Below are 113,983 nucleotides of genomic sequence, written 5' to 3' on the forward strand. Positions count from 1 at the left end.
CAACGCCGGCGGCGACGTCGAGAACGCGGTGGTCGGCGACGGCAACAAGACCACGCAGAACAGCGGTGACAACTCGGCGGTCGGCGGGTTCGGCTCGGGAGACGCCACCAACATCCCGGGCAGCTTGGACGACGGCCCGACGATCATGGCCGGTGGCTGCTACACCGGCGGCACCGACGTCGCGGACAACGACACCGCGGTCGACACCCGCCTGGACGTCAGCGGGCTGGACGACGACTACACGCCGTGCGACAAGCGCGCCGGCTTCGAGGACAACGACGCGATTGTCGGCAGCGGCGACGCCACCTTCGCCGTTCAGTAGTCGCGAGTAGCGAGGCGGGTCGATCGGTGTGGACCGATCGGCCCGCCGCCGTATTCCTCTCCCCGCCGCCCCCGCCCGCGCTGTGCACACAGGAGCGATCATGACCAAGGCAGGCACCGCCCCGGCCGCGACCCGCGCGGTGGACGTCGTCGACCTGGCGGAGCTCGGTGCGGCGCGCGAGGTACACGAGGACGGCGCGGTCGTGCTGACCCTGGCCGCCGCGGACGCGCTGTACTCCGGATCGCCGCCGAACCCGGCCCGTCCACTCGCCGTTCTTCTCCGCTCCCGACGAGTTGTCCGCGTTGATCGCCGCGGAGGCCGCGTCCGCGATGCGCTGACCGCGCGCACCCTCCGGAACGCCGTCCAAGCGCGCCGCCCTCGGGTGGCGCTTTCGGCGTTCGACAGGCACGTCACCGGCCCTCCCGGTCGGCCGGAATAAGCACGGATCGCATTCCTCGCGGCCTGGAATCGAATCACCGGAATGCCACATATGTGAACCGGGACGATAAATGGAATGGCCACATATGTGAACATCGGACCCGCGCCGGCACCGGCCGTTGACACGCCGGAAACATGCGCTACGGTGCGATAAGAAGGCGCTTTCCCGATAACCCCTGCACTCACCCCTCATACGGGAGAGGAAATACCCATGTCCACACCTGTCGGGAACAGGCGCGCCCTGTTGAAGGTCGTCGCGGCCGCCGCCGCGCTCGCCACGACCGTGGTCGTATTACCGGGTGCCGCACCGGCACTGGCGGCGACCACCGCGGACGGGTTCGCCTCGGTCAACGCACTCGGTCAGAACGGCACCACCGGCGGCGCGGGCGGCGCCGTGGTCACCGCCACCACGACCGCCCAGTTCCTGGACTACATCGCCCGCCCGGAACCACTGGTCGTGCAGGTCCGGGGCACGATCACGCTCCCGACCGGCACCAGCGACGGCATGCACAACGTGGCGTCGGACAAGACCGTCATCGGCCTGGGCACCGACGCCCGACTGGTCGGCGGCGGCCTGAACATCGGCGTGCCGGTGAACGACAACGTCACCACTCCCCCGGCGAACGCCGTGCACAACATCATCATCCGGAATCTGGCGCTCACCGGCGCCACCGACGATCTGATCAACGTGCAGATGTTCAGCCACCACATCTGGATCGACCACAACGACTTCTCCAACGGCGACGACGGCGCGGTCGACATCAAACGCGGTTCCGATTTCGTCACCGTCTCTTGGAACAGGTTCCACGACCACGACAAGACACTGCTGCTCGGTCACGACGACGACAACGGCGCGCAGGACATCGGCCGGTTGCGGGTCACCTACCACCACAACTACTTCGACGGCTCCGACCAGCGCAATCCCCGCGTCCGGTTCGGCGAGTCGGTGCACGTCTACAACAACTACTACCGCGACAACAGCTACGGCGTCGCCTCCGCGATGAACGCGGGCGTGGTGCTGGAGGGCAACTACTTCTTCAGCGTGAACAACCCGGGCCGGGTCGACTTCAGCGGCGACCTGGGCCGGATGGTCTCGCGCGACAACATCCTCGTGGACTGCAACCACGAGATCGAGGTCCGCGGCTCGGTCGTCGAGCCGCGCACGTACTACCCCTACTCCCTCGACCGGGCCACCGACGTCCCCGCGATCGTGCCCGCCGGTGCGGGCACCGGTCGCATCTAGAGGAGATTCCACGATGAGCGACATCAGCAGGCGCAGCCTCCTCTCGGGCGCCGCCGCCACAGCCCTCACCGCCGCCGTCACGGCACGTCCGGCCGGCGCGAGCCCGGCCCGGACCAACCCCGTGTGGGCCGAGCCGTTCGCGACCGCCGACGGATTCGCCGGCACCAACACCCTGGGCCAGAACGGCACCACCGGCGGCGTAGGCGGACCCGTGGTCACCGTGCGCGACACGGAGACGTTCCTGGACTACTGCGACCGCAACGAGCCCTACGTCATCCAGGTCGACGGGGTGATGCAGTTCAGCAGCAAGCAGGGCCTGCGTTCGAACAAGACCGTCATCGGCCTGCCCGGCGCGGAGATCCGCGGCGGAGGCCTGGACATGTACCGCAGGCAGAACGTGATCATCCGCAACCTGAAGTTCAGCGGCGCGGACGACGACGCGATCAGCGTCCAGCAGTCGTCGCACCACATCTGGATCGACCACTGCGACTTCAGCGGCGGTCAGGACGGGCTGATCGACATCGTCCGGGCCGCGGACTTCATCACCGTCTCGTGGAACAACTTCCACAGCCACAGCAAGACCGCGCTGCTCGGCCACTCCGACTCCAACGCGAGCCAGGACACCGGCAAGCTGCGCGTCACGTTCCACCACAACTACTTCAACGGCACCGAACAGCGGCACCCGCGCGTCCGCTTCGGCGAGCCGATCCACGTCTACAACAACTACTTCCGCAACAACCGCCTCTACGGCGTCGCCTCGACGATGAACGCGGGCGTCCTGGTCGAGGCGAACTACTTCGAAAACGTCCCGTTCCCCATCTACTCCGGCTACGACCAGAGCGGGCCCGGTCGGGTGGTGCAGCGCAACAACATCTACGTCAACTCCGGTACCCCGCAGACCCTCGGGACGGTCGTCGAACCGCGCACCTACTACGCCTACACCCCCGACAACCCCTCGACCCTGCCGAGCACCGTGCCGGCCGGTGTCGGCGTCGGCCGGATCTGAGGAGGACAGGCATGAGCGAGCTTGTGAGCCAATCATTCAACACAGCGCGCTGCGCTCTTGCCACGCCGAGCGCTAGCGAGGTGTGTGCATGAGCGCCATCAATCGCCGTCGCCTGCTCGCCGGCACGGCACTCGCCGCGGTCGCCGCCGCTGTTCCGCGCACGGCGTCGGCGGACGTCGCGCCGACCAACGTCGCCGACGGCTTCGCCGGGGTCGACGCGCTGGGCCAGAACGGCACCACCGGCGGCGCGGGCGGCCAGGCCGTCACCGTGACCACGGCCGCCGCACTCGCCGACTACGTGGGCCGCAAGGAGCCGTACGTCATCTCGGTGTCCGGCCGGATCTCGGTCGGCAGCATGGTCACCGTGGTCGCGAACAAGACCATCATCGGGGTCGGCTCCACCGCCGAGATCACCGGCGGCGGGCTGCAACTCGGCTCGACCACCCGCCCCGGCAACAACGTGATCATCCGCAACCTGCGGTTCACCGGCGCCTCGGACGACTCGATCAGCGTCACCAACTCGGCCCACCACGTGTGGATCGACCACTGCGACCTGTCGCACGGCTACGACGGCCTGCTCGACATCAAGCGCAACTCCGACTACGTCACGGTGTCCTGGAACCACTTCCACGACCACAGCAAGTCGGCCCTGCTCGGCCACTCCGACACCTACACCACCGACCGCGGCAAGCTGCGCGTCACCTACCACCACAACTTCTTCGACGGCACCGACCAGCGCCACCCGCGCGTCCGGTTCGGCGAGCCAGTGCACGTCTACAACAACTACTACCGGGGCAATTCGCTCTACGGCGTGGCGTCCACCATGGACGCCGGTGTCGTGGTCGAGGGCAACTACTTCGAGAACGTCGCGTACCCGATCCTGTCCGGCTACGACAAGAGCGGACCGGGCCGCGTGGTGGAGCGCAACAACATCTACGTCGGCTCCGGCACCCCGGAGACGCTCGGGACCGTCGTGGAACCGCGCACCTATTACCAGTACACCCTCGACCCGCCGGCCAACGTGAAGACGCAGGTCGTGCAGGGCGCCGGCACCGGCAAGATCTGACCGCACGCCGTGAACAGCGTTGTCCCGGCTCCCGGACGCCCGAGAGCCGGGACAACGCGTCGCCGGCTTACTGGAAGATCACGTCGCTGCAGAAGTAGAACGACTGGTCCAGGTGGCTGGCCTGCCAGATCACGTAGACCACGTGGCGGCCGGTGCGGCTACCCGCGTTCACCGAGACCTGGTAGTTGTCCGCCGGCGCGTAACGGCCGGTGGACGTGACCAGGTCCAGGTGGTTCCAGCCCAACGCCGTCGCCGTCGCGTCGTAGCCCTGCTTGGTCACGTACACCCGGAGGTAGTCCGCGCCGTGCCGGGCCTGGTCCCACACGTTGAGGGTGAACTGCCGCGGCTTGGTCGCGGCCTTCCACGCGCCGGGGTTGTCCAGCGCCGCGTACCGCATGCCGCCGGTCCGCCCGCCGCTGCACAGCTGGCCGTTGGGGATGGCACCCTGGTGGTTGCCCGCGACGCCTTCGCGGTACAGGCCGTTCCAGTTCCACATCGCGGTGGTGTCGGCCTGCCAGGCCTGCCAGCACATGGGGTCCTGCTGGGCCATCGTGGGGTTCTGGAAATCGTTGCCCCACCGCTGCCAGCAGCCGTAGTTGCGCGACGGCGGGTCGTTGGTCGACCCGTGCGCGTCGGCGACACCGGTCAGCACGCTCGCCATGAGTCCGCCGACGACGACAAGCGTCGCCAGGACCCTGGTGAGCAGACTCTTGTTCGCAGGGTTGGATATGAGCGCCACTCTCTCCTCCTCGTTGAGGATGACCATGTTGAAGATGACCATGGGTGGGCTGGGAGCGCTCCCAAATCGCACTGTAACCACCCGTGCACGCAATTGGGAAGTACCGGCGGACAACCGCCGCCATTCGACGCGCATTCGACCGCGATTCGACGAAACGCCCTCCCGGCCGAGGTCGGGAGGGCGTTTCACGAACGGAACCACAAGCCCCCCGCTACAGCACGGACAGGTCCACGGCCTCGGCCATCGCCCGGTACCCCGCGTCGCTCGGGTGCAGCCGGTCACCGCTGTCGTACGCCGGCAGCAACACGTCCGGATCGGCCGGGTCGGCCAGCGCGCGGTCGAAGTCGACCACCGCGTCGAACTCGCCCGACGTGCGGATCCAGGCGTTCACCTCGTCCCGCACCGCCTCACCCGCGTCGCTGTAGTACCCGGCGCCCTTGAACGGCAGCAGCGTGCCGCCCACGATCCGCACGCCCTTGGCGTGCGCCTTGCCGATCAGCTCCCGGTACCCGGCGATCAGCTCGGCCGAGGTGACCTCCGGGTTCGGGGTGGTGCAGTCGATCGAGAACCGGTGGAACCCGATGTCGTTGATGCCCTCCAGCAGGATGACCGTGCGCACGTCCGGCTGCGCCAGCGCGTCGCGCTCGAACCGCGACGTCGCCTTCTCGCCGAAGCACGACGAGTCGTTGAGCACCCGGTTTCCACCGATGCCCGCGTTCACCACACCGCGCCGTCCGCCCAGCCGTTCGGCCAGCTCGTCCGGGTAGCGGTTGTCGCCGTCCACAGTGGACGCCGCGCCGTCGGTGATGGAATCGCCGAACGCCACCACGACCTCGCGCCGGGGCGTGAAGTCGACCACCTCCACCGCGCTGAGGTAGTGCCACGACGTGGACGTCTCGGTGAACGCCTCCGCCGCCGCGTCGGCCCGGTGGTCACCGGACGCCCGCCAGCTCGTCGCGGTGGCGAACGCGTGCCCGGTGGCGGGCCCGGTCTTCCCGGCCAGGTACAGCGTCACGGTCACCTGGCTCAACGGCGCGACCGGCAACGGCGCGACGTCTCCGACCGCCTCGCCGCCGACCGGGACGGTCACCGAACGGTGACCCCGGAACGTCAAGTGCCGCACCGTGTTCGGCCGCACCGCCGCCCCCTGCGCCGTGTGCGCGACCGTCGCCCCGGTCACCACCAGCGGTGACGTGCCGTAGGCGTTGGACAGTCGGATGCGCACCGCCGCACCGCCCTCACTGATCCGCACGACCTGCCGCACGGTGTGGTTGTCGAACCCGGCCGGCCCCCAACTCGGCCCGAAGACATCGGTCGGCGCGTGCGGCGAGGCGGCCCACGTGGCACCCCACCCGAGACCCGATTGCGCCGACGCCGTGCCCGGGACCAGTGCGATCCCCAGCACGGCGACGAGCAGTGTCGCCAGTTTCCTCATACGTGACCCCCAGTCACAGTTGATCCACTCGCCCACCACCGTAGTCGAACAGGTGTTCGGCGTCAGCAGCGATCAGCACACCTCCCTCCACCAGCACAGACGCGGTGTCGGCGGGTATTCGGCGGGTCTTGACGATCACACGGCGGGCGTCTTAGGGTCCGGCGACTCGAAAATTGCCGGACCGTTAACGAAAGTTTCTAAAGCCGCCGTCGTAGTCGTCGTCCCAGAAAGCGAAGACCTCCATGAAGTCGATTCGCCTCGTCACCGCCACGCTGGCCGCGATGGCGTTGTCATCGCCGTTGGCACTGGTGGCCGCCGCCGCACCCGACACGACGGGTGACGTGTCCGCCAGCCACGCCAAGAGGGACACCCTCCGCGGGGTCGCACCCAAGGGCTTCTACATCGGCACCGCCGCAGCCGGCGGCGGCCACCACGAGGAGCAGCCCTACCCCGACCCGTTCACCAAGGACCTTGAGTACCGCAAGGTCCTGGCCGCGGAGTTCGGCTCGGTGTCCGCCGAGAACCAGATGAAGTGGGAGTACATCCACCCGGAGCAGGGCCGCTACAACTTCGGCATGGCCGACGCGATCGCGAAGTTCGCCCAGCGCAACGGCCAGGCGGTGCGCGGGCACACCCTGTTGTGGCACAGCCAGAACCCGGAGTGGCTCGAACAGGGCGACTTCACCCCCGACCAGCTCCGCGCGATCCTGCGCGAGCACATCACCACCGTCGTGGGCCGCTACAAGGGCCGAATCCAGCAGTGGGACGTCGCCAACGAGATCATCGACGACTCCGGCAACCTGCGCACCACCGACAACATCTGGATTCGCGAACTCGGCCCGGGCATCATCGCCGACGCGTTCCGCTGGGCGCACAAGGCCGACCCCAAGGCGAAGCTGTTCTTCAACGACTACAACGTGGAGAGCGTCAACGCCAAGAGCAACGCCTACTACGCGTTGATCAAGGACCTGCTCGCCCAGCGCGTCCCGGTGCACGGGTTCTCCGCCCAGTCGCACCTCAGCACCCGGTACGGCTTCCCCGGTGACCTGGAGACGAACCTGAAGCGGTTCGCCGACCTCGGCCTCGGCACCGCCATCACCGAACTGGACGTGCGGATGGACCTGCCGGCCGACGGCGTGCCGACCGCGGAGATGCTGGCCAAGCAGGCCGACTACTACCGCCAGACGCTCACCGCGTGCCTCAACGTCAAGGGCTGCAACTCCTTCACCATCTGGGGCTTCACCGACAAGTACTCCTGGGTGCCGGTGTTCTTCACCGGCCAGGGCGCGGCGACCGTGATGTGGGAGGACTTCACCCGCAAGCCCGCCTACCACGCCCTCCAGTGCACTCTCGCCAAGGCGTCCGCCGACCGCGGCCAGCGCGTCCCGCACCTGCCGGCCTGCGCGAAGTAGGCCCACCGCAAGCCATCGGCCCCCGCCCGGACCACCGAGTCCGGGCGGGGGCCGAACCTGTTCTGGGTCGTCTTCGGCTTGGTTGGTGGCCGAGGCGCAGGTGAACGGTGGCATGCCGCAAGCGTTGTTTTTAAGCAACACTGAAGCGATAGTGCCGTGTACACCGTCATCCGCGCTGCCGTACGGGGCGCCCGATCGAGTGAGACGCAGACCACGGCTCGGCGGGAACACCGGGCACCGCCGAGTCGTTGGAACCACTGGTCGGTGCGGTCCGTGTCCCCGGGCCTCACCTAGCGCCTTCGCGGAATACCGTCAGGCTGGAGCCGCGTCGAGCCACTCGCCGAGAGGCGACCGCCGCGCCGACCCCTTATCCGTCACGAGAGACATCGGCGTCCACCAGGCCGGTGACGTCGTCGAGCAACGCCCGGACGTGGTCCTCGCCGGCCAGCGTGCCGTAGAGCAGGTCAGCGACGCGTCGGTGATCCCGCAGAAGTTCGAGAGCCCGACCCGCAGCTGCCGGTCCATCAGCTCCTCCATGCCCGCCACGAACGTCTCCCGCGACTCCCCCGCCAGCCCGATCCACCGCATCCGCTTGCCCGCCAGTCGCGGCCGGCTGCGGCCGTAGGCGAAGCCGTGGTTCCAGACCCGGTCGATCCAGCCCTTGAGGATCGCGGGCGGCGCGAACCACCACACCGGGAACACCACCACGTGCAGGTCGGCCGCCGAGATCCGGTCCATGTGCGACCTCACCTCGGCCGAGTACACCTTGTCCCGGTCGCCCCAGCCCGGTTCGTCCTCGGGTATCCAACACGCAGACGTGGGATTCACCCCACCACATCCGACAGCACGGCAGACCCCCCGACACGCGTCGCGACCGGGGCCGCAAGCAACTCCCCCGTGGGACACCACCCCCGAGGAGGGTCACCATGGGTAACCGGATCGTCCCCAGCCTCGTACTCGGCGGCCACCCCGAACCGGCGGCTCCCCCACCGGACCCGCATCCCCCGGGACCGGATCCCGACACCGGCGGCCTCGACGGCGACGATCGATTCCTGCCGCGGCGGGAACTGGATCTGCGACGGACCGAGGTGCCGGGTCCCGGTGCCCTGCCGGTCCTGCGCGCGCCGCAGTCGCGCCGCCACGCCATCCGCACGTTCGACGAGAAGGGCCGGATCGGCGATCGACTCCTGTTCGGTGTCCTGGAGTGGCACAGCCGGATGCCGGTGTCGATCCGGGTGCACGCCGGCGGCGCCCTGGTGGTCTGCCGTGATCCGCGCGGCGGGTCCGCGTTGACCGAACGGACCATGGTCGCGGTGCCGGCGCCGATCCTGCGCTGGTGCGGGTTCGCCAGGCGGGAGCAGGTGCTGCTGGTGGCGGTGCCGTCGCTGTCGGCGCTGGTGATCCACGGCCAGGAGACGCTGGACCGTCTGCTGCCGGACCCGGAACGGATGGTGACCGAGGCCCGTCCGGCCGGGGAAGGGTCGCCGGTGTCCCGGACGCTGCCGTCGGGGACACCGGGCGTTGTCGGAGCCGACCGCGGCGCGGAGGTGGCCGGTGGTTGACGTGGATGCGACCGGGGGTGCCGTCGCCGGTGACCGTCCCGATCCCGGTGACGTGATGGTGGCTCTGCACCTGCTGGAGCGGATGAGACTGACCCCGGACGATCTGGTCGGCGCAGTGGCGGCGCGGAGGATTCCGACGTTCGCGGAGTTGGTGCCGAAGGCGCTCGAGGCGATGTCCGTGGGGACTCGGCGGACCTACAGCACCTATGTGAACAAGGTGATGGAGGCGTGGGGACCACGTCGACTGGACGAGGTCGACGCCGGCGAGGCGAGAGCAGTGACCCATCGACGCGGAATACCGCGCCGTTCGGCCACCCACGGGACTTGCGGAGCGTCCGGTGCCTGAAGACGAGCACGTCGTGTGCGGGAAGCGACTCGGGGAACGGACCGGTCGACAAGACCACAACCGCGCCCCGAGCCGGCTTCACCGTCGACTGCGCCGTCACGCTCAAGCGGGTCAGCAGGTGGCGTGACCACCTACACATCGGCGGCGCCGGCCCTGCACTGTCGGCGACCGCGCTGCGGCGCCATGTCCCTGACAGGGCCATGACGCCGATGGATGGGGTGAGCCCACCGTCGACGCCTCCAACCTGGCGAGGGACGGCATTAGCGTCTTCAGGGTCGGCTGTCGATTCGCGAGGAGGTCGCCGGATGCGGGTTCACCACCGCCGTGTCGTCCATCCTGTTCGTGACGGCCCGGGTCGCAGCCCGCCCGTGCACGCGGCGTCGACCGACCTCACCGAGATGTTCCTCCGTTCCCCGCGCCGGCGGCCTGGCCCTGCACCGTTCACTCCATCCCGCCGAGCCTCCAGGCACCCAGCCGAGTCCTGCGACTACCACCTCCTAACCGCGTCACCAAGGACTTCGACGTGGCCCCTGGCCCTATCGCGTCGGTGGTTCCACAACCCGGCGGCGGCACCCGGCACCAACTGCGAAGCGCCTCGTTCCGGACGCGCCGGACAGAGCGGCGACTCGACCCGCCCGACGTCTCCCGCTGGGTACCGCGCACCTGTCACTGACGCGCGATTCGGAGCAGTGCCGAGCGCCCCGACCCGGCCTGCCCACATCCACCTCGATGTCGGCATCAGTCCCGGCCCGATCGCATTGCGTGCCGCCCCCGACGACTCGGTGTCTTGCCCCGGAGCGCCAAGCGACCTCGCCACCGAACCGACCGCGCCACCGGGATCTTTCGGCTGCCAGACGTAGCCGTTTCCACGACAAAGACATTATTTCGTCCCGCATGGAAGGAATGTGCGACATGCTGCTTTCCAGGTTTGCCGGCGCCGCTGTTCTCACGGCAAGTGCCACGCTGTCCATCGTCGGAGTCGCGAACGCACAAGACCGCGACTGCGCCGACTTCAGCAACCAAGCCGAAGCGCAGCGGTTCTTCGATTCCGCCGCGGTCAACTTCCACCGGCTCGACGCGGACAACGACGGCATCGCCTGCGAACACCTTCCGGCACCCAGTCATGTTCCGACATCCCGTCGGACCCAGGTCCCCGAGCCGCCGGTCGGCGCGATCGACACGGGTGACGGCTCCACCGTTGACGACTCGACCGCTGACGACTCGGGCACCCTGCCACTCCTCCTCGGGCTGGCCGGGCTAGGTGCCGCCTCCGTCACCGCTGTCGCGGCACGGCGTGCACGCAGGAGCAGCTAGCGCATGCGCGACCGCTCGCGCCGCCATCCCAGCCGGAGCTCGAAACCTCGACTGGCGGGGATGGCAGCGGCATTGGGCCTGGCGGTTCTGACGGGCATCGACAACGTCCACCCAGCCGACGACGTCCACCCGGTCGACACCGCACTCGCCGCGTCGGCACACAAACCGACCGGAACGGTCTTCCCACCCGCACCGAGCACACCGCCGACAGTGGTGCTCGACGCAGCTCGCCCGACGCGGCTGACCATCCCGGCGATCGGCGTCGACGCCGCCGGCATCATCGATCTCGGGCTGCGCGCCGACCGCGCCATGGAAGTCCCGGCCGACGCCGAAACCGTTGGCTGGTACACCAACTCGCCGACTCCAGGAGAGAGCGGGCCCGCCCTGCTCGCCGCACACGTCGATTGGCAGGGCCGGCTGGGAGTTTTCCACGACCTGCGCAAGGTGAAACCCGGCGACCAGGTGACAGTGGAACGGGCCGACGGCTCGGCCGCGTCGTTCACGGTCCAGCGGGTCGAGCAGCACCCGAAAGACCGTTTCCCCACCCAAGCGGTATACGGCCACGTCGAGGGACCCGAACTGCGGCTCGTCACCTGCGGCGGGCAATTCGACCGGAAAGCGGGCAGCTACCGGGACAACATCGTGGTCTACGCGCAAATGACGGGAAGCCGGCATCGCGACGGATCTTCCGGGTGAGGTTCCCCCACTAGCCAGAAGTACCCGACGAGTCGAGGGCCCGTGCGGTCCGCTTGTACCGGGAGTCAGATCCCGGTGATCCGGCGCCGCGGTGCCGCTTGAGCGCAACTCGAGTGACCGGGATCTGCGAACGTGCGTCGACTTCTGCTCACCCGAAGACGGTAGACCTTGCGGGCGAGGCCATCGGTTGGCTCGCGCCTGCCCCCGTCACTGGGCGCCTTGGAGGAGAGGTTCCCCTGGACATGCAGCCCACCGAGTTGGCCTCCCGCGCCGGCCACACCATCCCCGTGAGCCAGGCTCGTGAAGTACTCAACGACATGGGAATTCCCGTCCCTTCCCAGGTGGTCGGGAAGCAGCAGCTGGACGCCTGGCTGCACCAGCGAACTCCCATGACGGAAGCCCGGATCGCCGAATTCGTCCGTCGCGCCACAGGAAGCTATTGAGCCGAAAGTGTTCGGTTACCTACATGATGGCGTAGCGGACGTGCGGGGCCCCGAAGTAGCCGCGGACGATGTGCGACTGGCGCTGGCGACGGCGCAGGAAGCGGCGGGTCTCGTGGGCGAGCCGGTCGACGTTGCGGGCGCGTGAGGCGTTGACGTTGCGCTTGAGATCGGCGTTGAGCAACTCATCGGGGTTCAACTCGGGGCTGTAGCCGGGCATCAGGTGCAGCTCGACCCGCTCGGTGTTGTCCTGCAGCCAGGCGCGGACGGCCTTGCTGCGGTGCACCGGGTGCCGGTCGGCGATCACGTGCACTTTCCGGCCCGCCTGACGGGCGACACGGTCGAGAAACGCCGTGAACACCGGCGCGGTGAACCGCTCGGTGAACACGGTGAACCACAACGCGCCCCGCGAGGCGACCGCGGACATGACGTTGACCCGCAGCCGTTTCCCGGTCACCCGCACGATCGGCGTACGGCCCTTCGGCGCCCAGGACCGACCGGGCGGGGCGGTGTCGGAGCGCAGTCCGCACTGGTCGACCCACGCGATCACCGCACCCTCGGACCTCGCCCGGGCCTCGATCGCCGGATAGTCCTCGTCCAGCCAGGCCCGCACCGCGGCGGGCTGCTGCTCGTAGGCCCGCCGCGCGGGGCGCTGCGGGGTGAAACCGTGCCGACGCAGCCACAACCCGACGCCCTGCTCGGTCATGACGACCCCGACGACCAGCCGGATCAGCTGGACCACCGCCTGACGGGTCCACAACGGGCCGCCGATCAGCAACTCCTCCGGGGTGTAGTCGGCCATCGCCGCGAACAGCGTGCCCCGGTCCTCCGGAGTGATCAGTTCGGCAGGGCCGGGGCGTCCCGTGCGGGTCGCCAGGCCGTCGCGACCGTCCCGTCGGTAGGCACGCCACCAGGTGCCCACCGAGCGTTCGGAGACCCCGAACACCTCCGCGGCCTGCCGGTAGCCCTCGACCCGCCCGGCCTCCAACGCCGCCACCACCCGCAACCGCAGCACCTCGCGCTCCGCGGGAGACAACCGGTGAGCACCCTCGACCTCGATCACGAGTGATCAACCTACAGGAAGACGATCACTTTCGACTCAATAGCTGCGCCACATAGCCTTCGCCGAACTCCGCGGCGACACGGTCCCGACGCCCACCGGCGTCCGCATGGCCGGCCGCTGCCACAGCGGCCCCATCGCCGTCTGCGACACCTTCACCGCAGTCGTGGCGGGCGAGTCTCCGTGCCCCGCCACCCTGCGCGTGGAATCCCTGCTGTTCTACGGCCGGCCCGTACCTCGACTGGACGAGGGCGACACCGCCGAACTGCACCTGACCGGTAACGCCGCCCACGTCGCCCCCGGCGTCCTGCTCATCGGCGACGTCCCCTGACGCTCGCACCGCGGCAGCGGAACGTCGGCAGCGGCTGTGGGGTTGCGCCTGACGACGCGTCCTCGCGCGGACTGACCGTGTTCAAGCGCTGGGGACCCGGCTCAAGGCGGTTTCCGTGAGCGTCTGCGTGGCGGGGCACGGGTCGATGGACTTGTCGGTGAGGCGCAGGCCCACAGTGAGTACCACCTTGTCGGTCGGGGCGTCCGGACGGCGCGGTCCGACCTTGAGGGTGCAGGGTCCGTCCCCGACTCGCCTGCGGGTCGGGGACCCGCCGACGACGCCTTGTTCCTCGCCGAGCCACCCGCCCGGCAGCGCGGAGGTCAGCGTCAGTGTCTCGGTGGGAGTTCCGCGGTCGTCCACCGCGTCGCCGAGCTGCCACAGGCACAACGTGCCCGGCACGGGCCTGCCGGTTCTCGCGAAGGGCGCGCCCGCGGCGGCCGTGATCTCCTGCTCGGTGAGCAACGCGCACACGTCGGCGTCCGCGGCGATCCGCTTCGGCCGGTCGGTGGCCAGCTCGTCGGTCGGACCGTCTCCGCCTGCTGGGTGACCGACACCCACGGGGCCGGGTCCGAGGACGACAGCGTGGCAGGCGACGCGGGCGGCGACGTCGTGCACGCCGACACCCACAGCAGCGGCAGGCAAAGCAGAGCAGCCGACCGGCAGAAAGGAGCACGACGCGGACTCCTGAGCCGGCCGCCATGACGACGTCGCCGACCGCCTCGTCCTCGCCGGCGAACGCGTCCTCGTCGCGAACCGTGCCTGCCGATAACCTCATCCGCGCAGGTAGTGGGTGTCGCCCCGCGGGCGGGCGTTGACCGACCGCGAGCCCTACCTCCCGAAGTCCTGGACCGAGGACCGGGAACGCCGCACCGAGGCCGGAAGCGGCGACGAGGTGGAGTTCGTGCCGCTGGCCTCTACTCCGACGACGAGGCCGACCGGATCCAGGAGGCGGCTGAGCACCTACTCCCACCTGACCAGTCCACGATCGGCCTCCACGGGGAATGTCCTCCTGATGCGCTGTCGGGCCGCCCGATCACGGCACCAACTGCCGCAGGTATGACGTCAACACCTCGTCGACGCGGCTCACCAGCCGGGTCACGGCGGTCGGTTCGTGCCGAACTCCGTCAAGGAACCAGGACATCGACAGCACGCCGTCGTCACGCACCAGCCGGATGTAGACCTGTGGCCGCGGTTGCAGGACGTCCGGCTCGTGCTTCATGGGATCGCCCGCCATCGTGAGCACCCGACCCCCCTGGTTCGGTTGTCCCAAGCCGCCCATGTTGTTGAAGATCAGGCCGAGCCTGTCGGACACCGCCGCCAGTGCCTCGGCGTGCGGACCGTTGGGCGCGCACCAGCGCAGCAGGTGGGCGCCTACGCCGTTGTTCGGCATCGCCGTGAGGCTGTCCGCCGTCCGACGCAGGTGCTCGACCACGTCCCCGCCTTCCCTCGGCGGCAGCGCGACGAAGCCACCGAAGGAGAACCAGCCCATGGTGTGCCTCACCCCGTTGGGGAACACAGGTGTGCCGTCGGCTTTCGTCAGGTCGCGACCGTGGTGCACCACCGCGACCCCGACCTCACCGCCCAACCACTCGCCCGCGGCCTCGCCGATCGCCGCGAGCACGGTCGTGTGCAGGTCGACGCCCGTCGCGGCGGGCAGTTTCCGCAGGAGCGCCTCGGACCTGCCCCGGTCGAACCCGAGGTTCACCGACTCCGTCCCGCCGACGGTCTCCGACGTGTAGCGGGTGCGGTCGGTGGGCAGTTCGCTGACCCGTGCCCACCGCGGACCGAGCCAGTGCGGGATCTCCGCGGTCACCTCGGCCGACGCGGCGTAGTCCCGCAGCGCCCTGACGCACTCGTCGTACGGCGCGCCCTGCGAGAGACGCGGCGCGCGCCCTTCGGCGAGCGCCCACAGGACGTTCTCCAGATCTCCGACCACCGTCGACAACGACAGGGCGTCGGCCACGAGGTGGTGCACGACCACGAAGAGGCGCGGCGGTTGCCCCACCCCGAGGTCGAAGTACACGAACCCGGCCAGCGGCCCCTGGTGGACGTGCAGCGTCCTTTGGATCTCGGCGCAGATCCGTCCCACCGTGGCGGGCTGGTCGTCTTCGGGGCACCGCGACAGGTCGATGCGCCGGAACGGCGGAGGCTCGCTCCGACCGCGGATCTCCTGCCACCACTCCCCCTCGGTGAGCCGGAATCGCACACGGAGGGCTTGGTGGTGCTCCCAGACCTGGGCCACCGCCGCACGCACCAACCACGTGTCGAAACGCTGGGACAGGCGGAAGATGCCGCACAGGTTCCAGTAGTGGGGGTTGATCATGGCGGGGAAGAACTCATGCAGGAAGGCCGCCTGGCTGGGCAGCACCGGCAGCACCGTGCTCGGGTGATCCGCTAGCGGCAACGCAATCCACCTCTTCGATCGGTTGGGCGGTGCGACGACGCACCTGGTCCTGCGCCGCGCGGCGAAGTCGCTCGTCCACCGACCACAGCAGGTAGCTCGTGGTGACGACCCCGGCGCGCATGAGGTGCAGGGCTTCGCGCACGTCCTCCAGGCAGGCCGCGTCCGCTCGCCGGTCGACGGGCCGTTCGGCGACCGCGACCAGCCGGAGCAGGCTCTCCACCGCCACGACGATGGACTCACCCAGCGGGTCGGCGCGGTCGCACGTGTCCCGCAGGTCGCTCAACACCGCTTCGAGGACTTCGGACCGGCGGCGCTCGTCCGCTCGCACCATCACTCCACCTCCAGGGCGTTGCGCAGCGACGCCGCGACGACGGGCACGTGCGGCAGCACGCCCGGGCGGCACGGCAGGGCCAACGACGTCCGCGCCAGGTTCGTGGCGACGGGTAGGTCGAGCGCCGCGAACTCGCGGTACGCGGCGGTCCGGTGGGGCGGCACCGGGTAGTAGACCTGGGTTCCGATCCCGTCCTGACCCAGCCGTGCCCGGAGGTGGTCACGCCGGTCCGACCGGAGGTTGAAGATGTGCCACGACGGCCGGGCCTCGTCCGGCGGCGGCGCCGGGGGCAGCCGCACCCCGCCGGCGCGCAACAGGTCCAGGTAGGCCGACGCGACTCGGTGCCGTTCGGCGTTGGCGGCGTCCAGGTGGCGGAGCTTGACGCGCAGGACCGCTGCCTGGATCTCGTCGAGCCTGGAGTTCGTGGCGGTCTCGTCGTGGCGGTACCGGGTGGTCGACCCGTAGTTGCGCAGGCTGCGCACGCGGTCGGCGACGGTCGCGGAGTCGGTGTTGACCACACCGCCGTCACCCAGCGCACCCAGGTTCTTGGTGGGGTAGAAGCTGAACGCCGCCGCGTCGGCGAGCGACCCGCACTTCCGGCCGCGGTACACGGCGCCGTGCGCCTGCGCGGCGTCCTCGACGAGCAGCAGCGAACGGCGGTCGGCGATGCGCCGCAGCCGCGTCATCGGCGCGGGAGTGCCGAACAGGTGCACCGCGATGATCGCGACCGTCCTGGGGCCGATCACCCGTTCGACCGCGGCGGGGTCGATGTTGCCCGCTTCGGGGTCCACGTCGACGGGCACCGGCACCGCGCCGACCGCCGACACCGCCAACCACGTGGCGATGAAGGTATAGGCGGGCACGACGACCTCGTCACCGGGTCCGACGTCGTGTGCGCGCAGGATCAGCTCGATCGCCGACAACCCCGACCCGACGCCCACGGCGTGCGAGGTGCCGCAGTAGTCCGCCCACTCGCGCTCGAACGCCTCCAACTCGGGCCCCAGGACGAACGCCCCCGCGTCCACCACCCGCGTGACCGCCGCCACGACCTCGTCGCGGATCGTGGCGTGCTCGGCGACGAGGTCGCGGAACGCGACCGCCTCGCTCATCGGGCCGCCACCTCGGTGCGGAAGGTGCCGTAGTCCGTGATGTAGTCGGACGGGTCGTACTCCGCCGACGACAGCACGACCAGCACCGCGTCGGGTGAGTGCCCGAACTGCGCGGTCCAGACGTAGGGCGGGATCAGCACACCGACGCCGGGGCGGTTCAGCACCACCACTTCGCGCCGGCCGCGGCCGTCGTCGACCAGCACCATGCAGCTCCCGGCGGCGCACACGACGATCTCCTCCAGCGTCCGGTGGGCGTGGTCGCCCCGGTGGCCACCGGGCGGCACGCCGTGGACCAGCAGGCAACGGCGAGCCGTGAAGGGGAGTCCGACGCCGTGTTCGAGGATGACCACGCAGCCGCGTTCCTCGTTGACCTCCGGGAGCAGGCGCACGAGCTCCGAGCCGGTGTCGGTCGCGTCCGCCGACTCGGGCACGTCGACCACGGCGGTGTTGACGTAGGACACCACCCGCGCCGGGTCACCACCGACCACCGCCAGCGCCGGGACGTCCTCGACCACGACCGCGCCCGCGCGCACGACCGCGTCGACACCGATCCGCACCCCCGCGCCGAGGGTCGCGCCGTCGCCGATCACGGCTCCGGCCTCCACGCGCACCCCTTCGCCGAGACGGACGTCGCGCCCGATGCGATGCGGCGTCACGGCCGCCTGCGCGTCCTCGGTGGTCATCGGGCGGCGACCGGCTGCTCGGCGAGCCCCGCGGCGCGCAGGTACCTGAGCAGGACCGTCAGCGCGGCCGGGTCCCGCGCGCCGGTGAGGCAGGCCAGGACGTCGGGGCCCATGCCCACCTCGATGCCCGTCCGGCGGTACAGCGAGCGGGCCTCCTCGCGGTAGTTGTCGGTCAGGGCGCCGCTGCTGATCTGGCTCGGGACACGGCCGCCCAGTTCGAACCACAGCGACGTCATGTGCAGGGCGTACTCCTCCACCGACTCCTCGACGCCCCACGAGCGGATCGGTGTTCGCCCCGGGGCGAACACCGGACCGAACAGGCCGGGCGACCCCGCCAGCTCCGCCGCGGCGTGGGCGGCCAGGGCCGGCGCGGCGTGGAAGCCGTCGCGGTAGGTCCCGCTGAGCACGTACAGCCCCGGCACGGAGGTCCACCCGACGAGCGGGAACCCGTCTAGGCTCACCGGCCGGTTGCCGACGCGCCACTGCACGATGGTGTGCGCGGAGGCCGTCTCGTCCAACTGGCGGGCCACCTGGTCGAGGATGGCGCTCGCCGTGCCGATCGTCCCCAGCGTCTGCGGTCGTGGTGACAGCAGGTTGGTGGCGCCGATGTACTCCCGGCCCTCCCCCAGCGGCACCAGGTGCAGACCGCACGCACCGCCCCGGTTCGGCGTGCGGACCACGGTCTCGAACGACGGCCCGTGCGTGCGCTGGGTGACCAGTGCGACGCCGACGCCGGACAGCATCGGCTGGACCTCGCCCGGGTCGAGCGCGGTGCGCAGCAGTTCCACCGTCCTCGAGCCCGCCGCCACCACGACCTGCTCCGCTTCCAGGACTTCACCACCGCGCAGCCGGACGCCCGCGACGGCGCCCGCGCGCACCACGACTTCCTCCACCGACTCGTCGTGGATCCGGACCCCGGAGCGGCGCAGTCGCTCCTCCAGGAGCCCGATCACCTGGTTGCCGTCGACGGCTCCCTCACCGCTCATGTGCAGCGCGCGCAGCGCACGGCCGTCCGGCCTGGGGTGGTAACCGGGGATCCGGTCGACCCCCACCTCGCGCCAAGGCCGCCGGTACTTCCCCAACGCGTCCACGACGGCGTCGTAGTTGAGCGAGTCCAGCGGACCGCCGCAGCCGTTGAGCACGACGTGGGTCGACGGGACGTGGTGCAACCGCTGTCCCTCGTCCGCCGCGGTCTCGGCCAGTTCGTCGAGGACAGCGGGCCAGCGCTCGTCGGCCAGCAGGCCGATCTCGAACTTGGCCCGCCCGGCCTCGGTGGCGAACGTGTCCTTGGTGACCTCACCGAAGCAGCCGAGCATCGCGCCGGCCGCCGCGCTGGCGCCGCCGGGGCGTTGCGCTGGTCCGACCAGGCTCACCCGGGCGCCGGCGGTGGCGGCGAGGGCTCGGGCGGTGAACAGGCCCAGCGCGCCGTTGCCGACGACGATCACATCAGGCCGATCCGGCATTGTCGCCCCCTTCTGGGTTCGGACGCACACCGGCTCGGACCAGGTGCGGGGAGAAGGTCGCTCGGACGAGTTGGAACGCCTCGCCGTAGGCCACGCCGGCCTGGCTGCCGCGGAACACCGCCAGCGCGTGCACCGCCTCCGCGGAACGGGGTCCGGGGAACGGGCTCACCTGGCTCTCGTACCGGCGGTAGGCGGTGACCTTGCGGTCGACGGTCGAGGTGATGTCGACCGTCCAGTTGGGACAGAACTGCGGCTCCGCGCCCGGCGCGTTCCAGAACGTCTCCGACAGCGTCTCGTACATGGCCACCGCGGCGATGCCCCGGCCACCGCGCACCGGGCGGGTGGCGACCATGCACGCCTCGAACACCCTGCGGTGGTCGACGTGCCGGTCGGGGAAGGGCATGAACACCAGCTCGGGTGCGACCGCGTCGACCACCCGCTGGACCGCGCTGTTCACCTCGAACGCGGGCGCGTCGGCCAGCAGCACGGCGGGGTGGTCCAGGAACACGGATTCGCCGACACCGAGCAGTTCATGGGCGCGCGCGGCTTCCCGCAGCGTGCGCTCGTGCACCTGCTCCGGGTAGAGCGGTGGGAGGTGCGCGGCGACGGTGAGGACGGTCACCGACGCCCCCTGGTCGGCCAGCAACGCGATCGTGCCCCCGACGCCGAGGCACTCGTCGTCCGGGTGTGGTGCTACGACCAGCACGTTCACCGGCCTTCGCCCCCTGCCCCGGTCGGCTCCTTGCGCACGACGAGGTCACCGAGCACCAGCACGTCCAGCCCGGTGGCCCAGAAGGTCCGCAGCGCGTCCTCGACCCCGGACACGATCGGCTCACCGCGCACGTTGAACGAGGTGTTGAGCAGCACCGGCACACCGGTCAGCGCCTCGAACCCGGTCAGCAGCCGGTGGAACCGCGGGTTCGCGTCGCGGTGCACCAGCTGCACCCGCGTGGTGCCGTCGGTGTGCACGGTCGCCGGAGCGTCCCGGCGGAGTTCGTCGGTGGCCCGGAACGCCATGGTCATGAACCGCGAGTCCACCACCTCCGGTTCCAGGTAGCGCGGCGCGGCCGACGCGAGCATGGCGGGGCCGAAGGGGCGCCAGGCTTCGCGCTGCTTGATCACCGCGTTGACCCGGTCGCGCTGCTCGACGGCCCGGGGGTCGGCGAGGATGCTGCGCTGCCCGAGCGCGCGGGGCCCCGCCTCCAGCCTGCCGTCGACCCAGCCGACGACCTGTCCCGCGGCGAGGTCGCGGGCGATGTCGGCGAACAGGTCCGCCGGCCGTTCGAACGGCACGCGAGCCGCGGCGAGCACCGGGGCCGCGGCCTCCCCGGACACCTCCGGGCCCAGCGCCAGGGAGGTGAGAGGTGGTGGGACCAGGCCCGTCTCCCGGTGGCACGTGACGAGCGCGGCGCCGGCCGCCGCGCCGCTGTCGGCGCACAGGGGGTGCGCGAACACGCGGTCGACCTCCGGCAACGCCAGCAGCCGGGCGTTCATCTTGACGTTGAGCCCGACCCCGCCGCCCACGCACACGTCGCGCACGCCGGTCTCGCGCACCGCCCACGAGACCAAGCGGCAGACCGCCTCCTCCAGGGCGGTCTGCACGGCGAGCGCCAAGTCCTTGTGCCATTGCCCGACCGCGCCCGCCACCGGCCTCGGCGGCGCGCCGAGCAGCGCCACCAGGTCGTCGGTGAACCGCGCCGAGTACGTGTGGGCGCCGTAGTGGATGAACCTCGGGTCGACGCGGAACTCGACACCGTCGGGCGCGGGCGCGAGCACTTCGCCGACGAGCTTCGCCAGCGCCGCGTCCGGGTGGCCGTAGGCGGCCAGGCCCATGACCTTGTACTCGCCGTCGTAGGCGTCGAACCCCAGGTACTCGGTGAACGCGGCGTAGAACCACCCGAGGGAGTGCGGCATGCGGATCTCCCGCAGCGGTGTCAGCTCGTGGCCCTGCCGCAACCACAGCACCGTGGTGTGCTCGTCACCGGAGCCGTCGACGGTCAGCGTCACCGCCGGGTCGAAGGGCGACTCCAGAGCGGCCTGGAAGGCGTGGGTGTAGTGGTGCGGGACGTGCTGGATGGGCGGGAAGTCCAGGTCGCCGAACTCCCGCCGCCAGTGGCGGTGGTGGTGCGCCCGCATCCCCTCCACGCTGAGCCTGCGCAGGCAGTCGCGCTGCCACGCCAGGGTGCCCGGGTCGGGTTCCCACTGCTGCCCCAGCTCCTCGAAGAACCGCGCCATGCGACCGTCGGAGTACGCCTCGCTGTGCCACCCCACCGACACGGAGTCGACCTCGTCCAGCCGCAGGCCGACCGCGTCGAGGCAGTACCGCAGCGCCCTGGTCGGGTACTGCCCCACCGCGTGCTTGTTGCGGACGAAGCGCTCCTCCTCGGCGTAGGCGACGACCCGGCCGTCGCGCACCACGGCCACCGAGGGGTCGCTGTGCCCGCTGGAGATGCCCAGGAACGTTCGTCGCCGGTGCCGGTCCACCGGTCCTCCGGGTGTCGGCGTCATGACCCGTCGGCGAGGCGCTGCCGGAGGTACTCCGCCGTCTCCCCGACGGTCCGGTCGGCGAGACCGAGGATCTCCTCGTCGGAGAACTGGGTCTGGAACCGCTGCTCGACGCGGATGCCGAACTCGATGATCATGACGGAATCGAGGTTGAGGCCGTCCTGCCCGAGCTTCGTGGCCGACGTCAGCTCACCCTGCGACACCGGCCACCGCAGGTCGACCTCGATGATCTTTCGGATTTCGTGCTCGATGTCCGGATCCGTGGACACTGTCGCCACCCTTCGGTTCTGGGTCATGCGATCCCCTGGGACAGGGACCGCCTCAGCGGCTTGCCCGTGGCGTTCCTGGGCACCTGGTCGAGCGCGGTGAGCACGCGCGGCACCTTGAACGAGGCGAGCCGCGCCGCGCAGAAGGCCCGCAGCTGCTCGTGGGGCGGCGAGGCGCCCGGGCGGACGACGACGCCGGCGCAGACCACGTCCCCGACCACCTCGTGCCGCCGGCCGTACACCACGGCGTCGACGATGTCGGGGTGCTCCAGCAGCACCCGTTCCACCTCGCCGGGGTAGACGTTGTGACCGTCCACGATGAGCAGGTCGTTGAGCCGGTCGACCAGGAAGACGTACCCTTCGTCGTCGACGAAGCCCAGGTCACCGGTGTGGAACCAGCCGTCGGTCAGCACCGCGGCGGTGGCCCGCGGGTCGTTCCAGTAGCCGGCCATCACGTTGGGACCGCGCACGACCAGCTCGCCGGTCGCGTTCGCGGGTCGCGGCTCGCCGCTGACCGGGTCGACCGCCCTGATCTCGACGTCCTCGATGGGCGATCCGACCGAGCCGACCTTGTGCCGGCGCTCGTGGTTGTAGCAGGCGAACGGCGAGGTCTCGGTCAGCCCGTACGCCTCGTTGATCACCAGTCCGAAGCGGTCCCGCCACGCCTGCTGGGTGGTGATCGGCAAGGGCGCGCCCGCCGACATGAAGTACCGGACGCCCGCCAGGTCCTCTGGCGCGACCAGCGCGTCCAGCAGCACGCGGTACACCGAGGGCACCGCGAACACGGCGGTCACCCGCTCGTCCTTGATCGCCCCGAGGCAGCGCCCACGGTCGAACCCCGGCAGCAGCACCACCGTCGCGTGGGCGGCGAACGACGCGTTGAGCACCGCGTTCAGGCCGTAGCAGTGGTAGAGCGGGAGGAACAGCAGGACGCGGTCGGCACCGGTCAGCCCCGTGCAGCGGACCTTGGCCCGGGTGTTGGACACGACGTTGTGGTGGGTGAGCACGGCTCCCTTGGGCCGCCCGGTCGTGCCCGAGGTGTAGACGAGCATCGCGGGGTCGTCCGGGGCGCGGTCGGCCGCGGTGATCGCGGTGCGGTTCTCCACCAGGGCCGCGAAGTCCGCCCGGTCGCCCCGCTCCGGCAGCAGGACCCTGCGGCACCCGGGCCGCTCTCCGGCACCCGGCACCGGTCCGGCGGTGAGCGAAGCGGTGGTGAGCAACAAGACGGGGGTGCTGTCGCCCAGGATGTGCTCGACCTCGTCGACCGCGATCCGCGTGCTCAGGGGCACCGCGACGGCGCCTGCTTTGAGGACGGCGAGGAACGCCAGGACGAAGGAGGGTGTGTTCGGGAGCCGCAGGGCGACCCGGTCGCCTTCGGTGACCCCTTCGGAGCGCAACCAGGCCCCGAGCCGACCCGCGGTGTCGTCCAAGTCGGCGTAGGTCCAGGTCGTGTCGCCCGCGCGCAGGGCGACCCGCTCCGGGCACAGCCGCGCGCCGCGCTCGACGTGTTCGACGATGTTCACCCCGACCTCCTCGGGCGGTGGTTGGTCACGCGATGTCCGTGCACACGATTGGCCGGTCCGCCGCCAGCAGTTGCCGCAGCTGCGACCGGGACCGGGAGGGTCGGTACCGCTCCGCTTCGCGACGACCGCCCTCGGCCAGCTCGCGGGCGAGGGCCGGGTCGCGGTACAGGCGTTCGACGGCGTGCTCGATGGCCGCCACGCTGCCCTTCTCCACGACGACGCAGTTGACCTCCGGCGCCGCGAACTCCGCGGAACCGCCGCTCTCGGTCACCACGACGGGCACCCCCGCCGCCATCGCCTCCACCGGCGGCAGGCCGAGGCCGTCGACCAGGGGCGGGTACACCAGGGCGTGACAGCTCCGGAGAACCTCGAACAAGCGCGCACGCGGCGGGTCGACGTGCAGCTCGCACGCCAAGTCGACGAACACCTCCGGGGCGTGCGGGGTGATCCACACGATCTCGATGTCGAGCCCCCGGCGGCGCAGGTTCTCCAAGGCGGGCACCGCGAAGGACAGCCCCTTGTCACCGACGCCGTCCCAAGCCATCAGCAGCACGCGGAACGGCCGGTCGGCGGGGCGCGGCCCGGTGTGGAAGGCCCGGTCGTCGACCGCCGCGGGGACGTAGTGCGACACCCGGCCGAAAACGTCGCGATAGATGTCCTGGATGAACCGCGAGCACGTCATCAGGCCGACCGGCAGCCGATGCGCGTCGAACCGGTAGGCGAGGAAGTCCTCGTCGAACCCGTCGCTCTCGTTGAGGGTCGGCTCGCCACCGGAGAAGCCCACCACGGCGCTGTTCCCGGCGCGGAGGGCCGGCAGGTAGTCGACCCAGCAGCCGACCACGGTCAACGCCGCCGGCGAGGCGCGCAACCGGTCGGTCAGCTCCGGGTGGCCCGACACCGCGACCACGTCGCGGAAGGCGTCCGCGCCGGGCACCTCCCGGGCGTCGTCGCCCCGCACCTGCACCACGGTCACCTCGTAGCCGAACTCCACCAGCGCACGGGCCAGGTCGACCTGCACCCGCATGCCCCCGGTGGTGACCGGGAAGGGCAGCACGAGGTTCGCTTCACGGGTCGTCCGGCGTGCCGCCAGGGCCGCGAGCCGATCTCCGTCGGCGGCGCGGGCCGCGTCGAACGCCTTGCCAGCGGCGCTGCCGTCACCGAGGTGCTCGTAGGCGGTCGCGAGGTTGAACAGGTCGCGGAACGCCTGCGGCGCACGTCCGGCGAGCAGGTCGACGGCTCCCCGCGCATCACCGTCGAGCAGCAGGCGCGCGGCGTCCAGGCCGATCCGGTCCGCCGGGCTCAGCGCCGAGGTGACCTGCCCGAACGCGTGGCGGGCCCGGCGGAAGTCGATCGCCCACCGGACGGGGAAGCCGAACCGGTCCAGCGCCCTGGTCCCGGTCACCGGGCGCTCCCCGCCTCGACGACCACCGCGGGGTCGGCCAGCCGCTCGGCCAATCCGTCCTCGACCAGGAGCTCGCTCAGCCCACCGGGGTTCAACGCCTCGACCCGAACGCGCAGGACCGTGGGGTCCTCGGGGTGCGGCTCGGCCCGCTCGTAGGGGGCCACCAGCACCTCGTGCAGCTTCTCGCCGGGGCGCAGTCCGGTCTGCACCACCTCCACCGGTGTGCCGACCCGAGCCCGGATGCGGTCGACGAACTGGCCCATGCTGACCGGACGGTCCAGCAGCGGCACGAGGGTGTCACCACCGGCGCCGATGACGCACGCGTTGCACAGCAGCGCCACGGCCTCGTCAGTGGTCATGAAGTACCGGGTCGCCTGGGTGTCGGTGACCGGCAGCGGCGCACCGGCGGCGAGCTTGGCCCGGAAGACGTCGAGCACCGAACCGCGGCTGCCCAGCACGTTCCCCAGGCGCACGTTGACGTAGCACGTCGTCGACACGCGCTCCGCGTACCAGGTGGTGATGCGCTCGGCGATGTGCTTCGTGCGCCCGAGCACGCTGGTGGGGGCCGCCGCCTTGTCGGTGGACAGGTTGACCACGGTGCCCACGCCGTTGGCCGCCGCCGAGGTGAGCACGTTGAGCGTGCCCAGGACGTTGGTCATGAACGCCTCGCCGACGTGCCGCTCCAGCAGGGGCACGTGCTTGAGCGCCGCCGCGTGGAAGATCACGTCCGGCCGGCTGTCCCGCACCACCCGGCCGATCCTGGCCGCGTCACGGATGTCGGCGAGGACCATCTCCACCGGTGAGCCCGCGTCCTGAGGGGACAGTGGCAGGAGCACCGCCTCCAGAGCCGACTCGTCGCGGTCCACCATGACGACCGAGGCGGGCGCGAACTCCAGCAGCGTTCGGCAGATCTGGGAGCCGATCGATCCACCGGCGCCGGTGATCAGGGTGCGCTTGCCGGCGATGAACCGGGCGAACGCGGTCAGGTCGGACCTGCGCTCCCGCCGGTCCAACAGGTCCTCGACCGGTGGGAGCGTCGGCGGGCGTACGACTTCGACGTGGTCCGGCACTGGCCCCCCTGCTGTCGCGAGAATGCGTGCTCGCCGAGAACGATCAACCAGCGGCGGTGCGCGCACACGTCACCTAAAGAGGCGACTGGAGAATCCCGACCAGCGGGCCTAGTCGTGCCCAGGCGCGACCGCCGTGCGTGTCCCCGTAACGGGGGACAGGCACGGCGGCCGAAGACCGGCAAGAGTCGTCACCGTGATCAAGGCTGATCGGGAACGGGGCGACTTGACATGACGGGAAGTTCTGCGTGGGCTATCGTCGAATCGGTCGGGAGCAGCCGGCTCGCGCTGTCGGACACCGACGCGGCGCGGATGAACGCCAGTGCCGACCGGCTCGCCGAGGCGCTGGCCGCGGACGCCCCCGTCTACGGGCTCACCAGCGGCTTCGGGCCGCTGGTGCGGTTTCCCGCGGGTGTGGACGACAACGCGCAAGGGCTGAACCTGGTCCACCACCTCGCCGCGGGGCAGGGACCGCCGCTCGACCTCGCGACCACCCGCCTGACGCTGGGGTTGCGGCTGGCCGGCATGAAGCGCGGGTACTCCGGCATCACCCCTTCCTCGTGGTCGGCGTTGGCGGAGGTGTTCAACGCGGGCTTCACCCCGGTCGTGCCGGCGAAGGGCAGCGTCAGCGCCAGCGGCGACCTGCTGCCGCTGGCGCACGCCGCCCTGGGGTTCGCGGGCCACGGCCACGCCTGGCGCGTCACCGACGGCGAACCGGTGGTGGTGCCGGCCGCCGAGGAGTTGACCCGGCTCGGCCTGCGTCCGGTCCGCTGGGGCGCCCGCGACGCGCTCGCCTTCGTCAACGGCAGCAGTGCCAGCCTCGCCGCCGCCCTGCGCAACCACGTCGCCCTGCTCCGGTCGTCGTGGGCGGCGGCCGTGCTCACCGGGCGGCTGGTCGACGTGTTCGGCGCCTCGACCGAGCCGTACGCCGACGACGTCGTGGACGCGCGGGGCGGTTTCCCCGGCCACGCGCGGGCGGTCGAGTGGATCCGCACCCAGTTGTCCGACGAGACACCGGCGGCGAAAGCCCGCTCCCTCCAGGAGCCGTACTCGCTCAGGTGCGCGCCCCAGGTCATCGGGTCGGTGCTGGACCAGCTGTGGTCGAGTGAAGAGCTGCTGGTCCGGGAAGCCGAGGCCTGCTCCGACAACCCCGTGATCTCGGCGACGGCGGTGCTGCACGCGGGCAACTTCCACGCCGTCAACACCGGGCTGGTCTCCGACCTGCACGCCGTGCTGGCCCATCAGCTGGCTTTCCTGGCCGAGCGGCAGCTGGCCCTGGTGGTCGACCCGGCGTCCAACGGGGGTCTGCCCGCGTTGCTCGCCTCGACCCCCGGCGCGACGAGCGGGTTGGCCGGGGTGCAGATCGCGGCCAGCGCGATGGTCTCGGAGGTGCGCCAGAAGGCACTGCCGGCGACCACGACCGCTCTGCCGACGAACTTGTCCAACCAGGACATCGTGCCCATGTCACTCGTCGGCGCGCTGCGGACGGCGGAACAGGTGGAGCTGGTCGAGCTGGTCGTCGCCTCGCTCGGCCTGGCCGCCGCCCAAGCGCAGCACGCCCTGGGGCTCCGGCCGGTGACCGGGTTGTGGGCGGAGGTCTTGGCGGCCAGCCCGCGGTTGGCCGCCGACCGGCCGCTGTCGACGGAGGTCCACCGGGTCCGGGACCTGCTGGCCCGCCACGCCACCGACGCCCTCACGGGCACCGGGGGCCACGCCCGATGAACGTCCTGGGGATCGGCGGTTCCGTCCACGACTTCTCCTGCTGCCTGGTGGTGGATGGAACCGTGGTCGTCGCGATCGAGGAGGAACGGCTTTCCAGGGTCAAGTACCACCCCCTGGGGCGCATCTCCACCGACCAGTTCCGGTTGCGGGGCATCCAGTACTGCCTGGACGCGGCGGGCCTGACCCTCGACGACGTCGACCAGGTGGTCGGCAACGACCTGATATTCCCGGCGGTGCTGCGCGGTCTTCCCGACGTGCGGTTGATCAACCACCACCTCGCCCACGCGGCGTCGTCGTTCTACCTGTCCCCGCACTCCGAGGCGGCCGTCCTGGTGATGGACGGGTTCGGTTCGATGACCGACGGCCGGGCCGAGACCACGAGCCACTTCCTCGCCGGGGACGACGGCATCCGGCTGCTGCACTGGGACACCGGCGCCGTCGTGCGCAAAGATGAGCGGCTGCCGTTCAGCTGGGCCAACTTCGACTTCGTGGAAGACTCCGCCGGTGTCCTCTACAGCCACGTCACCGACCTCATCGGCTTCGGGGAGTACGAAGAGGGCAAGACGATGGGGTTGGCCGCGTACGGCAAGGCCGACGATGCGGCCGAACTCGGCCGCATCGTCGCGGTGGACGACGAGGGGCGCATCCGGTTCGGCCGTGCCGAACGCGACGCGCTCGACGCGGTGCACCACTCGATGATGGCGGTGGCGCGCACGGACGCCGACGTGTTCGCGGTCCGGGCCGCCTTCGCCGCGGCGGTCCAGTCGTTGCTGGAGGAGGTCGTGCTGCGTCAGGCACGGTCCATCCACGAGCGCACGGGCGCCGACGTGCTGTGCGTGTCAGGTGGCGTGTTCATGAACTGCCCGGCCAACTACCGGCTGGTGACCGAAGGGCCGTTCCGGGAGGTGTTCCTGCACGGCGCGTGCGGTGACAACGGCACCAGCATCGGCGCCGCGCTGCACGGCTACCACGCCGGTTCGGGCCTTCATCGGACGCCGATGACCCGACCTGTCACCTACACCGGTCGCACTTACGGCGAGGACGACCACGTCCGCGCGCTGGAAGAACATCGGGACCGGCTCGTGTTCCGGCGCTCGCCCGACATCGCCGCGGAGACCGCCGAGGTCTTGGCCGCGGGCGGTGTCGTGGGGTGGTTCCAGGGCGGTTCGGAGTTCGGCGCACGGGCTCTCGGGAACCGCAGCATCCTGGCCGATCCGCGCGACCCCGGCATCAAGGACAGGCTGAACCTGGTGGTCAAAGGACGTGAGGCGTTCCGGCCGTTCGCCCCGTCGGTGCTCTTCGAGCGGCAGGGCGAGTACTACGACATCACGGTGGAATCCACGCACATGTGCCTCAACGCGATGAGCCGCGACGACGGCCCGGCGTTGCCCGGTGTCACCCATGTCGACGGCAGCGCCCGCATCCAGTCGGTGCGCGCCGACGTCAACCCCCTCTACCACCGGTTGATCTCCCGCTTCGCCGAGCTCACCGGTGTCGGCGTCGTCCTCAACACCTCGTTCAACGAGCGGGAACCGATCGTGGAGACACCGGAACAGGCCGTGGACTGCTTCCTGCGAACCGATATCGACCGGCTCGCGCTCGGCCCGTTCATGGTCTCGAAGGCATGACCGCGGTGGGGCCCGGTCGGGTGGCACGTGTGGTCGGTCGTCTGCGCCGCCGCGGCGAGGTGCGCTTCTTCGAGGTGTTGGGACGCGCGGCACCGGGGCTCGCCGGGGTCTGGTTCGGGCTGCTCGTGGTCCGGGCGGTGCTCCCGGTGGCGTTCGTGCTGTCGATGAGCGGCGTCGTGGCCGCCGTGATCGGGGGCGAGGGCGTCGCCGGGCGGCTGGTCGTGCTGGGTGTGGTGTTCATCGCGATGCACGTGACGCCACCGCTGTACGCCGAGGTGGGGCTGAACCTCGGCGACCGGACGGCCGACTGGCTGAACCAGCGGCTGATGGCCATCACGATCCGGCCGGAGGGCATCGCCCACCTGGAACGGTCGGATCACGCGTCGCAGTTGGTCCGGGCCAGGGACTTCGACCTCGCCCTGTCCGGGCCGCCGATGTCGGTGGCGATGGGGTTCATCGCGTCCGGCCTGGTGCAGTTGGCGAGCGGCATCGGCATGTGCGCGTTGCTGTTCGGCTACCACTGGTGGGTGCCGCCGCTGCTGGGCGGGGCGTGGGGCGCGACCCACTGGCTGTTGCGGGACAGCGCGGTGTGGCGCGGCAGGCTGTCCGACGAGGCGACCTCCGCGCAGCGCGAGGCCGAGTACCGCTACCGGGTCGCGGTCGACGCGCCCGCCGCGAAGGAGATCAGGATCTTCGGGCTGGCGGACTGGCTGGTCGAGTCGTTCGCCACGCAGCGCCGCCTGCTCATGCGCCTCAGGCTGGAGGCGACCCGCCTGGACCGGCGTGGGCTGGGGTGGTCGCTGCTCGTGCTGACCGTCGCCCACGTGCCGGTCTTCGTCGCGCTCGCCGGTGACATCACCGGCAACCGGGTCGGCTTGGCGCAGGCCATGGTGTTCGTGCTGGCCACCATCGGCGCGAGCGGCATCGCCTTCGGCGGGCTGAACTCCGCGCTGTCGATGTGCGGCCAGGTCGTGGACAGCGTGTTCACCCTCGAACGGGACATGGCGCCCGACGGCGACCTGTCCTCCGGCACCCGGTCGGCCGACGGCCTGCCGGCGCACGAGATCCGGTTCCGCGACGTCCACTTCGGCTACGGTCCCGACGGGCAGGACGTGCTGCGCGGTCTGGACCTGGTCATCCCCGCGGGCAAGGCCGTGGCCGTGGTGGGGCTCAACGGTGCGGGGAAGACGACGATCGCCAAGCTGCTGGCCCGGCTCTACGACCCCGACCGGGGTGCGGTGGAGGTCGACGGTGTCGACCTCCGCGAGTTCGACATCGCCGACTGGCGGCGCCGCCTCAGCGTCATCTACCAGGACTTCGTCCGGTTCGAAGCGTCCCTGCGCGACAACGTCAGCCCGGCCGGCGCCCCTGAGGAGTTCATCACCGAGGCGTTGGCCACCGCCGGCGCGGCCGGGGTCGCCGACCTCGACGCGGTGCTCGGCCGGGGGTACGACAACAGCACGGAGCTGTCGGGCGGGCAGTGGCAGCGGGTGGCCATCGCCCGGGCCCTGTGCGCGGTGCGCATGGGCGCGGGCGTCGTCGTGCTCGACGAGCCGACCGCCCAGATCGACGTGCGCGCGGAGCTGGAGCTGTTCAACCGCCTGCTCGCCGCGACCGAGTCGTGCACCCGGATCCTGGTGTCCCACCGCTTCGCCACCGTGCGCAAAGCGGACCTCATCCACGTGGTGGAGCACGGGCGCGTGGTCGAATCCGGCACCCACGACGAGTTGATGGCGGCCGGTGGCCGCTACCGGACGATGTTCGACCTCCAAGCCGCCCGGTTCGACGAGGAGCAGGATGTCCCGACACAGTGACGAGCTACCACCCGCGCTGCGCTCCCTGTGGCGTTCGCTCAAGTTCGGCTACCGGGTAGAGCCGAAGTTCCTCGTGCTGTCGTGCGGGTTGACCATCTGCGGCGTGATCCCCGACGTGGCCGTGGTCTTCGCCCTCAAGCTGCTCGCCGACGGCGTGGCCAGGGGCGATCGCACGCTGGCGTACACCGCCTGCCTCGTGGTGGGTGCGCTGACGGTGGCCATCTGGCTGTTGTCGGTGGGCTCCGGACGGGCGGTGCAGGGGTTCGCCGACCGGATCACGGTGGCCTTGGAGTCGCACGTCGCGCACCTCCAGGCCGCGGCGCCCGGACTGGCCCACCACGAACGCCCCGAGTACCTGGACCGGCTCGCGGTCCTGCGCAACCAGGTGTTCGCGCTCAACCACCTCTACGGCTCCTTGTTCTCGACCGCCGCCTCCGTCGTCCGCGTGGCGCTGACCCTGGCGCTGTTGGTCTCGGTCCACCCGGCGCTGGCGCTGCTCGGCTTGGCGGCGCTGCCGGGCGTGGCGGTGTCCGGGTGGCGTGCGGAGAAGATCAGGACGGCCCAGGAACGAGCCGCCCAGCACGGCCGGCGCGCCCGCCACCTGTTCGTCCTGGCGACCACCGCCGGACCGGCCAAGGAACTGCGCGTGGCCGGGCTCGGCGACGTGGTGCGGGCCCGGCAGCGCGAGGCCCGCGAGCGCTGGTACCGGGCGGTGTCGGCGATGCGGTGGCGCGGCGCCGCCTGGCAGTCGGCGACGTGGCTGCTGTTCGGCCTCACCTACGGTGCGGCGCTGTGGTACGTCGCCGTCGCGCTGAACGCCCCCGCCGGGGACGTGGTGATCGTGCTCGTCGCGGGCAGCCGGGTGTCCCAGTACGTGGCGGACCTGGTCGCGGAGGCGAACTTCCTGCGAGGTGACTGGCTGGGCGCGTCCCGCCGGTTGGCCTGGCTGGAGGACTACGCGGCCGACCAGCAACGCGACCAGGGCAGCGGGACGCCACCCGAGCGCCTGCGCACCGGCATCCGCTTCGAAGGTGTGTCGTTCACCTACCCCGGCACCGACCGGCAGGTCCTGCGCGACGTCGACCTGACCCTGCCCGCCGGGACGACCGTGGCGGTGGTCGGCGAGAACGGTGCGGGCAAGACGACGTTGATCAAGCTCCTGTGCCGGTTCTACGAGCCGACCAGCGGCCGGATCACGATCGACGGCGACGACCTCGCCGGCTACCACGCCCGGGCCTGGCGGGAGCGGATCACCGGCACCTTCCAGGACTTCTTCCGGTTCGAGTTCACCGCCAAGCGCTCGGTGGGCGTGGGCAACCTGCCGGTGGCGGACGACGCCGCCGCAGTGTGGCCCGCCATCGACCGCGCGGGGGCGCGCGGCGTCGTGGACGGTCTGCCGGCCGGCCTGGACACCCGCTTGGGCGCCACCTGGGACGGCGGTGTGGACCTGTCGTTCGGCCAGTGGCAGAAGATCGGTGTCGCCCGCGGTTCCATGCGCACCGATGCCTTGGTGCGCGTGCTGGACGAACCCACCTCCGCCTTGGACGCGGAGACCGAGCACGAGCTGTTCGAGCGCTACGCGGAGGAAGCCGCCTCGGACTCGAGGCACCGGACAGGTGCGATCACCGTCCTGGTGTCCCACCGGTTCTCGACAGTGCGGATGGCCGACCTGATCGTCGTGCTCAACGGCGCGGAAGTGCTCGAGGTCGGCAGCCACGAAGAGCTCATGGCGCGTGGAGGCACGTATGCGGAGCTCTACAGCCTGCAAGCCCGTTCATACCACTGAGACGCCGCCGATCACGGCCGGCAGGTGCCACCGCACCGGTTGAGGAGCTTCAAGATGGACGCGCACTTCCCCGCCGAACCTCCCGCTGTCGTAGAGCACTTCCTGTCCGTCTACATGGAGGCGCCGGACATCACCGCGCTCACGGTGCAGCGCCACGACCACTGCGCCGCGCTGTGGCGGCGCGAGGGCGACGTGATCACGCTCCAGCGGTACTGGGAGTTCGAGCGCGTCACCGGCTTGAAGCACCACCGCCTGCCGCTGCGCGAAGCGGAGGACGCGCGCGCGTTCCTCGACGTGCTGCTCGCCGAGGAAGGCCTGTCGCTCGACGACATGTCCGAGGTGTGGGGCACGCCCCACCTGGAAACCGACCGGGGGTTCGCCGGTCGCCAGGTGGGCAAGGGGCAGTCCGTCCACAGCACGTCGCACCTGTTCTCCGCGATCGGGCTGGACTGGCGGTTGCTGCGGGAGGGCCGGATCCTCGGCTTGGCCCTGGACGCCGGTCCGGACCTCCAACTGGACGAGGACCTGCCCGAGTCGATCTACTCGGGCTGCATCGTCGACCGGGGCACGATCACGACCTTCCCGGTCGAGTCGCCCGCGCCGCTGTGGATGCTCGCCCGCGGCCGGTTCAAGCAGGAGGAGGGCACCCTCATGGCGCTGTCCTCCGCCACCACGTGCACGGTCGACTTCGACGTCGAATCCCTGGTCGACACGTTGCCGTTCTGGACGCAGGCCGAGGTCTTCCACAGCTCGGACGTGCTGCTGGACCGACTCGTGGACGTGGTGACCGCCGCACTGGCCACCCCTGGAGGTCGTGTCCTGGCCCGGTACGACGAACGGTTCGACCACGGGGAGAACCTGCGCGGTGCGGTGATGAAGCTGGTGGATCGGGCTTCCTGGGTGGTGGTGGACCGCAACATCGAGCACATCAGGGAGGAGCACGGCCTCGACCTGACCGAGATGCACTTGGCGATCTGCGGCGGCTTCGCCCTCAACTGCCCGAACAACACGCGGCTGATGAACAAGTACGGGTTCGCCTCCCTGTCGGCGCCACCGTGCGCCAACGACGGCGGGCAGGCGTTGGGGCTGGGCATCATGGCCCTGCACGACCGCGGATTGACCGGCCGGTCCGACTTCCGCCTGGCCGACGCGTTCCACGGCCGCGAGATCCGTGACCTGGACCGGGCGCTGGAGGAGTTCGGGGCGGTCGTCGACGACGTGTCGCCGCTCGACCTGGAGCAGGTGTGCGCGGACCTGGTCGACCACCCGATCGCCTGGGTGCAGGGTCGGGCCGAGATCGGGCCGCGTGCGCTGGGGCACCGCAGCCTGCTCGGCGACCCCCGTTCCGCACGGACCAAGGACATCCTCAACGAGGTGAAGTTGCGCCAGTGGTGGCGTCCCGTGGCGCCGATCGTGCTGGAGGAGCACGTCGGCGAGTGGTTCCGGGAGAACCGCAGCTCGCCGTACATGCTGGAGGTGTTCGCCAGTCGCGACGAGGTGCGAGGTGCGATACCCGCGGTGCTGCACTTGGACGGAACGGCGCGGATCCAGACGGTGGGACCCGACGACGACCCGGTGCTGCGGCGGCTGCTCACCACGTTCCACCACCGCACCGGCGTGCCGATCCTGGCCAACACCTCGTTGAACGACAAGGGTGAGCCGCTGGTGGACACAGCGGCCCAGGTGCTCAACTTCTGCGTCCGGAAGGGCGTGCCCGTCGCCTACGTCGGTGACGTGCGCATCCGTCTGCGTCCCGACGCCGATCAGGTGCTGCGTCTCGACGGCCCGCACCCCCGTGCCGCCGAACGCTTCGAACACGACGCCGAGCGCTGGCAACAACTGTGGTCGGAGTGGACCGCCCTCGGGTTGAGCCCGGAGGCGTTGTTCGTCTACTCGTGGAACCCGCGGCTGCGCAACACGGTCGACCCGTTCACCTCCGCCGGTCAGCGGGTGCTGCGCATCGCGTCGTCCACGTTCATCGACCGGGTCAGCAGTCGTGAACGCCGATTCGTGCACCACCTGACCCACTTCTACGGCCCCGAGGCGAATCCCCTGCTCTCCGACTCGGCGGAGAGCCTCATCGGCGGCGGCTGAGCCAATCGCCTGACGCCACCGTTGCCATCACCGGTCCGACAAGATGATCATCCGCAGCGGCTACACATTCCTCATGGGCAGCACGACAAATTTCGCGCAGGCAGTCGATGTGGCACCCGCATTGGCGCAGACGCCGGGCATGGTGATCGAGGGCTGATCTGCCCGCCGGCGGGATAGGCAGCCGCGGCCGATCGGTAGCCCTCGACCCGCCCGACTCCGGTGCCGCCACCACCCGCAGTCGCAGCACTTCCCACACGGCTGGCAACGGACCGATCACCGCCGCCCGCCTCATCGACCGCACCGACACACCCAGCCGATTCGAGCGGTGAGAGGGGTGTTCGTCGACCTGATCTGCCTGCCCCGCGGGGCGCTGCGACGTCCCGTTCGCCATGCTCCGCAACAAGACCTGCGCAGGATCTGCTGTCACCTGCCTGGCGACCCACCACTGGAGACCGCCGTCACCACAACGCTCGACCGTTGACGCTGCCCGCACGCCTGCGTACGGTCGGTATATATCGGGGGGCAGTACGAAACTTTCGAACGGGGATCATGAAACACGACCGCCCTGACGAACACCGACTTCTTCGGCACCCCTTCATTGAGGGTTCGTCGAGGTCGATGCCGCGCTCTGCGGCTTTCGGAAACAGAGTTCGCGACACACGGTCGGAGTCGATTGATGGTCAACGTTGATCTGTTCGCCAGCATGCCCGTCTACCTCTACGGATTGACCAGTGCGTTGAGTCGTCGCGGGCTTCGGGTGATCGGCGCGAAAGAATCAGCTGCGGAAGGTTTGTCCCCGCATTCCGATGTCGTTGTGGTAGACGTCAACGTGCTTCAGGGCTGCGATCCCGCCGACTTCATCACCGCTGCGGCCACCGTGGCACCGGTCGTGCTGATGGTCGACGAATTGGAGGTCGATTCGTCAGACGTCTACACAGGCGCAGGTGTGCGCGTCGTGACCAGCCTGAGGACCGGTATCGACGACCTGGTCCAATTGATCACCGACACCGCCGGGACCGGGTGCCACGAACACGCACCCGAAGACCCCAAATTTCCCACTCTGTCACAACGCGAAGAACAAGTCCTGCGCCACGTCGCACGGGGACTCACCCACGGCCAGATCGCCAGGATTCTCGGCATCAGCCAGCACACGGTGGACACCTACATCAAGCGCATCAGAACAAAGATGACGTTGGGCAACAAGGCCGAACTGACCCGAGCGGCCTTGGAGTACGAGGCAGCCCTCACCTGAAGCCGCTTGCGAAACACCTCCGCGTGGCGCAACAAGATCGGGCCGGCCGGGGGGGTCGACCTCGTAGTTGCGCACCTCCAACAGCTCCGAGACCCATACCCCGGTGGAGATCCAGAAGGCCACCAGTGCCCGATCCCGGTTCGACGACAGGCGTCGGCAACTCGCGGGTCCTGTCCCCGACAAGCCCGCGGATCGGCTCTGGTTCGCCGCCCTCCCCGGGCTGGTGGATCGTCGGCGTTGGCCAGAGGTCTTCCCCGTCACGCCGAGCACCGTGCTCGCCTGGCACCACAAGCTCGTGGCCCGCAAGTGGAATCACACCGCGCGGCGACGCACCGGGCGTCCACCGACACGAGCGGTGATCAAGTCGCGGTCAAGTCCTGGGGCGTGGTGTAACGAGGGCGGTCACCGGTGATCCGGTTATCGGTCAGGCGGTGAGTGCGGCGGGTGTGGTGTCCTCCTGTTCGGTGGAATCGGTGGTGGTGGTCGTGCGGGAGCGGGCGAGGACGTCCAGGCCGAGGTAGCGGCGGCCTTCGATCCATTCGTCGTGTTGCTCGGCGAGCACGGCGCCGACCAGGCGGACGATCGCGGCGCGGTCGGGGAAGATGCCGACCACGTCGGTGCGGCGGCGGATCTCCTTGTTGAGTCGTTCCTGGGGTTGTTCGACCAGATCTGGCGCCAGATCTGTTTCGGGAACGCGGTGAACGCCGGCAGATCCGCCCGCGCGGCGTCGAGGTGATCGGCTACCTTCGGCAGCTTCTCCGCCAGGGTGTCGAGCATGCGATCGTATTGCGCGGCAACGGATTCGGCGTCGGCCTGGTCGAAGACCGAGTGCAGCAGGGTGCGCACCCAGGGCCAGGAGGACTTCGGGCAGACCGACATCAGGTTGACCGTGTAATGGGTGCGGCACCGTTGCCGGCTCGCGCCCGGCAGGGTGGCGCCGATCGCCGCGACCAGGCCGGCGTGGGCGTCGGAGGTGACCAGCTTGACGCCGGTCAGGCCGCGGGCCAGCAGGTCGCGGAAGAACGCCGGCCAACCGGCGCCGTCCTCGCCGGAGGTCACCTGGACGCCGAGGATCTCGCGGTAGCCCTCGGCGTTGACACCGGTGGCGATCAGGCAGTGCACGTTGACCACACGACCGTTCTCCCGCACCTTGAGCACGAGCGCGTCGGCGGCGACGAACGTGTACGGGCCCTGGTCGAGAGGGCGGGTGCGGAACGCCTCGACCTGGGCGTCCAGGTCACGGGCCATCATCGACACCTGCGACTTGGACAGGCCGGCAATGCCGAGGGACTCGACGAGCTTCTCCACCCGCCGGGTCGACACGCCGAACTAGCCTGGTGAAGGGCATGGAGTTCGACAACGTCGTGGTGGTTGAGCCGTCCCACGTCGCCGCGATGGACAAGCGCCTGCTGTACGTGGCCCTGACCCGCCCGATCTCCCACCTGACCCTGATCCACACCACCCCGCTGCCCGCCGCACTCGGGTGAGCGCCGGCCGGCGAGCCTCGTTTCGGCCGGTCGTGGGCATGTGGGTAGGTGCCTTCGGCCGGATGTGGTCCAGCGGGAGGAGCGCGTGCCCGACAACCGCCGGAAGTGCCCGCCGTTCCTCCGGGCAGTGTGGGATCAGCAGGCCGTGATCGCGAAAAGGGCGGCTCGTCAGCTCCTGGTTCCGGGCGGTGACCGGGAGCTGCGTGAGAACGAGCGCGGCTGGTGGTGTCGAATCGGCACGGCGAGTGGCCTGCCGTTCGCAATAGTTCGTCCGGACCGAATGGCCCGTTGACAGCGGCGCTGGACGACACCCAGGACAACGGTGCACGGGCGCGGTGGTCCGGTAGCCGCGAGCTGCCGAAACCCGAGTTGGTCACCGCCTTGTTCCGCGGCGCTGTCGGCTTCCGGGAATCCGGCGAACAGAGCAATCCGCAGCTTCCCCGGATATAATAATTCGGCCATGCCGGCCTTGCGCGTGGTGCGTCGTGCCGAACGATCAACGACCTTTCGGCGGTACCGCGACCTCGGGTCGTCGAGTTCTATAGAGCCGTCCGACCAGATCGACGACTTCTCTCTGCCGGGAGGAATAATGATCACGGCGACACTTCGACGCATCGGCACGACGGTGGCCATGACTGCTGTCATTGCCGCATTGGTCGTAATGGGCAGACCGGCCGCCGAGGCGCGCCCGGTCGACTCGATCGCCATAGCTGACCAGGGCCCTGGCATCAGCAGCCTGCACAGGTCGTGGGCGTGCGACGTGCCGGCCGGGTACACTTATTCGACCGTGCGGATCAATACTCGGTGCGCATGGCGTTATGAGTACTACCTGCTCGATGCGGTGAACTACGACCTCACCGGTACGTACGCCTGCTGGATTCCGTCCGGCTATACGTACACGGCCTCACGTCTGTGGAGCAACTGTTCCACCAATGGTTCCAGCTACGAATACCGACTCGCCAAGCTCTGACCTCATTCGACTTCCCGTCAATGGCTTTGGCCGGCGCACGCTTTGTCGTACACCACTTGCGGTGACCACGAACGTTTGCCGGGTTGGTCAGGCCGCTCGTGGTCGGCCCCAGCGTTGGTGGCGTTCGCTGCGGATGCGTGCTCGTTCGCGGCGTTGGGCGGCGAGGACGTCGGGGTGGCGGGCGTTGGCGTTGCGCCGGCGCAGGTGCGCTTGGAGTTCGCGGGCGAGGGCCGTGTGGTTGGGGTGGTTCGAGCCCGCGATGACGAACGTCCGCAGCGGCCCGAACCGGGGCTCGATCGGGTTGGCCCAGGAGGCGTAGGTCGGCGTCAGGCAGATCTCGACGTTGTTGGCGGTGGCCCACGTGAGGATCTTGGGAATCTTGTTCGCGGACAGGTTGTCCATGATCACGTAGATCGGTGCGCCGTCGGGTCTGGCCGCTCTGATCGACTTGAGGGCGGCCAGGCTGTGGTCGCCGCCTTTGCGCCGTCGGGTGACGCCCCAGAGTTTGTCGTCGCCGATGGAGAAGCAGCCGTGGAAGTAGCGGATGCCGTGTGTGCGGCGGTAGGTCGCCGGCAGCCGGCCGGGCCTGGTTCTCGGTGCCCAGCCGGAGCCGTGGTGCGGGCGGATCGACAGAGGTCCGAACTGGTCGAAGGCGAAACAGCGCTTCGGGAACCTGGTGAGTACCTCGTCGATGCGGTCGAGTTTGGCGTCGAAGTCCGGATCGTTGGAGGTCTTCCAGGTCCGGGTGCGCTGGAAGCTGATGCCGTGTCGGTGCAGGATCTGCCGGAGTCGTTCCCTGCCGATGTGGACCCGGCGTTGGGGTTGCGGTGCAGATGGGCGGCGAGTTTGCGTAGGCTCCAGCGGGTGAAGGGCAGGCCCACCCTCACGGGGCGGGCCTTGGCCGTCGCCACGACGAACGCTTCGTCGTCTTGGCTGATCAGGCGGGGACGGCCTCCCGCCCATCTAGGGTCCAGAGCCGCCAGGCCACGGGCGTTGAAGTCGTGGATCACGTCCCGCACCGTGTCGGCGTCCGCGGCGACCAGCCGGGCGATCGGCGGCGCGGGGGTCCCGGACGACGAGGCCAGGATGATCATCGCCCGCCGCATCCGGATCGTGCCCTGCTTACCCCGACGAACGTACTGAAGCAGGCGACGGCCCTCGTCCTCGGTTAATCGACGTGCTCTGACCGGCTCGGACATGACCCACTTCCATGCTCGGCGGCAACTACCTCACCACCGAGCATGAGATCACCACGAGCCGGAGTCGGGGAGCTTGTCCGGCGTGTCCGCGACCCGGTGAACGTATGTGGTCACCGCACTCCGTGCGCGTGTCCACCGAACTGGTCGCCTCGTCCGGGGTCAGCAGCGACGGGTTTGTGCCAAGCACGCCCCCGAAGCAGACAGCGGCCATTGACGTGACACCGTAGAGCGGTCCAGCCGCCGGCCCCTCCCCCGCCTCTCCGGAAGAGAGCTGTGGCTGCTGAAATCGTCATGGCGCGCTGCCACGGCGGGCCACGGATCGACCGATGCGTCTACGCCGGTGGGGCCAGGTGCCCGGTCAGAGCCGTGGTGATGGCGACGGCACCCAGCCAGCCGTCCTGCTCGATGGCATCGGCCGGCAGGTCGATCACCAGCAGAGGGTCGTTGCCGGTGAGGTCGATGGCGCCCGCTTCGGGATAGGCACGCAGTTGTCGTGCCCCTGGGCGGATCGGCACCACGGCACGTTTCCCGTCCAGGACGACCAGCAGGCCGAGCACCTGTTCGTCGCTCTCGGCGGGGTCGACGTGGACGTGGCCGATCTCGGAGGCGACGCCGCGTTGGGCCAGCAACGCCACGACAGCTCGGGCCAGGGTGTCGCTGACCGCGATGATCCGCGACCGGCGGGTGATCTCGACCAAGCGCTCGCCGGGCGTGATCGCACCAGGCCGCCCATTCTCGTCCCGGCCGGTTACGGGGGCGGGTGTGAGCTGCCGGAACGCCTCCCGCGCTTCCTGATCCAACCGGTCCGGTTCGACCGCAACGGCCTTCGCCACAGGGCACTCCACTCACCTGAATTCGAGCAATGCTCACATAGCTTACGAGCAGCGGGCCCAACTCTGATCCAGCGATCGCGGTGCCGCGACGTCATCTCCCCACACCGTCGAGGCCGGACGGCCCTGGAGGCACTCGACGCAGAGCCGCACGCGCCCCGGGCAGCACGGCACCGAGTCGTTGATCCGGTGTCCTCGGCGTCGCCGAACGCGACCACCAGGGCGGCGCGACGGAGACAGGTGTCCGGAAAGTGCTCTGCCCCGGGTTCCGTGGAGTCGGGTTACCGGACCGAAGCGATCGGGCCATGATCGGCGCAGGGTTGTCGTGGAGTCGGTGATCGCCCGCTCGTGTCCGGTGACCTGCCGATACCGTGCCCGGTCATGACCTCTCCGGCAGCGTCACCGGCACGCACCGCGGTGGAGTCGGTCGCCGAGACGGCCGCACGGGTGCGCGCTACCGGTCCCGGCGACACTGCCTCGGCGCTCCCGGCCGCCTCGGACACCGTCACGCCAGGACGACGAGGCCGGCCCCCGGCCGGAAACGGCGGTCACGGGAACAACAGGACCCGCCCGCGCGACGGTGCCTGACGAGCGGGTGGTGCTCATCGACCTGGAGAACATGGTCGGCACCAACCCCGGACCCCCGGTGCCGCGGTCCCGGGTGACCGCTCTGCTGGACGCGGTCGGGCCCCGCCATCACACCGTGGTCTCCTACGCCGCATCCGACGCCGACAGCGACACGGCCGCTTCCGTCCCGGCCGCACTCGGCGTGGCGCCACCGCGGGTGGAACCCGACCCCGACACCGCCGAGAACGCTCCGATCAAACACGCCACCCGCATGCAGGCCAGCGGGCGCACCCCGTGCACCGTCCGCTCCGGCGACCGGGCGTTCGCCACCCCCGCCGACGTCGGGAACACCCGCCCGGACATCCCTGCCCGGCAAGGACAACCGGTCGCGACCCGACCGGCCGACGTCGCACACGGCATCCGCGAACCGCCCCGACCGGACCGGACCGGACCAGACCAGACCACCACGGCAGGCACAGCTCCGCCGACCCCGGCCGTGAACGGTAACGACCTCCCACGCGCACCAGCCACTCCCTCCAGCCGGTTGACGCCGCACCTGTCGCTGTCGGTCGGGGCAATACCGGTCGGCATCGGCGTCGCGCTCGGGCAACGCCCGGCCGATCCGGTACTTCCACGCCGTCAGCAGCACACCGACCGAGGTGGCGCACACGTCCGGATCGCGGGTGCGAAGGTGGAGTCGATGAGGGTGTTCACGACGAAGACCGGATACCTGACGCGGCAGGACCGGGCTACGGATCGCATCGAGGTGGCAGCCCCCGATCCCCCGGCACCCGCTCATCCGCGCCGCCACCACCGATTCGCCGTCGGCGGCCAGGACGTGGCCCGGGCCTCACCCCACCGGGACACCGCTCGCCCGGATGACTGGATTCGGTCTGCACTGAAGCGATGATGATCGTTACACCGAGCCTGGACGAGGACTGCCCGCCGTCACCCCGGAGGCGACCCAACGAGCGTCTATTCCAGACGATCGGCTTCTGCTGCACAGGATGCCGCAACCGACCAGAACGGGATACGGCCGATGTCCCGCGGAAGCGATCGAGATGCAGCGCGCGTCGGTCATACGAACCGCGCGCCGGCGGTGATCAATTCCGCGGCCTCGGTCCGGGCGGCTTCCTCGGTCCGTCGTCGGTCGGTCCGACAATTCGGGCATGGACGGCGTAGACCGCTGCTACCGGGGTTCCGGTCGTGGCCCTTGAGATGGCAACGGGGGCACGGCACGAGCGTGCCGGAGCCGTCGTCGACATAGCGTTCCTGTGGCGTGGGGCCGTCGCAGCGCCCGCACCACGCGGGCCAGTCGACAGGGTCGGGACGGTGACCCGGTCGCGGCGTCGGACCGCGACGAGAGGCAGGAAGTGTTGTTCGGCGGTCGGCCGGCGCACTGGGGTGGTCCTGTGGGTGTGGTGCCTGCGGTGATGCGGGGCGCGGCGGCCATGGGGATGGTGTACCGGTTTCGGCGCCGTCCGCCGCCGGGCTCAATGGTGATGTGGCCCTGGCTGTGCAGCCGCTTGAGGCGGCGCTGGACCGTGCGTTCGTCCAGCCGTGTCTTGCGGGACAGGTCCGCCACCGAGGGCCAGGCGTTGCGTCCCTGATCGTCGGCGGCGTCGGCGATCGCCAGCAACAGCAGCAGATCCGTGCCCGCGACCTCGGCGTGCTCCCACACCCAGGTCATCACGCGGATACTCATCCGGGCTCACCGGGAAGGCGCACCGCCTGTGGCGGCGAATTCACCGCTATTCTCCGACACACCCTCCGGCATCGTCGCCGAACCCATTCCCCCGCGCACCGACCGCAGTCCGACAGCCCTCGCTTCGGAATGCCGCTGCCTTGTTGCCGCCACCCGACTTCACGTCCCCGGTTTGCTTCGTCCGGGCATCGTCACACAGGTCGCACCGGAAGTCAAAGTTTCCAATGAACGAAAGCCGCCCGAACGCCTGGATTCACGCCGGTATTTCAATGAGTGAAATGGGTTCGACCGGAATGCGCCGCTGCGGTGCGAGCCGGCGTCGGGAGCGTCGATCGCCGAGTTGTCCACACCCCCGGCAGATTGCCACAGCTGTGCCGCCCGTTACGTCCAATCCCGTCCTATCCCTTGTGCTGGCCGGCACCGGATACCGTTCGTGGACGCACCTCCGGCGGTGCCTGTCGCACGCCCGGCGACCCGGATATCGGTCAGCGTTGCTCCGAGCAGCCGGACGCCGTACGCGGCCACGCGTCGTCGACCTGTGGCGGCACGAAGTCCCGACCGACGATCACGTCACCGGCGATCAGGTGGACGGTGCCCGCACGGCAGTCGTCAAGGGTGCGCACGGCGACGGCTCGGTTCAAGACGATCAGAACCCTCGGCGTCGCCGGGTCGGCCGAGGCGCGTTCGTGACTACAAGCAGATCAACCGGCTCCAAGTCGGCTACCCCGGCAGCTTCACCCACATCCCAAGGAAACGCCCAACGCCCGCCCGAACGACCCCACGGCATTACCGCACGGTAGGTATAGTGCGGTCGGAGCTGAACGTTCGTTTCGGAGTGCAGGCGACATTTCGCCTCTGGCAATCGGATGGGAAACCCCAAGATGGTTCAGAAGACCATCGTCGAGCTGATCGACGACCTGGACGGCGGCGCGGCCGACGAGAGCATCACGTTCGGTCTTGACGGAGTCGAGTACACCATCGACCTCTCGGAAGGCAACGCCCGGAAGCTGCGCGAGGTGCTCGAGCCGTTCGTCGGGCACGCGCGCCGGGCCGGTGGACGCAAGCAGCGGCCGACTGCCCGCACCGCGGTCAAGGCCGGTGGTGACCGGGAACAGAACCAGGCCATCCGCGAGTGGGCCCGGCAGGAGGGGCACGACGTGTCCGAACGCGGCCGCATCCCGCAGGGCCTGATCGTCAGGTTCCAGGAAGCGCACACCTCCTGAGCCACCCCGCGGTTCCGCTGCGCACGGAGACCCCGGTGCGCAGCAGAACCACGGCACCGGTTTCCGCGGACCCGCCCGCCGGGTTCTCACCCCACCGGCGGAATGTCGGACCCGTGGCCGTTCGGCACGGTGGTAAGCGTGCCCGATCAACGCCTCGAAGCCCTCCTCTCATCGATCTCACCAACCGTGTTGCCGCCATGGTGGGCGATCGGACCGGCAGCGTTGCACCAGGCGTTGGTGACCTTCGACGGACAGCGGAGCCGGTTGAGATCCGCGACGAGTACGACAACCTCACAACCCGGCTCGACTACAGCCCGACCGCCCCACGCCGCCGGATCGCCGCACTCGTCCAACCCCACGCCGGCACCGCCCAGGCCGAGCCCGGCCGCCAAGCCGTCACCGCCGAGTGGTGGGCGTTCACGTATGAGCCGATCCGGGCGCGCGAGCGCGTCGAGCACGACGGCCGCACCTTCGCCGTGGACGGCGAACCCGAACGCTGGGAACCCCGGGCCCGGCCGGGTGCACTACGAGACCGACCTGACCCACGTGGAGGCTGGCCGACTGCGTCGTGCGGGACGACACTTTCCTGCGGCGATGGAGGGAGGCGGACTCTTCCAGCGGCGACCTCGCCGTGCTGCACGCGCTGTCGTTGGTTTTCCGGGCGTGGGAGGTGCGGGGTGGGGCACGCGCCGCGCAGACCGGTCAGTCCCAGTTCGACGGGTTCCGCCGCCTGCTGACCCAGGCAGAGGTCGCAGCCCGCCAGGCGGCGCAGGCCCTGCCCGCAGACCCCACCCCGTGGATGACGCTGGCGATGCTGGCCCGCGGCCTTTCCTACGACCACGACCGGTTCGGCGCGGTGTGGGACCAGTTGGTCGCACGCGACCCACACCACCGGTCCGGACACGTGCAGGCCTTGCAGTACTGGTGCCGCAAGTGGCGCGGCTCGCACGAGCTGATGTGCGACTTCGCGACCCGCGCCGCAGCCACCTCCCCCGCGCTGGCCGCGCTGCCGCTGATGGCCGCCCTCGAAGGAGTCGGTGACGAACCGAAGGTGTGGCGCTCACCGATGGTCCGCGACGCCCTGGACATCCTGCTGCCGCGGTTGGCCGGCGAAGGAGCCGCAACGCAGGCCCAGCGTGACGACCGCGGGCTGGCGATCACCGCCCTGATCGCCTGCAAACGCCACGACGAGGCGGTCGACCAGTTCCGTGTGCTCGGGCCGCACGCTGACGGCGAGCCGTGGCGCAGCTACTTCGCCAGCGCCCGCCGCGGCTTCCTCCAAGGCCGCATCGAGGCGTGCAAGGGCGCCCGCAAACCCTCCTGACCCCAGCGGGCGCCCTTCCCGAGTCGATCCGTCGCGGCTGCCACACGGAACCGTGCCGGCGTGCACCGGGGCCGACGTCCCGGCGTGCGGCGGTGCGCCGTCCGCGCAGGGCCTACTGCGCTACACGCCCGTACCGGGCATCACGATGTCCACGCTGCAACAGCCGCAAGGTCAGTCCAGAATGGACTTGTCCGCCAGTCCCGTGATCGCGTCCTCGACCTGGTGGCTCGGCGGCGTGTTCCCGGCGCACACGTACAGTGCTGCTTCCCAGTCCCTCGGGCCAGGGAACACGCTCAAGCGTGCCCACAGCATCTGCTCGACCTCGGTGCACCGCTCGTAGCTCCAGATCAGCAGGGTGGTCGGGGTGTCGTGGTTGGTCTGGCCGTTGCGGTTCCGCAGGGGCGGCGTGACATCGGTGGACCTGGCGGCGATCGCCGGAGCGGTGTTGTCGCCGATGGGGCGTTCCCGGTTCCGATCACGCCCGCCGCTCGCGGTCTATCGGGGCGGCGTGTACGGCGCCCGCTACGTGTGGCTCAACGGTCGCTTCTTCGAGGACACCGTCACAACGGTGCCGCTGACCGGTTGCTTCCACATCAGCGTCCTCGGTGCCCACACCGACGAGGACACCCGCCTGATGGACCTGCTTACGGCGTCGCCAAGATCGCAGCGGTGGGCGGACTCGACACTGTCATGGCGGGAACGGTCGCCGCTGGTCGCTGAGAGCGTCTACGCGGTCGTGTCCCCGAAAGCGGGGCACTCACTCGAACGGGTGGTTCTGACGCGTGCGCGGCCGGGTCGTGGTATTCCCGCGTGCCGCGCACAGCACCATGGGCGCCATGGGCAAGGGGAAGCGCATCAAGTTGCAGCGGCGCCTGCGTCAGGCTGCCGAGCGAACGCCGGACGGCGGCTCGGGTCATGGGCCGGCGGCGAGTCCGTGGGACACCTGGCTCGATGCCAGGGCGCAAGGACGGGACGCCGACGCGCTGGCCGGGTTGGCGCTCACGCCGTTTCGGGTGACGGAGACGGGACCGGGTGCACTGCGGCGCGAACCCTGGGAAGCCCGGCTCGGCACGCTCGCGCGGGAGCGTCGCATGACTGTCGCCGACCTCGCCGAGTTCCTGAGGTCGGAGGTGGCGGCTGGCCGACTGCGGTGGGACGCGGACGCGCTACTGGCCACCGTCGAGGTGAAGCCCGAACTCAACCTGGTGCTGATCGACGACGTTCTGCGGGTGTATCCACACCGCTACGTGTTCGACGCGCGTTGTGTGGCCAAGACCAGCGCCGGAAAGCGCTGCCGCAACACACTCGCCCACAGTCAGCCGGGGCCGTGGAGCGTCTGGGAGTTGCCCGGCGAAAAAGCCGCGTACGTGCAGGGGTTCGATCTCGACGGCCCGGACCTGTTTGTCGGTAGAGACGGAACCGCCGAAGCACTGAAGGCGCGTTTCCTGAAGCAGCGGTGCTTCCTGCATCGTGATTCGACCGAGGTCGCGGCCGCCCCGGAATGGGAGATGTTCGACCTCGATGTGCGCCGACCGCGACTGTGGCTGCTCGATCACCGGCGGTTGGCGGGCGCGAACATCCTTCCGCTGCCGTGGCTGGCCGATGTCGCGCAGGCCTTTCACAACCGCCGAAGCAGTGTGTCGACAATGGAATGCACGGTCTAGTACTCCAGTGAGAGTTCAGGGTTTGAGCTGGGGGGATGCCGGGGGAAGGTGTGAGACGGCCGCCGTGATCATTGTCGTTGTGAGGCAACAGAAGAGCACGAGGGCCGTCGAGGCGAGTGTAGCGGCGGGTCGTTGGAAGTCCGGCCTGGAGTCGCTGCTCGCCAGGACCGCTAGAGCGTTCCGGCGCGTCGAGTCCCGCAGGAACGCGAGACTCCTGGTAACCGCGATGATGGCGCACTTGGATCGGCGCAACTGCCGGACGCTCGCCGAGGCCGCCGGCGAGGCCGGCCCATGGCGGTTCCAGCACCTGCTCTCGCGCGCGACGTGGGACGACGCACAGGTCCGGTCCGAGATTCGAGCGTGGGTGTCCGAACACCTCGGCGACGGGCCGCGGGTGCTGGCGGTCGATGAGACCGGCGATGTCAAGAAAGGCGCTTCGACGGTCGGGTCCAGCGGCAGTACTCGGGGACAGCCGGGCGTATAGAGAACTGCCAGATCGCCGTCTACCTCGCCCTCGCCACCGCGGCCGGGCACGCTGCGGTCGATGTCCGCCTCTACCTGCCCCAGGTGTGGGCCGACGATCCCGAGCGGCGCGCGGCGGCCGGGATCCCGACCAGGTTGCCTTGCAGACCAAGCCCGAACTGGCTGCCGACATGATCGAGGCGGCGCTCGATGCCGGAATCGGCGCGGACTTCGCGGTCGGCGACGAGGCCTACGGCGTCAACCCCGCCCTGCGCGAACGCCTCGAAGCGCGCGGCCTGTCCTATGTGCCGGCCGTGGCGACCACCACCCCGGTCATGCTCGGGACCGGCAAGGCCACCGCCAAGGCCGCCCTCGCCCAGGTCCCCGCATCCGCGTGGCAGACCCGCTCGGCCGGAGCGGGCGCGAAAGGGCTGCGGTTGTATGAGTGGGCCTGGGTCGACCTGGTGCCCGAGTGCAGCGGGCACGCGCATCTACTGGCCCGCCGCAACCGCCGTACCGGCGAACTCGCCTATTACCTGACCTGGACCACCGCGCCGGTCCCGCTCCAGACACTGGTCACCGTCGCCGGGATGCGCTGGAAGATCGAGGAGACCTTCCAGGGCGCCAAGGAACTCGCCGGACTCGATGAGCACCAGGTCCGCACCTGGACCTCGTGGCACCGCTGGGTCACCCTCGCGATGCTCGCCTACGCCTTCCTCGCCGTCACCCGGACCAACGAGGCCGACCGGGCCGGGCGCGGCATGATCGCCTTGACCTGCAACGAGATCCGGCACCTGCTGGTCTGCGCGATCGCACCCGCGATCGGTTGGGAGCACCGCCTGCGCTGGTCCATATGGCGGCGACGCCATCAGGCCACCGCGAAGCGGCTCCACTACCAGCGGCAACTCACCCTCACAGCATGAAACCCGAACCCTCGACTGGAGCACTAGCCGATCCGGCGCAGGTCCCGCACCTCGGGTTGGGGCTGGAATCCGGCAGCGCGGTAGGTGGCAACGGCTGCGGTGTTGGCGCCTTCGGCGCACACGGTCGCGCTGGACGCACCCATGTCACGCAGGGCCGCCGCGGCGGCGATCGCGATCGCCTTGCCGTAACCGTGTCCCTGATGATCGCGGTGCACGCCGAGGGGTTCGACCAGGCCGGGTTTCCCCGGGCCCGCCGACCAGACGGTCGTGGCCGCGACCGCCTCGCCCCGGTCGTTGTACCCGACCAGGCATCGGGCATCGGCGTACGGCGTCCCGGCGGACATGGCCCGCCACCGCTCCGCGCTGAACTTCGACCCGGCGAACGCCCCGCGGTGCACCGCGACCCGGTCCTCGACCCGCTCGGGTCCGACCACCTCGATCCGCACGCCGCTGTCCGCCACGGGCTCGCTCAGGTCGCGCACCATCGGGATCCACGGCTCATCCAGTTCCCAGCCGTCCTCTTGCAGCACTTCCCGGAATCGGCCCTCCCAGAGCGCTTCGACATGGGCCTTGTCCTCCGACAAGACGCCGCGTTCGGGCCTTGTCACGTCGTCGGCCATCTGCCGGGCGAGCGCTTCGTCCTCTCGCGCTTCCGGCTCGATGGCCAGCCGCACCAGGTCGGGGCCGTCGACCAGGCCGACGCCGAGGATCCGGCCCTCACGACGCCACGTTCGCAACGCCGCGGCGGTCACCTCCGGGCCGAACTGCCAGTAGAACCCGACGTCCCCCGAATGCAGCTGCATCGGGGCTCCTTCGCGCCGCCACTCCGCTAGAGCGCGGACAACCGCGTCCAGGTCGCCAGCGCCCGGCGTGCTCAACAAGATAGACATCACGTGATCAAACACGGCCGCACCTGACGCGTCCCAACGATTTTCCACCAAGCGACCGCAGAGCGGCTCAACTACCAGGGACAACACGTGCGCACCGTATGAACCGAACTTACAACTGGAGTACTAGTCCCGTGCGCCCGACGCCCTCAGCGCGGGCGGGACTCGGGTCATGGTCCCGGTGACGCGGGGCTCGGGGCTGATGGCCGACCGTTGCGGTCGCCCGCGCTCGGCCTGTGCTCCAGGATCCCGTCGGTGACGGCGACCGCACCCGCACCACCGGTTCGCGTGGGACTCCCTGGTCGGCCACATCCCGCGCCCGGCAGGCCCGCGCCGTACCTCACGGCCGCGACGATCGACCTGATCACCCGCGGCCGCGGCCTCGCTGATGCGGTCGACCTCCGGCAACCGCCGGGCTTGGTCGGCGTGCCGTGCGCCGGTCGAGCCCGGCGGTGACACTTTCCTGATGTCGTCGGCGGATCCGACCGGGTCGCACGTCCTCGCGATCTCCCACCACGCGGTGTCGGCAAGGCCCTGCCGGCCCGCGCCGACCCCGCTTTCGTGCGCGACTACGCCGAACGCCCGCTGCCCCGCTTCACCCCGTACACCATCACCGACCCGGCACGTCTGCTGCGCGAACTGCGTGCGACGGCCGAACGCGGCTACGCCGTGACCAACGAGGAAATGAGCCTCGGCTCCTGCTCGGTAGCCGTGGCCATCCCCTCCGACGGCTACCCGCACGCCGGCGCCCTGGGCATCGTGGTCCGCTCCGTGCGTCCGGACCTGGCCCGCCTCGTCCCCGACCTGCGCGCGGCGGCCGAGGCGATCGCCCGGAAGCTGGACGAGGCGACCACCGTCTGAACACTCGCAGCCACCCTCGACGGGCGGAGAGGATTCGATGCCCCTGAGGATTCGGTGCCGCTGTGGTTCGAACGGGATCCGATTGGCGGGGTGGTCACCACCACTTACCCCGTGTGCCGTACTCCGAGACGGCATCCACGACAGTGGTGTCATCGTGGGTCGCGTCGGTGAAGTCCGTGTCCTCGAGGTAGACACGGGTGAGTTTCGCCCCGACGAGGTACGCCTGTGCCAGGTTGGTGCCGATGAGCTGGGCGCTGTCGAGATTGGCCCCCCTCAGTTCCGCTCGACTGAGGTTGGCCTTGCGGAGATCCGCCAGGCTGAGGTCCGCTTCGTCGAGTACCGCACCGCTGCAATCAGCCTCGGCGAGACCTGCCCAGAAGAAGCTCGACTCGGCGCCCTGCACGTCGCGGAGGACCGCGCCCGTGAGGATCGCACGGCTGAAGTCGGCCTGGTAGAGATTCGCCCTGCTGAGATCCGCGTCCATGAGAGCGGTTTGGCCGAGGTGTGCGGAGAACAGGTTCGCGCCGGCGAAGTCGACGCCGCGGAGATCGGCACCGAACAGGCATGTTCGGTTCAGGTCGACGCGAGCGTGATTGTCGTGCGTGGTGTCACGACGCCCCAGGATGGTGAGAGCAGCCTGGACGTCTGCGGTGGGAAGCTGCGCCGGGCAGTCCTTCTGGGTACGTGGGGCGGTTGTGCGGACGAACGCGGAGACGACTTCGATGATGGTCGGCTGGTCGCGCGGCGAGTCGTGGGCCAGGCGTTCAAGGCTGTAGAGGGCACCAAGGCGAACTTGGAGGTGATCTGCGCCTGCCTTGCCGAGTTGTTCGACAGCCTTGGTGTAGCGATCGGTGAACTGACCTTGCTCGGCGATGGCCACTTGGTCGCGGGTGGCGTTGAGCGACAGTCCGGTGAACACCAGCGCGCCCAGCGCGGTCAACGCGGTGATCACCGAGGTGATCGCAGGCCAGTTCACGCCCCGCCGGTCCCGGCGAGCGGTGCCGCGGGTCGGTGAGTTCGTCCGCAGACCACTGGGCCGCCTGCGCGGGTTCGGCGGAGGTGTGCGCGCGACGGCGGGCAGGGGCCGTCCACGACGAGTCGAAGTCACGTAGACAAGATCGTCGCAACTCGCATGATCGTCACCAGGTCCGCGCCGAACGCGTGCGGCGACGGTTCGCCGGGGACCTCCGGCGGGACGGGCCACCTGTCGTGACACCGCCCCGCCGTCCGGTCAGGGCCCGGTCGGGGGTCGGGCCCTGGTCTGTCAGGGCATCGGGAGCTTCCGCAGTTCGGCCTTGCGGACCTTGCCCGAGCCGGTGCGCGGCAGTTGCTCCACGACGTCGATGTGCACCGGAACCTTGTACTTCGCGAGCCGGGCGAGCAGGAACTCGCGCAGCTCCTCCCTGGTCGGCCCACCGCCCTCCGCGTACCGCACGAACGCCCGGCCCACCTCGCCCACCGCGGGAGCCCCGTCGACCACCACCAGCCCGGAATGGCCGACTGGCGAACCGTGGGCGACCGCAACGACCAGACCGCGAACCGGCGTCACCCGATCGTGGCGCTCGCCCGCCTTCCACTGTGGTGGTCCGGATGCGGAAGGCGCGCCGATGCCGGAACTGTCCGGCTCGGCCGCAACCCGCCCGCCGGAGGTGCCCCTGGACCGGGCGGACTGCGGCGCGATGCCGACGCCCGGTATGGGTCACACGACGCGGTGCATGCACACCAGGTCGGGACGGTCGTCCCACGAGCTGGTGACGGTGAAACCGAGCCGTTCATACAGGGCGATCGCACCTGTGCGCCAGTTCCACACGGACAGGCGGACGGTGTCCACGTCGGTGCGCGCGAGGTGCTCGAGGGCCTCGGTGATCAACGCGGTGGCGACACCGCGGCCTCGGCTCGCCGGGTCGGTCCACAGGCGCTTCACCTCGGCACCCCCGTCGACGGGGGTGGTGACGACCAAGCAGCCCACGGCGGTGTCGCCGGCACGGGCCAGCAGCACCACGTCGTCGGCGAACGCGCTGCGCGGGTCCGCGATCTCGGCCCGGTAGCGCTGCGGCAATGCGTCCGCGTCGGCCACGGCGGTGCCTTTCTCCGACTCTGTCCGCAGGTGGTACGCGGTGAGCAGCGCGGTCAGTCCGGGCTCGTTCCGCCAGTACACGACATCGATCATCGCGCAAGGATCACACGGCAGATCCAGCCCGTAAAGGCAGCCAGTCCGTGCTGCCTGCGGGCCGCGATCCGACGCGGCAGGCAGAGTCAGAGGCGGCGGTGGCGGTCAAGCCCAAGCCGGGCAGTGCCTGCTGCGGCGACTACGCGACAACGCCGGGAAACGGGCCGCATCGGTGTGGGCCCACGGCGGCTACACCGGCCCACCGCACCACTAGTACTCCAGCCGTAGATCGTGATCTTCATGCCTGAGTGGCTTGTCGACGGTAGTGGCTGGCCTGGGATCGGGCCTGGTGGCGGCGCCGCCAGTCGGACCAACCGAGCCGGTGGGCGGCATCGTGGACGGGTCGGACAACGAGTGTGATGAACAGGCGCTGGATCTCGTTGCAGGTGAGCGGAATGAGGGCATCGGGTGCGGGGCGGGTGTGCTCGTCTGCGCGTACGACGGCGAGGAAGGCGTGCGCGAGCATGGCGAGGGCGACCCAGCGGGACCAGGAGGCATAGCGGCGGACCTGGTGCTCGTCGAGTGCGGCCAGGCCCTTGCCCGACTGGAAGAACTCCTCCACCCGCCATCTTGATCCAGCGACTCTGACCAGCACGGTCAGCGGCACGGGTGCGCGCGAGTAGCAGCGGTAGTAGGCGAGTTCGCCGGTGCTGCGGTTACGGCGGATCAGCAGCTGACGACTCCCCGGTCGGGGGTCGGCGAGGTCGATGACTGCCCAGTCGTAGAAACGGTGGCCCTTGGCCCCGGCCCCTGCGGAGAGCTTCTGCCAGGCCCGCTTGGGCACCTTCTTGGCCAGGGTGTCCGCACGGAACCTCCCCGCCCCGGTGGTGACTTCGTGCGAGCAGGCCACCGCGAGGACGTAGCCGGTGCCGCGTTCCTCCAGTGCGGTTCGCAGCCTGGGGTTGCCGCCGTAGACCTCGTCGCCGGCGACCCATGCGGCCTGGTGGCCGGCGTCCAGGAACCGGGCAACCATACGAGTGGCCAGTTCCGGCTTGGTGGCGAAGGCGGTGTCCTGGTCGAGTCCGGCATCCCGGCAGCGGTCAGGGTCGGAGGTCCATGAACGCGGGACGACGTACAGTTCCCGGTCCACTGCCGCGTGCCCGCGCCGGTCGGCGTAGACCAGGTAGACGGCGACCTGGGCATTTTCGATCCTGCCCGCGGTGCCGGTGTACTGGCGCTGGACGCCGACCGTGCCGGTGCCCTTCTTCACGTCCCCGGTCTCGTCGACCACCAGTACCGCCTGGTCGTCGTGCAGGTGGTCCACCACGTAGTCACACACATCGTCGCGGACCCGGTCGGCGTCCCACTTGGCCCGCCCCAGCAGATGCTGCATGCCGTCCGGGGTCCTCTCCCCGGCCCATTCGGCGATGGTCCAGCAGTTCTTGCGCGGCAGGTCCGACAGCAGTCCGAGCACCAACTTCCGGACCCGGAACCGGGGTTCGACCCGTGTGAACCGTCCCGCTATCCGGCTCATCAGGCCCTCGAACGCCTCCTGCCAGCGGGCAGGGTCTACGCTGTGACCTGCGGCCACCGCGTGATCGTTTGTCTTCACACACCGATGATCAACGGGTGGCCGCACCCGTCTCCACAGCGCGTCGGGGTCGCGCAGCGTCCGCCCGCCGTCCTGTGTCAGGAGGACATGTGCAACGTGGCGAAGTCTGGTGGGTGGAGTTCGACGAGCGGCGGCCGGTCGTGCTGCTGTCGGGAGACGACGCGTCCGGGATCCGGGTGATGCAGGTCGTCGCTCGGGCGGGTGTCGACATCACCGGTCTGGGCGTCGAAGTGGCAGTAGGCGCCGTGGAAGGACTGCCCTTTGAAGGCGTGCTTCGGTTCGCGTTCCCGCGTCCGGGCTTTACCCCTTGCACGTGGCTGACCACCGTGTCCCGGGACGACCTGATCGAGCGGGCGGGCGCCCTGTCCTCCGCGAAACTCAGCGAGATTGAGAACGCCCTCCGTCTCGGTGAGCAGGCGAAGGAGTGGACCCGGCGACGACCGCGAAGCTCAGCGAGATAAGGAACGCCCTCCGTCTCGGTGGACTCGGGTAGGCGGAGAAGGAAACGAACGCCCGCGACGGCGTGGTCGGTCTCGTCCAGATGATCGACGCTGCCAGCTGCCTCCTCGGCGCCCCTCACGATCGAGATCACGAACTACGGCTGGAGTACTAGCAGCGGCACCGACTAGCCGATCATGCGACTTACCAGCTATACGCAGACAACTGAAGTAAGCGTGCCACTAGGCGTTTCCGGGTTTCCCGCTATGCGCCGACTCCCTGACCTGCACGTCTTCCGCCGTGCTGGCTGAAATCACACCATCATCTGCGGAACGCGGGGCTCCGCCCCCACCGCGCCCAGCAGGGGCTTCACCACTACTACGAACCGGTCCGCCGGCATGCCCCGAATCGGTACTCAATCCCTCGTGGGGTCTCCACTTGGGACACTCCCTCTCGCCAACGACTCATCCAGGGGACGGGTCTCGCCAGCAGTACCGGGACATGCCTTCCCACGTTCCACACGGAAGCAGCAGATCGGGCTCACGTCGCCTCCACGCCGGACACCGCCTGGCCAATAAGCGGACACCCGCCAGACTTATCCCGGGCCGAAAAGTAGTGCCCGGTTCCGATGTCACCTGAATCAATAACGACGCGTCAACAGCGACCCCCGGTCCCCCTGGGGGCCGCGCTCCGTCTTCCACGATCCTCACCTGACGCATCTGGTGCGCCTTTTCCCACGTCGCTCACCACAACGGTCTTCAGCTAATGCGGCAGTGGGCGGTTTGAAATCACCCCCGCAGGGCGACTCCGAAGGGCCAACATCCTTCATCTTCCGTGCAGCACCACGATCGGCTACTCGACTACCTCAAGCAGCCTCCCGCGTTCGTGGCACACCTTTTCCCATGATGTCCAGCGCCATCCGTGTCTTCGCGAGATCGGAGGTCAGCTTCGCGTTCTGCCGGCGGAGTTTCTCCAACTCGGCCTGCTCGGGCGATGTCCTCACGCGTTTCGCCGGTGTCGGGGACCCCGTCGGGCCACCGCCCAACCGGCCCGCGTCGCGAGCCCGTGCCCACTCGATGACGTGCGAGGAGTACAGGCCCTCCCGACGCAGGATCGCGCCTTTCTCCCCGTTCGGGGCATTCTCGTACTCGGCGACCACGGCGAGCTTGTACTCCGCGGTGAACGCCCGTCGAGACGGCCGCGGAGCCGGGTCGGCGGGTTCCCCGCCCGAAGCGCTCCGCGACTGCTTGTCAGATGGTGTGGACACGTGCACAAGGATCTCCGATCCCACCCTTGGTCAGGAACCCTCACTCACACAGGGTGTCTCACAGCAGTCTGACCAAGAGGGGGCCGCCAGTCGGCTCCGCTGCGGCCGGGTTCTCGCGCGGCACGGGCACGAGCGGACGCCACCCGCCTTCCCTACCCTCGATCGCGATGGCGTCGTCGGCCTGGGCCTATCCCAGGGGACAAGGAGGACGAACTGTCGGTCACGTCAGCGACCACCGTCCCATCGCAGGACGGGCTGACCCCGCCGAATCTCGCCTCGTCGAACCGGGCGGCACCGCCGAACTCCGCCGCCCTCGCGCCGTTCGTTGCCGTCACCAACGGTTCTATCTGTCGTCAAACTCTGTCGTCAATCCGGAACGGCCCGCATTGGATCGGGCAGCGGTTTCCGCATGATCTGGCCCGCCCGTTGGTTGTCCGGGGTGCCTGTCGTCAAAGGGTCATTTGACGACAGGATCGGATGGTGCCGGTCCCGTAGTCCCGTTGCCAGGCGGCACGCTTCAGATCAGGTCGGTGCGGCCGACTTCGCTGGCGCTGGGCCGGAGCCCGGCACGGATGCCGGTGCCGAGCTGGCCGAACTGGTAGGCTCGTTGCTGCTCGAACTCGTCCAGCGCCTCGGTGGCGCGCGGGTAGCCGACCACCGGTCCGCCCGTCCAGCGGGGCAGCAAGAACGGCGCGAAGCGGTTCTCGGTTCCTGTTTCCCTACCCGAGCTGCGGGCATAATCGAGCTAGCAGGGCTCCGGTCGCCGGCGCCGTGTGCTACTGATCGACATGCAGCCGATGGCGATCCAGCTGAGACCAAGTCCGCACCCGCTCGACAGGCACAGGAACCTGGACAGAACGGAGCACGGCCGGTGAGGCGCTTACTCATCCGCTTATTCATGTTAATGATCGTCGCGGGTATCGGTATGGCAGGTTTCCTGATCCACCGCTCCGTGACACGAGAATTGCCATACACGCCCTGTCCGACCAGCCTCTCCGAAAGCGCGGCGGTCATTCCTTCCCGGGTGAGCGAGGAGGCAAGCCCTTATGCCGGCCCAGGCCCACATCCCTTGATGTTTATGAGATTTGGAGACGAGCATCCCTCCTGGGGGAGTGATATAGCGCCCGATTTACCCGATTCCTGGAGACCGCGGCACGACCCCGAACACCTCGGGTTACGCGTACTCGACGATGTGCAACTCATGGTCTGCGAGTATCAGCACTCGGTGGACGACAACAGGAAAATTGGCCAGTGCTCATACTCGACTCCGGGAGGAATGGCCCAGCATGTCCGGTCGATCGTCTACGCCAAGTACAAGTATCGGATCTACGAAGCGAAGACCGGAAAACTTATCGACGAATTCGACACCGAAGGCGTCGCCGACTGCCCCCCTGCCGTGTACATCCCTCAGCATGCTCCGTCCGGACGCGAGGGCAGCGACATGGGCACAAGGCCGAAAGGGGATCGCGCCTTACCCGACCTCTGGAAACTACGGGAGCGCTTGAAGCCGCTTGTCGAGCGTCCTCTCGGAGGGTAATCGAGCCAAGGCTGTCCACGCTGATCATCGTGCACCTCATGGTCCGACCGGGGTAAGTCTGCGGTCAGCACGCCCGGCTCGACCACCGGACTCTCGACCAACCCGACATTCCCCGCCGCGCACACGATCATGGTCGACGTGACCGTAGTGCAGGCGACTTCAGTACATCGCGATGGCCCGAACTCCTCTGCACGCCACGGCAAACGCCTAGGTCAGCCGTGCACATGACTTCGGACATTGACACGAGGCCACTGGCGCGGTCGAACGTCACCTCTGCCCCAAGTGCGAGGTGCCTGTAGGGTGCCAGAACTCTGCACTGGGCCGCTGAGCTGCGGTGATCGTGCACCATGGACCACAGGGGCGCATGATCGCGGAGCGTGGCGCTACGACTGCTGTACCTGATCTTCGTCCGGCTCGCCGGCCGGCTGGTTCTGCTCGGCCGCTCGTCGGCGGCCAAGGACGTCGAGTTACCGGCGCCGCGACACGAGGTCGCCGTGCTGCGCCGGGCCAACCACCGCCCGCGGCTGGACCGGGCTGAGCGCGCGGTGCCCGCCGCACTGGCGCGGCGACTACCCAACCGGCCATGGGAACACCGGTTGGCGACACCGGCACCGTCCTGCGAGGGCACCGGCGCCTGGTGGCCAGGAAGTGGACCTACCCGGCCGACCACCGGGCGCCCACCGGTCGACGACACCGTCGTGACGTTGATCGAACCGATGGCACGGGAGAACACCGGCCGGGGCTACCGCCGGCTCCAGGGCGAACTGCTCAAGCCCGGCCACCGGGTAGCCACCTCGACCATCCGTCGCGTGCCCACGCGCCTGCGGATACCGCCCGCACCGACCCGGAACACCGACACCTCCTGGCGGCCGTTCCTCCGCCCAGGCCGCAAGCAACCTGCCGATGGACCTCGGCGAGCAGACCGACAACTCCCGCTTCCCGATCCGCGATCGAGCCAGCCGGTTCACCTGTGGGATTCCAGAAGTCGACCATACGGCCTGACCTGCGATTCAGGCTGCCGCGGGTTCGTACTCGTTGATCAAGCCACCGAGGATCGACCGACGGCGTATCGGGCCGTTCCAGCACGTCGAGGCCGAATCGTCACCGGTCAGGTCGGGCCGGCGCTGCGGGAGTTGAGCACGCCGGAACAAGTCGATATGACTGAGGACCTGGTATGCACCGCAGCCGCCCCCAGGAGGGAGCCTCTTGCGCTACGCCTTTCATACGATGCCGCGGCACGCCGACTATTCCGCCGCAGCCCAGGCGGAGTGATACCGTGGGGACGCCGAGGAAACAAGCCGAAGAAACGTCGACGAGCCTTCGGGTCATTTTCTCCGGACGGCGCGGCGCGATTCTGCTCGCACTGCTGTTCACCGAGTTCGGCGGAGCCGTCCAGAGCATCGCCTATTCGTCGGTGCTGCCGATCGCCGCCGACGACCTGAACGGCGAGAGCCTGTACGGCGCGACGCTCGCCGCCGGGTCGTTCGCCCAGATCCTGGTCCTGGCGGTGGGTTCCGCGCCGTTCGCGCGGCTGCGGCCGATCACCCTGCTGGGCACGGCGACCGGTCTGTTCGTCCTGGGGTCGGTGCTGGCGGTCGCGGCGGTCGGGATGCCGATGATCCTGATCGGCACGGTCATCCGCGGCATCGCGGGCGGGATGCTCGCCGGGTTCGGGCTGTCGATCCTCGGCGGGCTGTTCGAGGACAAGGAGCGCACCCGCGTCTACGGCCTGTTCGCGATCATGTGGCTGCTGCCCTCGATGGTCGGTCCGGCGATCAACGCCGTGGTCACCCTCGCGTGGGGCTGGCGGGCCGCCCTGGCCTGGCCCGCGCTGCTGGTCATCGTCGGCCGGGTGCTGATCGGCAAGCAGATCGACCTGGTGCCGTGGAAGCGCAGCACGGCGGCACGTCCGTCGCTCACCTGGGTGGTCGCGCTGCTGGGCGGGCTGTTCCTGGCGACCTCGTCCACCCTCCCCGAGAGCGCGGCCGGCATCGGCCTGCTGGCCGCGGGCTGCCTGGTGGCCATCGTCGCGAGCCTGCGCATCCTGCGCGTCCAGATCGGACCGGAACGGGCCCGGCTGGGCAAGGTCGTGCTGCTGCACGCGCTGTGCCTGTGCTACTTCGGCGGGGCGGGCATCATCTCGCTCGCCGCGATCACCGGTCTGGGCTACGGCATCGTGGCCGGCACGGTCGCCGTCGGCGCAGGTCTCGCCGCCTGGTCCATCACGGGGTTCAAGCCGGAACTCGCCGAGCGGTGGCTGCCCAGGCCCCAGGTCGTCGGCCTCGCCCTGGTCACCCTCGGTCCCAACGAGTACGAACCCACCGCCGCCTAACCCGCTGGTCAGACCATATGGCCGACTTCTGGCACCCCACAGGCTCCTGCCGCTCGTCGACTCCCGTCCATGATCCCAGCACCCACGGCTCCGGCAAGATCAGGGGCGCGATGCCGCGTACCTGTCGAGATGCAGCTGGGGACGGGTCACGACACCCCCGGAACACGGTCGCGGCCCGTTCAGGGCGAGGACGGCTGCCTGGCGGCCGTCGAGCATGCGGTCGCCGATCACCAACCTGACCACCGGTCCGACCGGCGGGGGCGTGAAGTTCGTCAGCCCACACCGCAAGCAGCTCGTCGTGGCCGATCTCGGCGTCGCCTTCGTGGACGGCGAGGCCGAGATCGGCAAGGACACCATCGACGCCCTGCGTGGCCTGCCCGGTGAGCTGGGTGTACGGGCTGCGGGGCGGGCGTCCGCCGAAGGACTCTGCGCCGTCCTGACACCCGGTGGGCGCGGTGCGGATCGGGATGGGTCGCGCTGCCCGCCCTGACCCGCACCGCGCTGTCCAGACCGGCATGGACGCTGACTGCTTAACGCGCGTGCGGGTCTGGTCTTGGACCCCCAAAGCGGTCCCGCCGCGCCTCGCGCAAGCGCGGCGATCTTTGGCTACCCGCTGTGGCGGTGGGCACACATCTTCGACGTTCGTCGTGGTTCTGCGCCGGGGGTGGTCGACGTGACGTCTCCCGTCCCGCTGGCGACCGTCGCGGACGTGCAGGACTGCACCGAGGTTCGACTGATCCCAGAGCAGCAGGCCCGCGCGGCCGTGCTGCCGGCCGATGCTTCCGCGTTGGCTCGTGCCCGCGTGCCGGACCTGCCCAACCCGCCGCCGGACACCGCGCCCGGTGTCATCTTCACGGTCGTGTTGCGGGCGTTGACCGCGCCGCCGGACGGCAACCGGTCCGAGACCGTGGGCGGTCACTCACGGGTGGCCGCGCACGAGGGTGGTGCTCTACCTCACCGACGACGAACTCGACCTGCTCCGGCCACCGACGCCGGCACCATGTGGCGCGTTTTCGATATGGACAGTGTGACCCGCGAATCGCTACCGGGTTTGTATCGGCCAGCCCGTCACACGGCCCGGATGGAAGCGTGAGCTTCGTCCAGGGAGGGATGCTGCTCATCGAGCACACGCCCACCGGGGCGTGGACCGTCGCCGACCTGTCCGGCCAACCACACCAGACCCGCGCCTGGCCGGACTGGACCACCGATCGGCTGAGCCTGGACACACGCGAGAGTTGGCTGTCCGCAGGGCGACTCACCGACGAGGGCCGCCACCGGCTGCTGCACCCACGCGTCCTACTGGCCTCGCTGTACCACCCGGAGTTCTTCCCGCTGCCCCGGTTCCCGCCGGCCATCTCCGACCTGGCCCGCGCCGCCCGCTCCATCCTGCTGGGTCGCGTCGAGCTGATGGACATGCAGCTCGGCGTCACCCTGGAGGACATCCTCGAGCGCGTCGCCACGGGCGACGTGGACATCCTCGGTGTCTCGGCGAACTTCGGCCAGCACGACCTGATGATCCGGCTGCTCGACGAGGTCACCGCGATGGACCGCCCGCCTATGCTGCTGGCCGGGGGCAGCCTGACCGTCCGCAACGAACGCCTCCTGCTGGAGCGCTACCCACACCTGGTCATCGGCCGCAGCGCGGGCGAGCCCACCATCGCCGACATCCTGGCCCACTGGCACGGCGACCTGGACCTGGAGCAGGTCCGGGGCGTGGGCTACGTCGGGGCCGCACGCGGCGAGGGCGCAACGCTGGATCGACCGCAACTTCCCGCTCGACTACACCCTCAAGTCCCTGGAGAAGATCCTCGACGGCCCCGTCTACCACGCCATCCGCGACCTGCGCAGCGTGCTGAAGAACACCGCCTACCTCGTCTTCGGCGCCATGATCCGCGCCCTGGACGCCACCGACCCGGACACCGGGGACCACCACCGGCTGGAAGACGAGTGCACCGGGATCGTCGAGACCATGATCCGCGAGCTGCACGACGTGCTCGACCCGATCGTCACCACCGTGCAGGCCGGGCTGCCCACCGACCACCGCGACCTGCTGCACCACGAGTACGACCGCTGGACCGGGAACCGGAGCTGGCAGCTCATCAACGCCGGCGACCCCTGCGGCACCTGAAAGGCAACCATGCACACGCTGCAACGCCGGGTCCTGCCCGGCCTGAACCGCGATGTCTCCGCCCTCGGCGCGGGCTGCTGGACCCTCGGCGGCCCCGCCGCCAACAACGGCGTGCCGATCGGCTGGGACGACGTCGACCCCGACACGCCTATACCGCCCTCGTCCGCGCCCACGAGCTGGGCATCACCCTGTTCGACACCGCCGACGTCTACGGCCTGGGCCGCTCCGAACGCCTCCTCGGCCGCCTGCTGCGCCACGTGGACCGCGACGGGCTGGTCGTCTCCAGCAAGGTCGGCTACTTCGCCGGCACCGGCCGCCACCCCTACCACCCGCGCCAGATGAGCCACCAACTCGCCACCACCCTGGACAACCTCGGCACCGACCACCTCGACGTGTACTTCCTGCACAGCACCGACTTCGGCGAGCACGACCAGTACCTGACCGGGGTGGTCGACCTGCTGGGCGAGTGGCGCGACCAGGGCCTGATCCGCGCAGTCGGGATGCGCGCCCCGCACACCTTCGCCGAACAGTGGGCCGACCACGACGAGCCGGAGAGCACCGAGACCGGCCGGTTCCTCCGGCTGTTCCACACCGTCCGGCCTGACGTGTTCACCGCCCGCTACAACCTGCTCAGCCCGCTGTACAGCCCCGACCAGACCGACATCTTCGCCTTCGCCCGCCGCCACCGGGTCGGGGTGCTGATCAAACAGGCGCTCGGCCAGGGCCTGCTCATCGGCACACACAACGCCCGCGACCCGCGCCGGTTCAGCGACACCGACCACCGCCGCGGCGACCCCCGCTTCGCACCCGACGGCCTGCGGCGGCTGGCCGACCGCCTGGCCCCGCTGCGCGCCCGCTACGGCACCAGCACCGCGGCGCTGGCCCGCGTCGCACTCCGCTACGCCCTGCAACACGCCCCCGACTCGATCGTGCTCGTCGGGTTCCGAGACCCTGAACAGATCCACACCGACGTCACGTGCCTCGGCGACCCGCTCACCGACGACGAGATCGCCCAGATCCGCGCGACCCTCCACCCCGACACACCGGAAGGCGACCCGTAGTGCAGTACATCGAGGTCGAGAAGAAGTACGCCCTGCCCGACGCGGACGCGCTCAAGGCCAAGCTCGCCGACCTGGGTGCCAAGCCCGGCGAGCCGACCCGCCAGGTCGACGCCTACTACAACCACCCCAGCCGCGACTTCCTCGCCCCCGAACCATCTCGGAGTGGCTGCGCATCCGCACCGAGGCCCGCGGCTCCTCGTTCAACTACAAGCTGTGGCACCCCGCCGACGCCGTGATAAGACCCACGCCGACGAGTACGAGACCCCCATCGGCGACGTCGAGGCCACCCGCAAGGCGTTCGAGGCACTCGGCTTCACCCCGCTGATCACCGTGGACAAGACCCGCGAGGAATGGCGGCTACCCGAGGTCGAAGTCGTCTTCGACCACGTCGAGGGCGCCGGCGACTTCGTCGAGTTCGAGTTCAAGGGCGACGCCGAGAACGTCGCCGACGCCACCGCCCGCCTGGAGAAGTTCATCGCCGACCTCGGCATCGAACTGGGCGAGCCGATCAACCGCGGCTACCCCCACATCCTCCTTAACCGAACTACCTAGTACTCCAGCTGTAGATCGTGATCTTCGTGGTCGTGGAGTGGTGTGGAGGAGTCGGCGCCAGTGAGCCGGGGAGTGTCCCTGCCGAACAGTGCCGGTCAGGACACCCGTCTGCGAGCGGGTTAAGTGGCCTCAACGCCGCCTGACGGTTGCATTGCCGGGCGGAGGAAGGTCCGGTCGAAGCGGCGGATGCAGCGGGTCTCGGTGCTGAGCTGCCAGAGCTGCTGAGCTTCCGGATCCTGCCGGATGGCAGCCCGGTAGTCCTCGTAGGCAGCCAGGCTGGGGAAGGAGAACAGGGCGTAGGCGATGTCGTTGGCGCTTTCGTGCGGCAAGAAGCAGCCGTGGTGCGTGCCGCCGAAGCGGGTGACGATCGGGATCCACCCCGTCACGTACGTCTCGAACGCGACAGTCTGGCTGGGATCGATCTCATAGCGCAGATGACAAGTGATCACGTGAGTTTTCCTTCTGGCCCAGTGGGCGCCGGTCGCGGTCGGCACCGTCCCCAGTAGTCACTCTGGGGTGCTGACCTGGCTTGCTGACGCCGGGGCAAGGAGCCCGGCGAGGAGTGCGCCGAACTCCTCGGGCGCTTCCAGCATCACCATATGGCCCGTGCGGGGAAGCTCGGTGTAACTGGCAGCGGCGGACAGAGCCCAGGTAGGCACGTCCCACCCCGCGCGTGAGCGGGCCCCGGCGACCAGATGGACCGGGACGCGCTCGAACACGTCCCGCAGCAGCAGCTGGTAGTCAGGTCCAGCGGTGTACTCGACGACAGCACGAGCCATGGCGTGGATGGTCGAAGCGGGCTGGTAGGCCAGGTCTTGTGTCGCAGAGCGGAGGTGCTCCCTGGTCGGCTCGATGCCTCCCGCGCGCAGCCACCGCCCGGGATCAGCACGGTCGGCTTGCACGATCTGCTCCACCTCGGCGGCTGTCTTGGCTGCCAGCCGCTGCGACCAGAAAGCGTCCGCGAGACTGAAGTTGCCCTCGACGCTGACCAGCGTTGCGGTCCGCTCCGGGAACCGGTGGGCGAACGCGGCGGCGATCACGCCGCCGACCGAATGCCCGACCAGATGGACGCGACCGCCCGGCAGCGCCTGGTCAATGGCCGCACGCAGGTACTCCACCTGCATGTCGATGGTGATAGTGCCGGGCTCGGCCCGGGCATCGGCCCCGTAACCGTGCAGGTCGGGGCAGAGGGTAGGGGCCGGGTGGAGCGGCGCGAGGGCACGTGGGTCGGCGAATGAGCCGATCAGACCATGAATGAAGATCACTGGCAGCACGGGATGTCACCTTCTCACGGGCTGCCGGGGCTCGTCTACCACGGTCGTCGGAGATGCCGTCTTCATGGTTGGAGGGCTGCCTGGCGGTGGTAGCGGCTTGCGCGGGCGTGGGCTTGGTGGCAGCGGTGCCAGATCGACCAGTGCTGCCGGTGTGCCGCGTCGAGGACAGGTCGGACAACGAATGTCGTGACTGGGCGCTGGATCTCGTTGCGGTCAGCGGGATTAGTGCTCTAGCCGGACTTCGTGATCTTGCCTGGTGAGGGCTGATGGAAGACGGACGCAGCCGCCAGTTGATCATGAATGGTTTGTGAGGACTATTCAAGATCGTGTGGCGGCTGCGGGGCCCAGCGTAGACCCTGGCCGGTGGTGGGAGATCTTTGACGGGGTGATGGCCCAGGTGGCGGGCCGGTTCGCGCGGGTGGAGCCGCGTCGGCGGGCGCGGGCGTTGGTGCTGGGGTTGGTGTCGGATCTGCCGCGCAAGAACTGCTGGACCTTGGCGGAGCAGACCGGGGACGCTACTCCGGATGGCATGCAGCACCTGCTGTCCCGGGCGGCGTGGGATGCCGACGCGGTGCGCGATGACGTGCGGGCGATCGCGGTGGAGCACCTGGGATCTGACGACGCGATGCTGGTCGTGGACGAGACCGGCGATGTCAAGAAGGGTGAGCACACCGTGGGTGTGCAGCGGCAATACACCGGCACCGCCGGGAGGATCGAGAACGCCCAAGTCGGGGTTTTTCTGACCTATACCACCAAAACAGGTCACACCTTGATCGACCGGGAGCTCCATCTGCCCGTGTCCTGGACCGAGAACGCCGATCGGTGTGCGCAGGCCGGGATCCCGGACGGCACCGGGTTCGCGACCAAACCGAACTGGCCGAGCAGATGATCATCCGGGCGCTGGATGGCGGGATCTCGGTGCCGTGGGTGGCCGGTGACGAGGTCTACGGCGCCAGCACGACCTTGCGTGCCGAACTGGAGAACCGGGCTGTCGGCTATGTGCTGGCGGTGGGCTGCGATCACCGCGTCACCACCGGCACCGGCGTCGAGCGCGTCGACCACCTGGCCGCCCGTCTGCCGACACGGTCCTGGCAACGGCCGTCCGCGGGCAAGGGCGCGAAAGGACACCGGTTCTACGACTGGGCCTGGATCACCATCCACGACACCGCACCCGACGCCTCGCACGGGCGCCGGTGGCTACTCATCCGGCGCAACCGCCGCACCGGCGAACCCGCCTTCTACCGCTGCTTCCCCGCCCGCCGGGTCCCCCTGGCCGAGCTGGTGCGGGTCGCCGGACGACGATGGACCATCGAGGAATCCTTCCAAACCAGCAAGGGACAGACCGGTCTCGACGAGCACCAGGTCCGCACCTGGACCTCCTGGTACCGCTGGACCACTCTTGTGCTGCTGGCGCACCTCTTCCTCGCCATCACCACCGTCGCCGAACGCGTAAAACCCACCCCACAGGACTGATTCCCTTAACCCTCAACGAAATCCGGCACCTGTTCACCCGACTCGTCATCGGCCACACCGACGACATCACCGCCTGCCTGCACTGGTCCTGGTGGCGCCGACGCCACCAATATCGCGCCCAGCAAGCCCACTACCAGCGCCAATCGACCGAGGAACCATGAACATCACGATCTACGGCTGGAGTACTAGCCTAGGACTCCGACGGCGGCTCGCCGGTGTTGTACTGCGGGGGCGTTCAGCCCCGGCCTTGTACCCCCGGGCCGAGACGCGCACGTGGTAGCGGTCGCCGGGCTTGACGGCCAGCTCCGGGAGATCCGGCGACTCATCTTCGAGCGGTACACGCCGGCCAGGCCGGGCACGGAGATGTTGAGTCCAACATGTCAGCCAGCAGGCGTTCTAACCGCAAAGGTCACGAAGGCTTCCTCGTGTCTACTCCTCCTGCAAAGATCGTCGTTGGTAAAGGGGGCGTTGGCGTCTACCTCTTCGCCGCAGACGGAGGACGACAACGACTACATCCACAGCCGACACCCGGACATCGCGAACGAGATACTATTCCATTCCTAACCAAAGACATCCCGAGCGACTTCGACAAAGATCCTCTCGGTGTGCTCTCTGGCCATTGCGAAGAAATTCCCGTCTTGCGCCAGCTCGAGAATGCTCTTCCCGTAAGGAAGCGCAAGCCCGTGATCCAGAGGGCGCCTATAGCTATAGTAACGTGCTTCGTCCCACCCGCGAGGATCGTTTGCCATCGTACCGCTTGCCGATTGCCGCCCGTGCCCCGTATGTGGAGTAATTCACCACACCCACATCGCTTCGTAGGCCGATGAACATATAGAAGGAGTACGCACGCGGCGCTCCATAATATACTTCACCCAAGGTCAGGCCAAGTATCCTCCTGGGCCTGACCCCCTCGGTACTGAGTACATAGCCACTCTCTCGCGCACTGTAGTGCGTGACGTAAACTTCGTCTTCGTAGGACGACGGGCTAGCGTGAGACCAGTGAACTCGAGACTTGGGCAGCGGATGCAGGCTTAACCGAAATGATCTTGAAGTGGTGGTCGGAGCTTTGAGAGTCAGTCCGGTGACTGACGGTGACAGCGGGAATCTTCGTTCTTCGGGGCTTCGGCGTGTCGCGGCAGCCTGACTCGTGGGGCGCCTTCAGGTCGGACCGTGCGGCGGCAGAGTCCTTTGCAGCCACTCGGTGAGAGTGGTGTAGTCGGCGTCTGTGAGTCCCTGGCGGGGATCGACACGATGAAGCAGGGCATGTCCTCGGTGGTGCGCGGACACCCAGGCTCGATCGGTGTCGGTGATCTCGTCGTCGACCCAGGCGAATGAGCGCCCTGCCGCCCAGTCGACGAGGGCGCGGGTCTTCCAGTGCAGCCCGGCGCGCTCGTCCTGCTCATCGAGGTCGGAAGGCTCCGGCCAGGCCACTACCGCCAGATGTGGCAGGCCGATCCGGGGTGCGATGCACTCGTTCGCGTCGGCCATCCATGTCGTCGCCCATACCAGATCGCACGGGAGCGCCGCCAACCGGGGTCCATGCTCGGGATTGATCCTGGCCAGAAGCGGATTCGAACAGGCCTCCCGTGGTTCGAGATCTGTCTGGTAGGTCGGATACTGCTGCGGCGCCGCGCCGAAGGGAATGAGTGGCCCGTCGACATCGAGGAAGAGCAGCGGACGCTGTCCAGAGCCGGTCACGGCTGCACGATAGCTGCTCATCCTCGCAGGCCGACTCGATGAGACGGCTCGATGAGGCGATCTGACAAGCGGCAGCGGTAGCCGCCGAAGGTCACGAGGGAATCCCTTGTGGGTCAGCCCTGGCTCGACCGGCCGGTCGAGGCTCGGAGGTCGGACATGCCGAAGTGGATGGTTGCGCTGCGGGCGGTGCGCATGGCTTCGAGTTTCTGCGCCGCTGCCGCCAGGGTGGTCTCGATCGCGGCGACCTCGCCCAGCCAGCCTTGCTGTTTCGCCTCCTCAAGGCGGTCAACGAGGTTGGCGTGGATTCCTTGCAGCCGTGGCATTTGGTCGGGGTCAACCAGGAGTAGCGGGCATCTGACGCTTGCCTCCGGTGCGCACAATTGCATGTGAACCCGAAAATGCTGCCTCGTCTGACGAATTGGAGTCGGACTTGGAGGAGCGGAGGAAACGCGCCACGGCCGAGGGTTGGCTAGGTGAAATCGAGGGGGTGGACCTCACACTCCAGTGCCTGCGCGACAAGCGTGCCGACGCGCTGCGGCTCACCCGGATCACCCGCCAGGTCGACCTCGGCATGCCCGCCGTCGGCACAGTCCAATAACCGAGCCAGGCCGATCGTCCCCGGTTGGCCGAGTCCTGCCGGGGACGATCCGCCTGAGAGCTGGCGAAGCGCCCTCAGCGGCATGTGCGGATGTCACGACGTCGAGTGTTCTCACCGTCAGCGCAGCGGGTCGGCCAGGAGCACCACTCGGTCGAGGACGGGGTCGTACCCGAGGACCGGGTGGGCCCGGCTTCCACCTTCGGTTGTCATGAGCACGGGCTTGCGGAGTTCACGTCCGATCGCTTCGAGGAACCGGCAGAGAGTGTCGACGCCGTGCCGACCCCTGCAGTTCTCGCAGGTCGACATCGAAGTCGATGTCCTCGGCCGATCTGGGACAGAAGATCGCGAGCGCTCCTGGAACCGGCCAGACCTTGAGATCCACCGTCTCCTCGACCGGGCGGTCGAGCACCTCGACGGCCGGGGGCAGCGGCGGCACCGTGTGCCCTTGGGAGGTCATGGTCCTCGAAGATCCCGCGCGGCCGGTCGGCGACGTCGGACGCCGGCGCACGACTCGACCGGACCTACGCCGACGTCTCGTTCGGCGCCGCTCGATGCGGCAGAACGGCACTCGGAGTCGTCGGGCTCGTGCAGCCTCACAGCCGGGATCTCAGCACGGCGACCTCGGGGAACTCGTCCGGCGAGCCGTAGCCGTGCTCGGCCAGCCAGCGGACGTTGGTCAGGCATCGCAACGACCACCATGCGTGGATGAGGTCGCGGTCGACGTCGGTGCCGTAGCCGGCGATGACGTCGCCAAGGTGCTCGGAGTGTCCGAGCGTGAGGGTGGCCAGGTCGAAGAGCGCGTCGCCCTGGGACGCCTCGGACCAGTCGACGACGCCGGTGACCTCGTCATCGGCGACGAAGACGTGGTCGACCTGCAGGTCGCCGTGGATGAACACCGGTGTCCACGGCCGGAGCGCGGTCTCGGCGAGCCGGCGGTTGCGTGTGACCACGTCAGCGGGAAGGACGTCGTTGGCGACGAGCCACTCGCATTCGCCGGCGAGACGCGATGCGAGTTCGTCGAGGCTCCGACCGGGCCATGGCGGCAGCGGCGCGTCGTGCAGTGTCCGGGCGGCGGCACCCGCCGCGGCCCACGCCGCGGGCGACGCGGTCGATGGCTCGCCGAGGTGGCCGAGTGCCGTGCCGGGGAGGGCGGCGAGCGCGAGCGCGGGCGGCTTGCGCCACAGGATCTCCGGGGTCGGGATCGGCGCCAGAGCCATCGCCTCGACCTCGACGTCGGTGCGGGTCTGATCAGCGTCGATCTTCAGGAACACGTCGCCGACGCGCAGGGTCGCGCGCTCGTTGTGGGCGACGACGACCTCGACCTCCTCCACGTCGGCCATTGTTACGGGGATGATCACCGACGTCACCTGGTTTATCGCGTGCGACTGCGCGGTTGACGGCGTCCCGCTGCCCGGCGGCCTCGTGCACGCCACCGGCCGCTGACGGGTTGAGCAGTGCCTCGGTCCGCGGGCCTCGGCACGTGGACCGTGAAGTCCAAGCGGCATGCCGTCGCGGTCGGTGAGCTCGACGCAACCGAGACTGTCGGTCCGATGACGTCAAGGAGCGCTGTCGCGCATGACCCGGCTGTGCTCAAGTCGTCCGGGTCGCACATCGAACACACGGGTCTATGCCTCGGCGCGCCCGAATCGGCGATCTGGTGCATTCGCTCGCTCGGAGTACGAATCGACATGCGTTACGTCGCATAGGCATGCGACCAAGCCGACTCGCTCACATCGGCATGTGCGGATGTCTCGGAGGGAGAGACCGCTGGGAGGGCTCCCAGGTCGTCGTCTGCTAGCCGAGGACGGGCTTGTAGCGCAGGAGGACCGCGCCCGATGCGAAGGTGCGGTTCTCCACCAGTTCCAGCTTCAGCCATGTGTCCAGTGACGGGAAGAACGGTGTGCCGCCGCCGATCGCGACCGGCGTGACCAGCACGTGGAACTCGTCCACGAGGCCAGCCCGGATCAGGGGCGCGGCGAGCGTGGCACCGCCCACCTCCATCAGGCCGTCGGTCTCGGCCTTGAGCCGCCTGGCGACCTCGACCACGTCACCCCGTTCCAACCTGGAGTTCCAGTCGACCGATTCCAGGGTTCGGGAGAAGACCACTTTCGGCATCGCGAGCCACAGCCGGGCGTACTCGGCCTCCACCGGGGGCACGTCGGGTGCCTGGCCGGCGGTCGGCCAGTGGGCCGACATCAGCTCGTAGAGCTTGCGCCCGTACAGCGACAGCGCGATCTGCCCGGTGCGGTCGTTCCAGTACTGGTGCAGCTCGTCGTCCGGCGTGCTCCAGCCGAGGTCGCCATTCGCGTCGACGGTGTAGCCGTCCACCGAGACGTTCATGCCATAGGTCAGCAATCCCATGGCGGTACAGACTGCCGGAGCGCGGGGAACCCCATCGCGCCGCCACGCCGGCCCGACACGTCACACCCTGGACAACGCAACGGCGACGACGCTGTCAACGTCCTGTCGTCGGCTACTTGTTGACTGGCGGGACGGCCGGTGCCCGGCCAGGCTCGGTCGAGGTGTTCGGTGGGTGGCTCCCTCATCGGCTGCCCACCACTGGATCGGTGTGGCTCTCTTCTGGCGTGCACCCCGCCGAACACCGTGGCGAGGGGTGGCTCAAGAGGGGTCTGCCCGGCTCGAAGTAGCGGTGTCCTCCTCGCCGACCACGACAAGACCAGGCGAGGAACACCATGGCACCTGTGATCATCGGGATGGACCCGCACAAGCGATCGGCGACCATCGAGATCATCAACGGCCGCGAACAGGTCCTGGACACCGGACGGTTCGGCACCGATCGCGATGGTTACCGCCGGATGCCGGCGGTCGGCCACGGGCGCAAGGAGCGGATCTGGGCGGTGGAGGGCTGCCACGGCATCGGGCGGCACCTGGCTCAGCGCCTGGTCGCCGATGGTGAGACCGTGATCGACGTGCCGGCGAAACTCTCCGCGCGGGTGCGCGTGTTGGCTACCGGCCAGGGCCGCAAGACCGATCCGGTCGACGCGCACTCCGTGGCACTGGTCGCCCTGCGCACCAAAGGTTTGCAGCACGTCGAGGCCGATGACGCGACCGCGGCGCTGCGGCTGCTGGTCGATCACCGTGACGAGCTCGGGCATGCCCGGACCCAAACGGTCAACCGGCTGCACCGCCTGCTGCTGGAGCTGTTGCCCGGCGGGGCGAAGAAGTTCCTGTCCGCTGCCCAGGCCCGCGCGCTGCTGGGTGTCGACTTCCGGGGTGTCGAGGAGCTGAGGCGCGAGGCGGCGGAGGTGGTCGTCGTCGGGATGTGCGGTTGCGGGTGTTCGTCCGTCGACTTCCGGGGTGGCCCTGGTCTCGGGATGACGGTCCGCGTCAACGCGGCCGTCTCGGGCTCCGACGACGGCCTGTTCCTCTACACGGTCGGTACCCTGCAGGGGAGGGAGGTCCTCGGCGGCATCGAGTGGGTGAGCGTCGCGGACACCGATCCGGTCGAGTTCCCCGCGCCGGATCTGCTCGACATCCGAACCGCACGACCTACCAGGACACCAGCTCGTTGTTCGTCATGAGTGCGTAGTTCACGAGCGCTCGCCCAGCGGCACGAGCGTGCGCTGGCCGGGTCGACAGCACCTGTGTGGGCTGCGGAGGCAGCAACGGTTCGGCCGCGACCACCGAGGCGTTCGGCCGGCCTGGCAGGTTCGACGTCGCCTGCGCCACCGTCTGCCGCGCCTGCGACGGCCGCTCGTTCCTGGACATGCTCGACCAGCACGCGATGAACGCTGCCTTCGTCGGCCACGCCGAGTACGCCGCTGATGCTCAACCCGACCGGACCGGCGATTCCCTGGGGCGGTGCGGGAGTGTCAGACCACCCGGAATGGGACGGCGGCCCGGCGAGGCTACCCGGGGCCGCCGCTTCGCCGAGCAGCTCGCCGGGTCGCGGCGAAGACGAGCCGCGGGTGCCGTTGTTCTACGCGGTGCGGGCGGAGAAGGCAGGAAGCTGCCGGCAGGGACCGGTCCCGGCGGTCAGCGCCGAGACTGGCCCGCATGCGTGAGCTGATCTCGGCGGTAGCCATCGGTCTTGTGGTCACCGGGTGTTCGGCGGCCGAACCGACCGCGTCCCCGCCTCCGCCTCCGCCGCCTCCGCCCACCCGGCAGTTGGTCGAGTGGTCGACCGCGGTGTGCTCGCACGTGAAGGCGCTTGAGAAGGCCGTGGAACCCTCGGAATCCAGCCCCTTCTTCTACGTACGGTCGGTGGTCGACAGCGTCGACAACGCGACGAATGCGCTGAAGAAGTTGAAGCCGTCGGAGGTGGCGGCGGCGGACGGGCACATCGCCGGACTGGTCAAGGCGCTCGAAGGCGTCCGGCCACAGCTGCCGTCCGCGGCCGACAACTCGCTGATGACCGCGCCGGAGGCCGACGCGCAGGCGAAGAAGAAGCAGGTCGCGGAGCTGATCTCCGGCCTCGGGCCGGTAAGGCAGCAGCTCACCGGTGTCGTCGAGAACGCGCCCGAGCTGCTCACCTCGTATAACCTGACACCCGCCTGCGAGCCCGGGCGTGCCGTGACGCTGCCGGACCCCGCGCCGACGCGGGAACTCGTGACCTGGGCGGACAAGATGTGCGCCACCGTCACCTCGATCAACGGACTGAGCACCGAAACCGCCGACATCGCGGGCGACGATCCCCGGTTCGCCTCGTTCGAACTGGAGAGCTACCTCAGTACGACCAGGTCGGCGATCGCCGGTGGTGCCGCGCAGATCGCCGAGCTGGCGCCGACCGGCGTCAAGGAGGCGGACACCTTCCGCGACACCCTGCTGACCGCGCTGCGGGAACAGGCAGGGAAGCTGCCGGAGGGCCACTCGCTCGGCACCCCGCGGCCACTCGCCGCCCTGCAGGACCGGGTCAACCTGGCCAAGGCCGCCGCCACCGCGGTCAAGCCGAAGGCCGAAGGGCTGCTCGCCGCCGTCGGACACGGTTCCGCGCTCGCCGCGTCCTACGACCTCGCGCCGTCGTGCGTCCCGCGCGACATCGCGGTGAAACCGAAGCAGCCGCTGACCGCACGCAACGGCACCGATCTCGCCGTCTGCAACACCGGAACCTGCCAGGTGCTGATCACCGGGAAGGCCGACATCACCGTGGGCGACCTGACGGTCACGGTGTCGATCCGCGGTGGGAGGCTGGTGCTCACCACCCCGTCCACCAGGATGTCGCTCGGCGCGGGTGGTACGGGGAAGATCGGCACCGCGGGCGGGCCGAGCGTCGTGTTCACGCCGGCCGGTGTGGAGGGCACGACGGCGGTGCTCGACATCAGCACCGAGTAGAGGACTTCGTTGCTGCACCCAGCCATGATGCGTAGGCAACCTACGCGTCACGGCGCTGATCCAAGGCCGTCGGTCAGCCAAGAACGTCCGCTTCTCGGCATTACAGGACGTTGTGCTGCCCTCCGACGGCACGGACGTACTGCGGGTACGAAGGCGAGACGCGGGCTCCTTGAGCAACTGAACCGATCAACCCGGCGCGTCCTCTTGCTTGGTGCAGAGAAGCAGCCAGCACTTCAAGGCGTGGCCATTGGACACCGTCATCGCCGAGCTCACCCAGGGCCGGCCCTACCGGCAGGTCATGGGCTACGAACTGGGCGAGAAACGCCGGGCCGAACGGGACAAGGAGTACGACACCGAGCTGCGCACCGGCGTATACCCGTTGCGCGAGTGGGACGGGGGCTGGGACCGCGCCCGCGCGCGGACGTTCCTGCGGAAGACCTTCGGCGTCGAGTGGATCAAGAGCGCTTGCACCTACTGCCTTATGTGGAATCTGAGCGAGCTACGTTGCTTCTCATGATCACAGTGCGCTGGGAGCGCTATCCTGTGCCGCTCAAAAAGTCATCGCCGCTGGTAGAACGATGAGAGCGCCCCTTGAGAGCATGCCTGGGTGATCGCGTCCCTGGTGTACAGGGTGACCCGGGAGTTGCTGTTCTGTCGGTCCTGCTCCGCAGCGAGGCGGCGAAGGACGCCGAACTGCTCGTGCTGCGCCATGAGAACGCGGTCCTTCGACGGCTACCGGCCAGCCGGTCCGCTACGAGCCCGCGGACCGGTTCCGGTTCGCCGCCCTGTCCGGGCTGGTGGACCGGCGGCGCCGGCGGCGGACCCCGGACTGGCGCGCATCACCGTCGACGAGGTCCTGGCCGAGCCGGACGGTGTGCTCGCGGGCCCACCCGCGCGGTGAACTCAGGCCGAGGCCCAGCAGTCGAGGAACTCGTGGCCGGTGCTCACGATGTGCTCGGACCACTCGGTCCCGCCCGCCCACGTGAGGTTGCGCAACACGCAGTGCGCCGCGTAGACCACCATCGCGCCCCGGTCGGTCGTACGGACGACCTCCTCCCCCAGCCGCTCCCGGACCCCGGGCTCGGCCTTCGGTCAGGCCGCCAGATCCCAGTCGACGGTCACCAGATCGTAGGAGGCATCACCGGCCCGGCACGACCGCCAGTCCAGCACCGCCGCCACCCGACCGCCGTCGACGAGCACATTGGCCGGCCCGAGGTCGAAGTGGACCAGGTCGTCCGGCGCCCGCTCGGGCAGCGGCGCCGCGGCGGCCGACGCGCGCAGGCGGGACACCAGCCCGGAAACCGGCTGCTCGCACCCCACCAACACCGATGGCCGACACCCCCTGGCGAACCTACCGACCAACGTCAACGCCAAGCCACGCTCGTGCCGCACCAGTTCGACGACCTCGCGGACCAGCTCGTCGACGTCCGGCATACCGACGTGTTCCCCCCTGCCTGTCCTCGGCGCCCAGGTCCGCGCTTTCGGCGGCCGTAGCGTGTGACCCGCCTCGTCCTCGAAGCAGATCCACGCCCCACGCTCGGCCGCTAGCTTTTCCCGCCGCCACGCCTCCCGCCGCCATGCGGCGGCCTCATCCTCGTCGTGTTCGACCGGCCAATGTGTGGACGCCTGCGGGCTGAACCCCATACGGTGCAACAACAACGACCCTGCACGAACCCCGACTTCAGGTCGGGCCCACTCGGTCTGCGCTGGCCGAGGTGCGCCCCGACGACGACCCCGCCACCGTCCGCCGACGCCTGACCGATCTGCTCACCCGCGGCTTCACCCGTTCTCCGCGCTCTCGGCCGCGCCCGGCGGCATGACCGGCTCCGGCGTCGATTCGAGGTCGTCGAGTTGCCGCTGAACGCGCTCAGCGTCGGTGCTGCGGCCCTGCTGCCGGTACAGCTCCAGCGCTTCCCGCCAGGCCGCGCGCGCTTGGTCGTGCTTTCCGAGCGCAGTGTGGGGGTCGCCGAGGCGGTCGAGGGTGCCGGCCGCCTCGTAGTCGTCGCCGAGCTCATGTCGCAGGGGCAAGAGACTGCTGGTAGTGGTCTATGGCGTGCTGATGGTGGCCGGTGTGGTGGTCTATCAGGCCCAGGCTGTCCAGTCTGTCCGCCTCACCCTCACGACTGTGGTGGTGCCGGTACAGGGCAAGAGCAGCCTCGCAATGTTGTCGGGCGGAGTCGTAGTCGCCGAGCTGAGTGGACAACCAGCCGACCGAGTTGAGCATCCGGGCCTCCCATTCCGGCTGGCGGAGGATGCGGTAGAGGCTCAGCGCGTGAGTGGCGTGGTCCAGTGCCCTCCGGGCGTCTCCCTGTCGTTCCCATGCCCATGCGAGGTGGTAGTGGCTGTTGGCCCGCTGGGTCGGGTCGCCGTGCTGCTCGGCCACGCCGAGTGCTCGCTGCAGGTGCTCGATTGCCTCATCGTGCCGCCCCAGATCTGCGTAGGAGGCACCGACGAACCGGTGGACACGGGTGCGGATGACGGGGTCGGGTAAGCACTGGGCGGCTGTCAGCGCGGCCAGCCACACGGCGAGTTGGTCGTGGCGGTGGCCCCGCCTGCGGTGGAAGGTGACCAGAACCCACGCCATGTTCACGACGACCCCGTGCCAACGCTGAGCGGCGGCCGTGCGTTGCGCAGCCAGCAGACATCGGTGTTCGGTCTCGAACCAGACCAACGCCACCGCGGCATCGGCCAGCGACTGGGGGTGGCAACCCGGGACCGGGGGATCCAGTTGCACTGCTGTTCCGTGGGGGTCCACCAAGTGGTCGGCTCCGGCGGCGGTGTGCAGATAGAAGTCGACTACCCGTGCCAGCGCGGCCTGCCGCACCGGCTCGGCCAGGTCGTGCGCGGTGGTGGCGGCGTAGGCGCGGACCAAGTCGTGCATCGCGTAGCGGCCGTGCGGGTGCCGGTCGAGCAGGGAATGCTCCTCCAGGACGCGCAGCGCCTGGCGCACCTGCACCTCCGGTAGGCCGGTGAGGGAGGCGGCGGCAGGCAGGCCGATGTCCGGGCCCGGGGCGATCCCGAGCAGCGCGAACACCGCTCTCCGCCACGTCCTGGACGACCAACGCCGACAGTCCGGAAAACACCGTCCCCACAAGGGAATCGACATCTATCACAAGATCATGATCGCGAACGGCTACCCGACGTCACCACCGACTACGGGCCAGAGCCGATCATTAGACCCGACCACGGTTGCCGCGCCCACCCTCACCAGAGTCGTTCCAGCAACCACCGACCGAGCCGCTCTGTACAGCGCGGCACCGATGGCGGTACGGGCCACGGCCACTCGTCTCTGCCGGTTCTTGCGTCGCCTAGCCATTTCGCCCTCCGTGGTCACAGCGCAGAAGCCGTTCGGCTTCCGTCTCGACTCATTGAGCCGGGCAGGTGCGCGGCGGACCGGTCACGACATCGCGGGGTTCTATCCTGTGCCGATGGCCAGGACGGCACCCTGCGGGGTTCCAGAACTCCGCATCCGGCCTTGACGTGCGGCGACCGCATGCCTCGACAACAGACATGATCATGAGACGTGGGACTGCGATTGTTGTATCTGATCTTCGTTCGACTCGGTGGGTGGCTCGTCCTCAGTTTTCAGCCCCGAATGCACTGTTCCACCAGCTGGCCGACGACCGCTGACCGGCGGTCGACCTACCAGTCACGGTCCGAAGTGGACGTAGGTGGCCCACAGTATCGGTGCCGGCGGGTACTTCTCACGGATAGCCTGGACCAGTTCGTGCAGCCGGTACGCCGTCTCGTCGAGTTCAGCGGCGACGACGTAGAACGCCTCCGCGAGCTCGGTGGCAGCAGCGTCCACCGGAGCCCACCGTACCGATGACGTGCCGGAACGACGTCGTCTGCAATGCACCGGCGACCCCGGGTTGCGGGGTCGCCGAAGACGAACTCGTCGCCGTGGCGGCGGGGTCGCCTGAGGATTCCGGGCAGGTGTGTTGTCCTGCGATGCGGCTCGGGCCAGGGAAGGCACGCCGTTCAAGGGCTTCCGGTGAACGCGCTGTGGGACGGGACCGACATCGCTGTCGGGTGTGGCTGCGGGCTCGGTGGGGCGGTGGAGTCGGTCGTGGACCGGGGCTCGTCGGTGTGGAGTGGTACGGGTTGCAATTTGCTTTTGAAGTGCCTCAGCAGGGGTGGTTGTTCGGTGATCCGGTAGCCGGGCAGGTGGTCGGCGTGCTGGGCGATTTGTGCCAGGGTCCGGCCGACGTGCTCGATGTGGCTTTGGCTGTAGACCCGGCGCGGGATGGCCAGGCGGAGCAGTTCCCACGGGGCGCTGACCACGGGGTCGCCGTGCTCGTCCTCGTTGCCCAGGTAGAGGGAGCCGCATTCCACGCCGCGGATGCCGCCCTCCAGGTACAGCGCGCAGGCCAGTGCGTGGCCGGGGAAGCGGTGCGGGGGGATGTGCGGCAGGAGTCGGCCGGCGTTGAGGTAGACCGCGTGCACGCCCGGCGGCTCCACCACCGCGACCCCGGCCGCCCGTGCCAGTTCGGCGAGGTAGGCGGTCGTGCTGGCCCTGGCTCGCAGGTAGTCGGGGTCGGTGACCTCGAGCAGTCCTTGGGCGAGCATGTCCAGGTTGCCCAGGGTGATCTGCCCCGGTCGCAGCAGGGTGGAGAACAGGATGCGCTCGGCGGCCCGCCCCTGGTGCACGGGCAGGACGTGCGGGTAGGAGGTCAGGTCCCCGACGACGTTCCGGAACGGTGGAACGAGCGGGCCCCGGCGTAGCTCTCGTCACCCAGCATCGCCGCGGCCATCTGCGCGGCGGACAGCGCCCCGGTGCCCGAGTCGGTCAGCAGGTCGATGGTCACCTCCTCGGCCCGCAGGTTGAACAGGTTGTGGTGCGCCCGTTGCAACGCCTGCTCGCGCTGGGCGCGCGTGGTGAGCAGGATCGGTTCCACGACCTTGGCGCGGAACGGTTCCATGATCGGCACCTCGCCCACGTCCCTCACCGGCCCGGTACCGCGTCGGGAACGCGTGTGCGGGGCGGCCGGACCCGGTTGGCCTCCGCGGACAGGTACGCGGTCAGCCGCTGGGCGTGCGGCGTGAACACCTGCGACAGGTAGGAGATCAACCCGACCCCGGCGTCCAGCCGTCGCCCGGTCACCGCGGCCAGCGCCCGGTCCAGCACCGCGGGGTCGTGTCCCTGGCGACGCATCGCCGCGACCGCGCGGGCGCGCGCTTGGCCGTCGTGCTCGACGTAGTCGCGGACCGGGACGTGCACGGTGTAGCCGCCAGGCCGTTCCCGCCCGGTGTCGACCAGCGAGTAGCACGAGACCAGGGGCCGCGCCGTGAACGGGCCCGCCCCGGCGACAGTGCGGCAGAACTCCTCGACGGCTCCCCCGACGATCCCCGGAACCGCGTCGGCCGCCCGCGCCGCGTCCTCGGGGCCGCCGCCGCCGTGGGCGAAGTAGACCTTCACCCGCAGTCGGGACCACTGCCCGAGATCCAGCGCGAAGTACATCGGCCGACCCTCGTCGGCCATCGCGTCGCCGACCAGCCGGCAGGCGCGGCGGAAGCCCAGCCGGGCCAACCCTTCCTCGACGAGTTCCGGGGCGCGCCCGACACCCTGGGCACCCAAGTCGAAGTAGACCTTGAACAACGGTCCGCCGTGCGCGGTCAGCACGACCGCGCACCACAACCCGAACGTCCTCTGTGGCCGGTCGGGCAGGAACAGGTACTCGACCAGGGCGAACCGCCGCAGGTCGAAGCCGTAGCGCTCCGCCAGCCCGCGCAGGACCCGTCGACCGACCGCCACGTTCTCCCGCACCCCCGGCGGCGCCCGTTCGGCTCGGCCAGCAGGCGCAGCTGCGGCGCCCGGCCCGCTTCGAAAGAGAGCGAGTACTCGACGGGCGAGTGGTCGTCGGACACCTCCGAGCACCACCCGGCCTCGCCGACCGGAAGCGTGGCGGAGGGTCCGAGCAGCGCGTCCGCGAGGTGCTCCAGCTCCTCTCGCCGACCCGTCAGCCCCACCGCCTCGGCCAGTGCGCCGGCCTGTCCACGGACGAGATGCCCCAACGAACCCGAGGGACGGTCCGGGACGGCGGAACGGGAGAACACGCTTGCGTCGAGCATGGCGAAATCACCTGACCCCCAAGAGTCGTATCGCGATTTCCAGTAACCACAACACCCCGTGATCACGAAAGCGATAGAGCCCGTACGGGGGGACACACACCCCCCGATGGGGTTGCCGAACACCGGTGCGATTTCCTCAACGACCGGGCCGGGCGGAAGCCGTCGACCGCGGAGGTGTCGGGCATCGACCCGCAGACGGACGTGAAGCCCTCGTCGGGGCAAGTCCGCGCCGACGTATCCCCTGAACCGAAGTCGCGACGGACGGACACAGCCAGGGCACGTGGCCCACCTCTCGGGCACCGGGATGGCCGAGAACGTCAAAGCACTACTAGGGAGTAGACGTTGAAGGACCGCTCGACTACGTTGCGCCGCCTGTAGATCCGTTTGTCGATGCGTAGGGCCGCCCGCCGTGGGGAGGCTCGTCAGCGGCGGTTGGCTCGGCCGGAGTAGCCCTTGTCCGCGATCACCCTTGGCACGCGCATTGGCCCTTCAGCGGGCCGCCAGGCCGGGGAGAAGTCGGAGTGCGTTGTTCCGGTTGATGCCGCCGCGCAGCCGCGCGTCCAGCGCGGGATCGGCGTTGAATGCCGCCGTCGCGTGGGCCAGTTGCCCCGTCGACATCACGGGCCAGTCGCTGCCGAAGTGCAGGTGCGTCGGACGAACGGAGGACAGGAGCGTCGGCGTCGAGTGCCAGGACATCGGCGCTGCCGTGTCGTAGTGGAACCGGTGCAGGTAGTCGTCCAGCCTGCCTGGCGGGAGGGGCGGGTCGAAGTGGCCGGCGTTGAGGGTCACCCGGTCGGCGACGTAGGGCAGGAACCCTCCGCCGTGCGGCAGGACGACGGTGACGTTCGGGAAGCGGTCGAGCGTGCCGTGGACGACCAGGTTCAGCGCCGCCCGCGTGGTGTCGAGCGCGTAGTCGCACACGTAGCCCGGTATCCCGGGCACGACGGCCTGGTCGGGCGTGCTGCCGGGGAGGTCCGTCGGGTGCAGCACGAGGACGCTGCGCAGCGCGTCGAGTTCGGCCAGGACGGGATCGAAGAGCGGGTCGCCGACGTAGGTGCCGCTGCGGCCGTGCGTGAACGCCTGGCACCCCACCGCGCCCATCTCAGCGCCGGTCCGCGCCGACCACACCTCGAGGTCCACATCGTCCAGGCGCACGCGCGACAGGAACGCGAACCGCCCGGGATGGGAGTCGACCAGGTCACGCACCTCGTGGTACGCGATCGTGAGCCCTTCCCTGTACTGATGCCCGTCGCGGTAGCGGGCGGCGGGCATCGCCACCGACAGGACCGCCGTCTCGATACCGGCTCCGTCCATTGCGGACAGCGCCGCCCCGGCGTCCCACTCGGCCCACCACGGCAGGGCCGCGCGGTCGAGGATGCCCTGGGACTCGGCCCACCGCAGCCACCCCGGCGGCGTGCAGTGGTGGTGGAAGTCGATGCGCCGGTCCCGGTGCTCTCCCCCTGCCGACGCCGCCGCCGAACCACCGCGGACGAGCACACCGACACCGCCCGCCGCCCAGGTCAGAACCGACCGCCGCGAGACCCCACCCACGACCGCCTCCTCCGTCCGCACCACACCGCATCCGAACTCCCAGCGTCGAATCCGTGCCGGCATGCCCGCAAGACCACCACCGCGACGGCACCCCTTCGTGTCCGGCACGTCCCCCGATCGGTCCAGCCGGGACGCGCACACCTGCCATCGACCTCAGGCGCATGATCCTGAGGTGTGGCGTTGCGACTACTGCACCTGGTCCTCGTTCTGCTCGGTGAGTGGCTGGTCCCGCTCAGTCGGTCCTCTGCGGCAAGGACGTCGGGCTGCTGGTACCGCGGCACGAGGTCGCCGTACCGCGCCGGGGCGCCGACTGCCCACCCGCCTGCGAACACCCGGTTGACGACACCGGGCACCCGTCTTCGGCCTCGACGCGACCTCGGGTGACCTGCTCGTGGGTGCGGTAGGCGAGCTGATCGGGTTCCGGTGGAGCGGGGGATGACGCTTCCGGTGTCGCGGATCAGTCGAGGGGGATGCGTGCGCGGGCGTCGGCGAGTCCGGCGAGCGGCCAGGTGACGAGCAGGTCCAGGACGTTGTCGCGGGGGCGTTCGAGGATGTAGTCGTCGACGCCGGAGAAGGTTCCGTCGCCGCCCGAGCACGAACTCGACCGCGCGCGGACCCAGTAGGCGCGGTCTTCCCGGACCACCGCGATGGAACCGCCCGGACCGGCCGTGCGGATGCGGGTCGTCTCGTCGAGTGCCCGCGCCGGATTCCAGGAGCTCGGGTCGAGCGCGCCGGCCGGAGCACGTGCGATGTCGCCCACGGCGATGCTCGATAGACCCGATGTGCCACCGTGCTCCGCGGCCCGTGAATACCCTACCGCGCGTCCACGGGATGCACGGTGGTGACCTGCGCTGGCATGGAACGTTCGCCGGAGAGATCGGATCAGGCGGCCGTGCGCAGAAGCCGGACCTCGTGGTGGAGTTGCTGCACGTCGCTGTTGCCGCCGTGCCGTCCGGCCTCGTCCTCCAGCGGCTTGAGGTGGTCGAGCAGCCTGGTCGACTGGATGACCCGCACAGCGTCGAGCGCGTGGATGCCGAGCTCGACCCCGGCGACAAGGTCGCCCTCGGCGAGGGCGCAGGTGGCCAGCCAGGCGAGGTTGAACGCGCGCTGGCGGATTCGGTCGGCGGGCGCGTCGTCGAGTGCTCGTTGGAGACGTTCCATGGCGGTTGCGCGGTGCGCGGCGTCGGTAAGTCCGAGGCGGCTGTGGATGCGGGCCGCGCTGGTCTGCAGGGCGGCGGGGTCGAAGAACCGCAGGAACTCCTGCTGGTCGTCGGTGGCGTGCGCGTACTCGTCCTCGGCGCGGCGCAGGGCGGTCATGGACTGCCGGCTGTTCCCGAGGTGCGCGTAGGCCAGTGCTTCGTGGGTGAGCAGCAGGGAGACCGCCACGGAGGAGTGGGAGTCCTGTGCGGCGATCTGTCCCAGTTGGAACAGCTTCAGGGCTTCGGCCGGGTCGTCGTTGTCGAGAGGGATCCGCCCCAGGTGGTAGAGGACGATCGCGGTGTGCGCCGGGTCGCCCGCGTCCTGGGTGTCGCGGACGGCCTGCCCGAGCCAACGGCGGGCGTCGCCTTGCAGGCCGAGGTCGTGCGCGGTCCACCCGGCCAGCGTCTTGGCCTCCGCGATCGCCGACAGCAGGCTGGTCCGAACGTCGTCGGTGGCCGAGGAGTGCAGCATCGACTCCGCCCAGTGGGTGTGGGCGAGGATGGCGTCGCGGCAGGAACCGCCTCCGTGGGCGGCGTCGTAGGAACGCAGCGCCGCGGTCAGGGCACGCACCTGGGCGACGGCGGCGACTGCCCACCACGACTGCGGACCTCACGGGCCTGTAGCCGTCGTGGCCAAGCAGTGGCGAGGGATCCTGGCGCTGCCCGTGGCCGCAGACAGCCCGCTGGGACGGGCCGTCGACGCCACCGATGTCCTCACCGCCCACCTGCCACCGCCCGACAGCCACTCCCGATGCGCGGTGTGCCGCAACCAGCCATGGCCCTGCGACCCGTTCGACACCGCGGCCCGCGACCTCGCGGCACTGGGCGCCCCCGACCGGCGCGGCTCGACACGCCACCCCCGCCGACCACATCGCGGGCGCACCGTCGGCGGGCTGCTAGAGGTGGGGGAACGTTCCGCGGCGTTCCCCCACCTCCCGGATCACAGCGCAAGCCGCTTGCGGAAGACGCAAGCGCATCCGGCGAGGTCCCCGGTAAGACAGCCACGGACAGCACCACCGCGCGATTGCGGACAGTGACCATAACGGTACGGTTCGACAACTCACGGTCAACTGCGGCAACAAGACAGACCTGTCCGGGCAGCCGTGCAGCAGCACACCGAAGAGAAGGCATCCGTGATGACCATGGCTTCATGCCCATCGCCGGACAGCGCGACGGTGACCGCCTTCACCGACACCGCCGAGGCCGTCGCGGTGCGCAACGCGATGGTCGACAAGCTCCGCGTGGACCGCATGATCATCCGCCCTGTGGTCGAGCGGGCGTTCCGCGCGGTGCCGCGCCACCTGTTCGCCCCGGAAGCCACACCGGAACAGGCGGATGCGGCCAACAAGTCCGTGGTGACCAAACGCGGCCCCGACGGAGCGGCGTCTCCGCGCCCGCGATCCAGGCGGCGATGCTGGAGCAGGCCGACCTGCGTTCCAGGATGCGGGTGTTGGAGATCGGCTCCGGCGGCTACAACGCCGCGCTGCTCGCCGAGATCGTCGGCCCAGCCGGGCACGTGGTGTCGATCGACATCGACTTCGACGTCGTCGAGCGCGCCCGGCGCCTGCTGGCCGAGGCCGGCTACCCGGCGGTGCGGGTGGTGCACGGCGACGCCGAACACCCCATCCCCGACGAGGAGCCGTTCGACCGCATCATCGTCACCGTCGGTGCCTGGGACCTGCCGCCCGCCTGGTGGGAACAGCTGGTCGAGGGTGGCCGGATCGTGGTGCCGCTGCTGATGCGCGGCACCACCCGCACCGTGGCGCTGGACAAGGTCGAGGGCCGCCTGGTCGACCGCGACCACCAGCGGGCCGGGTTCGTGGCCATGCAGGGCCACGGTGCGAGGAGCGGGCCACCTGGGCGCGGTGCGAATGATCGCCACGCGGGTCGGCGGCCAGCTCAGCTTCGACCACAGCCACATCGTCAACGACACCGGCCATGCCCTGCTCGCCGAAGGCCTGCGGGTCGACGCCGACCTGGTGATCAACGACGCCCTCGTCCTCGGCGGCGATGATCGATGCGCGGTGAGTCTGCACAGCGCCTACATCGGCGGCCAGCTCCTCGGTGACGACATGGCGGTCGCCAACACATCCGACGCCGCGCTCACCGCCGACCTGCTGCGCGTGGACGGCGACGTCCTGCTGCGACGCACCGTGATCGTCGGGCGCGGCCACTCGGGCACGCTCGCACTGCCGGCCGCCCACATCCGCGGCCACCTCATGCTCGGCGCGAGCCGGATCACCAACCCGTCCGGACCGGCCCTGTATGCCACCAGGCTCCACGTTGGCGGCGACCTGTCATTCAGGATGGCCGACGTTCGAGGAACGAGCGAAACCGGTGCCGTCAACCTGGCCGCTGCCGAGGCCGGTCAGCTCGATTGCGACGAGCTCACTGTGCGCAACCCATCGGGCCCGTTGCTGGACCTGGAGAACGTCCGCGTACGGGATGTCATGGTCTTCCCCGCGGCCGTCGCGTGCACGACGGACCACACGCAGAACCTCGTGATGGACGGACTGGTGGTCAACGAGCTGCGAGACATCGACTGGCGCGCCTGGCTGCACCTGATCACCCACCACACCGAACGCTACCGCCCCCAGCCTTACCAGCAGCTCGCCGCCCTCGAACGCGCCGCCGGCCACGACGGCAACGCCCGACGGTGCTCATCGCACAGCAGCAAGACCTCCGCCGCCGCACTCCCGACCTGCTGGGCGGACGGTGGATGCGCCTGATCCACCGACTGTGGGGAACCCTTGCGGGCTACGGCTACCGCACACGCGCCCTCGCGCTCGCTCTCCTGCTCACCCTGATCGCGGCAGGGTTCGCCGGATACCTGGCGGGTCAGGTCCCCACCCGGCCCGGACACCACGTCGCGGAGCGCGTCGCCGCGACGGGTACGCCGTGCTCCACGGTGGAACTCGTCGGATTGGGTCTCGACCGAGGCCTACCGCTGGGAGCCACGGGTCTGCGCGCGAAATGCGACCTCGACACCTCGACCCGGGCAGGCCAGGCGTTCACGGTGGCGATCTGGATCATTCAAGCCGTGTTGTGGGGCCTGATCACCCTCGCGTTGGCGGGGTACACCAACCTGATCCGCAAACCCGGCTGAGCACGATGTGATCCTCGCCGCCGGGGTACTGGACGCACGCTGTCACCGGGCTCCAGTCGCACCGGATTCCCCGGTGGCCACGGCGTCTACACCGACGCGGTCAAGGACTCCCACGTGGTGCCCTGGGAGGGCCGGTGGGACGTGCTGACCGGATAGCCGAGCGGGCGGTCTCGCTGAGTCCGGAGAAGGCTTCACCGCCACCGCTGTGCCAGCTCCCGCTCCACCTGCCGCTGCTGCACCATCGCGGCCACGTCGAGCACCCCGCCCGTCTCCGTCGCCCCGGATGCCAGGGCCTCGATCGCCTTGGCCGGGACGATGTACCGAGTGCGGATCTTCACCGCGGGGAAGGCGTTCTCCCTGATTTCCCGGTAGATCGTGTTGGCGTCCACCCGTAAGACCTTCGCCGCCTCGCGCACCGTGTAGAACAGTGGCCTGCTCGTCGTGTCGCTCATGGCGGTGGGGTTGCATGCCCGGCTGATCGTGAAAGCGGTTCGCGACCGTGTTCACCGGATCGTGTGGTGGCCGGTGTGAGGTGTACGGAGGTGCGGGTGTCGGGGAAGTACAAGCCGTTGACGGGGCGCCTCGCCGCGCTGGCCGCCGCCGGCCGCGAGGCCGTGGAGTTTGACTTCGCCGAGGTCTCCGAGGTGGTGGACGGCCTACCCCCGACGGCGTACGACACCCGTCCGTGGTGGGCCAACAGCGGCTCGTCGCAGGGACGGTCGTGGCGTGACGCCGACTGGCACGTGGCGCGGGTGGACTTCGAACGTCGGCGCGTTCGGTTCGAGAGGGGACCGGCGCCCGCCGGTCCTCGCCGTCCTGGCTCGTCTCGGCAGGCGGTGGCGCTCGAAGTCGAGACCGACGCGGCCGACCTCGACGTGCGGGTGCGCGTGACCTGGCAGCGGGCCGGGCAGGTGCGCCTCGACGGCAGCGGCGCGTTGGTGTTCCCGACCCTGCCGCGGCTGCCTGGCGTCTACCGGATCAGCTTGACGAACGCTCCCCGACAGGCGACCCCGCTGGTGTACGTCGGCGAGGCCGACGACCTTCGCCGGCGGCTCTACGGCTATCGCCGCCCGGGCGCGGGACAGCAGACCAACCTGCGGCTGCACGGCGAGCTGCAAGCCCACCTCGCGAACGGCGGCCAGGCCACCGTCGCCGTGGCCACCACCGCGACGGTCGAGGCGTCGGGCACGTCGAGTCCACTCCCATTGGCGCGGAAGACGGCGCGCGTCCTCGCCGAGCACGCCGCGCTCGCGCTGATCTATCTCGACGGCAACGCAGTGGTGATCAACCGGGACAAGGGCGCGGACTGAGGCGGCGGCCCGGTGATCGTGATCGTCGAGTTCGCCTTGCGCCTCGCCGGGCAGGATGCGCAGCCGGCATGCGCCGGCTCGAGGTGCTCATCCGCACCTACGCCTGCATGATCAACGAACGGGGCCTGGGAACGACGTGTTTCGGGAGCAGACGGCCACCACGCACGCGGCAGTCAGGCCGATTCGCACGACTCGCCCGGTCGAGGTATACGGCGAGGAGAGGCCCCGTTGGGCCTGCCCAGGTTCGTGGTGCTGGCCGTGTCGGCGCACGACACGCCCTCGAGCAGGCGATCGAGACGTCGCACGTTCGGGTGGATAGGTGCTGTGCCCGCTCCACCCGGGGGCACGCTGAGCTGGTCAGCATTCCTGCAGCCCGGTACCCCCGTTCCCGTCGGCGGACAACCCCGACCCGTCGAAGAAGATCAAGGGCATCACGATCGCCAAGTACCGACGAATGAGGAGGAAGCCAGATGGGCGCCTGGGTTGAAGTCGAGGGCGGCGGATTGACGCCGTCCGGGCTCGCCGCGGTTGTTCACCGCGACCGAATGCGTCTTCTAGGCAGAGGGAATGACAACCGCGTCTACGAAAACGTGTCTGGTGGAGGGCCGTTCGGCAGTTGGGAACAGGTCCCCCTGGATGGATTGACTGCATCCGAACCAGCCACCACCCTCTTCCACGGAGCGGGGGTTCTGTTTGTCCGAGGTACCGACAACCGGATCTACGCCGGGGGTTTCGGCGGCGGACCAGATTACGAGGAAGTCGAAGGCGGAGGGTTGACACTTTCGGCGCCTGCTGTCCTTGCCGACGGTCGCGATTTGCACTTGTTCGTGCGCGGCACAGATGACCGCATCTACCACAACCAAGCCAAATCCACCACGCCGTTCGGCCGTTGGGCCGAGGTCGGGGGCGGCGGACTGACGCGCTCGGAGCCGGCCGCCGTCGTGGTCGGAGATGTCCTGCATCTGTTCGTGCGTGGCACAGATGACCGCATCTACCACAACCGGGCACCTCGAGGAGGGCCGTTCGGCGGCTGGGTCGGTGTCGAAGGTGGGGGCATGACCCTTGCCGGGCCGGCTCCTGTTGTTTTCAACGGCGCGGTGCACCTATTCGTGCGCGGGACCGACGACCGGATCTACCGCAACGCCAGCGACGGCGACCACTTCGGTGCCCGATGGGTTGAGGTCGAAGGTAGCGGCAAAACCCTCTCGAGGCCCGCTCCCATTGTGTTCAACGGTGCGGTGCACCTGTTCGTGCGCGGGACCGACAATCGGATCTACCGCAATCATTTGAATACTTGAGGGGTGGCTACTGCCCGAGCCATCCCGATCAGATCAGAACTGCACGACCTTCGCCATGGCTCGTTCCGGCGCTGTGCCGCTCGAAAAGTCATCGCTGCTGGTCAAGCGGCGTGTCTGTACTCGTTGATGAGGCCGCCGAGGACTCGGGTGCGCAGCAGTCTGCGGGTGTCGAGGTCATGTACTACAGCAGGGTGCTGCTGAGCTTCGGGTGGTAGTTGGTCGCGGGCTTGGTGGGGTCGGTGTCGGTTGTAGTGGTCCTCGTAGGTCTTGAGGATCTGTCGTGGGCTTCGCCGGTGATCAGGATGTGGTCGAGGGCTTCGCGTCGGATGGTGCCGATGGTCCGTTCGCAGTGGGCGTTCATCCGGGGCGCCTGCGGCGCGCTGGTGATGACGCGTAGGTCGTCGGCCTCGAAGACGGTGTCGAAGGTCTGGTCGTACTTGCCGTCGCGGTCGCGGAGCAGGAAGCACGGCGACTCCATCCGGTGTCCGAGGTCGGCGGCGAGGTTCCTGGCCTGCTGCGCTGTCCATCCCCGTGTCGGATGGGCGGTGACCCCGGTGACGTACGGGCGCCTGGTGCCGTGTTCGAGGAACACCAGCGCGTAGAGCCGTGTGCCGAGCACGGTGTCGACGTGGAGGAAGTCGGCCGCGATGATGCTCTCGGCCTGGGCGGTGAGGAACTCGCGCCAGGTCGGGCCGCAGCGGCGTGGGGCTGGGTCGACGCCTGCGGCGTTCAGGATCCGCCATACCGTCGAGCGGGCGACGCGGTGGCCGAGTCGGGCCAGTTCGCCGTGGATGCGGCGATGTCCCCACAGTGGGTTCTCCTCGGCCGGCCGTAGCACGAGCGCCTTGATCGCCGCTCGTGTCGGTGGGTGTCCGTACGTCGACGCGCGGCGTGGTCCCACTTGCGGGCTATGAACCTGCGGTGCCAGGCGAGCAGGGTGCCCGGCGTGACCGGGAAGACCTCCCGCCAACGGCGACGATCCACCAACCCGGACAGGGCGGCGAACCAGAACCGATCAGCGGGCTCGTAGCGCACCGGACCCGCCGGCTGCCGTCGAAGTACCGCGTTCTCGTGCCGCAGCACGAGCAGCTCGGCATCCTTGGCCGCCTCGCTGCGCAGCACCACCGACGGGACGGACAGCAGCTTCCGGGTCACCTCGTACAGCAGGGACACGATCACCCGGACATGCTCTCAACACGCTGACACCCACGTTCTACCAGCGACGATGACTTTTCGAGCGGCACACGGCCGAGTACGTGCTGTACGTCGTCGGTGAGCGAGACGAGGCTGCCGGAGCGCACGGCTGCTCGGCCGCCGCAGAGGCACCGCCTCCGAGGGGGTGACGGGTGGAGAAGCGCTCCGAGCTCTCCAGCTCGAACGCGGTTCTTCGCCGGCACGGTGAAAGGCTGCCGACCGACGGCAGAGCCACCTCACAGTGACCAACTCACACGCCCGGTCTCAAAGGGACACGACGAGGTGGCTCACCCGCCCGCGCTGCGTGTCACCCGCTCGTGCGCGCTATGCGGCAGAAGCGGATGTTGGGTACGTCTCCGTGTGTGTGTCGCGCTTCGCCTCGACAGCAGACTTCTGTCGATCGTGTTGCCGCGTTCTGACGGGGGGTAGCGACACGAACGTGGGCGCGAACCTTCCTACTTGTCGTGCTGTCGGCGCACCATCTCGGTGATCCAGATGGGCGCGAACGGAGACGTGCAGTTCGGTGGAGTCGGGTAGTCCTTGAGCACCTCCAGGCGCTCACCGATGTCGATCGCGCGGGCGCGGTGCTCGGCGTGCTCGATCCCGATCCGAGCCAGGCAGTTGTTCATCGCCCACTGCAGGCGATCCGGGGCGTCTTTCATCTCCGCCTCGATGACGTCGAGCAGTCCCGCGAGGTCGAGGCCCCCGGGCTGCTTCGCCACGCGCTCGGTGGTCAGCGCCCAGCCGGCACTCGCGACCACCGGATCCGGATCGGCGGACCAGGCCAGGCGCAGCTCTTCGGAGTGCGGGCTCTTCTTCACCACGTAGTTCACGAGCCAGTCGTGCACCTTGAGTGCTCGCGCCGCGCGCACCATGACCCGTCCAACTCGTCACGCTCGAACGCCTTCGGGCGGCAGATCAGGATCGCCAGCAGTCTCGCCGCGGTGTCATCCGTCTCCCAGAGCCGGCGCGCGAGTTCCTGCTGCGTCTTCAGCCGCTTCGCGACCGCGCGCAGCCTGCCGAGGTTCACACCGTGATCGTCACCGTGTTTCTCGTTCACCTCGCGTGCCCTCGGGTCCTCGAGCGCGGCCAGCTCGGCCATCACCTCGGCCACCGTCATCTCGGTCACCTCAGCCCCCTGTCCATCACGTGTGAGATTCAGCCTACGAGGAAAGCACGGTGGACCAGGCGATCAGCCCGGCTGAGGTCGGGCAGGCCGGGCCCGATCATCCAACCGAGGTGTTCGCAGTCGGTCTCGCCCGGCCGGCGGCCGGTCCAGATGTCGGTGCCGCAGTCGGCCTCGCGGCTCAGCCGTTGCGGTCCGCTGACGAGGCACCTCGCGACGTCGCAGCCGTCAGCGTGCGACTCGCCGGCTTCGCGGATGAGTACTGGCCCCACCTACGGATGGGTTCTGGCCCCACCGCAAGGCATGATCACCAGCCAGTGTTGGCCCCACGTTCGGGAACCGATCACATCGACGTCGGCGGTCATTCCCAAGCCGCCGCCCCGGAACGAGCCATAGCATGGCGGCCATGAGCAGCACCTTCCGCGACGCGATGCAGTTGATGCGAAGACGCGATCCGCAGCGTCGGAGGACGGCTTCCACATGCTCCTGCCTGTGGCCAACAAGCATGTCGATGAGCTGCTCGAAGCGTTCCGTGCGGAACGCGACGACCACGGGCTGCGCTGCTGGCTGTTGGAACTGATCGGAGAGGAGCGATCGAGCAAGGCGTTGACGGTTCTTGCCGATCAACTCCAGGCATCCGACGAATCTCTCCGAGGTCGGGCCGAGCACGGTCTTCGGCTGCTCGACAGCAAGGAGGCTCGGCGACTCCTGTGGGCATGGGGCCAGAACTCTTCCGAACTGGAATCCGAAGGGTGCGAGTGGAGCCAAAACCCGCTCCCCCGACGATCCCGGCCAACTCACCCGAACCCACCTGGAAGCTCACCCCGCGCAGCACCGGGTTGGGCCCGCAGGACTTGTGGATGTCGGTGGCGCCCGCCAGTGGGGCACTGCTCACGTGGTCACCTCCTTGAGGTCGTTGCCGCCGAAGCGGCGTTCCCGCCGTCCGTACTCGGTGATGGCGTCAACCAGATGCTGTCGGGTGAAGTCCGGCCACAGCACGTCGTCGAACACGAACTCGGCGAATGCCATGTGCCACGGCAGGAAGAACGACTCGTTCGACGCGATCGCGACAGACGCTTTCTCTTCCCGTTCGGTCAACACCTGGAACAACAGTTCGGCGCCCCGGCGGTCGAGTTCCATGTAGCCCAGTTCGTCGATGCAGAGAACGTCGACGCGGCCGTAGCGGGCGATGGTCCTGTTGAGGATCTTCTCGTCGGCGGCCTCGACAAGCTCGTTGACCAGCTTCGCGGCCAGCACGTATTTCACCCGGTGACCGGCCATGGCCGCCGCGGCGCCCAGCGCGATGAGCAGGTGCGACTTGCCGGTCCCGGAGTCGCCGATCAGACACAGCGGTTCGCCGGCACGGACCCAGGCGCAGGACGCGAGCGCATTGATCATCGCCGGGTTGATGTTCGGGTTGGCGTCGTAGTCGAAGTCCGACAACCACTTCTGGCGTGGGAATCCCGCTCCCTTGATGCGACGCTCGAACCGCCGTCGGTCGCGGTCGTCGCACTCGACCATCAGCAGATCGGCGAGGAAGCCCCGGTAGGTGAGCTGCTCGCGTTCGGCGGCGTCGGCGATCTGGGAGACCTGGGACCGGATCGAGGGAAGACGCAGCCCTCGGCAGGCTTGGTCGATGGCGGCGTCTGCGGCCTGATCAGTCATGGTGCGACGTGCTCGGCTCACGAAACTTCTCCCTGCGAGGATGACGTTTGGGGCGGTTGTCGGGTTCTGGGCCGCGCGGCGAGGCAGCAACTGGTCATAGGCCGCGACCGAGGGTGGTGGCCGCCTGTCCGGTGGCAGCGCCGGGCCGGCCAGGCGGCGCTCGGTCAGGCTGATCACCCGGCCCGAACCCGGCAGGGGCGCGGGTTCGATGTCGGCGTCGCGGCGCAGGCGGCCCGCCTTGCGCGCTTCCAGCGCCACCACGTCGCAGGTGCTCGCCCGGCGGCCAGGGCGATGGTGATCCCGGCGGGCAGGTGCCTGTGCAGGAGCAGGACTTCGATCAACGCCTGTGTTCCGGCTGAGTCGCCGTGCGCGGTGCGCGCGGCGGACATCTTCGACTCCACAACGGACGCCACCCGGTGGTACATCGACAACGCACGCCACCTGCGTGCTCTGCTGCCGCTGGTGCTCAGGCGATCCCACGAAGGCGGTGGAGTGGTTCACCGCCGCCAGGGATGAACTACCTCGCCGCGCGCCACGGCGGCCGCGCCGACGCCATGAGCGTGGCGATCGCCTGCTGCACCACCACAGCCGTCCCTCGACAGGGGTCAAGAGACCGGCACCGCCGACCAGTCGGCACGCCCGCTCCGGCACACCCACCGCGGCAGCGTGAAGAAGACGCCGTCCGGCACCGCCGCGGGCGGTGGTGAGGCATGCACCCGCCGGAGCAGGCCTCCGTCGTCGTCATGCCGCTGGTGTTCGCGGCTCGGAAGTCGAAGTGCATCATCGGGCGCTGCTGCCCGTCGACGGGCGGCCACACGGAGGCTCGGTAACCGGTCGCCTGCTGGAACACGACATAGATGGATCCCTCGGAAGCGGCGAGGTTCCGAGACACAACACTAGATCGTGAACGGACGTTGGAGTTCGAACGCGACGCTGGGCGGGTTGGTGTCCCAGAAGTAGTTCGGTGTCTGCTGGGGCGGCATGGAGGCCACTATTTGCCGGTGCAGCTCCCGGTAGTTGCCGCTGAACCGGCCATTGCTCCAGGTCTCCAGCAGGCGCTGGGTGAACAGCCCGTTCTTCACGCCGTCGAGCGAGAGCTGGTTGTCCTGGCAGCCCGAAATGAGGAGCACGGACGCCTGCGGTGGTTTCGCGTTCCGGACCTCCTTCTTGACCTCGCTGTATTCGCGCCAGCGGGCGACCTGGTCGGCGTGGGCGATGTCCGGCGGGAGGTTGCGGGTGATGGGTGACTGGTCGAGGACGACCGGACCCGTGTCCCTGAACTGGCCGACGGCCATCACCCGGGTGTCGTCCTCGAGTTCGTTGAGCACCAGATCGAGGTAATGTTGCACCTCGGGGGGCTGGACCTCCTCCGAGGCTCGGCCGCCCTGCAGTTGGGCCACCACCGTGGGCATCACTTCGCGCAGCGACTGCTCCACCTCGTCCCACCCCGGCGCGCTCCTCGTGGTGAGCATCGGTATCGGCGTGTCGAGGAAGAACCCGACGTCGCGGGCTTCCTGGAACGAGGCCGCGAACGCCTTGTAGGCGAAGACGACATCCCGGCTGACGGTGCCGCTGTGGCAGGAATCCGAGAGCATCATGATGCGCACACCGGGCCTGAATTCAGCCCACAGCGCGGAGAGTTCGTCGTCGAGCAATTGCCGGTCGTACAGCACCCAGGTTTCGTCCAGCTGGTCCGGTTCCTCGCCGGTGGCGTCACGCATCTGACTGCCGTGCCCGGAATAGGTGAGGAAGAAGAAGTCCCCGGATTCCAGTTCCCGGGCCGCGTCGCGCACCGCTCCGGTGACGTTGGCCGCGGTCGCCTGCCCGTTCAGGAGCATCCTGCTCTCGAAGCGCTGAGCCCGGGCGAGCGCCATCATGTCCCTGGCGTCGTTCTCGCATCCGCGCAGCGGCGGTACCGGCATCCCGTACGCCGCGTCGTCCACGAAATTGAGTCCCACGTGGAGGGAGCGGCCACGTGTCGCGCCCGGGGTCGGGTGGAGTGCGGTCAACGCGCCCCAGGTCTTCGGCCCGACCTTGCCGTCTTCTTCGAGGCCGTGGTCACGCTGGAACGCCCTGACCGCGTCCTCGGTGCGTTGCCCGAACACCCCGTCCACCGAGCCGGGGTCGTAACCCGCCTGATTGAGCACCAGGTGAAGCCGGCGTACGTCCTCGCCTTGCGATCCGCGCGTCAGCGTGCGCTGCGCCATCTTTCCTCCCTAGAGGCACAAGTCGGGTAGGGCGGCCCGCATCGGGCCGCCCTACCCCCGTTCGGTCAGACTGACTGCTGCGCGAACTGCTGGGCCGGCTGGCCGTACTGCTGCTGGGCCTGCTGGCCGTACTGCTGCTGCTGGCCCTGGTCCACGTAACGCTGGCCGGTGAACAGCCCGATCAGCGGAGGCACGCACTGCGTGAGCGCGGGCACCACCGCGCTGAGCAGCGGGCCGAGGACGCGCTGGGCGACCTGGGGGTCGTGCGCCCTCGCGCCGGCCAGCTCCCGCCGGCCGGGTGCGAACGCGTTGAGGATGACCGGTGCCGCCTGGACGAGCTGCGGCACGATGGACGCGATCAGCGGACCGAAGAATCGGGTCGACACCTCCTCGTCACTCTGCGGGAGGTCACGGGTGCCCTGGAGGGACGAGATGATCGACGGAACGGCCTGGAGGATCTGCGGCACCACGGCGCTCAGCACCGACAGGAAGTCCCGCTGGATCTGCTGCGGGTCCTGCGACGGGGTGATGATGTCCTGGTTCTGGGCCTGGATGCCGTTGATGATCTGGGGCACGGCGGACACCAAGGCGGGCAGGATCGAGGCCAGCACCGGCAGGAAGCGTTCCTGCACATCCGGCCCGGCCAAGGCCATGCCGGGCTGCTGCCCGAACTGACCGGGCTGTCCGAACTGGCCCTGCTGTCCGAACTGGCCGGGCTGCTGCCCGAACTGACCGGGCTGTCCGAACTGGCCCTGCTGTCCGAACTGGCCGGGCTGCTGCCCGAACTGACCGGGCTGCCCGAACTGGCCGGGCTGCTGCCCGAGCTGGCCGGGCTGCTGCCCGAGCTGGCCGGGCTGCTGCGCGAACTGGCCCGGCTGCTGCCCGAACTGACCCTGTCCCCCGTCGCCGGTGCGCTGTTGCAACGCGTCCCTGAAACCCTGCGCCATCATGTCTGCGAGCTCACGCATCTGTTGGGCCTGCCCGGACGGCGCATAGGATGTTGCAGAGGTCATGATCATGCCTTTCGTTTGACGATGATGAGCGGGCCGGCCAAAACAGGAGCCACCACTCGATAAATTGGGCAGCGTCGACTGCGCATTCGCCGGCCGAGTGCCAGAGCACGAAGTCGACCAGGACAAAATTGCCGGCTTCAGCAATGGCTTCTCGAGCCACTTGTTGAGTCTGCCACGTCGACCGCGGGCGAGGGGTCACCCAGACGTAGGAAAATTCCACGCGACCTGGTGGCGGAAAGTTGATCTGCGACCACTCGCGGAATCGATCATTCCCACATTGCGCGCAACCGCAGGCCGTGACCATTCAGCGCATCACCCGTGATCATCGCCGGGTTTCCCGCGTGTTTGCCGACGGTCCGCCTCTGGCTCGCGTGCTCGTTACGGTGTCATCGGCGGGAAAGGGGTTTGACACCAGAACCGGAACCGCCGGTGAAGGCGAGTCACTGCGCCCTCGCTGCGGGCCGATCGATGAGGCGCCCGCCGAGCACCGCGTCCTCCTGCCTGAAGTGCCACGGCCACGCCTGGGGTCGGTGACCTGCGCGAGCAGGTCGGCAACCACGGAGAAGTTCACGGCGTCGGAGGACACGACGAAAACAAGGGGAAGGTGAAGAGGCTGCGGGTCGCGGTAGCCGTCACACACCTCGTCATCGGTCTGACGCGGTCGAGCGGGTGATCGACCTTGTGGTCCCCCGGCTGCGGGACCCGCTGACCCGACTCTCCGAAACGCCACCGAACAACCATCAGCGGCGCCGAAGACCCACGAAACGTGCGCCCGGCATCACTCGGGATTTCGATTGAGTGCTGCGGAATCCGCAACGCCGTGTCGGCGCAGGCGTCATGGTGGCGGGGTGTGCAGGCCGAACATGTTCGCCAGGCATAGCGGGCCGCCGCCGACGATCAGGACTTCGGAGTGAATGCGGTCACTGCGGATGTGCTCGAGGTGGACGCACGGGTGCTCGTACACATACCCTGCATGGGCAATTCGTCCGGCTGTGACAAATGTGGACATGCCGGGCGGAAGTACACCTCGCCCATGGACTCCTCGTCCTCACCGCATGGCCGCTCCGGTAATCGGCATGGTGGCCATTGTTGACCGGTCACCGGTTCGCGGTGGGCGTCCCGGACCGTCCATTGAGGTTTCTGCTGCGCCGGCTCGATTCAGGCGAGTCGGACTTCGGCCCAGACCGTCTTGCGATCGCCGCGGGGTTGGTGTCCCCAGTCGACCGCCAGCCGGTTGACCATGAGCAGGCCGCGACCGTGTTCCGGGGTGTCGAGTCGCCCCGGGACCGGCAGCAGGCTCGGGCTGCCGTCGTCGACCTCGACCCGGACCAGGCCGCGCCCGGGCACCCGGCGCAGCCGCAGCCGTCGTGGCGCGCGGGCATGGCGGTAGGCGTTGCCGACCAGCTGCGCGGCGACCACCTGGACGTCCACCAGCCGGTCACCGCCGGTCCCGGGAAGAATGCCGGCGACCAGCCCCAGCAGCTCGTCCGGGCTGGGAGGGGTCTCGGGCAGGTCGAGATCCACCCCATCCCGAGGAAGATCGACAGTGTTCACGGCCCCCTCCAGCGCCCCTGTGGTTTCAAGGCAGAAACACGGCGGAGGTACCCGCCGCACAGCCGGCCAAACGCCCGGGCGACGTCGTCACCGAGAAGCGGCTTCCCCCGTACGGCGTCCCGACCGACCGCTACGACGCCCGCCCGCGCCGCGACCGGGTGATGCGTTCCCGAGCCGGACGCAAGGCTGGCGCGACCAGAAGACAGATCCACGCGGTCCACCACGCCCACATCACCGACTCCGTCACCGCCACGAACGCGTTCACGAGACCGGCAGCCGACAACCCCGTCACCGACAAGACCACGAGCAGGCTCGTGGGTGTTCCGCCATCGTCTCGCCCCAACACCTACCCCGCCTCCTTCCCGGTACCCGCTGCATCGGCACGCACCCACACCGGGTTACCCGAGCCGCGCTTCGCCGGAGGACACCACCGCAGCGGTCACCTCGCCGTCCACGACTCGCCTGTATAGACCCCTGGTTGAGACCGACCTCGCCCACCGTGCGGGGCCGTGTCGAGAACCGGCCTGGATCCGGACGGGCGAACCGACCCGACGAGCGGCCCGAGCGCCCGGCCGGGCGGCGCTCGGACATCGGCGACGACGGACCGGTCCGGCATACATCCGGATGTACCGGTCCGGGTGACGGCCTGGTCGTGTGGGTTCGCGGGAGGACGGTGCCGGCGGCAGTATCGAGGGTATGAAGCCGGCTGGTCGTGGTGCGGACGGGTCGTGATCCGGGTTCCGGTCGCCGTCCCGATGCTCATCGAGCGGGGCGGCATGGCGCTGCTGCTGGTGGTGCTGCCCGTCGAGGCGCTGCCGCCCGTCGACGGCGGCCCGTATCACGCCACGACCGCGCGGTGGCAGGTCGACGTCGGTCGATCCGCACCGGGGCCTGGTCAACAGGTGCCGTCGGAGGAGGGGATCCGGGCCAAAGTGGTCGACGCCTCCGAGGACGCCGCCGCGTCGCTGCCCGAGCTGTACCCGCCCAACCCGGTCGCGTTTGACGTGGGACCAGACGCCCTCGGTGGGGTTGAGGTCGGGTGCGTAGGCCGGTGGTTGGATGACGTGCAGCCAGTCGCGGCCGGCGACCAGGTGCCGCATCGCGGTGCTGATGTGGGTGTTGAGGTTGTCCCAGATCACCAGGATCTCGGCTTTGAGGTACTGGTGTGCGGCGTCGAGCAGGGCGGCGTAGTCGGTCTCGGTGAAGCTGCGGCGTTCGCCCTTGCGGGCGCGGTGGACCTTGACCCGGTATAACAGGTGCGGGCGTCGCCCGGGCCGGACGCAGAACAGTCCGGCGACGGAGATGCGGCCGGATCCCTTGCCTGACACCGGAATCACCGGGGTCTGGCCGCGAGGTGCCCAGGTCCGGGCTTTCGGCGGCCGTAGCGTGTGACCCGCCTCGTCCTCGAAGCAGATCCACGCCCCACGCTCGGCCGCTGGCCTTTGCCCGCGGCCACGCCTCCTGCCGCCACGTCACGACGGCCTCTTCGTCGCGTTCGACCGGCCGATGCGCGGGCATCTGCGGGCTGAACCCATGCGGTGCAACAACAACGACACCCCGCGCAGGGTGTACCGGATCCGGACGAGCCGCCCGATCAGATCAGCGACCCGCGCCAGGGTCCACCGCTGATCCTCGGTGTAGCCGTGTGCGGCCGGCCCCTCGTCCAGCGCGGCGGCCAGCCGGTCCAACTGCTCCGGGGAGAGCCGACACCCGGTGCCCGACGGCCCCTTGGACGCCAACCCGACCTCACCGTCTGCCAGCCATCGCCGCCGCCACACGTACACCGCGTTGTGCGACACCCGAAGCCGTCTGGCGATCTCCGGCACCGACACGTCCTGGGCGAACGACTCCGCCGCCTGAGACCTCGGCCCGTTGGCCACGGCACGGCTCTCACCGGGCGGTGTGGAGTGAGCGGTTGAGTTCGGTGACGTTCACCGTCTCGGTGAAACCGCCACCGGTGCTCGCCGAGACGAGCTGCCGCACCTCCTGCTCGGACAGGCCGGTCTCCCGTGCCACGCGGGGCACCTGCAACTCGGCGTAGGCCGGGCTGATGTGCGGGTCCAGGCCGGACGCCGAGGCGGTGACGGCGTCCGGCGGCACCTGGTCCTCGGACACGCCCTCGCGTTGCGCGATCGTGGTGCGGCGTTCCGCGATCACGGCGTCGTAGTCGGCGTTGCGCTCACCCTTGTTGGAACCACCGGACGCGGGCAGCGTCGCCGCCGACGGTCGGGTGTGGAACCACTGGTCGCCTTCGCGGTCGACGCCGACGAGGGTGGTGTCGACGGCTTCGGCGTTGGCGTGGAGGCCGGGGATGCGGCTGACCGTCCAGACCGCGGCCGGGTAGAGGATTCCGGTGATCACCGTGAGCACGAGCAGGACGCGCAGTCCGGCGGAGGCCTGCTTGAGGAAGTTGTTCACCACGGTCACCCGATTCCAGGGATCAGACCGACGAGCAGGTCGATCAGCCAGATCCCGGCGAACGGCGTCACGATGCCGCCCAGGCCGTAGATCAGCAGGTTGCGCCGCAGCAGAGCCGAGGCGTTGGAGGGCTTGTAGCGGACACCGCGCAGCGCCAGCGGGATCAGCACCACGATGACCAGCGCGTTGAAGATCACCGCCGAGAGGATCGCCGACTGCGGCGAGCCCAGCGCCATGATGTTGAGCTTGTCCAGCTGCGGGTAGATCGCGGCGAACATGGCGGGCAGGATGGCGAAGTACTTCGCCAGGTCGTTGGCCACGCTGAACGTCGTCAGCGCACCACGCGTGATCAGCAGTTGCTTGCCGATCTCCACGATCTCGATCAGCTTGGTCGGGTCGGAGTCCAGGTCCACCATGTTCCCGGCCTCTTTCGCGGCCGACGTGCCGGTGTTCATCGCCACGCCGACGTCGGCCTGCGCCAACGCCGGCGCGTCGTTGGTGCCGTCGCCGGTCATCGCGACCAGCTTGCCGCCCTCCTGTTCCTTGCGGATCAGGGCCATCTTGTCCTCGGGCTTGGCCTCGGCGAGGAAGTCGTCCACCCCGGCTTCGGCCGCGATCGCCTTGGCGGTCAACGGGTTGTCACCGGTGACCATGACCGTGCGGATGCCCATCGCGCGCAGTTCGGCGAACCGTTCCCGCATACCGGGCTTGACCACGTCCGACAGCCGGATCACGCCCAGCACCGTGCCGTTGTCGGCCACCACGAGCGGCGTGCCGCCCTCGGCGCTGATCTCGTCCACGATCGCTTTCGTGCTCTGGTCGAGCGTGAACGCGCTGGCTGCGCCCTTGCGGATGCTCCGGCCGCCCAGGTCGATGCCGCTCATCCGGGTCTGTGCCGTGAACGGCACGAACTCACCGGTCTTCTCCTGATCGGTCGGCTCGGCCGCGCGTCCGTACCGGGTCACGCACAGCTCGACCACGCTGCGGCCCTCGGGAGTTCCGTCGGCGAGACTGGACAACCGGGCGGCGTCCACCAACGCGTCGATCGTGGTGCCGCCGGCCGGGATGAACTCGGTGGCCTGCCGGTTGCCCCAGGTGATGGTGCCGGTCTTGTCCAGCAGCAGCGTGTCGATGTCGCCCGCCGCCTCAACCGCCTTGCCGGAGGTGGCCAGGACGTTGCGCTGCACCAGCCGGTCCATGCCCGCGATGCCGATCGCGGACAGCAGCGCGCCGATCGTGGTCGGGATCAGGCACACCAGCAACGCCGTCAGCACGATCACCGACTGCTCGCCACCCGAGAAGATCGCGAACGGCTGCAACGCCACCACGGCGAGCAGGAAGATGATCGTCAACGTGGACAGCAGGATCGTCAACGCGATCTCGTTCGGCGTCTTCTGCCGCTGCGCGCCCTCCACCAGCGCGATCATCCGGTCCACGAACGACTCACCGGGCTTGGTCGTGATCTTGACGACGATCCGGTCGGACAGCGCAGTCGTGCCGCCCGTAACGGCCGAGCGGTCACCACCGGACTCGCGGATGACCGGGGCGGATTCGCCGGTGATGGCCGACTCGTCCACCGTGGCGATGCCCTCGACCACGTCACCGTCACCGGGGATCACCTCGCCCGCCTCGACGACCACCAGGTCACCGACGTGCAGCTCGGTGCCGGGCACCCGTTCCTCGCCGCCTTCGGTGAGACGGCGCGCGACGGCGTCCTTCTTGGTCTTGCGCAGCGAGTCGGCCTGCGCCTTGCCCCGTCCTTCGGCCACGGCCTCGGCCAGGTTCGCGAACAGAACCGTCAACCACAGCCACACCGCGACCGCGATGGTGAACACGCTGGGATCACCGACGGCGAACACGGTGACCAGCAACGAGCCCACCCAGACGACGAACATGACCGGGTTGCGCAACTGGTGGCGCGGGTCGAACTTGCGCAGCGCGTCGGGGAACGACTTGAGCAGCTGCTCGGGGTTGAAGAGGCCCGCAGCGACCTGGTGGCCCAGGTTCCGGGCGTGGCGCTCGCGGACCTCGTCGGGGGTCCGCTGCGGGCGATCGGTCGTGGTCGTCACAGCAGGGCCTCCGCGATGGGACCGAGAGCGAGAGCGGGGACGAAGGTCAGCGCGGCGACAAGCACGATCGCCCCCGCGAGCAGGGTCGCGAACAGCGGTCCCGTGGTGGGCAGGGTCCCGGCGGTCTCCGGCACCTTCTTCTGCGCGGCGAGGGAACCGGCCAGGCACAGCACGGCGATGATCGGGACGAACCGACCCAACGCCATGCACACACCCAGCGAGGCCTGGAACCAGTCGTTGGTGACCGTGATGCCGGCGAACGCGCTGCCGTTGTTGTTGGCCGCCGACGCGTAGGCGTACAGGATCTCCGACAGCCCGTGCTCACCCGGATTGTTCAACGCCGCCTGCGTGCCCGGCAGGATCGCCGCGATCCCGGCGCCGATGAGCAGCACGGTCGGCATCGCCAGGATCGACACCGCCGCGGCGGTCACTTCCCGCTTGCCGAGCTTCTTGCCCAGGTACTCCGGCGTGCGGCCGACCATCAGGCCCGCCAGGAACATCGCGATGACCGCCATCACCAGGATGCTGTACAGGCCAGTGCCGACACCGCCGGGCGTCATCTCGCCGAACAGGATGTTCAGCATCGCGCCGCCGCCACCGAGACCGGTGAAGCTGTCGTGCATCGCGTTCACCGCGCCGGTCGACGTGTCGGTGGTGGAGTTGGCGAACAGCGCCGAACCTGGGATGCCGAACCGCAGCTCCTTGCCCTCCAACGGCCTGATGCCGTTGGCCTCGGCCCACCAGATCACCGTCAGCATCAGCGCCCAGAGCACGCCCATCACGCTCAGCAGCACGTAACCCTGCTTGCGGTTGCCGACCAGCGTGCCGAACGTGCGGGTCAACGACACCGGGATGACCAGCAGCAGGAAGATCTCGATCAGGTTCGACCACGAGTTCGGGTTCTCGAACGGGTGGGCGGAGTTGGCGTTGAGCACGCCACCACCGTTCGTGCCGAGTTCCTTGATCGCCTCCTGGCTCGCCACCGGCGCGGTCGCCACCTCCTGGCCGTCCACGGAGACACCCGACTTCAGGCTCATCACCACACCCGTGGCCACCAGCACGATCGCGAACACGAACGCCACCGGCAGCAGGATGCGGATCACGCCCCGCGTCATGTCCACCCAGAAGTTGCCCAACCGGTCGGTCCGGTCCCGGACGAAACCACGCACCAACGCGACCGCCACGGCCAAGCCGACCGCCGCGGAGACGAAGTTCTGCACCGTCAGGCCGACCATCTGCACCGTGTGCCCCAGCACCGTCTCCGGCACGTAGGACTGCCAGTTGGTGTTGGTGACGAAGCTGACCGCGGTGTTGAACGCCATGCCGGGCGTCACCGAGCCCCGGTCGAAGTCGAACGGCAGCAACGACTGGAACCGTTGCAACAGGTACAGGAACGCGACACCGACGAACGAGAACCCGAGCACGGCCAGCGCATAGGTGCCCCAGCGCTGTTCCGAATCCGGGTCGATCCGCGCGGTGCGGTAGATCGCGCGCTCGACCTTCATGTGCTTGGTGCCGGTGTAGACGCGGGCCACGTAGTCGCCGAACGGGCGGTAGACCACCGCGAGTGCGGCGATCAAGAGGCCGACCTGCGCCAGGCCGGCCGCAGTCGAGGACATCAGAACTTCTCCGGCCTGATCAGAGCGACGAACAGGTAGCCGATCAACAGCAGGGCGAGCACGCCGCCGACGACGTTCGCCACCACACCGGTGCCACTCACAACTTCTCCAGTCCGCGCACCGTCAGCACCAACACCAGGAACACCCCGACCAGCAGCAACGCGTAGGCCAGATCGGCCATGAACGCGCTCCTTCCCCGACAACAGACCTCGGACCGCGCCTCGGCGGCCATGACCGGCACAGCGTGCGGCAGGAAAATCGGCATCCAGGTCGGCCTGACGCCTCCTTGATGCACCCGAACGTGTCATTGACGCGTTCCTTACGCCCGCCGTGACGCCAGTCATCCGCCTGACAGCGGAGCAGCCCTTCGAACGGCGGCACGGTGTGCCAGGGGTCGTGCAACGATGCGCCTCGGCAGACCTGGTAGGTCGGGAGCCGAGGTCAGCACGGCACGGCGCGGGCTACGCGGTCAGTGCGTCCATTGCGCGGTCGATGAGCACGGCAAAGGGAGTCTTGCCATCGCAGGCGATCCAGGCGTTGGTGGCGGCGTCGGCGCAGGCGAGCGCGGATGCGACGAGGGCACGGGCACGGGGGTCCTCGGCGGTCTCCGGGTCGGTGCCGAGGCGGCGCTGCTGAAGGTCGTCGACGCGGAGAACCCGCCGCTGCGGGTCTTCTTCGGCACCTTCCCCCTCCAGGTCATCCAGCACGTCTACGCCGAGCGGCTCAAGACGTGGGAGGAGTGGGCCGACGTGTCCGCCGAGACCGAAGCCACCCCGGCTTGAGCAGCACGCGGTCTGAGCCTCGGCAGCGCGGGTCAGGCGGACTCGCCCGCGTCCCGCTCCCGCAGGTACCGGGTGTGGTCGGCCTGCTGGTTCACGTCCGCCGCGTACACGCGTTCGGCCAGGCGGTGCGCCTCGGCCTCCAGCAGGCCGAGTTGGGTCACCAATTCGTCACCCGGGCTCGGCTCGCCGCCCGCCCGCTGCTTCACCGCGAACCACCACGGCAGGTTCAGGTACGTCTGCACGGACAGCGGCAGGTCGGTGCGCGCCAGGCGGACCACGGTGTGCCGCAGGTCCGGGTTGGCGGCCAACGCCGCGGGTCGGGCGAGGAGATCGCCGAGCACCGCCGCGATCCGACCCACGGCGGCCACCGCGGGTTCAGGGATGCGGGAGGTCTGCGCACCGACCTCGCGCACCAGACCGTCGAGGTCCGCGCGGAGCTGTCCGGCCTCGGTGACCGCGTCCACCGGCACCAGCCGGACCTTCTCCGGTGGCGCGAGCAGCGCGCCCACCCCGTACAGCCCGGCCACCACCACCGGCCACACCCCGCCGACCACTCCGGTCAGGTACAGCAGCACGCCGACGAGACCGCCGACGCAGCCGACGAGGTTCTTGGTCGAGCCCAGGTAACGGATCATTGGTAACCGCGGATCTCCCGGAACACTTCGCCGAGTTCCGCGTTGCGCGCGTCGAACACCTTGCCGCCGGTCATGGTGGCCACCTGGCCCAGTTCCGCGCTGCTGCCCTCGCCGAACAGCACGGTGAACACCGGGATCTGGCGCAACGGCGCGGGAATCCTGCCGAACGACGACTGGAAGTCGGACAGGCCCGAGCCGTTGGCGTTCTCGCCGTCGGTCATCAGCACGATGGACGTGAACCGGTCCGGGTCGGCCGAGACCAGTGGCTCCATCACCTCGTAGGCACGGGAGAGGCTGTCGTAGATGGCCGTGCCGCCGCCGTCCTGCAACCCTTCCGCGAAGGCCTTGATCTCCGCCAACTCGGCCTGCGGATCCCCCTCGGGCAGGGTGAACGTGCGAGGTTCGCCGGGCACGTCGTTGAACGGCAGCATGGTCACCTCCTCCCGGCTGCGGAACTGGCGGAAGCGGCCGGTGAGCGAGTCGTCCGCGCCGGTCAGGCCGACCAGCGCGGACCGCAGCGACTCGATCCGGTCACCCGCCATCGAACCCGACGTGTCGAGCACGTACAACGTCCGCGACGGGCGCCGGATCTGGTTGAAGTAGGCCGAGAGCAGCGCGTCGACCGAGTCGCGCGCGGCCGGGAACGGCAGCTCGACCAGGTCCCGCACGGCGAACCGGGAGTCCAGCTCGACACCCGGCACGACCGGTCGCCGGTGCGTGGTCTCCATGATCTTGCGCTGCACGTCCGGGGTGCGCAGGTGGTCGGTGAGGCGTTGGTGCGAGCCGCGCACGTCGTCACCGGCGTCCGTGAGCAGGGTCAGCGGGTAGTCCGCGGTGACCACGCCGTCGCTCGGGTAGACCACGGTGAGCGGTTCGGGCAGGTTGCCGGCGGCGTTCATGGACAGCAACACCGACTCGTAGTTGATCAGCCCGTCGACCTGGTCGCCGGGGTCCTGACCGGATGCGCGGCGCTGATATGCCTCCGACAGCCAGCCCGACGAGCCCGCGGACAGCGCCTGCGCGCTGAAGAAGCTCTTGAGCTGCGGCGTCACCGCCGCGATCTGGCCGGCGTCCACGGCGTTGCCCGCCCCGGCCAACGCCGACGCCACGCCCACCAGCGCGGAGAAGCCGGAGTTCGACGACGACGGGTCGGTCATGCCGTAGCTGAACGCCTTGCGCCCGGCCTGCTCGGCGATCTCGGCCCAGCCGACCTGCCGGTCCGCCCACCCCAGCCGCTTCGCCGACGACTCCGACAGGCCGAGCACCACCGGCGAACTCATGATCTTGACCTGGTTGCCGAGCCGTTTCGCGGCCTCCGGGATGCCCGCCGGGTAGCGGTTGGCGGAGAACCAGACGGCGTCGTACTTGCCGTCCACCTCGCCCTTCGCCAACGCCTCGGCGCCCTCCAGGGTGCCGGTGAAGGTGAACTTCACCGTGATCCCGGTGGCTTTGGCGGCCTCGTCCAGCACCGGCTGCATGTCGGTCAACTCGCTGCCCGCGAGCACCCGCAGCACACCCGGTTGCGCCGGGCCGGCCGGCGCGGCCGGGTCCGGGTCGTCGGTGCACCCGGCCAGCAACGCGGCGAGCACGAGCCCCGTACCCACGAGCGCAGTCCTCATCGGTCCCCCTCGACAGCCGCCGCGTCGTGCGAGCGGCGCAGATGCTCTTCGGCGCGGCGGATCTCCCCCGACAGTGACTCGACGGTCACCGCCATCGTGCGCACCGCGACCGCCCGGTAGCCGTCGACCGCGTCGATCGCCGCGTAGATCCGGTCGAACGAGGCGCGGATCGTCTCCACCGCGACCGCCGGGTCGCTGCCCGCCCGGCGGATCTCCGCGCTCTGCAAGTCGAGCAGCTCGGTGTTGGCCCTGATCAGCCCGTCGGTGGTGGACTGCAGCGCGGCGATCTCGTCCAGCACGTCCCGCTGGCTCGCCAGGGCGCCGCTCACCAGCAGCGCGACCCGCAACGCGGCCACCGTCGTGGACACCGCGCGTTCCACGCCCCGGATCAGCTCGTCGTTGTTGCGGCGCACCAGGTCCAGCGCGAGGTAGCCCTGGGCGCTGACCGCGAGCTGGGTCAGCAGGTCCTGGTGGCGTTGGCGGATCGGGTGCTGCACGTCGGCGCGCAGCGCTCGGGCCCGTGCCGGGTCGGTCAGGTCGAACACGTCGGCCTGCCGGTCGATCGCCGCGTCCACCGCCTCGGCGAACGCGGCGGCCTCGGACAGCTTGCCCATGGCCCGCCACAACCGCTCCCGCTCGCCCTTGATGGCGGCGTTGTCGCGGCGCAGCTGGTCCTGCCGGTTGCGCAGGTCGACCACCAGCGCGTTCACCGGCTCACCGGCCGCGCGGTAGCGGTCGAGGGCTTTCTTCGCGGCGTTCGCGGCGGGGAAGACCTTCAGCAGCTTGCGGCCGGTGATCGGCAGCTTGCTCGGGTCGAGTTCGGCGACCGTGCGGCGCAGGCCGGACAGGGACGTGGTGACCTGTACCTGCGGTGAGTTGTCGCGCATCGCGCGGGCGGAGCGGTCCAGCATCGCGCCGGCCACGCCCGCCGCGGCACGCATGTCGACCTCGCCGACCGCGAGCACGTCGTCCAGCACGGTGGTGAACTCCGGTGACCGGACGTCCAGCGCCTGCAGGCGTTCGGTGAACCGTTCGGCCCGGCGGTCGATGTCCTCGCGCACGTCGTCGCCGAGCGCGATCAGCCCGGCCGCGCGTTCGACCGGGACGGGCGTCACCGGCTCCGGCGGGGTGAGGGTGAACTCGTCCATCAGATTTCGGCGAGGGGACCCGTCGCTTTAGCTGCGGGGTGAATCGCCGCTACGAGGCCGGACCAGTCGTTCTTGCTTGTGCCGGGCATCCTCGCCACCTCCCTCGATAAGTAGATGTGTCGTGCGTGTGTAATGATCGAGTGGTTGTGGCCAGGAAGGTTCGCCGTTTCTCCGATGGCGCGTATGACCTCGGGCTGCACGTGGTGTGGTGCCCGAAGTACTGCCGCCCGGTGCTCGGCGGCCGGGTCGCGGCACGTCTGGACGAGCTGATCCGCGCCAAGGCCGACGAGCGGGGGTGGGAGATCGTGGCGCTGGACGTGGTGTCCGACCACGTGCACCTGTTCGTCAAGCACGACCCGAAAGCGTCGGCCTCATACGTGGCGAACCAATTCAAAGGATCCACCTCGCGCGTGCTGCGGGAGGAGTTCCCGCACCTGCGGACGCGGTTGCCGACGTTGTGGTCGTCGTCGTACTTCGCTGCCTCGGTCAGCGCGGTGAGCGCGGACACGGTGCGGCGGTACATCGACACCCAGTGGGAACGCCCGGGGAAGAAGGAGGCGCGTTCGTGAGACGCGCCTACAAGTTCCTCCTCCGGCCCACGGCCAAGCAGGTGCAGGCGCTGGCGGAGATGCTTCGGGATCACTGTTCGCTCTACAACGGGGCGTTGCAGGAACGACGCGACGCCTACCGCCACCCGTCGAAAACCACCGTGCGGTACGGGGACCAGTCCGCACAGTTGAAGGAGATCCGGACGTTCGACCCCGAACGCCAGGGCCGGTGGTCGTTCTCGTCGCAGCAGGCCACCCTGCGGAGGCTGGACAAGGCGATGCGAGCGTTCTTCCGCCGCGTCAAGGCCGGTCGGACGCCGGGTTACCCACGTTTCAAGGGTTCCGGGCACTTCGACACCGTGGAGTTCCCCAAGGATGGCGACGGCTGCCGCTGGGACTCCACCCCTCACGACCGTCAGACCCGCGTCCGGTTGCAGGGCGTCGGGCACATTCGGGTCCACCAGCACCGGCCCGTACACGGTCGGGTCAAGACCGTCAGCGTCAAGCGCGAGGGCAAGCGCTGGTACGTCATCCTCGCCTGCGACGACGTGCCGGACGTGCCACTCCCGGCAACCGGGTCGATCGTCGGCATCGACATGGGCACGGTGCACTTCTTCACCGACTCCAACGGGAACCACGAGGAGAACCCGCGATTCCTGAAGTCGATGGCCGACGTACTGGCCGCCGCTCAGCGTGTGCTGGACGCCTTCCCCAAACGCACCCGACATCGCACCAGGAAACACCGGGCCGCAGCGCGAAAGGTCGCCCAGCTTCACTCGAAGATCCAGCGCCAGCGCCTCGACCACCACCACAAGGCAGCAAACGCCCTGATCACCGAGCACGACGCAATCGGGCACGAGAAGCTGAACACGATGGGCATGACACGAGCGCCCGCACCCAAGCCCGACCCGGACAACGCGGGCTCGTTCCTTCCGAACAGGGCTGCCGCGAAGGCCGGGCTGAACCGCAGCATCCTGGACGCGGGCTGGGGACTGTTCCTCCGAATCCTGGCGAACAAGGCTGAGAGCGCCGGTCGCCGAGTGATCCCGGTGGACGCCCGCAACACCTCCCGCACGTGCCCGCCTTCCGCCGGAGGATGCGGGCACGTGAGCGCGGAGAACCGCACCACCCAAGCCAAGTTCGAGTGCGTCGAGTGCGGGTTCGTGGAGAACGCGGACCGCGTCGGCGCGCTGAACGTCATGCACAGGGCCGGGCTGGTCCTCTGCGCGGAAGCCTAGCCACCGACGCAGAAAGCCCGCGCCTTGAGGCGTGGGCGGAGTCACCACTTTCCGACCGCGTCGAGCAGGCGTTCCAGCGTCTCGAACGACGGCGGTTCGACCGCGTCCACCAGGTCGGCGGGCGCCTTGTCCCCCACCACCTCGGCGAACAGCCGCGGGTCGCTGGTGCGGAAGCCGAACGTGGCGGCGAGCTTGCCCAGTTCGGGGTCGGTGCTCAGCAGCCGGCCGACCTGGTCGCCCTTGTCGGACAACGGGACCAGCGTGTGCTTGGAGTACACGGTCGGCGCGAGGTAGAGCAGGCGCATGTCCGGGCGGATCGAGCCGTCGGCGCGCAGCACGCGGTCGAGGAACTGGGACTCGTAGATCAGCGCCAGCGGCGTCTTGCCCATGCCGGCCGCGAGGTAGTCCTCGAACGGGCCCTCGGTGCTGTTCTGCGTGTAGCCCTGGTCACGGAAGAGCCTGGAGACGTCGGGCAGGACGGCCGCTTCCTGTTCCGGCGTGCCGACCACGGTGTTGCCGTTGGCCACGAACGCCGCGATGGACAGGTACATCGCCGCGGAGTTCGACTCGCTGGGGTTGGTCGTGGTGACGAGGATGTTCTTCCGGGCCGGGTAAGCGGTGTTGCCGGGCAGCTGGTCCCAGCGCGTGCCGGCCTTGGTCAGCTCCAGGTACTTGGCCACGTCGAGGACCTGGTAGTCGCCCGCGCCCTTGGTCACGACACCGGCCGTTTGCAGCAGCTGCACGATCGGCTCGAACGTGGCCACGGCCATCGGCGACTGGAACGGCGTGTAGGCGGCGGTCGTCTTGCGATCGCGCTGGATCCGCTGCGCGGCGGGCGAGGACGCCGGGAACGCGAACTCGTACTTGCCGAGATCGACGGAGGTGGCGATCTGCCGGGAACCGGCGGTGTCCACCTCGACCTTCAGGCCGTGCTTGGCGAACGCGTCGATCACTCGTTGGTCGCTGAAGAAGGCCAGCTTCTCCGACCCGATGACGCCGCGCACGGCGGTCAACTCACCTTGCTCGCCGCCCTCTGCGTCGTCCGAACGGCCCCACACGACCACCGCGACGACAGCGGCCAACAACACCACGGCCAAGCCGATGGACAACCGGCGCTTCACTAGACCCGCTCACCCCCGTGTTCACCCTGATCATCTCTCCCGCTCGACTCGTTTGACGCGCGAAGTGGCCATCAGCGGGCGAAGGATTGGTGAACGGAAGGCGTCGATCTCGCATACACGGCGGCAATCAGCGTAACCGCGCACGCGGCGTAGGCGGCCGTGCGCGGTGAGGTGAGTTCGGCCAGCGCCGGGCCGGCCAGCGCGCCGACGAACGTCGCCACCGCCTCACCGGTGAACAGCACCGCGCTGACCCGTCCCAGCACTTCGGTGGGCGTCACCCGTTGCAGCGCGGTCTGCGCGACGACGAGGACCGCGGAACCGGACAGCCCGATGAGCACGGCGGCGGGTAGGGCGGAGGTCAGCGACCGGGAGCTGAACAGCAGCACGAAACCGACCGAGGTGACGACGAGTGCGGCGGCCAGTAGCGGGCCGGTGCGGAGCCGGTCGACCAGGGAGCGGGTCAGTGGCGCGCCGAGCAGGAACCCGACGCCGAGCCCGGACAGCACCAGCCCGACCACCGCACTGCCGCCGAGGGTGGTGATGCCGAACGGGACCAGCAGTGCGCTGAGCGAGGCGTTCGCGGCCAGGAAGATGGTGGTGACGACCAGGAGCGACGAGGCTGTTCGTTCCGATCGGAGGAACGCGAGGCCTTCGGCCAGTTCCTTGCCCACGTTGGTTGTGGTGTTGCCGCTTGAGCGCTTGGACATCAACGCGATCAGACCGGCCGAGACCAGGTAGCTGACGATGTCCGCCAGCACCAACGCGTGGAAGCCCACCAGGCTCATCAGCGCGCCGCCCAGTGGTGCACCGACGAGCCTGGCGACGCCGTCGGTGATGGAGTTCAACGCGTTGGCGCCGCTCAACGCCGTGCCGGTGCCGACCACGACCGGTGTGTGCGCTTGGGCGGCCGGGCGGAACACGACCGTTCCGGTGCTCTCGATCACCAGTGCGACGTAGACCAGCCAGAGGTCATCGGGGTCCCGTACGAGCAGTAGCAAGGCGACGGCGGCGGCGCGCAGCAGGTCGGCCGCGAGCATGACCCGCCGCCGGTCCCAGCGATCGACCAGGACCCCGGCGACCGGCCCGAGCAGCACCGGCGGCAGGAACTCCGCCGCCAGCGCCACACCTGTCGCCATCAGCGAGCCGGTGAGCTCGAAGACGTGCGCGGGCACGGCCACCACGAGCAGCCAGGTACCGAACACGCTGACCGTCCGTGCCGCCCACAGCAGCCGGAAATCCCCCACGCGCAACGCCGTCAGCACACGCCCCACCCCCCGGTTGACGTGGCAGTCGCACCTCGCGCCGGTGATCGCCGACGCTCTGGCCGCCGTGCCCGCGGACCGGAGGCCGTTCGGCTCAGTAGGCCATGAAGAGGATCTCGTCGCGGGAGTAGTCGTGCCCCGGGTGGTTCTCCTTGAGGTGCTTCTGGGTCTTCGCCACCAGGTCGTCCTCGTCCTGACCGACGATCTGCTCTCCACAGGGGCAGGTGATGTTCCGCTTCATCTCAATCCTCCGCTGCTGATCTCCAAGCCGACTCTACTGAAGGCCGCGCGGATGTCGACCGGTGCGTATTCGCCACGCTGATGGCGCCCGGATCTCCGCACGATCGCGGACGTTATCGGGCAGCGCCACGCCGAACGCGTCGGTGAGGACGCGTTCGGCGAGCGGTGGGGGTCTGGACTAGCGGCGGCGCAGGACGCGCGGGTCGGCGCCGAGGTTGTCGCCCAGTCGGAGGGTGATGAACTCGTTGTTGTCCGGTTTGCCCGGCGTGCGGCCCGACGAGGACGGGAAGTTGTTGTCGTTGAGCACGCCGATGGTGCGGTCGTCCAGGATCACCACGTCCTCGATCGTGACGAACGGGAAGGTGAACGTCTCGCCGAAGCCGCCGACCTTGCGCGGGTTGGCGATGTCCAGCAGGTCGGCCACCAGGGTCTTGTCCAGCTTGCCGTCGTGGTCGCGGTCCCGCTTGTCGGCCAGGTAGACCCGCTTCACGCGGGCGTCCACGCCTTGCGCGCCGTCCCGTTCGACCACGAGCAGCCGGTTGCGGTCCACGGTGATGGCGTCGCCGATCGCGTGCTCCGGCTTGTCCAGCTGGTAGGTCCAGCGGACGCCGGTGTACTGGCCGCGCTGCAGGTCGAACTCGTTGAGCCGCAGGCTGCCGGGCTGGTCACCCGCGACCGTGCCCTCCAGCAGGGCGTCCAGCGTGCGGCCGTCGGCGGACAGCGCCAGGCCTTCGTATCCCCTGCTGCCGCCCAGGTTCGGCGTGCCCGCCGGGTTCTCCGGGGCGAAGACGCCGGGCAGCGGCACGGGCGGGGCGAGCAGCCGGCCGGCGCGGTCGAAGTGCAGCAGGTACGGGCCGAACTCGTCGCCCATCCAGTACGTGCCGTCGTTGGCGCGCGTGATCGACTCCACGTCGAAGTCCGCGCCGGTGAGCACCCGGTCGGGTCGGGTCAGCGGGAACGGCACTTGCCCGTTCGGGTCGGTCAGCGTGACGCCGCCGACCACGTCCACCGCGCCGGTGGCGAAGTCGGGGCCGATGCGGTGCACGCGCAGGGTGAAGTCGGCGCTGTTGGCCTTGGTGCCGTAGCCGTTGTCGGACAACACGTCGAACGTGCCGTCGGCGTTGCGCAGCACACCGCTGAAGCCCTGCACCGGCTGGTCGGCGAACGGAGGCACGATCCCGTTGACCGGGGCGGTGCCGAGCGCCGAACCGGACGGCTCGCTGGCCGGCACGAACGTCGCGGCGGCCAGCGCGGCGAACCCGGTCAACGTGGCGCGGCCGAAGTCGTGGCGGCCGGTGGGCTCGGCCGACCCCGGCACCGCCACCGATGCCAGGACGAGTGCGGACAGACCGATGACCAGCGGTCTCCTCATGAGCGTTCCGTTCTGCCGTGGCGCGCCCACTCGGGGCACGCGGTGCGCGGAACGCTAGGAGCACGCGGTGAACATCCGGTGTCGCGCGACCTCAGCGAGTCGGGGCGGCGGGCCGGCCGGTGTTGCCGGTGAACGTCAGCCGCAGGTAGCAGTGGCTGCCTGAGACCGGAATGGTGGACTTGCGCTCGCTTGTGGCGATGGTTCAGGCGTCTTCGAGTAGCGCCCGGATCGCGAGGCGGGTGTCCGGCGCGACGCGGTCCGGTGGCGTCCGATCGGCGGGCCACGGTCGGCCGTGGCTGATCCAGAACGTGGCCAGTCCGGCCTCTCGACCGCCGGCGATTCCCAGATCCGGGCTGTCGCCGACGGTCCAGCCACCTTCGACGGAGCCGCCGAGGTGGCGCGGCCAGCCGGAAGATCGCCGGGTCCGGCTTGCGCATGCCGACCTCGCCGGACACGCACCAGCCGTCCACGTGGTCGGCGAGACCCGTGCGGCGGATCTTGGCGACCTGGTTGTCCGGCTGACCGTTGGTGACCACGCGCTGTTCCTCCAGGAACGCGCGCACCTCGTCCGGCGTCATCGTGATCAGGGCCCGGCGCGACATGGCGTCAGGATAGGCGGCTGCCCTCGTGCGTCACGGGCGAGCCGGGACCGGCCGTGAGATCGCCGACGACCCGCTTGTCCAG

110 protein-coding genes and 10 pseudogenes (1 of these 120 cut by a window edge) are annotated in these 113,983 nt (G+C 69.4%); 48 read left to right on the forward strand and 72 right to left on the reverse strand.

Features of this window, described 5'->3' with window-relative positions:
* The 5 genes from ALI22I_RS50750 to ALI22I_RS13430 all read left to right on the forward strand — a co-directional run.
* Positions 1–322 (forward strand): hypothetical protein (locus tag ALI22I_RS50750; protein WP_179118219.1); only part of this gene is annotated, 322 nt, incomplete at its 5' end.
* Between the two features lie 100 nt (positions 323–422).
* Positions 423–761: a hypothetical protein gene (locus tag ALI22I_RS13415; protein WP_077005825.1), complete on the forward strand. Its 339-nt coding sequence runs from the start codon at positions 423–425 to the stop codon at positions 759–761.
* Positions 762–971: 210 nt separating this feature from the next.
* Complete coding sequence (locus ALI22I_RS13420; protein WP_077005826.1) at positions 972–2,003, forward strand: pectate lyase family protein; 1,032 nt, start codon at positions 972–974, stop codon at positions 2,001–2,003.
* Between the two features lie 13 nt (positions 2,004–2,016).
* On the forward strand, positions 2,017–3,009 hold the full coding sequence (locus tag ALI22I_RS13425; protein WP_077005827.1) for a pectate lyase family protein: 993 nt from the start codon (positions 2,017–2,019) through the stop codon (positions 3,007–3,009).
* A gap of 88 nt (positions 3,010–3,097) precedes the next feature.
* A complete protein-coding gene (locus ALI22I_RS13430; protein ID WP_077005828.1) occupies positions 3,098–4,075 on the forward strand; it encodes a pectate lyase family protein in 978 nt (325 codons plus the stop codon).
* Positions 4,076–4,142: 67 nt separating this feature from the next.
* Here the strand turns inward: ALI22I_RS13430 and ALI22I_RS13435 are convergent, their stop codons facing one another.
* The 3 genes from ALI22I_RS13435 to ALI22I_RS54645 form a co-directional block, all read right to left on the reverse strand.
* Positions 4,143–4,856, reverse strand: coding sequence for a lytic polysaccharide monooxygenase auxiliary activity family 9 protein (locus tag ALI22I_RS13435; protein ID WP_443216934.1), 714 nt, complete (start codon positions 4,854–4,856; stop codon positions 4,143–4,145).
* Positions 4,857–5,025: 169 nt separating this feature from the next.
* Entirely contained in the window at positions 5,026–6,249 is a 1,224-nt protein-coding gene (locus ALI22I_RS13440; protein ID WP_077005829.1) for an SGNH/GDSL hydrolase family protein, read from the reverse strand.
* A 13-nt stretch (positions 6,250–6,262) separates the two neighbouring features.
* Positions 6,263–6,388, reverse strand: a complete 126-nt coding sequence (locus ALI22I_RS54645) for a hypothetical protein (RefSeq protein ID WP_274522815.1) — start codon at positions 6,386–6,388, stop codon at positions 6,263–6,265.
* A gap of 103 nt (positions 6,389–6,491) precedes the next feature.
* Between ALI22I_RS54645 and ALI22I_RS13445 the strand changes: the two genes are divergently transcribed.
* The gene (locus ALI22I_RS13445) at positions 6,492–7,661 is read left to right on the forward strand and encodes an endo-1,4-beta-xylanase (protein WP_077005830.1); all 1,170 of its coding nucleotides are present in this window, start codon (positions 6,492–6,494) and stop codon (positions 7,659–7,661) included.
* A gap of 312 nt (positions 7,662–7,973) precedes the next feature.
* Here ALI22I_RS13445 and ALI22I_RS13450 read toward each other — a convergent pair whose 3' ends face one another.
* Positions 7,974–8,489: an NAD(P)H-dependent oxidoreductase gene (locus ALI22I_RS13450; RefSeq protein WP_202970948.1), complete on the reverse strand. Its 516-nt coding sequence runs from the start codon at positions 8,487–8,489 to the stop codon at positions 7,974–7,976.
* A gap of 98 nt (positions 8,490–8,587) precedes the next feature.
* Between ALI22I_RS13450 and ALI22I_RS13460 the strand changes: the two genes are divergently transcribed.
* The 5 genes from ALI22I_RS13460 to ALI22I_RS13480 all read left to right on the forward strand — a co-directional run bounded on the left by ALI22I_RS13460 (position 8,588) and on the right by ALI22I_RS13480 (position 12,022).
* Positions 8,588–9,223 (forward strand): hypothetical protein, encoded by a 636-nt coding sequence (locus ALI22I_RS13460; RefSeq protein ID WP_143532172.1) that lies wholly within the window; start codon positions 8,588–8,590, stop codon positions 9,221–9,223.
* Complete coding sequence (locus tag ALI22I_RS13465) at positions 9,216–9,569, forward strand: hypothetical protein (RefSeq protein ID WP_143532173.1); 354 nt, start codon at positions 9,216–9,218, stop codon at positions 9,567–9,569. Before ALI22I_RS13460 ends, ALI22I_RS13465 begins: the two co-directional genes overlap by 8 nt.
* A 903-nt stretch (positions 9,570–10,472) precedes the next feature.
* Complete coding sequence (locus tag ALI22I_RS13470; RefSeq protein ID WP_238598339.1) at positions 10,473–10,883, forward strand: excalibur calcium-binding domain-containing protein; 411 nt, start codon at positions 10,473–10,475, stop codon at positions 10,881–10,883.
* Between the two features lie 3 nt (positions 10,884–10,886).
* Positions 10,887–11,579 carry a class F sortase gene (locus ALI22I_RS13475; RefSeq protein WP_077005835.1) on the forward strand — a complete coding sequence of 231 codons (693 nt, stop codon included), beginning with the start codon at positions 10,887–10,889 and terminating at the stop codon, positions 11,577–11,579.
* A gap of 242 nt (positions 11,580–11,821) precedes the next feature.
* Positions 11,822–12,022, forward strand: a complete 201-nt coding sequence (locus ALI22I_RS13480) for a hypothetical protein (RefSeq protein ID WP_077005836.1) — start codon at positions 11,822–11,824, stop codon at positions 12,020–12,022.
* Between the two features lie 19 nt (positions 12,023–12,041).
* On the opposite strand, the gene ALI22I_RS13485 is transcribed toward ALI22I_RS13480, so the two are convergent.
* Positions 12,042–13,082 carry an IS630 family transposase gene (locus tag ALI22I_RS13485; protein ID WP_083751688.1) on the reverse strand — a complete coding sequence of 347 codons (1,041 nt, stop codon included), beginning with the start codon at positions 13,080–13,082 and terminating at the stop codon, positions 12,042–12,044.
* Between the two features lie 106 nt (positions 13,083–13,188).
* Here ALI22I_RS13485 and ALI22I_RS13490 point away from each other — a divergent pair, with 106 nt between their 5' ends.
* Entirely contained in the window at positions 13,189–13,410 is a 222-nt protein-coding gene (locus ALI22I_RS13490; RefSeq protein WP_077005837.1) for a hypothetical protein, read from the forward strand.
* A gap of 81 nt (positions 13,411–13,491) precedes the next feature.
* On the opposite strand, the gene ALI22I_RS13495 is transcribed toward ALI22I_RS13490, so the two are convergent.
* Positions 13,492–14,025 carry a hypothetical protein gene (locus ALI22I_RS13495; RefSeq protein ID WP_143532174.1) on the reverse strand — a complete coding sequence of 178 codons (534 nt, stop codon included), beginning with the start codon at positions 14,023–14,025 and terminating at the stop codon, positions 13,492–13,494.
* Between the two features lie 172 nt (positions 14,026–14,197).
* Here ALI22I_RS13495 and ALI22I_RS55570 point away from each other — a divergent pair.
* A pseudogene (locus ALI22I_RS55570) lies at positions 14,198–14,311 on the forward strand (IS701 family transposase); the annotation flags it as partial.
* Positions 14,312–14,443: 132 nt separating this feature from the next.
* Here the strand turns inward: ALI22I_RS55570 and ALI22I_RS13505 are convergent.
* The 11 genes from ALI22I_RS13505 to ALI22I_RS13555 are packed head-to-tail and all read right to left on the reverse strand — an operon-like array spanning position 14,444 to position 26,166.
* Positions 14,444–15,814 carry a condensation domain-containing protein gene (locus ALI22I_RS13505; RefSeq protein ID WP_179118220.1) on the reverse strand — a complete coding sequence of 457 codons (1,371 nt, stop codon included), beginning with the start codon at positions 15,812–15,814 and terminating at the stop codon, positions 14,444–14,446.
* A complete protein-coding gene (locus ALI22I_RS50755; protein WP_077005840.1) occupies positions 15,747–16,145 on the reverse strand; it encodes a hypothetical protein in 399 nt (132 codons plus the stop codon). Before ALI22I_RS50755 ends, ALI22I_RS13505 begins: the two co-directional genes overlap by 68 nt.
* Positions 16,145–17,254, reverse strand: a complete 1,110-nt coding sequence (locus ALI22I_RS13515; protein ID WP_077005841.1) for a DegT/DnrJ/EryC1/StrS family aminotransferase — start codon at positions 17,252–17,254, stop codon at positions 16,145–16,147. The genes ALI22I_RS50755 and ALI22I_RS13515 overlap by 1 nt, the downstream gene beginning before the upstream one ends.
* On the reverse strand, positions 17,251–17,937 hold the full coding sequence (locus ALI22I_RS13520) for a WxcM-like domain-containing protein (protein WP_077005842.1): 687 nt from the start codon (positions 17,935–17,937) through the stop codon (positions 17,251–17,253). The genes ALI22I_RS13515 and ALI22I_RS13520 overlap by 4 nt, the downstream gene beginning before the upstream one ends.
* Positions 17,934–19,400, reverse strand: coding sequence for an FAD-dependent oxidoreductase (locus ALI22I_RS13525; protein ID WP_083751690.1), 1,467 nt, complete (start codon positions 19,398–19,400; stop codon positions 17,934–17,936). Before ALI22I_RS13525 ends, ALI22I_RS13520 begins: the two co-directional genes overlap by 4 nt.
* Positions 19,384–20,112, reverse strand: a complete 729-nt coding sequence (locus tag ALI22I_RS13530) for a PIG-L deacetylase family protein (protein ID WP_077005844.1) — start codon at positions 20,110–20,112, stop codon at positions 19,384–19,386. The genes ALI22I_RS13525 and ALI22I_RS13530 overlap by 17 nt, the downstream gene beginning before the upstream one ends.
* Positions 20,109–21,884 (reverse strand): carbamoyltransferase family protein, encoded by a 1,776-nt coding sequence (locus ALI22I_RS13535; RefSeq protein ID WP_202970949.1) that lies wholly within the window; start codon positions 21,882–21,884, stop codon positions 20,109–20,111. Before ALI22I_RS13535 ends, ALI22I_RS13530 begins: the two co-directional genes overlap by 4 nt.
* Before the next feature lie 20 nt (positions 21,885–21,904).
* Positions 21,905–22,174 carry an acyl carrier protein gene (locus ALI22I_RS13540; RefSeq protein ID WP_077005846.1) on the reverse strand — a complete coding sequence of 90 codons (270 nt, stop codon included), beginning with the start codon at positions 22,172–22,174 and terminating at the stop codon, positions 21,905–21,907.
* Between the two features lie 23 nt (positions 22,175–22,197).
* A complete protein-coding gene (locus ALI22I_RS13545; RefSeq protein ID WP_077005847.1) occupies positions 22,198–23,694 on the reverse strand; it encodes a class I adenylate-forming enzyme family protein in 1,497 nt (498 codons plus the stop codon).
* 25 nt (positions 23,695–23,719) lie between these two features.
* Positions 23,720–25,096, reverse strand: coding sequence for a glycosyltransferase family 4 protein (locus ALI22I_RS13550; protein WP_077005848.1), 1,377 nt, complete (start codon positions 25,094–25,096; stop codon positions 23,720–23,722).
* The gene (locus tag ALI22I_RS13555) at positions 25,093–26,166 is read right to left on the reverse strand and encodes an SDR family NAD(P)-dependent oxidoreductase (protein ID WP_077005849.1); all 1,074 of its coding nucleotides are present in this window, start codon (positions 26,164–26,166) and stop codon (positions 25,093–25,095) included. The genes ALI22I_RS13550 and ALI22I_RS13555 overlap by 4 nt, the downstream gene beginning before the upstream one ends.
* A 228-nt stretch (positions 26,167–26,394) precedes the next feature.
* On the opposite strand from ALI22I_RS13555, the gene ALI22I_RS13560 reads away from it, so the two are divergent.
* From ALI22I_RS13560 to ALI22I_RS52390, 6 genes are all read left to right on the forward strand, one after another.
* Complete coding sequence (locus tag ALI22I_RS13560; RefSeq protein ID WP_077005850.1) at positions 26,395–27,885, forward strand: aromatic amino acid ammonia-lyase; 1,491 nt, start codon at positions 26,395–26,397, stop codon at positions 27,883–27,885.
* The gene (locus ALI22I_RS13565) at positions 27,882–29,513 is read left to right on the forward strand and encodes a carbamoyltransferase family protein (RefSeq protein ID WP_077005851.1); all 1,632 of its coding nucleotides are present in this window, start codon (positions 27,882–27,884) and stop codon (positions 29,511–29,513) included. The genes ALI22I_RS13560 and ALI22I_RS13565 overlap by 4 nt, the downstream gene beginning before the upstream one ends.
* Positions 29,510–31,327, forward strand: a complete 1,818-nt coding sequence (locus tag ALI22I_RS13570; protein ID WP_077005852.1) for an ABC transporter ATP-binding protein — start codon at positions 29,510–29,512, stop codon at positions 31,325–31,327. The genes ALI22I_RS13565 and ALI22I_RS13570 overlap by 4 nt, the downstream gene beginning before the upstream one ends.
* A complete protein-coding gene (locus ALI22I_RS13575; RefSeq protein WP_077005853.1) occupies positions 31,311–33,113 on the forward strand; it encodes an ABC transporter ATP-binding protein in 1,803 nt (600 codons plus the stop codon). Before ALI22I_RS13570 ends, ALI22I_RS13575 begins: the two co-directional genes overlap by 17 nt.
* A 54-nt stretch (positions 33,114–33,167) precedes the next feature.
* On the forward strand, positions 33,168–35,207 hold the full coding sequence (locus tag ALI22I_RS13580) for a carbamoyltransferase C-terminal domain-containing protein (protein WP_077005854.1): 2,040 nt from the start codon (positions 33,168–33,170) through the stop codon (positions 35,205–35,207).
* A gap of 676 nt (positions 35,208–35,883) precedes the next feature.
* Entirely contained in the window at positions 35,884–36,459 is a 576-nt protein-coding gene (locus ALI22I_RS52390; RefSeq protein ID WP_202970950.1) for a helix-turn-helix transcriptional regulator, read from the forward strand.
* Positions 36,460–36,883: 424 nt separating this feature from the next.
* Here ALI22I_RS52390 and ALI22I_RS13590 read toward each other — a convergent pair.
* Positions 36,884–37,785: pseudogene (locus ALI22I_RS13590) on the reverse strand (IS256 family transposase); the annotation flags it as partial.
* Positions 37,786–37,805: 20 nt separating this feature from the next.
* Here ALI22I_RS13590 and ALI22I_RS13595 point away from each other — a divergent pair.
* Together ALI22I_RS13595 and ALI22I_RS13600 are read left to right on the forward strand one after the other, a co-directional pair.
* Positions 37,806–37,946 (forward strand): ATP-binding domain-containing protein, encoded by a 141-nt coding sequence (locus tag ALI22I_RS13595; RefSeq protein WP_083751709.1) that lies wholly within the window; start codon positions 37,806–37,808, stop codon positions 37,944–37,946.
* Positions 37,947–38,406: 460 nt separating this feature from the next.
* Positions 38,407–38,916, forward strand: a complete 510-nt coding sequence (locus ALI22I_RS13600) for a hypothetical protein (protein ID WP_143532176.1) — start codon at positions 38,407–38,409, stop codon at positions 38,914–38,916.
* A gap of 87 nt (positions 38,917–39,003) precedes the next feature.
* On the opposite strand, the pseudogene ALI22I_RS13605 reads toward ALI22I_RS13600, so the two are convergent.
* A pseudogene (locus tag ALI22I_RS13605) lies at positions 39,004–40,115 on the reverse strand (IS630 family transposase).
* Between the two features lie 332 nt (positions 40,116–40,447).
* On the reverse strand, positions 40,448–40,948 hold the full coding sequence (locus ALI22I_RS13610; RefSeq protein WP_077005856.1) for a hypothetical protein: 501 nt from the start codon (positions 40,946–40,948) through the stop codon (positions 40,448–40,450).
* Positions 40,949–41,525: 577 nt separating this feature from the next.
* Here ALI22I_RS13610 and ALI22I_RS13615 point away from each other — a divergent pair.
* Entirely contained in the window at positions 41,526–42,422 is an 897-nt protein-coding gene (locus ALI22I_RS13615) for a hypothetical protein (RefSeq protein ID WP_143532177.1), read from the forward strand.
* 279 nt (positions 42,423–42,701) lie between these two features.
* Here ALI22I_RS13615 and ALI22I_RS13620 read toward each other — a convergent pair whose 3' ends face one another.
* Positions 42,702–43,217: a helix-turn-helix transcriptional regulator gene (locus ALI22I_RS13620; RefSeq protein ID WP_083751692.1), complete on the reverse strand. Its 516-nt coding sequence runs from the start codon at positions 43,215–43,217 to the stop codon at positions 42,702–42,704.
* Between the two features lie 485 nt (positions 43,218–43,702).
* Positions 43,703–43,840, reverse strand: a complete 138-nt coding sequence (locus ALI22I_RS50760) for a hypothetical protein (RefSeq protein ID WP_179118221.1) — start codon at positions 43,838–43,840, stop codon at positions 43,703–43,705.
* Positions 43,841–44,098: 258 nt separating this feature from the next.
* On the opposite strand from ALI22I_RS50760, the gene ALI22I_RS13625 reads away from it, so the two are divergent.
* Positions 44,099–44,440, forward strand: coding sequence for a histone-like nucleoid-structuring protein Lsr2 (locus tag ALI22I_RS13625; protein WP_077005969.1), 342 nt, complete (start codon positions 44,099–44,101; stop codon positions 44,438–44,440).
* Between the two features lie 146 nt (positions 44,441–44,586).
* Here the strand turns inward: ALI22I_RS13625 and ALI22I_RS49135 are convergent, their stop codons facing one another.
* The gene (locus tag ALI22I_RS49135; RefSeq protein WP_143532178.1) at positions 44,587–44,898 is read right to left on the reverse strand and encodes a hypothetical protein; all 312 of its coding nucleotides are present in this window, start codon (positions 44,896–44,898) and stop codon (positions 44,587–44,589) included.
* A gap of 110 nt (positions 44,899–45,008) precedes the next feature.
* Here ALI22I_RS49135 and ALI22I_RS13630 point away from each other — a divergent pair, with 110 nt between their 5' ends.
* Positions 45,009–45,764: a hypothetical protein gene (locus ALI22I_RS13630; RefSeq protein WP_077005859.1), complete on the forward strand. Its 756-nt coding sequence runs from the start codon at positions 45,009–45,011 to the stop codon at positions 45,762–45,764.
* A 171-nt stretch (positions 45,765–45,935) separates the two neighbouring features.
* Here ALI22I_RS13630 and ALI22I_RS50765 read toward each other — a convergent pair whose 3' ends face one another.
* Complete coding sequence (locus tag ALI22I_RS50765) at positions 45,936–46,076, reverse strand: hypothetical protein (protein ID WP_179118222.1); 141 nt, start codon at positions 46,074–46,076, stop codon at positions 45,936–45,938.
* Between the two features lie 524 nt (positions 46,077–46,600).
* Here ALI22I_RS50765 and ALI22I_RS13640 point away from each other — a divergent pair.
* Positions 46,601–47,428 (forward strand): hypothetical protein, encoded by an 828-nt coding sequence (locus ALI22I_RS13640; protein WP_143532179.1) that lies wholly within the window; start codon positions 46,601–46,603, stop codon positions 47,426–47,428.
* A 229-nt stretch (positions 47,429–47,657) separates the two neighbouring features.
* A pseudogene (locus tag ALI22I_RS13645) lies at positions 47,658–48,813 on the forward strand (IS701 family transposase).
* A 23-nt stretch (positions 48,814–48,836) separates the two neighbouring features.
* Here ALI22I_RS13645 and ALI22I_RS13650 read toward each other — a convergent pair.
* On the reverse strand, positions 48,837–49,616 hold the full coding sequence (locus ALI22I_RS13650; RefSeq protein WP_338013489.1) for a GNAT family N-acetyltransferase: 780 nt from the start codon (positions 49,614–49,616) through the stop codon (positions 48,837–48,839).
* Between the two features lie 615 nt (positions 49,617–50,231).
* On the opposite strand from ALI22I_RS13650, the pseudogene ALI22I_RS13655 reads away from it, so the two are divergent.
* Positions 50,232–50,561 (forward strand): annotated as a pseudogene (locus ALI22I_RS13655) (IclR family transcriptional regulator domain-containing protein); the annotation flags it as partial.
* Positions 50,562–50,655: 94 nt separating this feature from the next.
* Here ALI22I_RS13655 and ALI22I_RS13660 read toward each other — a convergent pair.
* The 4 genes from ALI22I_RS13660 to ALI22I_RS13675 all read right to left on the reverse strand — a co-directional run bounded on the left by ALI22I_RS13660 (position 50,656) and on the right by ALI22I_RS13675 (position 54,205).
* Positions 50,656–51,513: a pentapeptide repeat-containing protein gene (locus ALI22I_RS13660; protein WP_179118223.1), complete on the reverse strand. Its 858-nt coding sequence runs from the start codon at positions 51,511–51,513 to the stop codon at positions 50,656–50,658.
* Positions 51,514–51,825: 312 nt separating this feature from the next.
* Positions 51,826–52,110 (reverse strand): AMP-binding enzyme, encoded by a 285-nt coding sequence (locus ALI22I_RS13665; RefSeq protein ID WP_077005865.1) that lies wholly within the window; start codon positions 52,108–52,110, stop codon positions 51,826–51,828.
* Between the two features lie 150 nt (positions 52,111–52,260).
* A complete protein-coding gene (locus ALI22I_RS13670; RefSeq protein ID WP_077005866.1) occupies positions 52,261–52,731 on the reverse strand; it encodes a GNAT family N-acetyltransferase in 471 nt (156 codons plus the stop codon).
* A gap of 238 nt (positions 52,732–52,969) precedes the next feature.
* Positions 52,970–54,205 (reverse strand): IS701 family transposase, encoded by a 1,236-nt coding sequence (locus ALI22I_RS13675; protein WP_083751710.1) that lies wholly within the window; start codon positions 54,203–54,205, stop codon positions 52,970–52,972.
* 167 nt (positions 54,206–54,372) lie between these two features.
* Between ALI22I_RS13675 and ALI22I_RS13680 the strand changes: the two genes are divergently transcribed.
* Positions 54,373–54,744 carry a type II toxin-antitoxin system PemK/MazF family toxin gene (locus ALI22I_RS13680; protein WP_077005868.1) on the forward strand — a complete coding sequence of 124 codons (372 nt, stop codon included), beginning with the start codon at positions 54,373–54,375 and terminating at the stop codon, positions 54,742–54,744.
* An 842-nt stretch (positions 54,745–55,586) separates the two neighbouring features.
* Here the strand turns inward: ALI22I_RS13680 and ALI22I_RS13685 are convergent.
* Both ALI22I_RS13685 and ALI22I_RS50770 read right to left on the reverse strand, forming a co-directional pair.
* The gene (locus tag ALI22I_RS13685) at positions 55,587–55,988 is read right to left on the reverse strand and encodes a transposase (protein WP_143532181.1); all 402 of its coding nucleotides are present in this window, start codon (positions 55,986–55,988) and stop codon (positions 55,587–55,589) included.
* Positions 55,989–56,505: 517 nt separating this feature from the next.
* Positions 56,506–56,673: a hypothetical protein gene (locus ALI22I_RS50770; RefSeq protein WP_179118224.1), complete on the reverse strand. Its 168-nt coding sequence runs from the start codon at positions 56,671–56,673 to the stop codon at positions 56,506–56,508.
* 540 nt (positions 56,674–57,213) lie between these two features.
* Here ALI22I_RS50770 and ALI22I_RS13690 point away from each other — a divergent pair.
* From ALI22I_RS13690 to ALI22I_RS13705, 4 genes are all read left to right on the forward strand, one after another.
* Positions 57,214–57,525 (forward strand): hypothetical protein, encoded by a 312-nt coding sequence (locus ALI22I_RS13690; protein WP_143532182.1) that lies wholly within the window; start codon positions 57,214–57,216, stop codon positions 57,523–57,525.
* 1,276 nt (positions 57,526–58,801) lie between these two features.
* Positions 58,802–59,857 carry an MFS transporter gene (locus tag ALI22I_RS13695; RefSeq protein WP_077005871.1) on the forward strand — a complete coding sequence of 352 codons (1,056 nt, stop codon included), beginning with the start codon at positions 58,802–58,804 and terminating at the stop codon, positions 59,855–59,857.
* A gap of 214 nt (positions 59,858–60,071) precedes the next feature.
* On the forward strand, positions 60,072–60,347 hold the full coding sequence (locus ALI22I_RS13700) for a hypothetical protein (RefSeq protein ID WP_077005872.1): 276 nt from the start codon (positions 60,072–60,074) through the stop codon (positions 60,345–60,347).
* Between the two features lie 183 nt (positions 60,348–60,530).
* Entirely contained in the window at positions 60,531–60,950 is a 420-nt protein-coding gene (locus ALI22I_RS13705) for a hypothetical protein (protein WP_143532183.1), read from the forward strand.
* 203 nt (positions 60,951–61,153) lie between these two features.
* Here ALI22I_RS13705 and ALI22I_RS53590 read toward each other — a convergent pair whose 3' ends face one another.
* The gene (locus ALI22I_RS53590; protein WP_238598353.1) at positions 61,154–61,624 is read right to left on the reverse strand and encodes a hypothetical protein; all 471 of its coding nucleotides are present in this window, start codon (positions 61,622–61,624) and stop codon (positions 61,154–61,156) included.
* Between the two features lie 82 nt (positions 61,625–61,706).
* Between ALI22I_RS53590 and ALI22I_RS53595 the strand changes: the two genes are divergently transcribed.
* The 4 genes from ALI22I_RS53595 (at position 61,707) to ALI22I_RS54655 (ending at position 63,598) form a co-directional block, all read left to right on the forward strand.
* Positions 61,707–61,985 carry a hypothetical protein gene (locus ALI22I_RS53595; RefSeq protein WP_238598354.1) on the forward strand — a complete coding sequence of 93 codons (279 nt, stop codon included), beginning with the start codon at positions 61,707–61,709 and terminating at the stop codon, positions 61,983–61,985.
* A 122-nt stretch (positions 61,986–62,107) separates the two neighbouring features.
* Positions 62,108–63,046, forward strand: coding sequence for an aldo/keto reductase (locus ALI22I_RS53600; RefSeq protein ID WP_274522883.1), 939 nt, complete (start codon positions 62,108–62,110; stop codon positions 63,044–63,046).
* Positions 63,046–63,282, forward strand: a complete 237-nt coding sequence (locus tag ALI22I_RS54650) for a CYTH domain-containing protein (RefSeq protein WP_077005875.1) — start codon at positions 63,046–63,048, stop codon at positions 63,280–63,282. The genes ALI22I_RS53600 and ALI22I_RS54650 overlap by 1 nt, the downstream gene beginning before the upstream one ends.
* On the forward strand, positions 63,260–63,598 hold the full coding sequence (locus ALI22I_RS54655; protein WP_077005876.1) for a class IV adenylate cyclase: 339 nt from the start codon (positions 63,260–63,262) through the stop codon (positions 63,596–63,598). The genes ALI22I_RS54650 and ALI22I_RS54655 overlap by 23 nt, the downstream gene beginning before the upstream one ends.
* Before the next feature lie 119 nt (positions 63,599–63,717).
* On the opposite strand, the gene ALI22I_RS13725 is transcribed toward ALI22I_RS54655, so the two are convergent.
* Both ALI22I_RS13725 and ALI22I_RS13730 read right to left on the reverse strand, forming a co-directional pair.
* Entirely contained in the window at positions 63,718–64,092 is a 375-nt protein-coding gene (locus ALI22I_RS13725) for an NIPSNAP family protein (protein WP_238598343.1), read from the reverse strand.
* A 12-nt stretch (positions 64,093–64,104) separates the two neighbouring features.
* Positions 64,105–64,872, reverse strand: coding sequence for an alpha/beta fold hydrolase (locus ALI22I_RS13730; RefSeq protein ID WP_077005878.1), 768 nt, complete (start codon positions 64,870–64,872; stop codon positions 64,105–64,107).
* A 388-nt stretch (positions 64,873–65,260) separates the two neighbouring features.
* Here ALI22I_RS13730 and ALI22I_RS13735 point away from each other — a divergent pair.
* Positions 65,261–66,345: pseudogene (locus tag ALI22I_RS13735) on the forward strand (IS701 family transposase).
* Positions 66,346–67,503: 1,158 nt separating this feature from the next.
* On the opposite strand, the gene ALI22I_RS13745 reads toward ALI22I_RS13735, so the two are convergent.
* From ALI22I_RS13745 to ALI22I_RS13765, 5 genes are all read right to left on the reverse strand, one after another.
* Positions 67,504–68,043, reverse strand: coding sequence for an HAD domain-containing protein (locus tag ALI22I_RS13745; RefSeq protein ID WP_077005880.1), 540 nt, complete (start codon positions 68,041–68,043; stop codon positions 67,504–67,506).
* Between the two features lie 113 nt (positions 68,044–68,156).
* Positions 68,157–68,366, reverse strand: coding sequence for a hypothetical protein (locus tag ALI22I_RS50775; RefSeq protein WP_202970952.1), 210 nt, complete (start codon positions 68,364–68,366; stop codon positions 68,157–68,159).
* Positions 68,367–68,870: 504 nt separating this feature from the next.
* The gene (locus ALI22I_RS52395) at positions 68,871–69,098 is read right to left on the reverse strand and encodes a hypothetical protein (RefSeq protein WP_202970953.1); all 228 of its coding nucleotides are present in this window, start codon (positions 69,096–69,098) and stop codon (positions 68,871–68,873) included.
* A 136-nt stretch (positions 69,099–69,234) separates the two neighbouring features.
* Positions 69,235–69,999, reverse strand: coding sequence for a phosphotransferase family protein (locus ALI22I_RS13760; RefSeq protein WP_238598344.1), 765 nt, complete (start codon positions 69,997–69,999; stop codon positions 69,235–69,237).
* 436 nt (positions 70,000–70,435) lie between these two features.
* Positions 70,436–71,002 (reverse strand): dihydrofolate reductase family protein, encoded by a 567-nt coding sequence (locus ALI22I_RS13765; protein ID WP_077005883.1) that lies wholly within the window; start codon positions 71,000–71,002, stop codon positions 70,436–70,438.
* Positions 71,003–71,334: 332 nt separating this feature from the next.
* Between ALI22I_RS13765 and ALI22I_RS52400 the strand changes: the two genes are divergently transcribed.
* The 3 genes from ALI22I_RS52400 (at position 71,335) to ALI22I_RS13785 (ending at position 74,450) form a co-directional block, all read left to right on the forward strand.
* Complete coding sequence (locus tag ALI22I_RS52400) at positions 71,335–72,183, forward strand: IS110 family transposase (RefSeq protein ID WP_083751696.1); 849 nt, start codon at positions 71,335–71,337, stop codon at positions 72,181–72,183.
* Positions 72,184–72,658: 475 nt separating this feature from the next.
* Positions 72,659–73,933: a hypothetical protein gene (locus ALI22I_RS13780; RefSeq protein WP_077005886.1), complete on the forward strand. Its 1,275-nt coding sequence runs from the start codon at positions 72,659–72,661 to the stop codon at positions 73,931–73,933.
* 211 nt (positions 73,934–74,144) lie between these two features.
* Complete coding sequence (locus tag ALI22I_RS13785) at positions 74,145–74,450, forward strand: hypothetical protein (RefSeq protein WP_077005887.1); 306 nt, start codon at positions 74,145–74,147, stop codon at positions 74,448–74,450.
* A gap of 575 nt (positions 74,451–75,025) precedes the next feature.
* Here ALI22I_RS13785 and ALI22I_RS53610 read toward each other — a convergent pair.
* The 10 genes and pseudogenes from ALI22I_RS53610 to ALI22I_RS13830 all read right to left on the reverse strand — a co-directional run bounded on the left by ALI22I_RS53610 (position 75,026) and on the right by ALI22I_RS13830 (position 83,326).
* A complete protein-coding gene (locus ALI22I_RS53610) occupies positions 75,026–75,367 on the reverse strand; it encodes a phosphotransferase (RefSeq protein WP_083751697.1) in 342 nt (113 codons plus the stop codon).
* Positions 75,368–75,511: 144 nt separating this feature from the next.
* Positions 75,512–75,598: pseudogene (locus ALI22I_RS55575) on the reverse strand (winged helix-turn-helix domain-containing protein); the annotation flags it as partial.
* Positions 75,599–75,712: 114 nt separating this feature from the next.
* Positions 75,713–75,961: a hypothetical protein gene (locus ALI22I_RS13795; protein WP_077005889.1), complete on the reverse strand. Its 249-nt coding sequence runs from the start codon at positions 75,959–75,961 to the stop codon at positions 75,713–75,715.
* A complete protein-coding gene (locus ALI22I_RS13800; RefSeq protein WP_077005890.1) occupies positions 75,945–76,967 on the reverse strand; it encodes a tetratricopeptide repeat protein in 1,023 nt (340 codons plus the stop codon). The genes ALI22I_RS13795 and ALI22I_RS13800 overlap by 17 nt, the downstream gene beginning before the upstream one ends.
* Before the next feature lie 615 nt (positions 76,968–77,582).
* Entirely contained in the window at positions 77,583–77,741 is a 159-nt protein-coding gene (locus ALI22I_RS50790; RefSeq protein WP_179118225.1) for a hypothetical protein, read from the reverse strand.
* 278 nt (positions 77,742–78,019) lie between these two features.
* Positions 78,020–78,864 (reverse strand): annotated as a pseudogene (locus tag ALI22I_RS13805) (beta-eliminating lyase-related protein); the annotation flags it as partial.
* A 14-nt stretch (positions 78,865–78,878) separates the two neighbouring features.
* Complete coding sequence (locus tag ALI22I_RS13815) at positions 78,879–79,688, reverse strand: hypothetical protein (protein ID WP_143532186.1); 810 nt, start codon at positions 79,686–79,688, stop codon at positions 78,879–78,881.
* An 806-nt stretch (positions 79,689–80,494) separates the two neighbouring features.
* Positions 80,495–81,556, reverse strand: a complete 1,062-nt coding sequence (locus ALI22I_RS13820) for an amidohydrolase family protein (protein ID WP_202970955.1) — start codon at positions 81,554–81,556, stop codon at positions 80,495–80,497.
* Positions 81,557–82,013: 457 nt separating this feature from the next.
* Positions 82,014–82,316: a hypothetical protein gene (locus ALI22I_RS13825; protein ID WP_077005893.1), complete on the reverse strand. Its 303-nt coding sequence runs from the start codon at positions 82,314–82,316 to the stop codon at positions 82,014–82,016.
* A gap of 122 nt (positions 82,317–82,438) precedes the next feature.
* On the reverse strand, positions 82,439–83,326 hold the full coding sequence (locus ALI22I_RS13830) for a hypothetical protein (RefSeq protein ID WP_077005894.1): 888 nt from the start codon (positions 83,324–83,326) through the stop codon (positions 82,439–82,441).
* Positions 83,327–83,905: 579 nt separating this feature from the next.
* On the opposite strand from ALI22I_RS13830, the pseudogene ALI22I_RS54660 reads away from it, so the two are divergent.
* The 3 genes and pseudogenes from ALI22I_RS54660 to ALI22I_RS13840 all read left to right on the forward strand — a co-directional run.
* Positions 83,906–84,574: pseudogene (locus ALI22I_RS54660) on the forward strand (methyltransferase domain-containing protein); the annotation flags it as partial.
* A 19-nt stretch (positions 84,575–84,593) separates the two neighbouring features.
* Positions 84,594–85,484, forward strand: a complete 891-nt coding sequence (locus tag ALI22I_RS54665) for a hypothetical protein (protein WP_274522848.1) — start codon at positions 84,594–84,596, stop codon at positions 85,482–85,484.
* Complete coding sequence (locus tag ALI22I_RS13840) at positions 85,475–85,861, forward strand: hypothetical protein (RefSeq protein WP_077005896.1); 387 nt, start codon at positions 85,475–85,477, stop codon at positions 85,859–85,861. The genes ALI22I_RS54665 and ALI22I_RS13840 overlap by 10 nt, the downstream gene beginning before the upstream one ends.
* A gap of 191 nt (positions 85,862–86,052) precedes the next feature.
* On the opposite strand, the gene ALI22I_RS13845 is transcribed toward ALI22I_RS13840, so the two are convergent.
* On the reverse strand, positions 86,053–86,313 hold the full coding sequence (locus tag ALI22I_RS13845) for a helix-turn-helix domain-containing protein (protein WP_077005897.1): 261 nt from the start codon (positions 86,311–86,313) through the stop codon (positions 86,053–86,055).
* Positions 86,314–86,403: 90 nt separating this feature from the next.
* On the opposite strand from ALI22I_RS13845, the gene ALI22I_RS13850 reads away from it, so the two are divergent.
* Complete coding sequence (locus ALI22I_RS13850; RefSeq protein WP_077005898.1) at positions 86,404–87,171, forward strand: DUF7662 domain-containing protein; 768 nt, start codon at positions 86,404–86,406, stop codon at positions 87,169–87,171.
* A 470-nt stretch (positions 87,172–87,641) separates the two neighbouring features.
* On the forward strand, positions 87,642–88,469 hold the full coding sequence (locus ALI22I_RS49160; protein WP_143532187.1) for a hypothetical protein: 828 nt from the start codon (positions 87,642–87,644) through the stop codon (positions 88,467–88,469).
* A gap of 181 nt (positions 88,470–88,650) precedes the next feature.
* Here the strand turns inward: ALI22I_RS49160 and ALI22I_RS52405 are convergent, their stop codons facing one another.
* The 14 genes and pseudogenes from ALI22I_RS52405 to ALI22I_RS50800 form a co-directional block, all read right to left on the reverse strand.
* Positions 88,651–89,307 carry a DDE-type integrase/transposase/recombinase gene (locus ALI22I_RS52405; protein WP_202970956.1) on the reverse strand — a complete coding sequence of 219 codons (657 nt, stop codon included), beginning with the start codon at positions 89,305–89,307 and terminating at the stop codon, positions 88,651–88,653.
* Positions 89,199–89,648 (reverse strand): hypothetical protein, encoded by a 450-nt coding sequence (locus ALI22I_RS52410; RefSeq protein ID WP_202970957.1) that lies wholly within the window; start codon positions 89,646–89,648, stop codon positions 89,199–89,201. The genes ALI22I_RS52405 and ALI22I_RS52410 overlap by 109 nt, the downstream gene beginning before the upstream one ends.
* Positions 89,649–90,118: 470 nt before the next feature.
* Positions 90,119–90,792, reverse strand: a pseudogene (locus ALI22I_RS13865) (DNA alkylation repair protein).
* Between the two features lie 888 nt (positions 90,793–91,680).
* On the reverse strand, positions 91,681–92,712 hold the full coding sequence (gene istB, locus ALI22I_RS54670; RefSeq protein WP_274522850.1) for an IS21-like element helper ATPase IstB: 1,032 nt from the start codon (positions 92,710–92,712) through the stop codon (positions 91,681–91,683).
* Positions 92,713–93,350: 638 nt separating this feature from the next.
* Entirely contained in the window at positions 93,351–94,661 is a 1,311-nt protein-coding gene (locus tag ALI22I_RS13885) for a caspase family protein (protein ID WP_077005900.1), read from the reverse strand.
* Positions 94,662–94,726: 65 nt separating this feature from the next.
* Entirely contained in the window at positions 94,727–95,629 is a 903-nt protein-coding gene (locus ALI22I_RS50795; RefSeq protein WP_179118226.1) for a hypothetical protein, read from the reverse strand.
* A gap of 1,203 nt (positions 95,630–96,832) precedes the next feature.
* A complete protein-coding gene (locus ALI22I_RS13895) occupies positions 96,833–97,228 on the reverse strand; it encodes an ATP-binding protein (RefSeq protein ID WP_143532189.1) in 396 nt (131 codons plus the stop codon).
* Between the two features lie 398 nt (positions 97,229–97,626).
* Positions 97,627–98,643, reverse strand: a complete 1,017-nt coding sequence (locus ALI22I_RS53620; RefSeq protein ID WP_083751712.1) for a transposase — start codon at positions 98,641–98,643, stop codon at positions 97,627–97,629.
* 57 nt (positions 98,644–98,700) lie between these two features.
* Positions 98,701–99,108: a helix-turn-helix domain-containing protein gene (locus ALI22I_RS13905; protein ID WP_202970958.1), complete on the reverse strand. Its 408-nt coding sequence runs from the start codon at positions 99,106–99,108 to the stop codon at positions 98,701–98,703.
* Between the two features lie 10 nt (positions 99,109–99,118).
* Positions 99,119–99,646 carry a potassium-transporting ATPase subunit C gene (locus ALI22I_RS13910; protein ID WP_083751713.1) on the reverse strand — a complete coding sequence of 176 codons (528 nt, stop codon included), beginning with the start codon at positions 99,644–99,646 and terminating at the stop codon, positions 99,119–99,121.
* A gap of 5 nt (positions 99,647–99,651) precedes the next feature.
* On the reverse strand, positions 99,652–101,715 hold the full coding sequence (gene kdpB, locus ALI22I_RS13915) for a potassium-transporting ATPase subunit KdpB (RefSeq protein ID WP_077005903.1): 2,064 nt from the start codon (positions 101,713–101,715) through the stop codon (positions 99,652–99,654).
* Complete coding sequence (gene kdpA, locus ALI22I_RS13920; protein ID WP_077005904.1) at positions 101,712–103,334, reverse strand: potassium-transporting ATPase subunit KdpA; 1,623 nt, start codon at positions 103,332–103,334, stop codon at positions 101,712–101,714. The genes kdpB and kdpA overlap by 4 nt, the downstream gene beginning before the upstream one ends.
* Entirely contained in the window at positions 103,334–103,435 is a 102-nt protein-coding gene (gene kdpF, locus ALI22I_RS13925) for a K(+)-transporting ATPase subunit F (protein ID WP_077005905.1), read from the reverse strand. The genes kdpA and kdpF overlap by 1 nt, the downstream gene beginning before the upstream one ends.
* Positions 103,432–103,599, reverse strand: a complete 168-nt coding sequence (locus ALI22I_RS50800) for a hypothetical protein (protein WP_179118218.1) — start codon at positions 103,597–103,599, stop codon at positions 103,432–103,434. Before ALI22I_RS50800 ends, kdpF begins: the two co-directional genes overlap by 4 nt.
* A gap of 139 nt (positions 103,600–103,738) precedes the next feature.
* Here ALI22I_RS50800 and ALI22I_RS52415 point away from each other — a divergent pair, with 139 nt between their 5' ends.
* On the forward strand, positions 103,739–104,116 hold the full coding sequence (locus ALI22I_RS52415; protein WP_202970959.1) for a hypothetical protein: 378 nt from the start codon (positions 103,739–103,741) through the stop codon (positions 104,114–104,116).
* 32 nt (positions 104,117–104,148) lie between these two features.
* On the opposite strand, the gene ALI22I_RS13935 is transcribed toward ALI22I_RS52415, so the two are convergent.
* The 3 genes from ALI22I_RS13935 to ALI22I_RS13945 are packed head-to-tail and all read right to left on the reverse strand — an operon-like array spanning position 104,149 to position 107,518.
* The gene (locus tag ALI22I_RS13935) at positions 104,149–104,751 is read right to left on the reverse strand and encodes a hypothetical protein (RefSeq protein ID WP_077005906.1); all 603 of its coding nucleotides are present in this window, start codon (positions 104,749–104,751) and stop codon (positions 104,149–104,151) included.
* Positions 104,748–106,370, reverse strand: coding sequence for a vWA domain-containing protein (locus tag ALI22I_RS13940; protein ID WP_077005907.1), 1,623 nt, complete (start codon positions 106,368–106,370; stop codon positions 104,748–104,750). The genes ALI22I_RS13935 and ALI22I_RS13940 overlap by 4 nt, the downstream gene beginning before the upstream one ends.
* Complete coding sequence (locus ALI22I_RS13945; protein ID WP_077005908.1) at positions 106,367–107,518, reverse strand: toxic anion resistance protein; 1,152 nt, start codon at positions 107,516–107,518, stop codon at positions 106,367–106,369. The genes ALI22I_RS13940 and ALI22I_RS13945 overlap by 4 nt, the downstream gene beginning before the upstream one ends.
* Positions 107,519–107,658: 140 nt before the next feature.
* Here ALI22I_RS13945 and tnpA point away from each other — a divergent pair, with 140 nt between their 5' ends.
* Together tnpA and ALI22I_RS13955 are read left to right on the forward strand one after the other, a co-directional pair.
* Complete coding sequence (tnpA, locus tag ALI22I_RS13950) at positions 107,659–108,087, forward strand: IS200/IS605 family transposase (protein ID WP_083751701.1); 429 nt, start codon at positions 107,659–107,661, stop codon at positions 108,085–108,087.
* Positions 108,084–109,304 carry an RNA-guided endonuclease InsQ/TnpB family protein gene (locus ALI22I_RS13955; protein WP_077005910.1) on the forward strand — a complete coding sequence of 407 codons (1,221 nt, stop codon included), beginning with the start codon at positions 108,084–108,086 and terminating at the stop codon, positions 109,302–109,304. Before tnpA ends, ALI22I_RS13955 begins: the two co-directional genes overlap by 4 nt.
* A 41-nt stretch (positions 109,305–109,345) precedes the next feature.
* Here the strand turns inward: ALI22I_RS13955 and ALI22I_RS13960 are convergent, their stop codons facing one another.
* From ALI22I_RS13960 to ALI22I_RS13980, 5 genes are all read right to left on the reverse strand, one after another.
* A complete protein-coding gene (locus tag ALI22I_RS13960) occupies positions 109,346–110,425 on the reverse strand; it encodes a hypothetical protein (protein WP_077005911.1) in 1,080 nt (359 codons plus the stop codon).
* A gap of 71 nt (positions 110,426–110,496) precedes the next feature.
* Complete coding sequence (locus ALI22I_RS50805; RefSeq protein WP_179118227.1) at positions 110,497–111,687, reverse strand: MFS transporter; 1,191 nt, start codon at positions 111,685–111,687, stop codon at positions 110,497–110,499.
* A gap of 94 nt (positions 111,688–111,781) precedes the next feature.
* A complete protein-coding gene (locus ALI22I_RS49175) occupies positions 111,782–111,928 on the reverse strand; it encodes a DUF1059 domain-containing protein (RefSeq protein ID WP_077005912.1) in 147 nt (48 codons plus the stop codon).
* Positions 111,929–112,105: 177 nt separating this feature from the next.
* Positions 112,106–113,299 carry an esterase-like activity of phytase family protein gene (locus ALI22I_RS13975; protein WP_077005913.1) on the reverse strand — a complete coding sequence of 398 codons (1,194 nt, stop codon included), beginning with the start codon at positions 113,297–113,299 and terminating at the stop codon, positions 112,106–112,108.
* Between the two features lie 606 nt (positions 113,300–113,905).
* On the reverse strand, positions 113,906–113,983 hold the 3' portion of the coding sequence (locus ALI22I_RS13980) for a diguanylate cyclase (protein ID WP_238598346.1). 1,989 nt of this gene lie beyond the right edge of the window; only the last 78 of its 2,067 coding nucleotides appear in the window; its start codon lies off the right edge, out of view — the gene reads right to left on this strand; the stop codon is at positions 113,906–113,908.

The organism is Saccharothrix sp. ALI-22-I (assembly GCF_001984175.1).
Lineage (GTDB): Bacteria > Actinomycetota > Actinomycetes > Mycobacteriales > Pseudonocardiaceae > Actinosynnema.

What these genes read in the sequence shown, in the direction of transcription:
- ALI22I_RS13445 (WP_077005830.1), top strand. Translation starts at nt 6,492, where the DNA reads ATGAAGTCGATTCGCCTCGTCACCGCCACGCTGGCCGCGATGGCGTTG.
- ALI22I_RS52390 (WP_202970950.1), top strand. Translation starts at nt 35,884, where the DNA reads ATGGTCAACGTTGATCTGTTCGCCAGCATGCCCGTCTACCTCTACGGA.
- ALI22I_RS13430 (WP_077005828.1), top strand. Translation starts at nt 3,098, where the DNA reads ATGAGCGCCATCAATCGCCGTCGCCTGCTCGCCGGCACGGCACTCGCC.
- ALI22I_RS49175 (WP_077005912.1), bottom strand. Translation starts at nt 111,928, where the DNA reads ATGAAGCGGAACATCACCTGCCCCTGTGGAGAGCAGATCGTCGGTCAG.
- ALI22I_RS13595 (WP_083751709.1), top strand. Translation starts at nt 37,806, where the DNA reads ATGGAGTTCGACAACGTCGTGGTGGTTGAGCCGTCCCACGTCGCCGCG.
- ALI22I_RS13515 (WP_077005841.1), bottom strand. Translation starts at nt 17,254, where the DNA reads ATGAGCGAGGCGGTCGCGTTCCGCGACCTCGTCGCCGAGCACGCCACG.
- ALI22I_RS13975 (WP_077005913.1), bottom strand. Translation starts at nt 113,299, where the DNA reads ATGAGGAGACCGCTGGTCATCGGTCTGTCCGCACTCGTCCTGGCATCG.
- ALI22I_RS13525 (WP_083751690.1), bottom strand. Translation starts at nt 19,400, where the DNA reads ATGCCGGATCGGCCTGATGTGATCGTCGTCGGCAACGGCGCGCTGGGC.
- ALI22I_RS13670 (WP_077005866.1), bottom strand. Translation starts at nt 52,731, where the DNA reads ATGATCGATGTCGTGTACTGGCGGAACGAGCCCGGACTGACCGCGCTG.
- ALI22I_RS50755 (WP_077005840.1), bottom strand. Translation starts at nt 16,145, where the DNA reads ATGGTGCGAGCGGACGAGCGCCGCCGGTCCGAAGTCCTCGAAGCGGTG.
- ALI22I_RS13840 (WP_077005896.1), top strand. Translation starts at nt 85,475, where the DNA reads ATGCGCCTGATCCACCGACTGTGGGGAACCCTTGCGGGCTACGGCTAC.
- ALI22I_RS13600 (WP_143532176.1), top strand. Translation starts at nt 38,407, where the DNA reads ATGCCGGCCTTGCGCGTGGTGCGTCGTGCCGAACGATCAACGACCTTT.
- ALI22I_RS13520 (WP_077005842.1), bottom strand. Translation starts at nt 17,937, where the DNA reads ATGACCACCGAGGACGCGCAGGCGGCCGTGACGCCGCATCGCATCGGG.
- ALI22I_RS13415 (WP_077005825.1), top strand. Translation starts at nt 423, where the DNA reads ATGACCAAGGCAGGCACCGCCCCGGCCGCGACCCGCGCGGTGGACGTC.
- ALI22I_RS13570 (WP_077005852.1), top strand. Translation starts at nt 29,510, where the DNA reads ATGACCGCGGTGGGGCCCGGTCGGGTGGCACGTGTGGTCGGTCGTCTG.
- ALI22I_RS52415 (WP_202970959.1), top strand. Translation starts at nt 103,739, where the DNA reads ATGCGCCTCGGCAGACCTGGTAGGTCGGGAGCCGAGGTCAGCACGGCA.
- ALI22I_RS13640 (WP_143532179.1), top strand. Translation starts at nt 46,601, where the DNA reads ATGGGCAAGGGGAAGCGCATCAAGTTGCAGCGGCGCCTGCGTCAGGCT.
- ALI22I_RS13700 (WP_077005872.1), top strand. Translation starts at nt 60,072, where the DNA reads ATGCGGTCGCCGATCACCAACCTGACCACCGGTCCGACCGGCGGGGGC.
- ALI22I_RS13945 (WP_077005908.1), bottom strand. Translation starts at nt 107,518, where the DNA reads ATGGACGAGTTCACCCTCACCCCGCCGGAGCCGGTGACGCCCGTCCCG.
- ALI22I_RS49160 (WP_143532187.1), top strand. Translation starts at nt 87,642, where the DNA reads ATGGGCGCCTGGGTTGAAGTCGAGGGCGGCGGATTGACGCCGTCCGGG.
- ALI22I_RS13440 (WP_077005829.1), bottom strand. Translation starts at nt 6,249, where the DNA reads ATGAGGAAACTGGCGACACTGCTCGTCGCCGTGCTGGGGATCGCACTG.
- ALI22I_RS13490 (WP_077005837.1), top strand. Translation starts at nt 13,189, where the DNA reads ATGGCCGGCCGCTGCCACAGCGGCCCCATCGCCGTCTGCGACACCTTC.
- ALI22I_RS13425 (WP_077005827.1), top strand. Translation starts at nt 2,017, where the DNA reads ATGAGCGACATCAGCAGGCGCAGCCTCCTCTCGGGCGCCGCCGCCACA.
- ALI22I_RS13650 (WP_338013489.1), bottom strand. Translation starts at nt 49,616, where the DNA reads ATGCAGCTGCATTCGGGGGACGTCGGGTTCTACTGGCAGTTCGGCCCG.
- kdpA (WP_077005904.1), bottom strand. Translation starts at nt 103,334, where the DNA reads ATGTCCTCGACTGCGGCCGGCCTGGCGCAGGTCGGCCTCTTGATCGCC.
- ALI22I_RS13885 (WP_077005900.1), bottom strand. Translation starts at nt 94,661, where the DNA reads ATGGCGCAGCGCACGCTGACGCGCGGATCGCAAGGCGAGGACGTACGC.
- ALI22I_RS13460 (WP_143532172.1), top strand. Translation starts at nt 8,588, where the DNA reads ATGGGTAACCGGATCGTCCCCAGCCTCGTACTCGGCGGCCACCCCGAA.
- ALI22I_RS13780 (WP_077005886.1), top strand. Translation starts at nt 72,659, where the DNA reads ATGCGTGAGCTGATCTCGGCGGTAGCCATCGGTCTTGTGGTCACCGGG.
- ALI22I_RS13435 (WP_443216934.1), bottom strand. Translation starts at nt 4,856, where the DNA reads ATGGTCATCTTCAACATGGTCATCCTCAACGAGGAGGAGAGAGTGGCG.
- ALI22I_RS13940 (WP_077005907.1), bottom strand. Translation starts at nt 106,370, where the DNA reads ATGAGGACTGCGCTCGTGGGTACGGGGCTCGTGCTCGCCGCGTTGCTG.
- ALI22I_RS50800 (WP_179118218.1), bottom strand. Translation starts at nt 103,599, where the DNA reads ATGCCGATTTTCCTGCCGCACGCTGTGCCGGTCATGGCCGCCGAGGCG.
- ALI22I_RS13765 (WP_077005883.1), bottom strand. Translation starts at nt 71,002, where the DNA reads ATGGGATTGCTGACCTATGGCATGAACGTCTCGGTGGACGGCTACACC.
- ALI22I_RS13470 (WP_238598339.1), top strand. Translation starts at nt 10,473, where the DNA reads ATGTGCGACATGCTGCTTTCCAGGTTTGCCGGCGCCGCTGTTCTCACG.
- ALI22I_RS13580 (WP_077005854.1), top strand. Translation starts at nt 33,168, where the DNA reads ATGGACGCGCACTTCCCCGCCGAACCTCCCGCTGTCGTAGAGCACTTC.
- ALI22I_RS13565 (WP_077005851.1), top strand. Translation starts at nt 27,882, where the DNA reads ATGAACGTCCTGGGGATCGGCGGTTCCGTCCACGACTTCTCCTGCTGC.
- ALI22I_RS13560 (WP_077005850.1), top strand. Translation starts at nt 26,395, where the DNA reads ATGACGGGAAGTTCTGCGTGGGCTATCGTCGAATCGGTCGGGAGCAGC.
- ALI22I_RS13935 (WP_077005906.1), bottom strand. Translation starts at nt 104,751, where the DNA reads ATGATCCGTTACCTGGGCTCGACCAAGAACCTCGTCGGCTGCGTCGGC.
- ALI22I_RS13475 (WP_077005835.1), top strand. Translation starts at nt 10,887, where the DNA reads ATGCGCGACCGCTCGCGCCGCCATCCCAGCCGGAGCTCGAAACCTCGA.
- ALI22I_RS50775 (WP_202970952.1), bottom strand. Translation starts at nt 68,366, where the DNA reads ATGCCACGGCTGCAAGGAATCCACGCCAACCTCGTTGACCGCCTTGAG.
- ALI22I_RS13675 (WP_083751710.1), bottom strand. Translation starts at nt 54,205, where the DNA reads ATGAGCCGGATAGCGGGACGGTTCACACGGGTCGAACCCCGGTTCCGG.
- ALI22I_RS50795 (WP_179118226.1), bottom strand. Translation starts at nt 95,629, where the DNA reads ATGCGTGAGCTCGCAGACATGATGGCGCAGGGTTTCAGGGACGCGTTG.
- ALI22I_RS13575 (WP_077005853.1), top strand. Translation starts at nt 31,311, where the DNA reads ATGTCCCGACACAGTGACGAGCTACCACCCGCGCTGCGCTCCCTGTGG.
- ALI22I_RS50765 (WP_179118222.1), bottom strand. Translation starts at nt 46,076, where the DNA reads ATGCTGTGGGCACGCTTGAGCGTGTTCCCTGGCCCGAGGGACTGGGAA.
- ALI22I_RS13620 (WP_083751692.1), bottom strand. Translation starts at nt 43,217, where the DNA reads ATGAGTATCCGCGTGATGACCTGGGTGTGGGAGCACGCCGAGGTCGCG.
- ALI22I_RS13625 (WP_077005969.1), top strand. Translation starts at nt 44,099, where the DNA reads ATGGTTCAGAAGACCATCGTCGAGCTGATCGACGACCTGGACGGCGGC.
- ALI22I_RS13845 (WP_077005897.1), bottom strand. Translation starts at nt 86,313, where the DNA reads ATGAGCGACACGACGAGCAGGCCACTGTTCTACACGGTGCGCGAGGCG.
- ALI22I_RS13420 (WP_077005826.1), top strand. Translation starts at nt 972, where the DNA reads ATGTCCACACCTGTCGGGAACAGGCGCGCCCTGTTGAAGGTCGTCGCG.
- ALI22I_RS52400 (WP_083751696.1), top strand. Translation starts at nt 71,335, where the DNA reads ATGGCACCTGTGATCATCGGGATGGACCCGCACAAGCGATCGGCGACC.
- ALI22I_RS13480 (WP_077005836.1), top strand. Translation starts at nt 11,822, where the DNA reads ATGCAGCCCACCGAGTTGGCCTCCCGCGCCGGCCACACCATCCCCGTG.
- ALI22I_RS52395 (WP_202970953.1), bottom strand. Translation starts at nt 69,098, where the DNA reads ATGACCTCCCAAGGGCACACGGTGCCGCCGCTGCCCCCGGCCGTCGAG.
- ALI22I_RS53610 (WP_083751697.1), bottom strand. Translation starts at nt 75,367, where the DNA reads ATGCCGGACGTCGACGAGCTGGTCCGCGAGGTCGTCGAACTGGTGCGG.